This window comes from Pseudomonas spartinae (assembly GCF_965197125.1).
In the GTDB taxonomy this organism is placed as follows: Bacteria; Pseudomonadota; Gammaproteobacteria; order Pseudomonadales; family Pseudomonadaceae; genus Aquipseudomonas; species Aquipseudomonas composti_A.
The window spans coordinates 335717-441087 of sequence record NZ_CBDAMB010000004.1 but is presented as its reverse complement, the minus strand read 5'-3'; the positions used below and the strand labels follow the sequence as shown (position 1 = coordinate 441087).

Sequence of the window (105371 nt, the reverse complement as noted above, 5' to 3'; positions counted from 1 at the left end):
CAGCGAGCAGCGCACCTGCTGCCCTGGCTGCATCACTACAACTGGCACCGACTGCACGCCAGCCTCGGATACCTGCCCCCGATCAGCAGAGCGCCGCTTCCACTGAACAACGTACTGGGTTTACACAACTAGCGTTTGGCCAACAGCAAGTCGGCCGCCTGTCCGCTGCGCCCATCGGCGAATTCGAAGCGGCCCAGCTGCGCGATCTGATCATATGCACCCAGGGCGATGCTGACATCGCGGGCGCTCAGGTCGATGGCGCTGACCCCGGCTTGGCCGAGCGTCTGCAGCTGCTGGCGGCCCTGTGCGTCGAAACGCAGCAGGCGCAGTTGGTCGAACACGGCGTCGGCCGCATCGATACGCCCGTCACCGTTGTCGTCGAAGCGTGTCAGTTCGGCGAAGCCATTGGCTGCGCCATGCTGATCACCGAACAGTTCGCGGCCATCGTCGATGCGCCCGTTGCCGTTGCGGTCCAGCGCCAGCAGCGCATCGTCGCCGGTGGGTGCGCTGATCGCATCCAGGCGCCCGTCGGCATCCAGATCGAAGCGTACGGGGCGGCTCAGGCCACTGGTGGAAAAGCCGTTGCCGGCCAGGTCCAGCACCAGCGGGTCGACCTGCTGCGGGGGCTGTGCGCTGCTGACGTTAAGCTCCAGGCTGCGTTGGTCGATCACGGCCTCGCTGACCGCTACGGCATTGCTGGTGACGGTCGGTGGCGCGGTCGTCTGCCGCAGCTCGCGGGCGATCTCTCCGGGCTTTTGCTCGTCCTCTATGCCCAGCGTGCGGCGCAGAATCTGGTAATTGATGGAGTCGTGCGCCGCGCGGTCGAGCTCATCGTCCAGTGGGCGCGGGCTGGTGGCGGTGTTGCTTGGGCGTGGAGCGGAGAGGGCGTCGAACATGTTCACTCTCGATGCGGCTGTCGGCGGCCGGGTCTGGCAGAATGCCGCTTCTTCGATATCGGCCGCGTGGCCGGTGATTTGAGTGTTTTTTGAGCAGAACGAGCCAATGACCGACGAGCGGCACAACGCCAGCATCCGCATCCAAGCCTTGCATCCCCAGTACGCCGACGCAGCCGCCCGATGGGCGTCGCGTCTGGGCCTGACACAGGAGGGGGAAACCGAGTTCGCCCTGCAGCTAGGTGACGACGGGTTGCAACTGGTCGAGCTGGGCGACAAGGCGCCTGGCCCGGTCAGGGTGGATTTCGTCGAGGGCGCGGCGGCGCATCGACGCCAGTTCGGCGGTGGCAGCGGGCAGATGATCGCCAAGGCGGTCGGCGTGCAATCGGGCGTTCGCCCACGGATTCTCGATGCGACGGCGGGGCTGGGACGCGATGCCTTCGTGCTGGCCAGCCTGGGTTGCGAGATGACCCTGATCGAGCGCCAGCCGCTAGTGGCTGCGTTGCTGGAGGACGGCCTGCAGCGTGCTGCGCTGAACCTCGACGTGGCGCCCATCGTCGCGCGCATGCGCCTGCTCACCGGTAACGCCATCGAGCTGATGAGCAACTGGCAGGGCCAGGCGCCGCAGGTGATCTACCTCGATCCGATGTTTCCGCATCGCGACAAGAGCGCGCTGGTGAAGAAGGAAATGCGCCTGTTCCGGCCTTTCGTGGGCGATGACCTGGATGCGCCGGCGTTGCTCGAAGCCGCGTTGGCGCTGGCCAGCCACCGGGTCGTGGTCAAGCGTCCGCGCAAGGCACCGGCAATCGAAGGCAGCAAGCCGGGCTATGTGCTGGAAGGAAAGTCCAGCCGTTACGACATCTACCCGAAGAAGAAGCTGGAAGCCGGCGCCTAGGATTCAGGGCCGGTATGCGCGCAGAAACAGCTGCACTGCGTCCTGTACATGATGCTCGGCGGCTTCGCCCTGCAGCGGTTCACCACAACCGATCAGCAGGCGGAAATGCGCGCCACCCTTGAGCAGGCTGAAGAAGTGATCGGCGGCCAGGTGTGGATCGTTCAGGCGCAACAGGCCGCGTTGGCTGGCCTTGTGCAACAGCACTTCCATTTCGTCCTGTACCCGCTTGGGGCCGGCCTCGTAGAACATCTGCGACAGCTTCGAGCCCTGGCTGGCCAGGCTCACCATCATGCGGTGCATTTCCACTGACTCGCGGCTGTTGACCAGCGCCAGGAAGCCGCGCGCAATGCCCAGCAACTGGCTTTCCAGCGGCACGTTATCCGGCAGTTCGAACAGCAGTTCAGGGAGTTGCTCTTCGCACTTGGCCTTGATCGCCGCGGAGAACAGGGTCTCCTTGTCGGTGAAATGGCTGTACACGGTGAGCTTGGAGACGCCGGCTTCGGCAGCGATGGCATCCATGCTGCTGCCGTCGTAGCCATTACGCAGGAACAGGCTCTTGGCCGCCTCGAGAATGGCGCGGCGTTTGGCGGGATCCTTCGGACGACCGGGACCGGAAGGTTGTAACAACTTGTCAGGCATTGGCGGATTTTAATACTGGACTGGCGAGTTTGCTATTTTTACTATACCCGGCAGTACAAATATTCCAAAGGGCATCTCAAGAAGCGTCGACGAAGTGGTCAGCGCAAGGCGAAAGCAGGCGAGGGTGCGCGTAAATGAGCATTCCTGGCCCGTTTAAATGCAGCGATGACGGCGCCGTTCGCGTTTGCAGGTAGCCCTAAACCTTCTCCGAAAGGTGTTTGACATGTCCCGCCATGTTCTTCTGCTCGCTGCTTCTCTGGGTCTCGTATTTCTGTTGTCTGCCTGCGGTAATGGCGAACAGATGGAGCAACCAATCCGTCCTGCCATGGTGGTGCACCCCCAGCCGGCTACCGCGCTGGTCGACAGTTATCCTGGCGAAGTGCGCGCCCGCCTGGAGCCGGAACTGGCGTTCCGCATCGCCGGCAAGGTGAGCAAGCGCATGGTCGACGTTGGCGATCGGGTGAAGAAGGATCAGGCGCTGGCCGAGCTGGATCCGCAGGACGTACGCCTGCAACTGGAAGCCACCCGTGCCCAGGTGGCGGCAGCCGACGCCAACCTGCAGACCGTTCGTGCCGAACGTGAGCGCTACAAGACGTTGCTCGAGCGCAACCTGGTCAGCCGCTCGCAGTTCGATAACGTCGACAACCAGTATCGCGCCGGCCAGGCGCGCCTGAAGCAGGTGAAGGCCGAGTACGACGTGGCCCGCAACCAGACCGACTATGCCGTACTGCGCGCCTCCCAGGATGGCGTTATCGCGCGGCGCACGGTGGAGGTCGGGCAGGTGGTGGCGGCGGGGCAAACGGTCTTCACCCTGGCTGCCGATGGCGAGCGAGAGGTCTCGATCAGCCTGCCGGAACAGAGCTTCGGCCGTTTCGAGATCGGTCAGCCGGTAGAGGTGGAGCTCTGGTCGCAGCCTGATCTGCGTTTCCCCGGGCGCATTCGCGAGATGGCGCCGGCGGCCGATTCGCAGTCGCGCACCTTCGCTGCTCGCGTCGCCTTCACCGAAGGCAAGGTACCGGCCGAACTGGGGCAGAGCGCGCGCGTGTTCATCGCCAGCCAGGGCGACGTACCGCTGTCGGTGCCGCTGTCAGCACTCAGCGCCGAGCGCGGGCAACCATTCGTCTGGGTCGTCGATCCCAAAGCATCCACAGTGCAGCGTCGCCCGGTGCGCGTCGGCGCCTACGGCGATAACCGCGTCCCCGTGCTGGAGGGCCTTGCCGCTTCCGACTGGGTGGTGGCTGCGGGTGTCCAGGTATTGCGCGAGGGGCTGCAGATACGTCCGGTGGATCGCGACAATCGCAATGTCGAACTGGCCGCCAAGGAGTAAGCCCGAATGAGCTTCAACCTGTCTGCCTGGGCGCTGCGTCACCGTCAGATCGTTCTGTACATCATGCTGCTGTTCGCGGTGGTGGGGGCGATTTCCTACACCAAGCTGGGGCAGAGCGAAGACCCGCCGTTCACCTTCAAGGCCATGGTGATTCGCACGATCTGGCCGGGCGCCACGGCGGAGGAAGTTTCCCGTCAGGTCACCGAACGCATCGAGAAGAAGCTGATGGAGACCGGCGAGTACGAGCGCATCACCAGTTTCTCCCGTCCGGGTGAATCCCAGGTCACCTTCATGGCGCGCGACTCCATGCACAGTGCGGAGATTCCGGACCTCTGGTACCAGGTGCGCAAGAAGATCAGCGATATCCGCCATACCCTGCCGCCAGGCATCCAGGGGCCATTCTTCAACGATGAATTCGGTACCACCTTCGGCAATATCTACGCACTGACCGGCAGCGGCTTCGACTACGCCGTGCTCAAGGACTACGCCGACCGCATCCAGCTGCAACTGCAGCGGGTCAAGGACGTCGGCAAGGTCGAGCTGGTCGGCTTGCAGGACGAGAAGATCTGGATCGAGCTGTCCAACACCAAGCTGGCCACGCTCGGTTTACCGCTGTCGGCGGTGCAGCAGGCGCTGGAGGCGCAGAACGCGGTGGCCGCCGCCGGTTTCTTCGAAACCGCCAGCGAGCGTATCCAGCTGCGCGTGACCGGGCGTTTCGAGTCCGTGGATGAGATTCGCGAGTTCCCCATCCGCGTTGGCGGCCGCACATTCCGCATCGCGGATGTCGCCGAGGTCAAGCGCGGCTTCAACGATCCGCCCGCGCCGCGCATGCGCTTCATGGGCGAGGACGCCCTTGGCATTGCCGTGTCGATGAAGGAGGGCGGCGATATTCTGGTGCTGGGCAAGGCGCTGGAAGAGGCCTTCGCCCGCCTGCAGCAGACGCTGCCGCTGGGCATGGAACTGCGCAAGGTGTCGGATCAACCGGCCGCGGTGAAGACCGGCGTGGGCGAGTTCGTCAAGGTGCTGGTGGAGGCTCTGGTGATCGTGCTGGCGGTCAGCTTCTTCTCCCTCGGGCTACGCACGGGGCTGGTGGTCGCCCTGGTGATTCCGCTGGTGCTGGCGATGACCTTCGCCGCCATGTATTACCTCGGCATCGGCCTGCACAAGATATCTCTCGGCGCACTGGTACTCGGCCTTGGTTTGCTGGTGGACGACGCGATCATTGCCGTGGAGATGATGGCGATCAAGATGGAGCAGGGCTACGACCGCCTCAAGGCGGCCAGTTTTGCCTGGACCAGCACGGCCTTCCCCATGCTCACCGGCACGCTGATCACTGCAGCCGGTTTCCTGCCCATCGCCACGGCGCAGTCCGGCACCGGCGAGTACACCCGCTCGATCTTCCAGGTGGTGGCGATCTCGCTGATCGCCTCATGGATCGCGGCGGTGATGTTCGTGCCTTACCTTGGCGACAGGCTGTTGCCTGACCTGGCCAAGCTGCACGCCGCCAAGCACGGTGGCAGCGATTCAGGTCACGACCCCTATTCGACGCCGTTCTATCGCCGCGTACGGGCCACGGTGCAATGGTGCGTGCGCCACCGCGGCACGGTGATCATGCTGACCATCGGCCTGTTCGTTGCGTCCTTGCTGCTGTTCCGTTTCGTGCCGCAGCAGTTCTTTCCGGCTTCTGGCCGTCTGGAGCTGATGGTCGACATCAAGCTGGAGGAGGGCGCTTCGCTGAGTGCCACCGAGGCGGAGGTGCATCGGCTGGAGAAGCTGCTCAAGGACCAGCCCGGTATCGACAACTACGTGGCGTACGTCGGCACGGGTTCGCCGCGTTTCTACCTGCCGCTGGATCAGCAGTTGCCGGCGGCCAGCTTTGCCCAGTTCGTGGTCCTGGCTTCGAGCATCGAGGAGCGTGAACGCCTGCGTGGCTGGTTGATCCATGTGCTGAACGAGCAGTTCCCGACCTTGCGCAGTCGTGTCAGCCGCCTGGAGAACGGGCCGCCCGTGGGTTACCCGATCCAGTTTCGTGTCAGCGGCGAGCACATCGAGGAGGTGCGTGCGCTGGCGCGTCAGGTGGCGGACAAGGTGCGTGAGAACCCGCACGTGGTGAACGTGCACCTGGACTGGGAAGAGCCGAGCAAGGTGGTGATCCTCAATATCGATCAGGATCGCGCCCGTGCTCTGGGTGTCAACACTGCCGAGCTGTCGCGCTTTTTGCAGGGTTCGCTGTCCGGTACCAGCGTCAGCCAGTACCGCGAGGGCAACGAGCTGATCGAGATTCTCCAGCGTGGTACGCCGCAGGAGCGCAAGTCGCTGAGCCTGCTGCCGAGCCTGGCAGTGCCGACCGACAGTGGTCGCAGCGTAGCGCTGTCACAGGTGGCGACTCTGGAGTACGGCTTCGAGGAGGGCATCATCTGGCACCGCAATCGCCTGCCCAACGTTACCGTGCGTGCTGACATCTATGGCAAGCAGCAACCGGCGACCCTGACCAAGCAGATCCTGCCGACGCTGGAGCCGATCCGCGCCGAACTGCCGGCGGGGTATCTGCTGGAGGTCGGTGGCACGGTGGAAGATTCCCAGCGCGGACAGAAGTCGGTCAACGCCGGTGTCCCGCTGTTCATCGTGGTGGTGCTGACGCTGCTGATGCTGCAACTGAAAAGCTTCTCGCGCTCGGCGATGGTGTTTCTCACCGCGCCGTTGGGGCTGATCGGGGTGACCTTGTTCCTGCTGATCTTCCGCCAGCCATTCGGCTTCGTCGCCATGCTCGGCACCATTGCCCTGGCCGGGATGATCATGCGCAACTCGGTGATTCTGGTCGATCAGATCGAGCAGGACATCAGCCACGGCCTGGATCGCTGGAACTCGATCATCGAAGCCACCGTGCGTCGCTTCCGGCCCATCGTGCTGACCGCCCTGGCGGCGGTGCTGGCGATGATTCCGCTGTCGCGCAGCGTGTTCTTCGGGCCGATGGCGGTAGCCATCATGGGTGGGCTGGTGGTGGCCACGGCGTTGACTTTGCTGTTCCTGCCGGCGCTGTATGCGGCCTGGTTCAGGGTCAAGGAAAGCGAAGCGCATTGAGTTGTGAGGCGCTTGAGTTGCGATTTGCCATCGCGGTTCAAACCCCTTCCACGCGCTTTGTGATAGCGATAAAAAACGGGAGCCAAGGGCTCCCGCTTTTTCGAGCGATGCGAACTTATTCGTCCATTTGCGACTGCAGGTAGTTCTGCAGGCCGACGGCTTCGATCAGGCTGAGCTGGGTTTCCAGCCAGTCGATATGATCTTCCTCGGAGCAGAGAATTTCTTCCAGCAGCTCGCGGCTGGCGTAGTCACCGATGCTCTCGCAGTAGGCGATGGCAGCCTTGAGATCACCGTGTGCCTTGTGCTCGATCTTCAGGTCGCACTCGAGCATTTCCTTGGTGTTTTCACCGATCAGGATCTTGCCCAGGTCCTGCAGGTTCGGAATGCCCTCGAGGAACAGAATGCGCTTGATCAGCTTGTCGGCATGCTTCATCTCGTCGATGGACTCGTGGTACTCGTGCTCGCCGAGCTTCTTCAGGCCCCAGTCTTCGTACATGCGCGCATGCAGAAAGTACTGGTTGATGGCGACCAGTTCGTTACCAAGGATCTTGTTCAGATGTTGAATGACCTTCTTGTCGCCTTTCATGTTCGCTCCTGCTGTTTCAATGACCGTGTCGGGCATGAATTTTCGGCTTCGTTTTTCTTTATGTCAAACCTAAGTAGTTGAAACATAAGTGAAAATAAAACCGAATAAGAATGTTTTTATTCCGCATCATGGCGCCAAGTTATTGAATTGACGCAATAAAAAAGTTGCTGGAAGTTTGCTGATGACGCGATCGGGCAAATACCGGCGGTTTTTTATTTTTCTGTGCCCATAAAAAAGCCCCGCAACGCGGGGCATGGGGCACGCAGCATTCAGGCGGCATGAGCCGAATGCGGGTCGCGGCTGCGCAGATAGTCCTGCAGACGGGTTTGCTGCGCGGGCGTCATGAACAGGCCCAGCTTGCTGCGTCGCCAGAGAATGTCGGCGCTGCTGCGGGCCCATTCTTCGCGACGCAGGTAATCCACTTCGCGGGTGTAGAGCCCGGCACCCAGGTGTTCGCCAAGGTCGGTGAGGTTGTGCACGCCGTCGAGCAGGCGCCAGGTGCGGCTGCCATAGCTGGTGGCCCAGCGTCTGGCCAGGCTGCTGGGGAGCCAGCCGTGACGGTCGCAAAGGGCTTCGACCAGGGTGCTCTGGCTTTGCAGGTCCTCGCCGCCGGGTAGCGCTGCGCTGGCTGTCCAGCTCGGCCCCAGATCAGCGAAGTAGGGCGCCAGTTGCTGCATGGCAGACTCGGCGAGCTTGCGATAGGTGGTCAGCTTGCCGCCGAACACCGACAGCAGCGGTGCTTCGCCCGGCGCACCGGAGAGCGACAAGGTGTAGTCGCGGGTGATGGCCGAGGGTTCATCGGATTCGTCATCGCACAGCGGGCGTACGCCGGCGAAACTGTGCAGCACGTCGTCGCGGCTGAGCTGCTGCTTGAAGTGATCATTGACCACCTTGAGCAGGTAGTCGGTTTCCTCGGCGGTGATCGCCACTTGAGCGGGGTCGCCCTGATATTCACGGTCGGTGGTGCCGATCAGGGTGAAGCGCTCCAGGTAGGGGATGGCGAAGACGATGCGGCGGTCTTCGTTCTGCAGGATATAAGCCTGCTCACCCTCGTAGAGGCGCGGCACGACGATGTGGCTGCCTTGAATCAGGCGAATGCCGTAAGGCGATTGCTGCTTGAGGTCATCACGGATGAAGCGCGCGACCCAGGGGCCGGCGGCGTTGACCAGGGCGCGTGCGCGAATCGACAGCAGGCTGCCGTCGCTGCGCTCCAGGTGGATATGCCACAAGCCTTTGCTGCGCCGCGCACTGACGCAGCGCGTACGTGGGTGAATGTGCGCGCCATTTTCCCGGGCGGCCATGGCGTTGAGTACCACCAGGCGGGCGTCGTCCACCCAGCAGTCGGAATATTCGAAGCCGCGGCTGATTTCCGCTTTCAGCGGGCTGCCGGCGCCGAAACGCAGGCCGCGCGAGGCCGGCAGGCGCTTGCGTTTGCCCAGGTGGTCGTAAAGAAACAGTCCGGCGCGAATCATCCAGGCCGGGCGCAGGTGGGGCTGGTGCGGAAGGACGAAGCGCATCGGCTTGACGATGTGCGGCGCCTTGGCCAGCAGCACTTCGCGCTCGGCCAGGGCTTCACGTACCAGGCGAAATTCATGATGTTCCAGGTAGCGCAAACCGCCGTGAATCAGCTTGCTGCTGGCCGAGGAGGTGTGATTGGCCAGGTCGTCCTTTTCGCAAAGGAACACGGATAGGCCGCGACCGGCTGCATCGGCGGCGATGCCCGCACCGTTTATACCGCCGCCAACGACGGCGAGGTCATAGACTTCCGCAACAGGGCTGGCGAACTGGTCGTGGGGCATGTGGCACGCTCGGCTATTGGATTCGAATGTGTTTATGTTCACTTTCGAAAATATGCTAGACGAAGATGTGCAGCTTCGCTACCCCGGCGCGCGATTGCGCGCCGAGTGGTCGTGGCGAGAATTGGCTCAAAGCTGGCGCTGTGAGTAGGGTCAGACCAGGTCGAGCTGGACCTTGTGGCTGTGCAGCAGGCGGGTGATGGCTGCCGACGGGGCGCTATCGGTGAATACGCGATCGACCAGGGCGACGGAGCCCAGGCGCACCACGGCGTTGCGGCCGAACTTGCTGGAATCGACGGCAAGGAAAACCTGTCGGGAATTGTCGATGATGGCCTGGGAAACCCGCACTTCCTGGTAATCGAAGTCGAGCAGGCTGCCGTCGTCGTCTATGCCGCTGATGCCGACGATGGCGTAGTCGACCTTGAACTGCTGGATGAAATCCACCGCCGCCTGGCCGACGATGCCTCCGTCGCTGCGTACCGTGCCGCCGGCCACCAGCACCTCGAAGTCGGCCTTGGCGCTGAGTTGCGCGGCGACGTGCAGGTTGTTGGTGATGATCTTCAGGCCCTTGTGGTTCTGCAGTTCGCGGGCGATGGCTTCGGTGGTGGTGCCGATGTTGATGAACAGCGAAGCGTGGTCGGGAATCTGCGCCGCCACGGCCTCGGCGATGCGCTGTTTCTCCTCGCGCATCTGCCCGGCGCGCATGCCATAGGCCGTGTTCTGAATGCTCGAGGCTTCGCAGGCGGCGCCGCCATGGGTTCGACGCAACAGGCCATGATCGGCCAGTTGGTTGATGTCGCGGCGGATGGTCTGCGGGGTCACGGCGAAGGCTTGAGCCAGCTCGTCGATGCTGACGTAGCCGCGTTCGCGGGCGAGGTTGAGAATGTCGTGCTGGCGCGGAGCGAGGTTCATGAGCGCTTCCTGTGATGGTCACTCATTATAGGATGTGGCGGTGGTGGATTTGGGCCTGCTACTGTAAGGCATCTTTCATTGTGTTTTCACATTCGAACATGACGCCAGCAATCGATCTGTTGAAAAAGGCCAAGGCCGAACACCGGGTGCACAGTTACCAGCATGATCCCAAGGCACCGTCCTACGGGCTGGAGGCGGCGGAAAAACTCGGGCTGGCGCCCGAATGCGTGTTCAAGACCCTGCTCGCGACGACGGACAAGGGCGAGCTGCTGGTGGCCGTGGTGCCGGTGGTTGGCAGTCTTGATCTGAAGGCGCTGGCGGTAGCGGCGGGGGCGAAGAAGGCTGACATGGCCGACCCGAGCGCTGCGCAGCGCGCCACCGGTTATCTGGTCGGAGGCATCAGCCCGCTGGGGCAGAAGAAACGCCTGCGCACCTTCATCGACGAGAGTGCACGCCAGTATCCCAGCATTCACGTCAGCGGCGGCCGGCGCGGGCTGGAGCTGGAACTCTCGGCCGAAACCCTGGCGCAGCACACTCAAGGACAGTTCGCCGCTATCGGCAAGTCCTGAGCGCAGCAGTATGCTGCAGTCGAATACGCCCCTCTGCGGTCAACAGCCTGCTACCGATAACAACAAGGAATCTTGCATGAGCCAATACCTGCTAGCCATCGATCAGGGCACCACCAGCTCCCGCGCCATCATTTTCAGCGCCGAGGGATTGCCGGTTGCGCGAGCCCAGCAGGAGTTCAAGCAGTATTTCCCGCAGGATGGCTGGGTCGAGCACGACGGTGAAGAGATCTGGTCGTCCACGCTCAAGGTGTGCCGCGATGCCATTGCCAGCAGTGGCCTGCAGCCTGAGGCGATCGCCGCCATCGGCATCACCAATCAGCGTGAAACCACCCTGGTGTGGGACGCCGTCAGTGGCGCGCCCATTCATCCGGCCATCGTCTGGCAGGATCGCCGTACTGCCGATTATTGCGCCGGGCTCAAGGAGCAGGAGCACGAAGCGATGGTCTCGGCCAGGACCGGCCTGCTGATCGACCCGTATTTCTCCGCCACCAAGCTGCGCTGGATTCTGCAAAACGTGCCGGGTGCCCGTGAGCGTGCCGAGCGTGGCGAGCTGCGTTTCGGCACCGTCGACAGTTTTTTGCTGTGGCGCCTGACCGGCGGCAAGGTGCATCGCACCGATGCCAGCAACGCATCGCGCACGCTGATGTTCAACATCCATACCCAGCAGTGGGACGAAGAGCTGCTCAAGTTGTTCGAGATTCCCGCCAGCCTGCTGCCCGACGTGCTCGATTGCGCCGCCGATTTCGGTCACACCGACAGCGAGCTGCTCGGCGCCAGCATCCCGGTGCTGGGCATGGCGGGTGACCAGCAGGCAGCCCTGATCGGCCAGGCCTGCTTCGAGCCTGGTATGGTCAAGAGCACCTATGGCACTGGCTGTTTCATGATCCAGAACACCGGCGATCAGCCGGTGAGTTCGAAGAATCGCCTGTTGACCACGGTCGGTTATCGCCTCGATGGCAAGGTGACCTACGCGGTGGAGGGCAGCATCTTCGTCGCTGGCGCGGCGGTGCAGTGGCTGCGTGACGGCATCAAGCTGATCAGCCATGCGCGTGACAGCGAGGCGCTGGCCGAGGCGACCGGGGAGGCCTGCGGCGTCTATCTGGTGCCAGCCTTCACCGGGCTGGGCGCGCCGTATTGGGACCCCAAGGCGCGTGGTGCCATCTTCGGCCTGACCCGCGATACCGGGATCAAGGAAATCGTCACCGCCGGTCTGCAGTCGGTTTGCTATCAGACCTGCGACCTGCTCGAAGCCATGCGCCAGGATGGCGCGGCGGCGCCCAGCGCGCTGCGTGTCGACGGCGGCATGGTGGAGAACAACTGGGTCATGCAGTTTCTCGCCGATATTCTCGGGGTCAGTGTCGAGCGCCCCGAAGTCACCGAAACCACGGCGCTCGGAGTCGCCTACCTGGCAGGTCTGAAACTCGGGCTGTATCAGGACCTCAAGGCCATTGCCAGCCACTGGCATCGTCAGCAGCGCTTCGAGCCGCGGATGGACGAAGCGCATCGCCAGCGTCTCTACGCCGGATGGCTGGATGCAGTGAAGCGGGTGCGCAGCGAAGCGTGAGAAAACCGGCCCTGTTTAGCCAGGTCAGCGCTGCCGTGCTGCTGACGCTGCTGCTTTGCAGCGGCCTGGCGCGGGCTGAAAAGCTGGTGATCGCCGGTGACCTGTGGTGCCCGATCAACTGCGCCGTGGATGCACAGAAGCGCGGCATTTTCGTCGAACTGGCCGAGCAGATCTTTGCCGAGTCCGGTATCGAGGTTGAGTACCGCGTGATCAACTGGGCGCGCGCGGTGCACGACACCCGGCTCGGCAAGCTGGGGGCGGTGATCGGCGCCGGGGTGCAGGATGCGCCGGACTTCATCTTCACTCCCACGGCCCCCGGTATTTCGCGCATGTGCTTCTACGCCCTGCGCGGTGGAACCTGGCGTTATCAGGGGTTGCAGTCGTTGCAGGCCGTGCGCCTCGGTGCGATCTACGGCTACAGCTACGGCGCCGACCTCGACCTGTATCTGAGTAATCATGATGACCCGGCTCAGGTGCAACTGATGACCGGTGACAGCGCGCTGCTCAGCAACCTGCGCAAGCTGCACCATGGACGCATCGATGCGTTGGTGGAAAATGCCTGGGTGATGCAGGCGCTACTCAGCGAGCGCTACCTGCATGGCGAGATCGTCGAAGTTGGCTGCCGTCAGCCGGACATTCCCATCTACCTGGCGTTCGCTCCCGGCTTGGCCGACAGCCCGCGTTATGCCCAACTGTTCGAGCAAGGACTGCAGCGCTTTCGCGAGGACGGGCGGATGGTGGAACTGTTGCGGCGCTATGGCCTGCGCTGAGGCGCACTGTTCGGGAAAAATACAGGCCCTCTGTACATGGCTCGTCTTCGCTGAACTGGGCATGCTTTGCTTTCCCCACCTTGGCCAGGAACGCCCCATGCCCCTCGAATTTCACCAGATCGACGCGTTCACCGATCAGCCCTTCGCCGGTAATCCGGCCATCGTCTATCGCCTCGAGCATTGGCTCGATGAGGCGCTGATGCAGCGCATCGCCGCCGAGCACAACCTGGCGGAAACTGCATTCGTGGTCAAGGAGGGTGGCGCCTGGCATATCCGCTGGTTCACACCGGTCAGCGAGGTGCCGCTGTGCGGGCACGCTACCCTGGCAGCGGCCAAGGTGCTGTTCGACATCTATCAGGAACCCGCCGAGGTGCTGGATTTCACCTGTTTGTCCGGGGCGCTGCAGGTCACCCGCCAGGGAACGCGCCTGGAGCTGGATTTTCCGCTACGGCGCGCACAAGTGGTCGCGCGGCCACTGCATGAGCAGACCGAGCACGCGCTGGAGCGCCAGGTGGAACAGGTGCTGGCACTGGGCAATGCCGATGGCAGCGTGCAGGAGCTGATGGTGGTGCTGGGCTCCGAGGCTCAGCTGCGCGAGCTGAAGCCGAACCTGCCTGCACTGGCGACCTTGCCGGGGCTCGGCGTGCTGATCACTGCCGCAGCAGAGCAGCATGACTTCGTCTCGCGCTATTTCGCGCCGAGTATCGGCATCGATGAAGACCCGGTCACCGGCTCGACCCACTGCATCCTGGCGCCTTACTGGGCCGAGCGTCTGGGGCGTAGCACGCTCAACGCCTTCCAGTGCTCGGCGCGTGGCGGTGAGCTGCTTTGCCGGTTGGAGGGGGAGCGGGTGAAAATCGCTGGCCACGCGCGGCACATCGCCAGTGGCCAGCTGATGCTCTGATCAGTCGCTGCTGACCCGGCGTACGCCGCCTGACTCGCTCAACTGCAATTGGGCGGCGACGCTGCCCAGGGCTGGGAAGGCCACCAGGTGGTCGGCGGCGATGCGGATGCCCACTTCGTCGCCCGGCTGGTGGTCGGCGTGGCTGGGGAAGATCGATTCCAGCTGGCTGCCGGTGGGCAGCTGCAGGCGATAGAGGGTGGCGGCGCCGAGGAAGGTTTTGCCGACGATGCGCCCCTTCAGCGCGCTGCTCTCGTCCGGCACGATGTCGTCCGGGCGCAATAGCACATCCACCGCGCTGCCCTGTGCCCAGGTATAGGCACGGTTGCCGCGTATCACGCCGAGTTCGGTCTGCACCGTTTCCGGGGTGAGCAACTGGCCGCGGATGAAGTAGCCCTGGCCGATGAAGCTGGCGACGAAGGGCGTCAGCGGCTCGTGATAGAGATTGAACGGCGTGTCCCATTGCTCCAGGCGGCCATCCTTGAATACGCCGACGTGGTCGCTGACCGCGAAGGCTTCTTCCTGATCATGGGTCACCAGAATGGCGCTGGTGCCGCGCATCTTGAGGATCTCGCGCACTTCGTGGCTCAGGCGTCGACGCAGTTCGCCATCGAGATTGGAGAAGGGCTCGTCGAGCAGCAGCAGTTTCGGCGCTGGTGCCAGGGCACGGGCCAGGGCCACGCGTTGCTGTTGGCCGCCGGACAGTTCGTGCGGGTAGCGTTTGGCCAGATGGCCGAGCTTGACCAGCTCCAGCAACTCCTGGGTCACGCGCTCGGCATTGCCCAGTTTGCGAATGCCGAAGGCGACGTTCTGCGCCACGCTCAGGTGGGGGAACAGGGCGTAGTCCTGAAACACCATGCCGATCTGGCGTTTCTCCGGCGCCAGGGTGAAGCCGGCGCGGGAGATGACGTCGCCATCGAGCACGATCTCGCCTTCGAGTACCGGCTCGAAGCCGGCGATGGCGCGTAACGTCGTGGTCTTGCCGCAGCCGGAGGGACCAAGCAGGCAACCGATATCGCCAGCGTTGAGGTGCAGGTCGAGATCCTGCACCACCTTGTGCGCGTGGTAGCCGCAGTTCAGCCCGTTCAGCTGCAGCAGGGGTGGGTTCATGCGTGGTGGTACGCCGGATCGACCAGCATCTCCAGCAGCGCTTTCTGTGCGTGCAGACGGTTTTCGGCCTGACTCCAGGCGACCGAGCGAGGGTCGTCGAGCAGGTCGACACTGATTTCCTCGCCACGGTGGGCCGGCAGGCAGTGCATGAACAGCACGTCCTGGGCGGCTGCATCGAGCAGCTCGCGGGTGACCTGGTAAGGACGGAACAGCGCCATGCGCTGCTCGGCTTCGTCTTCCTGGCCCATGGAGGCCCATACGTCGGTGCTGACCAGATGGGCGCCGGTCATCGCTTCACGCGGGTCACGCAATACCTGCACGCGATCGCCGGCCAGGGCCAGGAAGCGCGCGTCAGGCTCGTAGCCTTCGGGGCAGGCGACTTTCAACTGGAAGTTGAACTGGATCGCCGCCTCGATGTAGGAGTTGCACATGTTGTTGCCGTCACCGATCCAGGCCACCGTCTTGCCGGCGATGTTGCCGCGGTGTTCGAGGAAGGTCTGCATGTCGGCGAGCAGCTGGCATGGATGCAGATCGTCGGACAGGCCGTTGATCACCGGCACCCTGGACTTGGCGGCGAACTCGGTGAGGTTGCTGTGGGCGAAGGTGCGGATCATCACCGCATCGAGCATGCTCGACATGACGATGGCGGCGTCGCCGATCGGCTCGCCTCGGCCCAGCTGGGTATCGCGCGGCGAGAGGAAGATGGCCTGGCCGCCGAGCTGGATCATGCCGGCTTCGAACGACAGACGAGTGCGGGTCGAGGCTTTCTCGAAGATCATGCCCAGTACGCGGTTCTTCAGCGGTTCGAACAGCACGCCGCGATTACGCAGATCCTTCAGCTCGATGCCTCGGCGGATCAGTCCCACCAGTTCGTCCGGTGTGTAATCCATCATCGAGAGAAAGTGTCTGACGCTCATCGTTAACTACCTTTATCACTACAGTTCGCAAGTCTGTGGCCGGTGACAAAACCGACAAAAACAGCAGAGCTTGCGGCAGGAGGCCGCAGGGTGCGACGAAACAGGGGAAGCCGCGATCCTATAAGGAAATGGCGAGACGACGCAAGTTACCGCCTGCGAGTGCGCAGAATCCTGTTTTACAAGCTTTTTTGCCAAAGCTTTGGCGCCAGCGATAGCACAGACTTCAGCGCCTGGATCGGCACCCATGATGCCTGCCGATTCACGGGACGAACGCTGCTGGCGTCGCCCTCGGGCTCGGCCCATAGTTCATGACCTGCGACCTGACCGGTCGTTTCGGATCAGAACAAGAGGCCAGGCCATGACCAAGTCCCTCCATTACCGTGCATGCCATCTGTGCGAAGCCATCTGCGGCCTTGCCATCGAAACCGAAACCCAGCCCGACGGCAGCACGCAGATTAGCTCGATCAAGGGCGATGCTCAGGATAGCTTCAGCCGAGGCCACATTTGCCCCAAGGCCGTGGCGCTGCAGGACATCCAGAACGACCCCGACCGTATCCGCCAGCCCATGCGCCGCATTGGCGAGCAATGGCAGGCCATCGCCTGGGAAGACGCGTTCGAGCTGGTAGCCGAGCGCATGAGCGCGATTCAGGCCGAGCATGGGCAGAATGCCGTGGCCGTCTATCAGGGCAATCCCAGCGTGCACAACTACGGGCTGATGACCCACAGCAACTACTTCCTCGGTCAGCTGAAAACCCGCAATAGGTTCTCCGCTACTTCGGTCGACCAGTTGCCGCACCACCTGACCAGTCACCTGATGTATGGCCACGGCCTGCTGATTCCGATTCCCGATATCGATCACACCGATTTCATGCTGATCCTTGGCGGCAATCCGCTGGCTTCCAACGGCAGCATCATGACGGTGCCGGATGTGGAAAAGCGCCTGAAGGCCATCCAGGCCCGAGGCGGCAAGCTGGTGGTGGTCGATCCGCGTCGCAGTGAGACCGCAGCCATCGCCGACCAGCATCTGTTCGTGCGCCCTGGCAGCGATGCCGCGTTGTTGCTGGCGCTGCTCAATACCCTGTTCGAGGAGGGCCTGACCCGTGACAGCCATCTGCCGGTGGAGGGCCTGGAGCAGGTGCGCGCGGCGATTGCCGGCTTCGATGCCGAAGCCATGAGCGCGCGCTGTGGCGTGCCGGCGCAAGCCATCCGCCAGTTGGCGCGCGACTTCGCGGCGGCGGACAAGGCGGTGTGCTACGGCCGCATGGGCGTTTCCACCCAGGCATTCGGCACCCTGTGCCAGTGGCTGGTGCAACTCATCAACCTGGTGACCGGCAATCTGGATCGCAGTGGCGGTGTGCTCTGCACCACGCCAGCGGTGGATCTGGTGGCGAGCACTTCGGGTGGGCATTTCAATCGCTGGCAGAGCCGGGTATCCGGGCTGCCGGAATACGGTGGTGAACTGCCGGTTTCGGCCCTGGCCGAGGAGATGCTGACCCCCGGCGAAGGGCAGGTTCGCGCCCTGGTCACGGTGGCCGGCAACCCGGTGCTGTCGACACCCAATGGCCGGCAGCTGGAGCAGGCGCTCGATGGTCTCGATTTCATGCTTTCGGTGGATTTCTACATCAACGAGACCACCCGTTACGCCGACCTGATCCTGCCGCCGACCGCGCCGCTGGAGCATGATCACTACGACACTACCTTCAATGTTTTCGCGGTGCGCAATGTCACCCGCTTCAACGAGGCAGTGCTGGCCAAGCCGGACGGCGCCTTGCACGACTGGGAAATCTTCGTCGGTCTGGCCAAGGCGTTCGCGACGCGCAATGGCCTTGAACTGAAGCCGACCCTGGCGCCGGAGCAGATGATCGACATGGGTTTGCGCTTCGGTCCCTACGGTGATCGCAGTGAACGCAAACTCAGCCTGGCCGCGCTGCGCGAGCAGCCGCACGGACTCGACCTGGGGCCGCTGCAGCCAAATCTGGGGGCGCGTCTGAAAACCCCGAGCAAGGCGTTGCAGGCCGCGCCTGAGCTGCTGCTGGCCGATCTGGCGCGTTTCGCCGAGCAGCAACAGCCCGCCGCGCATGAGCTACTGCTGATCGGTCGTCGCCATGTACGCAGCAACAACTCCTGGATGCACAACTATCACCGTCTGGTGAAGGGCAAACCGCGCCACCAATTGCTGATGAATCCGCAGGATCTGGCCAGTCGCGGTCTGGCCGATGGTCAGCGCGTACAGGTCCGTTCGCGGGTTGGCAGTATCGAGGTGGAAGTGGCCGCCAGCGACGAGGTGATGGCGGGTGTGGTCAGTCTGCCCCATGGTTGGGGCCATGCCCGACCGGGGGTGCAGATGGAGATCGCGAGTGCGCAACCAGGTGCCAGTGCCAATGACCTGACCGATGAGCGCCGGCTCGATGCCTTGTCCGGTAATGCGGTGCTCAATGGTGTGCCGGTGGAGGTGGTGGCTGCTTAGCCTGGATGCAATCGGGGGTCGCATCAAGACAATGTGACGACGGCAAGGCCGAGCATTATGCTCGGCTTTTCGCTACAATCGCGCCACCGTGGCGACCGTCGGGTCGCGAAGTCTATGCTGAGGTGCCCCCATGGATATCATCGAAACCATCAAAGAGCAGATCGCCAACAACACCGTTCTGCTGTACATGAAAGGCTCGCCCAATGCGCCGCAGTGTGGCTTCTCTGCCCGCGCTGCCCAGGTTGTGATGGGCTGCGGCGAGAAATTCGCCTACGTCGACATCCTGCAGAATCCGGAAATCCGCGCCAACCTGCCGAAGTACGCCAACTGGCCGACTTTCCCGCAGCTGTGGGTCGGTGGCGAGCTGGTCGGCGGTAGCGACATCCTTACCGAGATGTTCGAGAAGGGCGAGCTGCAGACCCTGATCAAGGACGCTGTAGGCAAAGCCGACGCCTGATCGCTGCGCTTGCAAAGCAAAGAACCCGCCTAGGCGGGTTCTTTCGTTTCTGCCAGATGCTCTCTATTTCTGCAGCCACTGGCCATTGAGCTGGATGAACTGGCCCTTGGGGGTACGCTCGATGGCCTTCTTGCCGGCGATGGCTTCCACGTCGCTCAGGCTGATGCCGTTGTCCTGGGCCACCTTCTGGTATTCGGCGCGACGCGCCTGGTTGATCAGGCGGGCGATTTCATCGGCCTGGCCGCCAGGTTTGACCACGCCGAGGTAGCCATTGGCCTGCTCGCCCAGTTGGCCGCTGGCCTTGGCGTCGCCGAGGGCGCTCATGGCCTGGTTGAGGTTCAGTGCGTAGGCCGGCAGGCTGAGGGTCAGTGCCAGTAGCAGGGTCGAAATGTATCGAATCATCGTCTCTCTCCGTGGAACCTTTTCACGCCGTAACGGCGGGCCTAAAACAGACCACTGTCTTCGTTGAATACGTTGTCCAGCGCCCTGTCCACCTTGATGTAGATCTCGTGCTCGACCTTGACGTTGAGGTTGATGTTGATCGGCTCGTTGGGCATGGCCAGCTGCACCGTCGGGGTACAGGCCTGGCAGAGCAGGCCCAGGCTCATGGCGACGAGGAGGCGGTACGTACGCATGGCGCTACTCCTTTGATTCTTGGGGGACACGCTGACGCATCCGTTGCTGAATCCGTTGCTGGATGATGTCGTTGACCTTGTCGGTCAGTTGCAGGCTGGCCAGCAGGGTCGGAATGTCTTCTTCCAGGTTGATGTTGAAGTGGATAGGCCGGCCCTGTTCGATGGCCGGGTTCTGTCCATGTAGACGCATACCGAGGCGCAGTGTGCCGGACGAATCATAGTCGAGGCTACTGCTGAGCAGGTCGTAGTGAAAATCCTCCAGCGCGTCGGTGACCAGCTTCATGCCCGGGTTGGCCAGGCCCATGGCGCGGATGCGTGGCGAGTGAAAGCGTAGGCGCCCGCCCGGTGCTCGTGCTTCGATCAGCCCCTGCTCGATGCTGATCGCCTCGCCCAGGCGCAGCGGCAGCGTGCCGTCGATCAGGCCATTACCCGCCAGCCCTTCGGCCGGATACACGCGAAACAGTTCTTGCAGATCCAGACCGCGAAGCTTCAGTGGCAGCAGCTGGCTGGGCCGCTCCAGCGCCCAGGTCGCCGGTTCCAGACTCAGGCTGCCACCAAGGATGCCCAGTTCCGCCCGCTGATGGCTGAGGCTGCCAGCCAGGGGGCGTTGCACGCTGGCCTGATAGCTGGCCTGCAGCTGCAAGGGGCCGAGGGCGATGCCCGGGTCGATCTGTTTCGCGCTCAGGCTCGGCAGCTCCAGCGTCAGGCGATCGCCCGCCAGTTGCAGGCGCAGCTCAGCGTCCACACCGCTCAGCGTGCTGCGGTCATAGATGCCTGCCAGACCCTTGCCGGTCAGGTTGGCCCGCAGGTGCAACGGCTGGCCAGTGGGCAGGCTGAGGTTGGCGTCGCCCTGGATGCGGCCGTTGTCCAGGGTCAGCAGCGCTGGCCAGCTGGCCAGGGTTCGTGCCAACGGGTTGCCTGCGCGCAGGAAGAGTTCGTCGAGCCTGGCGTTGAGCGTCAGCGCATTGGCTGTGTGGTCCAGGCCCAAGGTCATGCTCAGCCCCGAATCAGCCAGCAGGGCGCCTTCGAGTGTCTGGCTGGCGCTGTCTGCTGCTACCCGGCCTTGCCATTGCCAACCCTGCGCTTGCAGTTGCGGGTGTTGCAGGCTGTGTATGCGCAGTGCCAGCGGCCCGCTCAGTGTCGCTGAACTTGGAGCGCCAGCCAGTTCGAGAGCGCCGAGTGTCAGTCGAGTCTGCTGCAGCTGCAGATCGCCGCTGCGCAGCTGCTGGATAGTCAGGTGAGCGTCTTCGGCCAGGTTGAATTGCAGTTGTTGCGTGGTCGCGCTGCCGCTCAGGTCCAGTTTCAGCTGCAGATCATCGGCCCGGCTGCCTGCCAGATCCACGCGCTTGCTGCGGGCGTCGAGTTGCAACTGGCGTACGTTCAGCGACCAATCGGGGGCTTGTCGCAGGCCAAGCTCGGCGTTCGCCTGCAGCTCGAGTGCGCCCAGGCCGGTGAGCTTGAGTTGTACGGCCAGTTCGTTGTCGTGGCTGCTCTGCACTGGCGTCAGCCGCATCTGCAGATGGCTGGGTTGCAAGCCGCTCGGCAGCGTGGCCAGCCAGGCGGCGTCCTGCATGTCGAGTTGCAGGTTGCCGTGCAGCTTGCGTGCTTGCCAGGTGCCGCTGGCGTTGAGCAGGTCGAGCTGCAGTTCGCCGCTGAGCAGGCCCGCGCCGGGCAGCGGCCAGGGCTGCGGCAGCTGGGCGTCGACCCGCAGCCATCCAGGCGCGGCGAGCAACTCGCCGAACTCGCGGGTGGTCTGCGGCAGCTGCAGTTGCCACTGGGCAATGATCCCGGCCTGCTGCGGCGTCGTGGGCAGGTTGGTGGCGTCGAGTGGGGTCCATTCGCTCAGCCAGGTACCGACCCAGGCAATCTCCTGCAAAGGTGCGAGCAGCAGGTTGCCGGCCCATTGCAGTGCGTCGCCCTCGGCGCGTAGATCGCTGCGCAGCTCCATTTGCTGCTGATCGTCGAGGTGCAGGCTCATCTGTAGGTGGCGCGTGCGGTCTGGTGCTCTGCCCAGGCCCTGCCAGCGGGCATCTAGCTGTGCGCTGTGAGTCTCACGCTCAAGCTGCAGATGCAACTGCAAGGCATCGTCCAGATGCTGCAGGCTGAGGTTGCCGGCAAGCGTGCACAGGCCGCTGTGGCAGGGCAGCCGCGCCTGGGTGTCGCGTAGGTCGATCTGTCGCGGCAGCCATGGCAGGGTGTCGAGCACTGACTGGAAGAGGGCGTCGAGGTCGCTCTCGGTTGATGGCTGCGTCGCGGTCGATGCGGGTTGCCAGTCGATTTGCAGACCCTGGACAGCAAGGCGATAGCGTGGCGTCTCGCTGGCCAGCCAATCGAGTTGCAGCTGGCTGGCCTGCGCGTGCAACTCACCGCCCTGGCGCTGCGTCAGGCGCAAATCGTGCAGCTGCACACCGCGCCAGGACAGGCTCAGTCGCTGCCAGTCCAGTTCGATGTGTTGCTCCTTGAGCAGTTGCTGCACGCGGTAGCTGGCATAGCCGATCAGTAGCGACAGCAGCGCCAGAGTCGCCACGCAGATGCTCAGCCAGAAACGCCGGCGGCTCATGAATTCTCCTTGTCAGATGCCGTGAAGGGACGGTACCCCATGCTCGGGTAGGTGCCAAGCGGCTATCCGTGCTATTGTGTGTTTGCAGCTTTTATTATTTTATTTGTTCTAAACACGCGTAGGGGAACACGATGAGTGCAGTCACTCGCAGCCAGCCTGACGCCGATGCGGTACTGGCCAAGGCCTTGCTCAGTACCCGTGAACAGCTGGGGCTGACCCAGCAGGAGCTGGCCGATATCGTCGGTGTGCATCGCAGCGCCATCAGTCGCTGGGGTGAGCAGGGCGGTTTGCGACCGCAGAGCAAGACCGGTGAACTGGCCCTGCTGCTGATTCGCGCCTACCGCGCCCTGTTCGCCCTGTTCGGCGGCAACCAGCAGGACATGCGCCACTTTCTGCGCACCGAGAATCGCCATCTGGCCGGCGTGCCGCTGCAGCAGATGAGTCAGGTGCAGGGACTGGTGCGCGTCGTCGAGTATCTGGACGCCATTCGCGGCAAAGTCTGAGAGCCTGCTCAAAGCCTGCTGCGCGTCGGCCCTGCTGCGTTAAAAACAGACTCGGTGGGCCGTTTGCGGCCAACGCACGTTAGTGCGGCCCCGAAGGGGCGAGCGCAGCGAGTCATGCGAATGTACAAAAGTACAGTCGTCCGCGATTCCGACCGTTCCTCGCCTATTTTTGCCTTGCACGGCTCTAGCTCGCGATGCTTTGAGCAGGCTCTACGCTAATTGGAGGTATCGCCATGGACATCTGGCAACTATGCGACGGCGAGCGGCAGGTGCGACCGTTGCGCGGCAAACTGCTGCGCATGGTGGAAAGCCAGGCGCAGGTCGCGACCCTGCAACTGGTGGATAACCTCGCCGAGCAGGCGCTGCTCGAGGAGTTGCTCGAGAGCAGCAAGCCGCCACTGCCCGAAGCCAGCGAGCCTCTGCACTATCTGCTGAAGACGCCGTTTCGTTATCCACCGTTGCGCTGGGGGTCGCGCTTCGGCAACGTTTATGAGCCCAGCCTGTTCTACGCCGCACAGCGCCTGGAAACGGCGATGGCCGAGGCCGCCTATTACCGCTTCGTACTGTGGAACGGCATGGCTACGCCGCCGCCCAGTGGTCGCATCCTTTCCGAGCATTCCACCTTCGAGGCGCGTTATCGCGTCGAACGCGGTATCCAGCTTCACAAGCCGCCTTTCGATCAGCATGGCTCCCTGCTGGCTCATCCCAGCGATTACAGAGCGTCCCAGCGTCTCGGCACGGCGATGCGTGCAGCGGGTATCCAGGCCTTCGAGTACCGCTCGGCACGTTGCCCGGAGGGGGGCAGCAATGTCGCTCTCTACGTGCCCGCTGCCTTCGCGGAGAAGCGACCGCGCAATCTGACGGCCTGGTTGTGCGAAACCACGGCTGACTACGTGGCGTTCAAGCACGCGCAGACGCCCGATCAGCCACGACTGTTTCACTGGGAGCAGTTCCTGGTGCAGGGGCAGCTGCCGCGCCCCGCGTGAGCGCGGCGCTGGCCGTGCAGATGCCCCGAAACAGAGCGCTGCGCGGATATGCCGCAGAGAGTTGTGCACAAAGCTGGAGCGGGCTGTCACATCACTGTCAGAATCGCCGCTAAACGTTTGATTTTTCGTGGTTGTTTTTTAAGTCAATGAAAAATATGCATTTTTTTCATTGGTGAAAAAATCGTCAGTTTGACTGAGAGCCCCATAGCATAGGGTCTGTAAGGCATTTCTCCCAAGTTGTGCACGGAGTTATCCACAGCTTCTGTGGATTGTGAGGGAACTCTTTTCTGGTGTCGAAATCGTTCCGGCAGTCGGGGCTTTACCTTCAGAAAAAAAGGAGTAGAGTGGCGCGCCCCGGCACTCACCCCCCTGTTTTTTTATGCCTCGCGCTTTACCGTCTTCATCCTCCGCTGCCCGTCCAAGCTCTTCTCGTCTGCCCATGCGCGTTGCGCTTTGGCTGCTCGACAGTCCGCGTCTGGGACAAACGCCCAGCGTCAAGCGTATCGCTGGCAACCTGCTCAAGCAGCCGGCGCGCAAAGGCTGTGTACAAGCGCAAAGTCGGCTGGGCCAACTGCTCTGTCGCGATTGCGGCAATACCCGCGACCGCCGCATCGGCTTTGAACTGTTGCGTCAGGCGGCGCGAGCAGGTGACCGTGGTGCCCAGCTGGAACTGGAGCGTCTGTCGCGCTGACTGCGTGCTGGCCCTGTGTAAATCGCCGGCTGGGTATACTGCTCGGCGGCCAAACATGGAGCCTCTATGCCAATCGATCCCCTTTCTCTCGCCATTGGTGCTGTCGTCGCGCTGGTTCCGCTGTTGGCAGGCCTCTGGTCCTTGCAGCGCCGGCTGACTCGCGAGCAGGGCGAGCAGGCGCTGCTGCAGGAGCGCCTGGAGCATGCGCAGCTCAGCCAGACCGGGCTACTGGCGCAACTCGATGATTGCCGCGCCGAGCTGGCAGAAGTCAGCGAGATCAAGGTAGAGCAGCAGACCGAGCTGGCCGGGCTGCGCCGTGAGAACGAGTTGCTGCAGCAGGAGCGGCAGATCGCTCGTGAAGCCGCGCAGTCGTGGAATCAGCAGCGCGAGCGCAACGAGGCAGAGCTGCGCCGGCTCAGCGCCGAATGTGCAGCGCTGGCCGCCGAGCTGCAGGAGAACCGCGACAACCAGCAACAGCGCCTGGATGACCTGCAGGGCGCACGCAACGAACTGCGCGCGCAGTTCTCCGAGCTGGCGACGAAGATCTTCGATGAGCGCGAGCAGCGTTTTGCCGAGAACAGTCAGCAGCGCCTCGGCCAGCTGCTCGATCCACTCAAGGAACGCATCCAGGCATTCGAGAAACGCGTCGACGAGAGTTATCAGCAAGAAGCGCGCGAGCGTTTTTCCCTGAGCAAGGAGCTGGAGCGTCTGCAGCAGCTCAATCAGCGTCTGGGCGATGAGGCGACCAACCTGACTCGCGCGCTGAAAGGGCAGAAGACCCAGGGCAACTGGGGTGAGCTGGTGCTGGAGCGGGTGCTAGAGCATGCCGGTCTGGAGAAGGGCCGCGAGTACCAGACCCAGGTGAGCCTCAAGGGCGCCGGCGGTGAGCGTTTCCAGCCTGACGTGCTGATTCGCCTGCCGGGCGACAGGCAGGTGATCGTCGACGCCAAGGTCAGCCTCAGCGCCTATCAGCAATATGTCGCGGCGGTCGACGAGCCGATTCGCCAGCAGGCGCTCAAGCAGCACCTGCTTTCTGTACGCAGTCACCTCAAGGGGCTCTCCGGTAAGGACTACCAGCGCCTGGAAGGGCTGCACAGCCTGGATTTCGTTCTGCTCTTCGTTCCCATCGAAGCGGCTTTCGCTGCGGCATTGCAGGCCGAGCCGGATCTGTTTCAGGAAGCCTTCGAGCAACAGGTGGTGATCGTCAGCCCGACCACCTTGCTGGCCACGCTGCGAGTGATCGACAGCCTCTGGCGCCAGGAGCGCCAGGGCCAGAACGCCCGTGAGATCGCCGAACGTGCGGGGCAGCTATATGACAAGTTCGTCGCCTTCGTTGCCGATCTGGACGAGATGGGCAGTCGCTTGCAGCAGCTGGACAAGGCCTACGCCAGTGCTCGCAACAAGCTGGTCGACGGTCGCGGCAACCTGGTCGGCCGTGTGGAAAACCTCAAGCTGCTGGGGGCTCGTGCCAGCAAGAGCCTGCCGTCGGAGCTGCTGGAGCGTTCAGCCGACCTGCCGGCACTGGACGAACTGGGCGAGTGAGAGCGCCCTTGGCCCGCTATCGCAGCGGCGCTTGCTGGGGTTTCCTCATTGACGAGTCGGCCTGCTCCAGCCTGTTCACATAGTCACGCAGCCAGCCGGCCAGGGCGCTGGGCTCGGCCAGCAATTGCCAATGGCCGGCATGAACTTTGCGGCGGCTCAGCAGTGGCGCCCAGTGCTGCAGGTCCTCGAACAGCTGTGGGCGCACGAAGCGGTCGTTCAGTGGCACGATCAGTTGCACCGGTACGCGGGTGCTGCGTGAGCGAGGTCTGAGCAGGCTGCGGATGAAGTTGGCGCGATACAGCTGCACGCCGCGCATGCCGTCTGCGCGCTGCGTAGGGCTCGGCGGCAGATGACGTATGCCTTCGAGTCGACGCAGCAGCCAGGGCCAGGCGCGATCCAGCCCCAGGCGCCAGCACAATTCCGGCAGCAGTGGGATATGGAAGAAGGCGATGTACCAGGAACTGAGCACCTGCCTCAGCGCCTGCAACAGTGCATCAGGACGACGCAAACTCAGGCGCTCGCGCAGCCAGTGGCCGACATGGTCGAGGCAGGGGCCGGAGAGGCTGGTGTAGGACGCCAGCAGCGGCTGGATGCGCGCTTCTGTCACCGCTTCCCAGCTCTGGATCGAGCCCCAGTCATGGGCGACCAGGTGCACCCGGCGACCTGCGCTGGTGGCGTGGATGACCGCTTCAAGATCGCCTGCCAAGCGCTCCAGTCGATAGTCATGCAGGCGCTTCGGTACCTGCGACGCGCCGCAGCCACGCACGTCGTAGGCGACGATGCGGTAGTCGGCAGCCAGTTCATGGATCAGCGGCAGCCAGATCTCGTGGCTGTCCGGATAACCGTGTACCAGCAGCAGAGTCGGCGCGTCGGCCTTGTCCCAGATGTAGGTGCACAGACGCAGGCCTTGGCTGTTCACGTCCAACTGTCGTGGTGGCCGTTCGTGGCGTTGCAGTGGCGCGTTCATCGAAGGACGCCGGGGTGATGGGCGGGCGAGAACATGGCAGGCTCCGGAATATGACAATTACATTGTTTGATGTCATCGTCATTGTTGAGCGCCATGTTGCCTTTGCCTAGCCATGCGCACTGGCCCTAAGGCCTGCGTTACTTCGTTACCTGAACTGCCCGGGCCGCTCTGTTAAGAGGCTTGGCGGTGGGCTTGGGCGGTTGCTTGTCGGAGTGCGGTCGTGCAAGTCCAGCCCTTGGTTGGGGCCAGCGCTGCGGTTGGCGGGGGCTCCGCTCGGGACTATGATCGGCGCATGACTGACGTTTCCCTGTTCTTCCAGCGCCTGCTCGGCAGCGCTGCCCCGATGGCTGCGGCGGTTGCCGCCGAATATACGGTCGACGAACTGGCACGGGCGGCGCAGACCACCGTGCGTAACGTGCGCGCCTATCAGGACCGCGGCTTGCTGTCGCCGCCGGAGCGCCGCGGGCGTGTCGGCATATACAGCGGCGAGCATCTGGCGCGTCTGCAGCTGATCGGCCAACTGCTGGAGCGCGGCTACAGCATCGCCAGCATCCGCGAACTGTTCGACGCCTGGGCCCAGGGCCGTGATCTCGCCCACGTGCTGGGGCTCGACCAGGCCATCCGCGGCCCCGGTGAGCCCGAGCAACCCGGGCGCCTGGAGTTCGCCGAGCTGCAGGCGATCTTCGCTGACGATCTGGATGACGCGATGATCGAACGAGCCATGGCCATGGGCCTGCTGCAGTTCGCCGGTGACCATCTCTGCGTGCCCAGCCCGCGCTTGTTCGCTGCGGGTGTCGAGTTGTACCGCGCCGGCATCTCATTGCCGGCGCTACTCGATGAGCTGGAGTCGATTCGTCGGCACGTCGAGCAGGTATCCACCGGTATCGTGCAGATGATCGTCGGCCATCTGGTCAATCCGCTGCTGCAGAGTTCGCTGCCTCGCGTCGATCAGCTGGAAGGGCTCAGCGCCCAACTGCTGCAACTGCGGCCGCTGGTCGAGCAGGTGGTCGAGGCGGAGCTGGCGCGCGGCCTGCCGGTGGCGGCCAACCGCGAACTGAGCGAGCGGGTGCATCAACTGCTGCAGGGGTTCCTGCAGCGCGGTTGATGCCCGTCGGGTGCCAGTACTCCTTAGCCGCGCAGCACCAGATGGCGGCTCAGCAGAGCGCGCAGGGCGGCTGGCTTGACCGGCTTGGGCAGGTAGTCGAGGCCGGCGGCATGCACTTCGGTGATCAGCTCGGGACGGCCGTCGGCGCTGATCACCACACCGGGTACCGGCTCGCCCATGCGGGTGCGTAGCCAGGCCATGAGTTCGGTGCCGGTTTCGCCCTCGTCGAGGTGATAGTCGACCAGCGCCAGTTGCGGATGCACGTTCTCGCTGAGCAGGTGTTCGCATTCCAGGCGATTGCGCGCCGTCCATACCTGGCAGCCCCAGCGTGACAGCAGGCTGTGCATGCCGGTGAGAATGCTGTCCTCGTTGTCGATACAGATCACCTGGGTGCCCTGCAGCGGTTGGCCATCTACGGTCGGCGCGCTGGTGCTCTGCGGTTTCGTCGCCGGTCTTCTCGCCAGTGGCACGCTGACGCTGAACACGCTGCCCTTGCCCGGCCAGGAGCGCACCTCCAGGCGGTGGCTGAGCACGCGGCACAGCCCGTCGGCAATCGCCAGGCCCAAGCCCAGGCCTTTCTCGGCGCGCGTCTGGTGGCTGTCGAGGCGCTTGAATTCTTCGAAGATCACCTTGCGCTTATCCTCGGGGATGCCCATGCCGCGATCCCACACCTCCAGGCGCAACTGCTCGCCCTCGCGCCGTACACCCAGCACCACGCGGCCCTTGGCGTAGCGGAAGGCATTGGTCAGGAAGTTCTGCAAGACCCGGCGCAGCAGCTTGATGTCGCTGTCGATCCACTGCCGGCTGCCACGTACGCGCAGGTCGATGCCCTGCTCGGCAGCCAGTACGCCGAACTCGGCGGCGAGGGTGTCGAACAGGTTGGCCAGGGCGAAAGGATGGCGGTCCGGGGTGATCCGGCCGTTTTCCAGGCGCGAGATGTCCAGCAGGTCGGTGATCAGGTCCTCGGCCGAACGCAGCGAACTGTCCAGGTGACGGACCAGCTCCTGGGCCTCGCCGGGCAGGGCGTCGTCCTGGTGGGACAGCGCTGCGGAGAACAGACGAGCGGCGTTGAGCGGTTGCATCAGGTCATGGCTGACTGCGGCGAGAAAGCGCGTTTTCGACTGGTTGGCGGCTTCGGCGTGGGACTTGGCCTCGGTCAGCGCCTGGTTCAGCTTCGACAGTTCATGGGTCCGTTCGGCAACCCGCTGTTCGAGGCTTTCGTTGGCGTCCTTGAGGGCGCGCTCGGCTTCGCGGAACTCGGTGATGTCGGTGAAACTCATGACGAAACCACCGCCCGGCATCGGGTTGCCGATCAGCTCGATCACCCGGCCGTTGGGGAATACCCGCTCATAGCTGTGCGCGGTGCCCTGGCGCATCCAGTACAGGCGCTTGGCGACGTTCTCTTCCAGGTCGCCGCCGCCGAGCATGCCGCGCTCGGCATTGAAGCGGATGATCTCGGCAATCGGCCGGCCGACGTAGATCAAGCCTTCGGGGTACTCGAACAGCTCCAGATAACGGTGGTTCCAGGCCACCAGGCGCAGGTTCTGGTCGACCACGCTGATGCCCTGGGTGATGTTCTCGATCGCGCCCTGCAGCAGGGCCCGGTTGAACTGCAGCACCTCACTGGCTTCGTCGACGATGCGCACCACGTCTTCGACCTGCATCTCGCGGCCTTCGATGGCGGCCTTGACTACCGCACGGGTCGAGGAGGCGCCCAGCACACCGGCGAGCAGGCGTTCGGTGTGGGCGATCCACTCGCTGTTCGCCGGCTGGTTGGGGTCGAAGTCCTTGCCTTTGCCCTGGTGCAGGGCAAAACGGGTGAAGCTCTGACGGGCGCGTTCTTCGCCGACGAAGCGGCTGGAGAGCATCAGCAGGTCCGCCACCTGGACGGCCAACAGGCTGCGGTTGCTCGGTTTGGTACCCAGGTCATGGCCGATGAAGCGCCCGGCCTGCCAATGTTCGGAGACGCGTGTGCGCGAGAACCAGGAAACCCAGGCGAACAACAGCATGTTGCCGGCCAGCGAAAGCACCACGCCGCGTGTCAGCGGGTCGACCTGCAGGCCGATGGGGGCGTGGAGCAGGGCCGTGAGCCCGGGGAAGCTTTCCAGCGACCATCCCATGCCACGTGCCGCCAGCGGTAGCACCAGGGTGTAGAACCAGAGCAAGGCGCCGAAGATCAGGCCGGCGAACACGCCACGGCGGTTGGCCTGCTTCCACACCAGTGCACCGAACATGGCCGGTGCCAGCTGGCCGATGGCGGCGAACGAGACCTGGCCGATGGTCGCCAGGCTGGTTCCCTCGCCGAGCAGGCGATAGCAGACGTAGGCCAGCAGCAGGATCAGCACGATGCTGACCCGCCGGGCGGTGAGCATCCATTGGCGGAAGGCCTCGAACGGCCGTTCGGTACTTTGCCGGCGTAACAGCCAGGGCAGCAGCATGTCGTTGGAGATCATGGTCGACAGCGCCACCGAGGCGACGATCACCATGCCGGTGGCGGCCGATGCACCGCCGATGAAGGCCAGCACCGCCAGACCCGGGTGGGCTTCGGCCAGGGGCAGGCTGATGACGAAGGAGTCCGGTGTCACGCCGGCCGGCAGCAGCATCTGCCCGGCGAGGGCGATGGGGACGACGAACAGCACGGCCAGCACCAGATAAGCCGGGAATACCCAGCGCGCCAGGCGCAGGTCCTTGGGTTCGATGTTCTCCACCACGGTGACATGGAACTGCCGCGGCAGGCAGACGATAGCGATCATCGCCATGCCGGTCTGCACCAGCATCGCTGGCCAGTTCACCGCCTCGTTCCAGAAGTCGTCCAGCTCGGCGGTGTTGTGCGCCTGCTCCAGCAGGTCGTTGAAACCGTTGTACAGGCCGAAGGTGACGAAGGCGCCCACGGCCAGGAACGCCAACAGCTTGACCAGCGATTCGAAGGCAATCGCCAGCACCATGCCGCGGTGGTGCTCGGTGACGTCGAGGTTGCGGGTGCCGAACAAGATGGTGAACAGCGCCAGTGCCAGCGACACGATCAGTGCCGTGTCCTGGGCGCTGGTGCCGGTGTCCAGCGCGTGCTCGCCGATCAACAGATTGACCCCGAGCACGATGCCCTTGAGCTGCAGGGCGATGTAGGGCAGCACGCCGACCAGGCAGATCAGCGCCACGACGATGGCCAGCGACTGCGACTTGCCATAGCGCGCGGCGATGAAGTCGGCGATGGAGGTGATGTTCTCCTGTTTGCTGATCATCACCATCTTCTGCAGCACCCAGGGCATGGTCAGCAGCAGAATGATCGGGCCCAGGTAGATCGGCAGGAACGACCAGAGTTGTTCGGCGGCCTGGCCGACGGCGCCGAAGAAGGTCCAGCTGGTGCAGTAAACAGCCAGCGACAGCGAGTACACCCAGGCGCGGATCTTCGGCGGCATGGGCGCGCTACGGCGGTCGCCATAGAAGGCGATGGAGAAAAGAACGGCCATGTAGATGAGGGCGACCGCGGCGATCAACCCAGGGGACAGCGACATGCAGACTCCGAAACGCACAGTGGGACGAACTGAGCCTGGCCGCCGAGGCGAGGCCGATGCTGATCAGTGTTGCACAAAGCCAGGCGCTGTCGGCTGCGACCAAGGTCGCAGGGCGGTTCGCGTGCTTTGCGACGACGCTCGATTGTGCCGCAGCGCTGGGGCTGATAGCGTGCTCTGTTTGCGACTCTGTCCGAGGAAGGACCCTATGTTCAAGCCGCAACTGGTGACGTTGCAACGGGGCGCCCTGCGCCTGGAACCGCTGTCCGATGCCGACATACCGGCGCTGGTGGCGCTGGCCGAAAGCAATCGTGAGGAGCTGCTGTACATGAGCGGCACCCAGCGACTGGACTGGTACCGCAGCGCCCTGGCCGATCTGCGTGAGCTGCGCGCGTTGCCGTTCGTCATTCGCCTGGGTGACGAACTGGTCGGCACCACGCGCTTCGCTGAGTTCATGAACAACCTGCCGGCCTGCGAGATCGGCTGGACCTGGCTCGATCGCAGCCAGCATGGCACCGGCCTGAATACCACCATCAAGTACCTGATGCTCAAGCATGCTTTCGACAACTGGGGCATGGTGCGCGTGCAGTTGAAGACCGCCGGCAGCAACCTGCGCTCGCAACGCGCCATCGAGAAGCTTGGCGCGGTCCGTGAAGGGCTGCTGCGCAACCATCGCCGGCTGGCCGATGGCCGCCTCGACGATACCGTGCTGTACAGCATCACTGACCAGGAATGGCCGGCCTTGCGCGAGGCGATGGAGGCAGGCTTCGGCGCTTGAGCAGCATGCAGACTCGTGAGCAGACCCGCTTCTGGCAAGCCTCCGCATTGAGTGGGGTCGAGCTGTTGCAGGCGCACTACCTCGAGCAGCGTTTCGCGCCGCACGTGCATGAAGGCTTCGTGTTTACCGTGATCGAGCATGGTGCCCAGCGTTTTCATCATCGCGGCAGCGATCACCTGGCGCCGCAGGGCAGCATGGTGCTGATCAACCCGGACGAAGTGCACACCGGCTCCAAGGCGCACGAAGACGGGTGGCGTTATCGCGGTTTCTATCCCGACAACGCCCAGGTACTGGGCGCGCTGCAGGAGCTGGACCTGGCCAGGGCCGGGATGCCGTCGTTTTCCTTCAGCGTGTTGCACGACCCGCGCTTGCACGCGGCCTTTCTGCAACTGCATCAGTTGCTCGAGCATGGCGCCGAGGCATTGCAGCAGCAATTGGCCTGGCGTGAAGCGATTCTATTGCTGTTCCAGCACCATGCGCGGCTTGCCGAGCCTCGAGCAGCCGGGCGTGAGCCCTGGGCGGTGTCCTGTGCCAAGCAGATGCTGGCCGAGCGGCTGGTCGAACCGCCCTCGCTGGAGGAGTTGGCCGCCGCGGTCAATCTTTCGCCCTTCCACTTCGCCCGCGTCTTTCGCCGTGCAACGGGCCTGCCGCCACATGCCTGGCTCAAGCAGCGCCGTCTGGAGCAGGCGCGGGCGCTACTCAAGAGTGGCTGCGCGGCGGTTGCCGTGGCGATGCAATTGGGCTTTGCCGATCAGAGCCATCTGTCGCGCCAGTTCAAGCAAGCCTATGGTGTGAGCCCCGGCGAGTACCGCAGCGCGGTGGCCCGGAGCTGACCGCAGGAATAAAAAGATTCTTCGCATTTTCGCGGGGAGGATACGTTGACACCGGACTGGCAATTACGTGTTAGCTGTCGATGACTTGGCACTCTCCATTAGCGCGCGGCCTGGTCTGATGGGTTTCGCCCCTTACGGGCGACTTACTTTCTTTGCTTGTGCAAAGAAAGTAAGCAAAGAAACACACCCCTGCATACGAGCTAGGCGCCCCCGCCCTGCTGCGCCGGGGTTCCCTCCTTCCATCACCGCTCCAGGGGTACGCTGCGAAGGGCCATCCCTGGCCCATCGCAGCTCTCGCGACATCCATGTCGCTCAACCCCTTCCACGGTGATTCCACTCGGCCTCCTGAAGGGGACTTGGGCGTCGTCTGTGAAATCGCGCGTCAAGAGCAAAAGCCAAACGCTACCGACTTTGATCTTCCGGAGATGTCGCAAGCTTGCGACCGGCCCCCGGAGCAGCACCGGAACGAGGAAACGCAGCGAAGCGGAGTAACAGCCGAAAGGCTGGCCCGCAGGGTGAGCGAAGCGAATCAAGTTTCGCGTAGCGAAACCCGGATGTCGGGGTGCCCTTCTTTGGCACACCTTTCTTGGGCAAGCAAAGAAACGCAGCGAAGCGCAGTAACAGCCGCAGGCTGGCCCGAAGGGTGAGCGTAGCGAATCAAGGTGTGGCGCCCGTAAGGGGCGCAACCCAAACGTTCAGCGCACGCGGTAACGGATATTGCTAAGCCCGTGAGCAATACGCACACAAACTTGCCAGTCCGGTATCAACTCGCACATTCCCCAAACTATGCGAAGAGCCAAAAAAAAGCCGGCACTCCTTGCGGGGTGCCGGCTTTTCAACCTGCGGCGTCGATCAGAACTCGTGATCGGCAGTGTCAGGGTTCAGGTCGCTGATGCCCAGCTTGCCGGCAGCCTGCTCGATGGCACCGGTCTGCTTGACCAAGGCGGCGATGGCATCGCGCACCAGTTGCTGGCCTTCGGCGTTGTCGGCCGCGATCAGTTGGTCGAAGTGCACGTTGTTCTTCTCGGCGCTGTCGACCAGGGCCTGCAGCTTGGCTTCGGTGTCCTGCAGGTCGGCCTTGAGCGTCGTGTCGGCCTGAGCATCGGCCTTGGCCACCAGCTCGGACAGGCTCGGACCGGTCAGGGTGGTGCCGTCGACCTTCTTGTACTCGCCCAGGTAGACGTTGCGAATGCCCTTGCCGTTGTAGAAGTGCGAGTTATGGGTGTTGTCGCTGAAGCAGTCGTGCTCGTCTTCGGTGGAGTTGGCTTCCAGCGCGACCTTCATGCGTTCGCCAGCCAGTTCGCCGAGCGACAGGCTGCCCATGCCGAACAGCATCTTGCGCAGGCCGTTCTCGCCCGAGTCGGCGACCAGCTCGCTGCGGTAGTTGCCTTCAACGCCGTCTTTCCACTGCTCGACCATGTCGTTCAGGTCGCTGACCAGCAGGTCGGTGGCTGCCTTGAGGAAGGCACGGCGGCGCTCGTTGTGGCCGCCGGTGGCGCTTTCACCTACCACGTAATCGGTGTAGGGACGCTCGCCGGCGCCTGGGTTGGTGCCGTTGAGGTCCTGGCCCCAGAGCAGGAATTCGATGGCGTGGTAGCCGGTAGCCACGTTGGCTTCGGAGCCGCCCAGCTCATTCAGGCTGGCCAGCAGCTCGCCATTGATCTCGGTGACGTCGATCTTGTCTTCGCCGACCTGGATCTCGGTGTTGGCGATGATGTTGGCCTGCGCGCCCGGGTTGCCCAGCGCATGCTGGTAGTCGTCGGCGACGTAGTCGATCAGGCCTTCGTCCAGCGGCCAGGCATTGAGCTGACCTTCCCACTCGTCGACCACCGGGTTGCCGAAACGGAACACTTCGCTCTGCATGTACGGCACGCGGGCGGCCAGCCAGGCTTCGCGCGCGGCCTTCAGGGTCGCCTCGCTGGGATCGGCAAGCAGGGCATCGACAGCGCTTTGCAGGGCTTTGCCGGTGCTGGCGGCGTCGCTGAACACGGCCAGGGCCAGGTCGGCGTAATGGTTGACCACGGCCTTGGCCGCCGCCTCGTCGACCTTGCCTGCAGCTGGGGCCGCGTTCTCGGTGGTGGCAGCAGGGGTGGCTGCCTGGGTGGCAGGGGCTTTGTCTTCGCCACAGCCAGCGAGGGAAATGGCGATGGCCAGCAGGCTGGCGGAGGCCAGGGGCATACGAATCATGGCGGGGTCCTTTGCGTGTCGAAATGTGGACGGTACTCAGAGGTACCTGAAAAACTGCAACATAATGCAAATGTTTCGCATTATGTGTAAAGGCCATTATTCGTTGCTGTGCGGGATATCGCTGCCGAGGCGCCGCGCTGCCGTTAGAATGCCAGTACCTGAATCGCAGTTCTGCATGGAGAAAACTGCATGAGCCTGACCGCCGTGATCGTCATCGTTGTCCTCGTTCTGCTCGGCGCCTATGCGGTGTCGCTGTACAACGGTCTGGTGCGCCTCAAGCATGGCGTGAGCAAGGCCTGGTCGAACATCGATGTGCTGCTCAAGCAGCGGCATGACGAGCTGCCCAAGCTGGTAGAGACCTGCAAGCAGTACATGCAGTACGAAGGCTCGACCCTGGAGCGGGTGATTGCCGCGCGCAGCGCCGTTGCCAGCGCGCGTGAGCAGCAGGATGTCAGTGCCCTGGGCAAGGCCGAGAGCGGCCTGCGCGCGGGCCTCGGTCAACTGTTCGCACTGGCCGAGAACTACCCCGAGCTGAAGGCCAACGACAGCTTCCAGCACCTGCAGCAACGCATCAGCGGCCTGGAAAACGGTATTGCCGACCGCCGCGAGCTTTACAACGAAGCGGTCAATCTGAATAACGTGCGTATCGAGCAGTTCCCCGACGTACTCATCGCGCGCATGTTCAACTTCCAGGCGGCCGATCTGCTGGTGTTCAGTGAGGCGGAAAAAGCCGACGTCGATCTGAAGTCGCTGTTCAACTGAGCGCCTGCCGATGTTGCAGGTCGACCCTTTCGGCTTCTTCTTCACGCTCACCCTGACCCTTGGCGCCTGCCTGGCTGGCGCCTGGTGGTGCCTGCGGCGCTGGTCGCAGGCGCGTCATCTGCTCGACACGCCGACCTCGAAGATTCGCTCGGCGGCGCAGGGTTACGTCGAGCTCTATGGTGTGCTCGAAGAGCTGCCGGACATGCAACTGCGTGGACCTCTGACCGGTAAACCCTGCCTGTGGTGGCGCTTTCGCATCGAGGAGTACCGTTCCAGTGGCAAGAAGCGCAGCTGGCGGGTCGTCGAGAGTGGCGCCAGCGACGCCTGGCTGCGCTTGGTCGATGGTACCGGCGAATGCTTGATAGACCCTCGTGGTGCCGAGATTCGTGCTGCGGTGCGCGAAGTCTGGGAGGGCAATCTGCGGCATCCGTTGGGCCCGGCCAAGACCGGGTTGTTTGGCTTTCTCAGCAGCGGCCAGCGTTATCGCTACAGCGAGGAGCGCTTCCATAGCGGCCAGCCGTTGTATGCCATCGGTGATTTTTGCACACGAGGTGCGGCGCAGCAGGGGTTCGACAGGCATGCCGCGCAAGGCGAGGTGATCCGCGAATGGAAGGGCGATTACGCCGGTCTTTTGCGACGTTTCGACAGTGACGGCAACGGCGAACTCGACGAGCAGGAGTGGAATCGCGTGCGACTTGCGGCGCAGCTGGAGGCCGAGGACAGGCATCGGCAAAAGGCATCCGAGCCGGCGCGGCATCATATGGCCAAACCCGGCGAACGCCAGCCGTTCATTCTTTCCAACAGCGGAGAGGACGAGCTGGCCCGCAGCTTCTATTGGCAAGCCGCCGGGGGCGCTGTGCTGTGCCTGGCCGGGGCACTGGCCACTGCCTGGTTATTGGGCGTGCAGAACTGGTGAGCCGGTTATTGCGCTCAAACGAAAACGCCGCGACAGATCGCGGCGTTTTCCTCGGAGAGGATCACAGCGTTGCGGCGGAACTCAGGCGCCTTGCCTGCTTGAGGAACAGGGTCAGTTCGCGAGCTGGCAGCGGTTTGCTGTAGAAGTAGCCCTGACCCTCGTGGCAACCCTGGGCAATGATGTAGGCCTCCTGCTCGGCGGTTTCCACACCTTCGGCGATGACCTGCATGCCCAGGCTCTTGCCCAGCTGGATGATGGCGCGAACGATGGTGGCGTCGTCTTCGTCCTCGAGCAGATCCTGGACGAAGCTCTTGTCGATCTTGATCTTGTCCAGCGGCAGGCTCTTCAGATAGCTCAGCGACGAATAGCCGGTGCCGAAGTCGTCGATGGCGATCAGCGCGCCGGAGCGGCGCAGGCTGAGCAGGTGCTGGGCCGCGGTGCTGATGTCTTCCATCAGGCCGGTCTCGGTCACTTCCAGCTCGAGGCTCTTCGGTGGCAGGCGATAGACCTGCATCAGGTTGTTGACCACGCGCGGCAGTTCAGCATGGTGCAGCTGCACCGTGGACAGGTTGATGGCCATGCGCAGGTCGCTGAACCCCTGGTCATGCCATTCGCGCAGCTGGCGGCAGGTCTGGTCGAGAATCCACTCGCCGATGGGAATGATGGTGCCGTTCTGCTCCGCCAGCGGGATGAACAGGTCCGGCGCGACGAAGCCATGTTGCGGATGCTGCCAGCGCAGCAACGCTTCGACGCCAACCACGCGATGGTCGCGGTAGTCCACCTGGGGCTGATAGACCAGATGCAGCTGGTTCTGCGCCAGGGCATCGCGCAGGTCCTTTTCCAGCTCGCGGCGACGGCGCATCTCGCTGTCGACGCTGGCGATGTAGAACTGGTAGCGGTTGCGCGAGCGGCTCTTGGCCAGGGTCATGGTCTGCTCGGCTTTCTGCAGCAGCTTCTCGGTGCTGTCGCCGTCTTCGGGGAACAGGGTGATGCCGATGGTGGCGCGCAAACGTACTTCGTGCTGATCGAGCTGGAAGGGCAGTTCCAGATCGTCGAGCACGCTCTGCGCCAGTTCCGCGGCCTCGTAAGGTTGCTCGATATCGGCCTGCACCAGGGCGAACTGATCGCCACCGAGACGGGCCAGGGCGCCAAGGCGGCCACTGTGGCTGCGCAGGCGGTCGGACAGCGCCAGCAGCAGCTGATCACCGCTCTGATAGCTGAACTGCTCGTTGATGCCCTTGAAGTCATCCAGGCCGACGCACAGAACAGCGACACGACGCTGCAGGCGACCGGCGTCTTCGAGAATCTGGTCGAGCTGCTGTTGCAGCTGCTGGCGATTGGGCAGGCCGGTGAGGAAGTCGTATTGCGCCATGCGCAGCAGGCTGTTCTCGGCCTCACGGCGCAGGTGAGTGTTGCGTTCGATAGAGGAGAGCAACTGGTTGGCGGTATTGATCCACAAGCCCAGCTCGTTCTTCTCGTTGCCCTTGAGCATGGGCAGCTTGTGCTCGCTGGGGCGGTCGGGGTTGATGTTGGTGAGGTGCTCGATGATCTGAGAAAGAGGCTTGGTCAGTAGCCAGTGATAGACCAGATAGAGCACCAGGCCCATGGCCATGGCGCGTAGCACGCCGGAGATGAAGATGATCACCGAGTTGGTGACGAAACTCTCGCCGTAGGGCGCAGTGTCGAGGGTGATGTTGAGGTCGCCGTAGTACTCGCTGTAGGGGCCGCGACCTACCAGTTTGGTGGAGAAATGCTGCTCCTGGCCAAGGATCGGATCGGTCAGCCAGCGCGTGGGAATCTGCGCCAGATCCCGCGTGCGTTCGGCAAGCATCGGTTCGTTGGGGTGGCCGATGGCGGCGTAGCGTACGGACTCGTGCTGGAACAGCCCCTCGATCACCTGCATGCCCATTTCCCGGTCCAGGCTGTACACCGCCTGGGTCGAGGGATCACGGAACATGCCGAGGATGCGCTGAGCATCGTTGGAGACGGCCTGACGCGTCTTGTAGGCATCGAACACGATTTGCGCGCAGCTCAACACCACCCCGACCACCAGTGCTGAAAGCAGCACCACACGGAGCAACTTGAGTGACAAGCTGTTTTTCAAATCCAGCTTCAAAGGCAATTCCTTATGTCGATGCTTACAGCGTCAGTCAGACGAGAGTATTGGCAATCTAATCTTGGCCGTCAAAGGGCCATCACCTCTGGTGGCACTTTTTATTCCTCAAGGGTCGCTCCTGGTGCGAGTCGACGTCTTCAGCGCAATTCCTTGCTCTGTGTCGGTGCGATGGTGACCGACTTGAGCGCCCTTGGTGGTATTGGCCGCGTTTCGTCGTGGCGTCCGCTGTAGCGCAGTTTGTCGCCTGATTCGAGGCTGGCACAAGAGTTGCGAACGTCGGGCATCGCACAGGAGGGAACCGTGATGAAAACGCTCATGCTGTTGCTCGTCGTTATCAGCTTTGCCCCGCAGGCTCAGGCTGCCAGTGAAGAGGCTGCCAATACGGCCTGGCTGGTCTTGGCCAGTGTGCTGGTGTTCTTCATGCAAGCGGGGTTCGCCTTGCTGGAGAGTGGCATGGCGCGGGCCAAGAACGCCGTCAACGTGATGATGAAGAATTACATGGACTGTTGTGTTGGCGGCATCGTGTTCTGGCTGTTCGGCTTTGGTCTGATGTTCGGCGCCAATGTCACTGGCTGGTTCGGTATGAGTCATTTCGCCCCCAACGCGGGTGAACCCTGGGATTACACCTTCCTGTTGTTTCAGATGATGTTCGCCGCCACCGCTGCGACCATTGCCAGCGGGGCGATGGCTGAGCGTACGCGCTACGGTGCCTACCTGATCGGTGCGCTGCTGATCAGCGGTGTGATCTACCCGATATTCGGCAGTTGGGTGTGGGGCGGCCTGTATGGTGGTCAGGGCTGGTTGGCCAAGCTCGGCTTCATCGACTTCGCGGGGTCGACCGTGGTGCACAGCATCGGTGCCTGGTGTGCGCTGGCGGGGATTCTGGTGCTTGGCCCGCGTCTTGGTCGCTTCGCCCCCGATGGCAAGGCGCGTCTGATTCCGGGGCACAATCTCGGTCTGGTGGCATTGGGCGGTTTCATCCTCTGGGTCGGTTGGTTCGGTTTCAACGCTGGCAGCAACCTGAAAGTCAGCAGCAGCCTTGGGCTGATTGCCCTGAATACCCATCTGGCCGCAATCGCTGGCGCGCTCGGCGCTCTACTGGCGCAACGCAGCGCGGCCAGCCCAGTGCTGTTGACCACCACGGTGAACGGTTCGATTGGCGGGCTGGTGGGTATCACCGCCGGCTGTGCCAGCATGGCGCCTGGCTTCGCGTTGCTCAGCGGGCTGGTTGCCGGCTTCGTGGTGGTGTACGGCATGCGCTTGCTCGATCGTATGCGGCTCGACGATGTCGTCGGTGCGATTCCGGTCCATGGGTTCGCCGGCATTTGGGGCACGTTGGCGGCGGGACTGTTCTATCAGGGCGATCTGTTCAACTGGGAGCGTGTCGCCGTGCAGGCATTGGGCGCGGCAGCCGCCTTTGCCTGGGCTTTTCCGGTCGCTCTGGTGTTCTACGTCCTGCTGGCCAAGACCATCGGGCTGAGGGTTTCGACCCAGCATGAGCAGCGTGGTCTGGATTTCGCCGAACATGCCGAAGTCGGTTATCCGGAGTTCAATCTGACGCAGACCTTCGACAGTGAACAATGGTCGAGGAGGGGGTGAGGATGAGATTGAGCCTGCGACGACGCGCGATCTATACCGGCCTGGTTGGCCACTTTTCCGATGAAGAGGTCTGGCCGTTGCTGGCGCTGTGGGAGAGCAAGTACGCGGAGCAGCCGCCGTTCGCCCTCAATGAATTTCTCGCCGAGGTGGTGCTGCGTACCGAGCGCAAAGTCGAGCGCGCGCGGCTGTACCGCGAGTTGGTCGGTGCCCTGACCGGTCCTCCTGCGCAGCTGCTGCCGGATCCGTCGGAGCAACTGACCGCCTGGCGCCAGGGGCGTAATGAGGCGGTGCGGCAAGTCGCGACTCCCGATAGCGCTGCGCAATCGACTTTCCTGGCCTTGAGTCGGACCTTGCTGGAGCAGCTCGATAGCCCGCAGCAGATGGCATTGAGGCTCTTTGCCGCCGGTAACCTGTCCGGCATGGGGGTAAGTGCCGAGCTGTCGACACGCTTGCGTATCTGGCTGGAGCAGGGCGGGGACGATGCAGTCGCCAGTCTGGGGCTTGAGCAACTGCGCAAGCTGCTGAATCTGCTCTACATCGGGCTTTGCGAGTTTCTCGGGCCGGTGCGTGCCGACCGCGTGCTGAGCCAGGCGGTCAGCCGTGTGGAGGCGCAGGGGGTGGAGTTCTCACCGCGCCGGCTTCTCTAGCAGACTGCTGAAAAAACTGCCCCGGCTTTGGCCTTGGGCGCCTGTCTGCCTTCTGCATCCATGCCGCCGGCGCCTGCGTGTTTCGACGCTCTGCCGACGCCAGGGCCAGAAACGAAAAACCCGGCCATCAAGGCCGGGTTTTCGCATTACGGGGCTTGGATTCAGGCCGCGTAGTTCTGGGCGACGAAGTCCCAGTTCACCAGGTTCCAGAACGCCTCGACGTACTTCGGACGCAGGTTGCGGTAGTCGATGTAGTAGGCGTGTTCCCAGACGTCGCAGGTCAGCAGCGGAGTATCGCCGGAAGTCAGCGGGCAGCCAGCGCCGATGGTGCTGGCCAGGGCCAGGGAGCCGTCAGCTTTCTTCACCAGCCAGCCCCAACCGGAACCGAAGGTGCCGATGGAAGTCTTGCTGAACTCTTCCTTGAACTTGTCGAAGGAACCGAAGGCCGCGTTGATGGCGTCAGCCAGGGCGCCAGTCGGCTGACCACCGCCGTTCGGCGACAGGCAGTTCCAGTAGAAGGTGTGGTTCCACACCTGAGCGGCGTTGTTGAAGATGCCGCCCGAGGAAGTCTTGACGATTTCTTCCAGGCTCTTGCCTTCGAACTCGGTGCCCGGCACCAGGTTGTTCAGGTTCACGACGTAGGTGTTGTGGTGCTTGTCGTGGTGGAATTCCAGGGTCTCGGCGGAAATGTGCGGCTCGAGGGCGTTCTTTTCATAAGGCAGCGGCGGCAATTCAAAAGCCATGTTCTATCTCCTACTCAGGTCGTGTGCGGTATGCGCAAGGCCGATCACGGGCGGCCTATAGGCGGCGTCGAGTCTGTACTCTTTGCGCCGCAGACTCGGGATCATAGCACCCGGCCACGGCCATAACCACGCAACATCTGTGTGGAAAAGCCGGTGCGAGGGCGGTTGCAGCAATGTCTTCGACAACCTGCTGCGCCAGCAGTTGCTTCTAAAAAGAGAACCTCTAAAAACAGGCGAGGCACGCAGCGCAGCGCCAAGGCCAGCGAAAACGTGGAGCTTACCTGCTGGAAGGGCGCGGTTTGCGCGTGTTTTTAGCGCAGCGATGACCGAGACGGTGCTTGCTAGTGGTCCCTACAGTGCGCCGGCCTTCTTCCAGGCCAGGTAACTGCTCACCAGCTCTGGGCCGAGCTCGCCCGGGCGCGCGTCGAGCACTGGCACTTCATGGGCAGCCAGGCGCTCGTGCAGGTCGGCGCGGGCGTTGAGGTAATCCAGCGTGCCGCAGTAGGCCAGGGCCTGATCGAATTGCTCCACGGGAGTCTGGCGCAGGCGGTCGAGTGCTTCTTCGCGCAGGCTGGCGACCAGTACGCGATGCTGGCGCGACAGGCGACGCACGGCAGCGAGCAGATCCTGATCGTCCTCATCGCGCAGGTTGGTCACCAGCACCACCAGCGAGCGACGCCGCTGACGCGTCAGCAGCAGGTCGGCGGCGGCACTGAAATCGGCAGGTTGCTGGCTGGTATCGAGGTCGTAAACGGCATTGAGCAACACGTTCAGCTGGGCAGGCCCCTTGACTGGCGCCAGGTAGCGCGACTGGTTGCCGGCGAAGGTCGCCAGGCCAACCGCATCGCCCTGGCGCAACGCTACGTAACTGAGCAGCAGGCAGGCGTTGAGGGCATGGTCGAAGTGCGACAGCTCGTCGTCCTGGCTGCGCATGCGCCGGCCGCAGTCGAGCAGGAAGACGATCTGCTGGTCGCGTTCGTCCTGATACTCGCGAGCGATGGGAATGCGTTTGCGTGCGGTGGCCTTCCAGTCGATCTGGCGCAGGGTGTCGCCGTCACGAAATTCGCGCAGCTGGTGAAATTCCAGGCCCAGGCCGCGCCGTGGACGCTGGCGTACACCCAACTGGCTCAGCCAGTCATCCACGGCCTTGAGTTGCGCGCCGTAGAGGCGCGCGAAATCCGGGTAGACGCGGCTTTCGTCGGCCAGCGGCAGCAGGCGCTTGGCTCGCCACAGGCGCAGCGGGCTGGGCAGCTGCAGCTCGCACAGGGCGAAGTGGAAGTGCCCGCGGATCAATGGTTTCAGGCGATAGCTGGCGCACGTCTGCTGGCCGGGATGCAGGGTGACGCGTTGCGGCAGGAAGTCGAAGGCCATGCCCTCTGGCACATGGTCGAAGACCTCGATTTCCTGTGTCTGGGCGAAGTCATGGTGAACGATCAGCTGCACCTCGCTCCAGCGTCCGAGTGGCAGGTTGCTCGGTAGGACGCGCTGCAGACGCGGCGAACGCTGGCGACGCAGCCACAGCGCGTCGACCGCCGCGACCAGCAGCAACGCCAGTGACAGCCCCCAGGCCATTGGCATCAGGCTGTCCGCCAGGCGTATGCCGAGCAGGGGCAGGGCGCCGAGCAATACGGCAGTGGCGAACAGGCCGCCGAGCAGCCCGAGGAGCAGGCGCGAAGGCTTCATAGGCGCGGTGCCGGCACCTGATCGAGCACCTGTTGCAGGACCTGATCCACCGACAGGCCTTCGATATCCAGCTCGGGCGCCAGGCGTACACGATGGCGCAGTACCGCCAGCGCGCAGCTCTTGATGTCATCCGGCAGGACGAAGTCACCGCCACGCAGCAGCGCGCGAGCACGGGCACCGCGTACCAGGGCGATCGAGGCGCGTGGTCCGGCGCCCATGGCCAGGCCAGGCCAGCTGCGGGTGGCGCGGGCCAGGCGTACGGCATAATCGAGCACCTGATCGTCCAGCGGCAGATCGCTGGCGATCTTCTGCAGCGCCAGCACGTCCTTGGCTTGCAGCAGGGTACGCAGCGGGCTGACTTCGAGCATGTCGGCCTTGGCCGAGCGCGTCACCTGGCGCACCATGTTCAGCTCTTCGTCCTGCTGCGGATAATCCATGCGCAGTTTGAGCATGAAACGGTCCAGTTCGGCTTCCGGCAGCGGGTAGGTGCCTTCCTGCTCGATCGGGTTCATGGTCGCCAGCACCATGAACGGCAGCTGTACCGGCAGGGCGCGACCTTCAAGGGTCACCTGGCGCTCCTGCATCACCTCCAGCAACGCGGCCTGGGTCTTGGCCGGCGCGCGGTTGATTTCATCGGCCAGCAGCAGGTTGGTGAACACCGGGCCCTTGCGCAGTTTGAACTGCTCGCTCTGCATGTCGTACACGGCATGACCGGTGACATCGCTGGGCATCAGGTCCGGGGTGAACTGGATGCGCGCGAACTCGCCGCCGAAGCAACGTGCCAGGGCACGCACCAGCAGGGTCTTGCCGAGGCCGGGCACGCCCTCGACCAGCACATGGCCGCCGGCGATCAGTGCAGTCAGCACATCGTCGATCACTGCGCTCTGGCCGATCACGGCCTTGCGCAACTCGGCACGCAGGGCCTGGGCCAGCTGGCTGGCACGCTGGCGCTGCTGCATCTGCGGATTGCTCGGTGCGGCAGCCGGGGCGTCCTGCGCCGGCAGGTTGTCGTTCTCGGGGGTCTCGCTCATAGGGCATTCCTGAGGGTTTGCAGGTGGGCGACCTGGCGGGTGAAGTCACTGGCGGACAGGCGCTGCGGCGGCAATGGGCGCATGGCCTGGCTGATGTCTCTGGCGGGCAGGCGGGTCAGGCGACCGAGCACCTGCCATTGTTCGGCGACGGCGAGTTTCTCGAAGCCGGGGTAGCGGCGCCGGGCGCGGCGATTGATGTCCTGTTGCAGGCCTTTGAGCAGGCTGTGCTGGCCGCTGCGGCGCAGGAGGAAATCTGCACTGCCGCGCAGGTGTTCTTCAAGCTGGCGACGGGCACGGCTGGCTGGCGCCTGCAGCGGGCCGTGGCGTACGCCGAAGTGCCACAGCGCGGCGCCGATCAACAGCGCCAGCAGCAGCAAGGCCAGCGGGAAATGGCGCAGGAGCAGGCGCGCCAGGCCGTCACTGTCGGCGTGGTAGAGCAGGGTCACGGCGCTGTCCTGGCTCAGATACCAGAGCAGCCAGGCGTGGTCGTATTCGTCGATGCTGCGGTTCTGCCAGATCCACGGGTCGCTGAGTACGGTGATCAGGCCATCGCCGTGGTAGAGCTGCAGCAGATGCGTGGCAGCGTCGCTGTTGGCCCAGGCGTGAGCCCGGTTCTGCGCATCGTAGAGGTGAAAGTCGGTGTCAAAGGCGATGTAGGCCGGGGCCTGCTCGTTCTCCAGGTAGAGTTTGGTGAGTTGCGGGTAGTCCTCGCTCGCTTCGCTCTCTGGCTCGGGCTCACTGGCTTCGTCGTCGTCCAGTTCGTCACTCATGTATTGCTGAATGCCGAGCAGATCGAGCAGCAGGTCGCCGCTCTTGCCTTCCTCTTCGTCCCACAGGCGTTCGGCGATGAACAGCAGATGGCCGCCGTTAGCCGTCCATTGCAGCACGCGCTCGACCTGGCGCGGCGTCATGTTGCCGCGATCAGCCAGGAGCATCAGGGTCTGGCCCTCGCTGGGCAGCCCGTCCAGCACCTCCAGGCCCTCGGCGCGGCGGGCGGCGATGCCCTGTTTGCGCAGGAAGTACTCGGCAGCCAGGTAAGGGCTGCTGGCAACCTCGGGAGAAGGGCCGTGTTCGACCACTTCCTCATAAGGTTCGAGCTTGCCCAGCAGATAAATGGCGAGCAGCCCAAGGCCCAGCAGCAGGACCATGCTGAGCGCGAAACCGGCGCGCCGACTCATGCTGCACGATCCTGGCCGAACAAGTTGCGCCAGCCCTGGCACAGGCCCTGACGCAGCGACTCGGCAGGCGGGCGATGACCATAGGCCAGGGCCTGCCAATGCAGGGTCAGTTGACGGCTGTAATCCTCCAGGCCCTGTTGCCCGAGGTCGCTGACCATGTGCAGCACCTCACCTTCGGTGTGCGACTGTTTCAGGGGCAGACGGTGTTCGTGCAAGAGCCGGCTGAGTAGGGCGCGGTAGAGCAAACCCAGTGCTGCGCGCGGCTGTTCGGCCCAGAGCCGCTCGGCTTCGCTGGCGACATCGTCGGGCAGCGTCTCCGGTGCCAGTTCCAGGCCGAACAGCTGCTGCGGTGCGGCGTGTCGGCGGCGCGCCGGCAGGCCGATGCGTTCGCCAAAGGTCTGCAGCCATTCGCGGTAGCGCCACAGGACGAAAGCCAGCAGTGCGGCCAGCGCTGCCCACAGCAGCACTTCGAAGATCTGTGCGACGATGTCCAGGCTCTTCCACCATTCGCCCAGCTTGAGCAGGTTCTTGAGCATGTCGATGAAGGCTTCGACGTCTTCCGGCTTGACTTCCTCAGCAGGCTTCTCCTCGCCCAGGCGCCAGCGTGTGACGGTTTCGCGGTGCTGGAAGGGCGGCTCGTCGAGCAGCGCTTCGATGCTTGCACGCGCGGCCTGGCTGGTCAGCGGCTGTTTCAGCAGGCGCGGGGCATCGGGGCCTTGCGAGTCGCTCTGCTCAACCTCTTCGCTGGCGATTGGCGAGGTGTCGGCCCAGGCATGGCTGGGCAGCTGCGTCAGCAGCACGGCGCAACCGAGCAGCAAGGCGTAGGCACTGCCGGTCAGACGCTGGCGCAGACGGCGGAAGGTCAGCTCGATATCCCAGGCTTCCAGGGCGGTGCGGCGGTTGAGGTAGAGGGTGAAGCCGCAGGCGACGTAGACCGGCTCCCAGATGATCAGCAGCAGTACGTAGAGCAGGTTGGACAAGTGCTCCAGCCACATCCACTGGCCGCTGCTGGCGGCAATCAGGCTTTCCCAGCTCCAGTTCAGTTCCACCTGTTGCGGCAGCATCAGGTAGAACAGGGCGATCAGGCCCAGCCACAGGGCCATTTCCAGATGCATACCCACCAGGGTCAGCCAGGTGGCGGCCGCGCTGTCGCGTTGACCGAGCACCACCAGCCGCTGGCTGCGCGCCTGACCGGCCAGGCCTTCGAGCTGCAGCACGGGCAGATCGAAGCTGCGGGTCGGGCTGAGGCGGCGCCAGGTCAGGCTGGCCAGCAGTTGCGGCCACAGCAGTTTCGGCAGTGCGCGCAGCGATTGTTTCAACGAGGGCGTATTGCCGAACAGGGCCTGCGAAAGGATGTACAGCGGCAACCGCTCATAGGCCGGCTTGAGCCACCAGAACAGGAAGATGGCCCAGCCCGGATACTGCCACAGCAGGGCGCAGAGCAGGCCGAACACCGGCAGCGTGACCAGCGCCCAGCTGGCCATCAGCAGACCGGCGTGACGACGGGCGAGCAGTACGCCGAGGTCGATGGCCTCCCAGGCGCTGCGGGGACGGATGGCGACGCTGGCTTCAGTCAGGCGCATGCTGCCTCCGTCCGGCCAGCAGCAGATAGCCCAGCACCAGCGTCCAGAGCCCGGCACCGACGATGTACTTGATGTTCGGGCTGGCGAAGGTGGTGGAGGACCAGAACGCCTCGATGAAGGCGGCCAGCAGCAGGAACAGAATCACCCCGCAAACCAGTTGAATCGCCCTGCCCGCGGCCAGACGCAGGGCTTCGCCACGGGGCAGGCGTCCGGGGGCCAGCAGCGCCCAGCCGAGCTTGAGCCCCGCAGCACCAGCCAGGGCGATGGCGGTCAGCTCGAAGGCACCATGACCGATGACAAAGGACCAGAACGGCTCGCCGTAGCCGATGCGCGTCAGGTGGCCGGCCACTGCACCGATCATCAGGCCGTTGAACAGCAGGAAGAACAGGCTGCCAAGGCCCAGCAGCAGGCCGCTGGCGAAGGTCTGAAAGGCGATACCGATGTTGTTCATGATGTAGAAGCCGAACATCACCCAGTCATCACCGGAGCCGCGTTCGCTGAAGCGGCCAAGACGGCGGGCGTCTGGGTCGTACATGCTTTCCATTTCACTGACCTGGTCAGGGCTGACCAGGCTGAAGATCAGCTCGGGGTAGAGGTAGGTCAGCAGCCCCATCACCGCCAGGCTGCCGAAGAACAGCAGGCTGGCCGCGCACACGCTGCGCCATTCGCTGCGTACCAAACGTGGGAAGCCGCCGAACAGAAAGCGGACCAGCTGTGCGACAAGGTGGCTGCGATGGCGATAGAACTGCTGGTGGCCACGCATCGCCAGTTGCTGCAACTGGTCGATCAGGTGACTGCTGTAGCCGCGCGCCTGGGCCAAGGCCAGGTGTTGGCAAAGCTGCCGGTAGCGGGCGGCAAAGCCTTGCGAAACCTGGGCGTCGGCCTTGCCGCGCTCCAGCGCTTCGAGCTGGTTGTGGAAGGCATCCCAGTCGGCCTGATGGCGATTTTCGAACAGGCTCTGCTTCACGGGGCGTTCCCTAGCAGGCCATGGGCAATGCCATTGAGGCGAGGTTCAGCCTGCTCGGCCGGCACTTGCAAGGGTTCGGCCAGCAGCGCAGCCAATTCGGCTCTGCGAGCCGCGGACAACTGACTGCCCCGTTCGGCAAAACCGAGAATGGCGCGTTGTTCGCCGAGGCTGAGCGGGAAGGGCGCTGGCAGGGGGGCAGCGTCGGTCAGTTGCGGTTTGCTCAGTGGCGCATCGCGATAAACCACCAGCGTGCCGGCGGCGATATCGCCGAGGCGTTTGAATGCCGGGTGGTTCAGGCAACTGATGATGCCCAGGGTGTAGCCGAACGGCAGAATGTCGACGAAGCGCAGCAGGTTGCGGGTCAACGAGGCGGCCCAGCCAATCGGCGTACCGTCATCATGGACCACGCGCAGGCCCAGCATCTGCTTGCCGGGGGAGCGGCCCTGGTTGAGCACCTCGAACAGCACCATGTACCACCAGGTCACGAGAAACAGCAGGATGGTACCCAGACCCATGCCGAACTGGCCGAGCAGGCCAAGGACAATGAAAACGACCGTGAGGATCAGGCCGCGAATGGCCAGGTCGATGGCGAATGCAAGGGCGCGCGGGACCAGCCCGGCTGGTCGCAGATGCAGATCGATACCTTCCGGCGTTTCGACCTGATAGCGAGTATCCAGGGGCGGCAGGGTGGGCGAAAGGCTGGCGCTTGAGCGTGAGGGCATCGGCGGACTGCATCAAGGAAAGCCCGATGCTAGCGAGCAGCGGGCCACGAACGCAACCGGGCCAGCGAACTGGCCCGAGTCTCGTCGACTTATTGGGCGGCAGGCAGCACGCCGAAAATGGTGCGATACAGCACGCCCATGGCCACGACCATCAGCGGAATGCTCCACACCATGCCGATACCCAGGGGGATGGCGCTGACTACGATGATCAGGCCGAGCACGATGAACAGACCGAAGACCTTGAACCAGTGCTGGGTGATGGCTTTGCGCGAGGCTTCCAGCGCCTGCCAGGGCGACAGGCCGCGCTCGACCACCAGCGGAATGGCCAGCAGGTAGGCGACGCCCAGGTAGATACCGGGGATCAGCAGCAGGATCATGCCGAGGTAGATCAGCAGCATCATCACCACCGCAGTGATGATCAGCGGCACGGTGCGACCGAAGTGGCTGAAGATTTCGTTGAAGTTCAGCGGCTGGTCGGCGGCGCGGCGGATGCCGACCATGTTGATGCCAGCCATGAAGGGGTAGGCCAGCGCCGACGCCAGCAGCGAAATCATGATTTCGCCGACGACCATCAGCAGCATGTTCTGGCTCAGAGCGGTAAAAATGCCGACCACACCACCGAGGATGAAGGTCGCTGCCAGCAGTACCACGTAGAACACCAGAAAACCGCCGATGATGATGCCCTTGGTGCCTTTGACTTTGCTCCAGGACTCGCTCAGCAGTTCGCCGATGCTGAAGTCATAACCGCGTGCCAGGGCTTCTTCGATGCTTGGCGTCTGGTTGTGCGAGGTCGGTTGCAGGTCGCTGGTGGGTGCGGCGTAGGGATTTGGGGTGATCGCGTCACTCATGGTTGCATCCTTGTACATTGAGTGGGAGGGGCGTCAATGCTAGTGGTTACGGCGCTCGCCCGACAAGCGCAGGGCGCCTGGCAGTATGGCGACTGTGCGCTGGTTCATGCTTTTGCGCGCGGCGGTGAGTCTGGAGGCGGATGATAGACTGCCGAAAAACTTGCATCAGGTACGGAGCCACCGATGACTTCCAGCATCTTCTGGTACGACTACGAGACCACCGGTATCAATCCGCGTTGTGACCGTCCGCTGCAGGTGGCAGGTATCCGTACCGATGAGGCGCTGAACGAGGTCGGCGAACCGCTGAACATCTACTGCCGACCCAGCGACGATATTCTGCCGCACCCTGCGGCCTGTCTGGTGACCGGTATCGACCCGCAACGCCTGCAACAGCAGGGGCTCGATGAGGGCGAGTTCATGACGCGGGTGCACGCCGCGCTCTCGGCACCGGGAACCTGTGGCGCCGGTTACAACAGCTTGCGCTTCGATGACGAGGTGACGCGTTACAGCCTCTATCGCAACTTCTTCGACCCTTATGCGCGCGAGTGGCAGGGCGGCAACAGCCGCTGGGACCTGATCGATCTGGTGCGCACGGCCTATGCGTTGCGCCCCGAAGGGATCGAGTGGCCCGAGGAGCAGGGGCGGGTGTCGCTCAAGCTGGAGCGGCTGACCCAGGCCAACGGTATCGATCATGGCCAGGCGCATGACGCGCTCTCCGATGTGCGCGCCACCATTGGCCTGGCGCGTCTGCTGCGTGACCGGCAGCCACGGCTTTACGACTTTCTCTATCAACTGCGTAGCAAGCAGCGCGTCATGGACCAGATTCGCCTGCTTCAACCGGTCTTGCATATCTCCGGACGTTTCTCGGCTGCGCGCCATTACCTGGCGCCCGTGTTACCGCTGGCCTGGCATCCGCGCAATCGCAACGCGCTGATCGTCTGCGACCTGCAGGCCGACCCATCGCCGCTGCTGAACCTGGACGCTGATACCCTGCGCAGCCGTCTTTACACCCGCCGTGAGGAACTGGCCGAGGGTGAGGCGCCGGTGCCGCTGAAACTGCTGCATATCAATCGCTGTCCGGTGGTGGCGCCGCTTTCGGTACTGCGCGAGGCCGATCGGCAGCGCCTGCAGTTGGACTGGTCGAGCTGCGAGCGCCATGTCGAGACGCTGACGAACGAGCAACCGCTATGGCAGGACAAACTGGCGGCCATATACGCTGAAGAGGCTTTCGCTGGAAGTAATGATCCCGAACAGCAGCTTTACGATGGTTTTATCGGTGACCGGGATCGTCGGTTATGTGAGCAGGTACGTCGCGCCCAGCCTCGGGCATTGGCCGGCGATCAATGGCCGTTCGACGATGCGCGATTGCCAGAGTTGCTGTTTCGCTATCGGGCACGCAATTTCCCTGAGAGTCTTTCAGCGGCCGAACGCCAACGCTGGACGGACTTCTGTCGGCAGCGACTGACCGATCCGGAGTTCGGGGCACCCAATACGCTGGCGCAATTTCATGCTGCGCTGGAGCAGTTGCGCGTTGACTGCAACCCAGACCAATTGCAACTTCTTCAGCAGTGGCAGGCGTATGCGGAGCAAGTGCAGTCGCGTCTGGCTGCGAGTTCAGCGGCTGTGTAAATAGACGAGAAGACACTGCGGTGAAGGCTCTATCGCAACGCCGTGGTCGAAGTTTGTAAGAAAAGTGCAGCGGGCGGGAACTTTTCGGTTTGCTGCCAGTAAGGCGGTAGTCAGGCTAATTGAGTGTGGCCAGGCGCGAGGTAAGGGATTGCCCAAAACTGTTCTCGGGCGATGCTGAAACACGGGCAATAAAAAACGCCAGCATGGCTGGCGTTTTGGGTGTCGCTCAGATGTTAGCCCAGCAGCGTGGCCCAACCTTCGACGACATCGGCGCCCCACTTGGCTTTCCACTCTTTCAGAGTCTTGTGGTTGCCGCCTTTGGTTTCGATCACTTCGCCGCTGTGCGGGTTCTTGTACTGCTTGACCTTGCGCGCACGCTTGGTAGTGGTCGGCTTGCTGGCGCGTACGCCTTTGGCGCTTTTGGCTTCAGGGTCGAGCAGGGCGATGATGTCGCGCAGCGACTTCTGATATTCGCCCATCAGAGTGCGCAGTTTGCCTTCGAACTCCAGCTCTTTCTTCAGCTTGTCGTCTTGCGACAGGTTTTTCAGACGCTCTTGCAGTTCCTTGATGGCTTCTTCTGTAGCGCGGTATTCGTTGATCAGCGACATGGGCATTACCTTGGCGTGAATAAATCAATGCAGTGGACAGTGAGCCAATAATAGTCACGCACTTATAGCAAGTAAACAGCGAATATTGAAATAACTGCGCGGCCGTGCAACGCCTTGTGTCGCACGCGCCCAAATTAAATTGACTGTTGCAACTCGTTGGTAAATTCAATGCGCTTTAGTAGTGCACTTTCTCCCTGAACGGCCGAGTGCTTCAACGCTGCGCCGTTGCTGCAGTTTTTCCGGCATATCGTTAGAATGCCCGACTTTTGCGCCGCCATTGGCATTGGGGTTTTAGTCATGCGTACGTTCAGATTGGTCATTTCCTGCCCTGACCGCGTCGGCATCGTTGCCAAAGTCAGTAATTTCCTCGCCACCTATAACGGCTGGATTACCGAAGCCAGTCACCACTCCGATACGCAGAGTGGTTGGTTCTTCATGCGCCATGAAATTCGTGCGGACTCGCTGCCGTTCGACCTCGACGGTTTCAAGCAGGCCTTCTCGCCCATTGCCCGTGAGTTTTCCATGGACTGGCGTGTCACCGATTCGGCGCAGAAGAAGCGTGTGGTGTTGATGGCGAGCCGCGAGTCGCATTGCCTGGCCGATCTGCTGCATCGTTGGCACAGCAATGAACTCGATTGCGAGCTTCCCTGCGTGATCGCCAACCACGACGATCTGCGCAGCATGGTCGAGTGGCATGGCATTCCTTACTTCCATGTGCCGGTTGACCCCAAGGACAAGGCCCCGGCCTTCGCCGAGGTGGAGCGCCTGGTCAAGGAGCACGCAGCCGATGTCATCGTCCTGGCGCGCTACATGCAGATCCTGCCACCTGCACTGTGCGCCGAGTTTGCCCAGCGCGTGATCAACATTCACCACAGCTTCCTGCCGTCGTTCGTCGGCGCCAAGCCCTATCACCAGGCTTCGTTGCGCGGCGTGAAGCTGATCGGTGCCACCTCGCACTACGTGACCGAGGAACTGGACGCCGGCCCGATCATCGAGCAGGACGTGGTGCGGGTGACTCACCGCGACGACATCGAAGAAATGGTGCGTCTGGGCAAGGACGTGGAGAAGATGGTTCTGTCCCGTGGGCTACGCTATCACTTGGAAGACCGAGTGCTGGTACACGACAACAAGACGGTGGTATTCGACTGATCTTGCGGCGTGGGCTGGCCCGATGCATGTCCGAGGAGAACGCCCATGCTCAAGTCCATCAAGGTGCGTGACTACATGACTCGCCATCTGGTGACCTTCAGATCGGATACCGACCTGTTCACCGCCATCAATCGATTGCTGGAGCACCGTATTTCCGGAGCTCCGGTGGTCGATTCGCAGGGCCACCTGATTGGTCTGTTGTCCGAGGGGGACTGCCTGCGCGGCATTCTCTCTGGTGCCTATTACGAGGCTATCGGTGGCAACGTCAGCACCTACATGACGACAGCGGTCGAGACGGTCAGCCCGGAAGCGGACATCATCGAGCTGTCCGAGCGTTTCCTGCGTGGCCGGCGTCGGCGCATGCCGGTGATCGAGAATGGTCGTCTGGTCGGGCAGATCAGCCGGCATGACGTACTGCGTGCGGTGAAGGAATTCGCTCAGCACGAGCAGGGTGAGCTGAGCATCGGTTGAGGGTGGGGCAATGAGCGATCCGCTGGACAAGGCCACTTCCAAGGCGCCGCCGACTCTGGGCGAAGGTTGTGTGCGGCGCTATGACCCTGAGGCGCTGACGGACGAGGACGGCACCGATTTTCCTGAGGCTGCCGAGCTGTGGCGACAGCTGCAGCAGCCGCAAGAGCCGAAGTCCGGCAATGAGTGAAGAACACAGGGCGCCATGCAGGCGCCCTGTTTCATGTTGCTCGGCTCAGATGCGGAAGCTGTCGACCAGGTGCTTGAGGCGCACCGCCTGTTGCTCCAGGTCGCCGCAGGCGCGCAGGGTGGACTGCAGGTTCTCCACGCCCTCCTGATTGAGGGTGTTGATCTCGATGATGTCCATGTTCAACGACTCGATCACCGAGGTCTGCTCTTCGGTAGCTGTGGCCACCGACTGGTTCATACCGTCGATGTCGCCGATACGGGCTGTCACGGTGCCCAGGCGCTCACCGGCCTGATTGGCGATTTTCACGCTGTCTTCGCTGTAGCGCTGGCTCTCGGTCATGGTGGTAACCGACTCGCGCGAGCCGACTTGCAGCTCCTCGATCATTTTCTCGATTTCCTGCGCCGATTCCTGGGTACGGTGCGCCAGATTGCGCACTTCGTCGGCGACCACGGCGAAACCACGACCGGCTTCACCGGCGCGCGCGGCTTCGATGGCAGCGTTGAGTGCGAGCAGGTTGGTCTGCTGGGAAATGCTCTTGATCACTTCGAGAATCTGGCCGATGTCTGAGGTCTTGCTGTTGAGCATTTCGATCTTGGCGCAGGCGTCGCTGATCTTGTTCGAGAGTTCGCTCATCGAATGGATCGCCTGTTGCACCACCTTGCCGCCGTCCTCTGCTTGATGGCGTGCATCCGAGGCCTGATTCGAGGCGTCGGCGGCGTTGCGGGCTATTTCCTGGGCGGCGGCGCCGAGCTGGTTGATCGCCGCCGCCACGCTGTTGGTGCGGCTGGCCTGCTCGTCGGAGTTGGCCATCGACGAGTTGGAGGCGTTGACCACCAGCTTGGCCACTTCGTTGACCTGAACGGTGGCGGATGACACTTCTCGGATGGAGCTGTGGATTCGCTCGACGAAGCGGTTGAAGGAACTGGCGAGGGCGCCGAATTCGTCGTTGGACTGAATCGCCAGGCGCTTGGTCAGGTCACCTTCGCCCTGGGCGATGTCCTCCATGGCGGTGCCCATGGTGGTCAGTGGCTGCATCAGCACGCGGATCAGCAGGCCGAGCAGGGCGATGATCAGCACCACGGCGATGACCATGGCGACGATGGCCGAGGTGCGGAACTCGCTCAGCATGCTGTAGGCCTGGGTCTTGTCGACCGACAAGCCGACGTACCACTGTACCGAGGGCAGGCCCTTGATCGGGGTGAAGGTCAGGATGCGGGTCTGGCCGTCCTGCTCCACTTCGCTGAACGTGCTGCTGATCGGTGGCGTGTCCTGCGGGTAGAGATCACTAAGGCTCTTCATCACCAGGTTCTTGTCCGGGTGAACCAGAATCTTGCCGTCGTTGCTGACCAGAAAGGCATAGCCCATGCCGTCGAAATCCAGCGAATTGATGATGGTCACCAGGGTCTGCAGGTTGAGGTCGCCACCGACCACACCGACCGCAGGCACGGGGGTGGCGATGGTCATGATCGGTACGTTGGTGGCTGCATCGATATAGGGCTCGGTCAGGGTCGTGCCGCCGGCCGCTTGGGCGTCCTTGTACCAGGGCCGGGCTCTTGGATCGTAGCCATCGGGCATCTTCTCGTCCGGGCGCATGGTGAAGGCGCCCTGAGCGGTACCCAGATAGATGAAGGCGAAGGTGTTGGCCAGCGCCTTCTGTTCGAGCAGCTTGATCACATGATCAGCGCTGCTGTCGCCGGCGAAGGACTGGGCGACGGTTTCGACCAGCAGAATGCGCCCATCCAGCCAGTTCTGGATGTTGTTGGCGGTGACATCGCCCATTTCGCGCAGGTAATTCTGCAGATCGTCATGTATCGCATTGCGCTGCAGGTAGTCGTTATAGAGCGTGAACAGCGAGAAGGCCGCAATCACCACCAGCGAGGCGGCGAGCAGGATCTTGTGGCTAAAACGCAGGGAGTTGGCCATGGTCGTGCCTCCGGTTGACGGCTGATTGTTTCCGCCAACCGGCATCTGCCGGATTGCGGAAGCCTGCCAGACCAAGCGAAGATCGTTCGCCGGTCTGACTTCCGTGTCGGCATATCTGCAGTAAAGCGCTAACTCAGAGGATGGCAAGATGCCTGCAACTTCACAGTTCATCATGGGGGCCGACAGCCAGGGGCTGCCGGTTGGCCAGCCGCTGCGTCTGGCCAATCGTCATGGTCTGATCGCAGGTGCTACCGGCACCGGTAAAACGGTCACTCTGCAGCGTCTGATCGAGACGTTCAGCGACGCTGGCGTGGCGGTGTTCGCTGCCGATGTTAAAGGTGACCTGTGCGGTCTTGGCGCTGCCGGCGCACCGCAAGGCAAGGTCGCCGAGCGCATTGCCAGCATGCCCTGGCTGAACCATCAGCCGCAGGCCTATCCAGTAACCCTGTGGGACGTGCATGGGCAGAGCGGTCACCCCTTGCGCACCACCCTCAGCGAGATGGGGCCGCTGCTGCTTGGCGCACTGCTCGAGCTGACCGACAGCCAGCAGGCGGCGCTCTATGCGGCGTTCAAGGTGGCTGACCGCGAGGGGCTGCTGCTGCTCGATCTGAAGGACCTGAAAGCGCTGCTTGGCTACCTCAAGGACAATCCACAGGTGCTGGGCGCGGACAGTGCGCTGTTCACCAGTGCCTCCGCGCAGGCGCTGCTGCGTCGTCTGGCCGGGCTGGAGCAGCAGGGCGCCGAGGCGCTGTTCGGCGAGCCGGCGTTGCAACTCGAAGACCTGCTGCACCCGGACCGCGACGGCCGCGGCCGTGTGCACTTGCTCGACGCCTCTCGCCTGGTTCATGAAGCGCCCAAGGTCTATGCAACCTTCCTGCTGTGGCTGTTGGCCGAACTGTTCGAACAACTACCGGAGCGCGGTGACGCGGACAAACCGGTGCTGGCGCTGTTCTTCGACGAGGCGCATCTGCTTTTCCAGGGAACGCCGAAGGCCTTGCAGGAGCGCCTGGAGCAGGTGGTGCGGCTGATTCGCTCCAAGGGGGTGGGGGTGTATTTCGTCACCCAGTCGCCCGGCGATCTTCCGGACGATGTGCTGGCTCAACTGGGGCTGCGCATCCAGCACGGTTTGCGCGCCTTCACCGCCAAGGAGCAGAAGGCCCTGCGTGCGGTAGCCGACGGTTTTCGTCCGAACCCGGCGTTCAGCACGCTCAGTGTGCTCACCGAATTGGGGATTGGCGAGGCGTTGGTCGGTACGCTGGAGGAGAAGGGCACGCCGGCCATGGTTCAGCGCGTGGCCATCGCGCCGCCGCAATCACGCATCGGCCCGCTAAGCGAAGCCGAGCGAGCGGCACTGGTGCGTCAATCGCCGCTCGCGGGCCGTTACGACAAGCCCATCGATCGTGAGTCGGCTTACGAGCTGCTCACCGCGCGAGCCGCGCAGGCATCCGCCGAGGCGCCGGCGCCAGCCAGTACCAAGACCAAGGCGGCAGCGCAGGATCAAGGGCTGGGACAGATGGCGGGCGAGTTGCTTGGCGGTGCGATGAAAAGCGCCTTGCGACAGGCGGCCAATCAACTCGGCCGGCAACTGGTGCGGGGGCTGATGGGGTCGCTCTTGGGCGGGAAAAAACGCTGAAGCCAGCTTGCAGCCGCGCTTCACGCGGCTGCAAGCTGCTCTCGGGCGGAGTCAGTCGTATTCGCTGGCCGCTTCTTTCTTGTCCTGGCGTTCTTTTTCGATCTTCTCGATTTCTTTGTCGAAAGCCTGATCGAGCAGGCTGGGTCTTTTGCGCCAGGGTTTGCGATCCGGGTCCGGTTGAGCGGCGTAGGTGATGACTTCTCCGCCGTATACATCCTTGTAACGCTGCGCCTGGCGCTCGAGTTCGGCGCGCAGTTCGTCTTTCGTCACGTGTTTACCTGTCGGTTGTGATCGGCCCACAGAGCATTCGAAACGCCAAGTTTCGATACGATGTCGGGAGTCGATCTAGGGCTTTTTGGCCTGGGTTGGCCGGGAGAAAACTTTGCAAAGTGTCATGCTTTGCATCTTTCCCCTTTCTCTTCAGTTACTTGTGTATCAGTAACTTTTTTCCGAGAAAAGTTGCATGGGGCAACGAGTGCTCATTATCGCCATCGCCCTTCGAATGTCCAGTGATCAGGTGGCCAATGCCTGATATTGCAGGCTGAAGTTCATCTGGCAACTTTGCTCGCTTGCCAGCAGGTGAAGCCCGGGCCGCCCCGCCAGATGGTGGGCGTTGACCGGGTGAGTGACGGGCTCGAAGCAGAAGAAGTTCTGCGCCTCGGGGCAGAACAAAAGAAATACATCGCTGCCTTCCGCCTCGCAGACAAGTTGATAACCCGCGTCCGGTTGAATGATGCGAACCTTGCCGGGCCATTGGGTAAAGGCATTGTCGACAAGTTGTTGCGGCAACAAGGCGGGCTCTTCGAAATTCCAGGTTTGCGGAAGGTCGATCCACTGGCTGGAAAGTTTGCTCTCGTCGCACAACCAGACGCCTGCGGCCTGTGCCTGGATATGCGTTTGTGCAGTGCGCGGCAGGTAGGGGTGGAATCCGAGTCCATACCAGTTGGGCTGCTTACCCAGGTGAGTGGCTTGCAATTCGAGGCGCAGGCGACCGTCGATCAGGTGCACCTCGAGTCTGGCGCGATAGGCAAAAGGCGTTTGGCTCTCCAGTTGCAGGGTGGCGCTGTCGGATGTCGCATTGACTGTCTGCCAGGGTTGTTGCCACGCGCTGCCATGTATCGGCAGCGCTTCATGCCCGGTGTTGGCGTTCAGTGCCTGCCAGCCATCCGGTATGGCGAAGCCGCCGCCGCCGATGCGATTGGACCAGGGCAGCAATGGATAGCAGGCCAGACGCCGAGGATTGGCGGCGGCCAGCGCCTGCTCGTCGCTATGGCGAAGTAGCGGCATACCATCGCTCAGGCGCACCCAGTTGACCAGACTCGCGCCCAGTTCCGGGGCGAGGGTCAGTTGTGTCAGGCTGTCGCGCAGGGTCAGCAGAGGCGTTGTCATTTGGCGTTCCTGAGGCAGTCAGTGTCGGGAATTCATAGTGTCATCGTACAACTGCTGGGCTATCATTACGGCAAAGCCTTACGTCTTCAGTCGAGAGCTCGTCCAATATGGAAATGCAAAACGCTCAACCTCGTGCTCGTCGCAAGCACCGCAGCCTGGCTCAGGAGCTGGTGGCAGACCTGTCGCAGCGCATTCGCGATGGGCTGATCAAGCGTGGTGAGAAGCTGCCGACCGAGTCGGCGATCATGGAAGAGCAAGGCGTCAGCCGTACAGTGGTGCGCGAGGCCCTGTCGCGTTTGCAGGCGGCTGGCCTGGTGGAAACCCGTCACGGCATCGGCACTTTCGTGCTGGATACGCCCAGTGCCAGCGGTTTTCGCATCGACCCGGCGACCATCGTCACCCTGCGCGATGTGCTGGCCATTCTCGAGCTGCGTATCAGCCTCGAAGTGGAGTCCGCCGGCATGGCTGCTCAGCGTCGCAGTGACGCGCAACTGCAGGCCATTCGCGAGGCGCTGGACGCCATCAACGAACACGCTGCACATGCCAGCGATGCGGTGTCCTCGGACTTCCAATTCCATCTGCGTATCGCCGAGGCTACGGGTAATCGCTATTTCACCGACATCCTCAGCCATCTGGGCACCAGCATCATTCCCCGTACCCGGGTCAATTCCGCCAGCCTGGCGCGTGACGATCAGACCCATTACATGGCACGTCTGGAGCGTGAGCACGAGCAGATCTTCGAAGCCATCGCGCGTCAGGACGCCGAGGCCGCGCGCGCGGCCATGCGCTTGCACCTGACCAACAGCCGCGAGCGCCTGCGCCAGGCACACGAAGCGGCCGAGGCCGAAGCGCTGCACGGCTGAACCCCCATGCACACACTCGGCGGCCCTGAGCCGCCGAGTGCGTTTCAGCGCTGAGAACAAGTCAGCACGCATGGCGCTGTCTAGCGGCGGTAGGCCAGGGCGACAATGCCGCCGACCACGATCAGGCCGCCGATCACCTGCAGGCCGCCCAGTACCTGCCCCAGAATCAGCCAACCCAGAATCATGCCGGCGACCGGCTCCATGTTCATCACCGGCGCATTGCGTGCGATGTTCAGGCGCGGCATGCAGATGAACAGGGTGGAGAAGGCCGCGCCATAGAGCAGTACCAGGCAGGCCAGTGCGATCCAGCCAGGGCTGGCGCTGGGCAGGCTCAGGCCTCCCGGAATCAGGCCGCTGGCGCCTAGCAGGGTCGAGGTGCTGAACACCACCGCCAGGGTCAGCATGCTGCGTACCGAGCCGGCGACGTTCGACAGGCGATTTTCGGTGATCCACAGTGCCATGGCGAAAACGGTGGCGGCCGTCAGGCTGAACAGGATGCCGGCGCTCCACTCGCTGTCCGGCGCCGCGACGCTGCTCAGGCGGCCAGGGACATCGAGCACCAGCACCAGACCGAAGAGAATCACGCCCATGATGGCCAGTGCCTGGCGGGTTGGCTTCGCACCGCCAAGCGCCCAGGTGAGCAGGGCCAGCAGGATGGGCGAGAGGTTGACCACCAGCAGCGCCAGCGCCACCGGAATACGTGCCACGGCCGAATAGATGCAGAAGCTTTGAATGGCGATCAGCAGACCCAGCAGAACTTGCCAGCCCCAGGTGGCGCGACCCAGTTTCAGCGACTCACGTCGCCACAGCACCAAGGCCGCCAGCGCGATCAGGGTCACGCCGGCACGCGCGAGCATGGCCAGTAGCAGGCCGGTGTCGTGGTCGAAGGCGATCCGCGCAGCGATATGGTTGGCTGCGAACGAGCACGCCAGTGTCGCGAGGATCAGGGCAGCGATGTGACGCGGAAACGGGGCGGAACCTTGCATGACGAAATCCTGTTGTCATGGTCTGTAAGTCAGGCCCTCAAGCAAAACGCCGCCCGATTGGGCGGCGTCATCGTTCAAGGCCCGGTTGCTGTCAGAGCACGACGCTCGGCAGCCACAGGGAGATGGCAGGGATGTAGGTAACCGCCATCAGTACGGCGAACAGCGCGATGTAGAACGGTAGCAGGGCCTTGACCGTACTCTCGATGCTGACCTTGCCGATGGCGGCGCCGACGAAGAGTACCGCACCTACCGGTGGCGTGATCAGGCCAATCCCCAGGTTGACCAGCATGATCATGCCGAAGTGCACCGGGTCGACGCCGAACGAGGTCACCACCGGCAGCAGGATCGGGGTCAGGATCAGGATCAGCGGCGCCATGTCCATCAGCGTGCCGAGTACCAGCAACATGAAGTTCACGCACATCAGGATCACGTAGCGGTTGTCCGAGAAGGTCAGGAACGCGGTGGTGATCTTCGATGGAATCTGCATCAGGGTCATGATGTAGCCGAAGCTGGCGGCGAAGGCGATCAGGATCATCACGATCGACAGCGTGCGCACGGTGCGGTGCAGCATTTTCGGCAGTTCACGCCATTTGTAGTCGCGGTAGATGAACATGGTCACGAAGAAGGCCCAGACCACCGCGACTGCTGCCGACTCGGTGGCGGTGAACACGCCGCTGAGGATGCCGCCGAGGATGATCACCATGGTCATCAGGCCCCATAGCGCTTCGACACAGATCTTCAGCGCCTGGCGCAGCGGAATCACTTCCCCCTTGGGATAGTTGCGCTTCTTGGCGAACCACAGGCACAGCGTGGCCATGGTGAAGCTGAGCAGCAGGCCCGGACCGATACCGGCGACGAACAGGGCGGCGATGGACACGGTGCCGCCAGCTGCCAGTGAGTAGATCACCGAGTTGTGGCTGGGCGGGGTCAGCAGCGCCTGCACCGAGCCGGAGACGGTGACAGCGGTGGAAAACTCGCGCGGATAGCCTTTCCTTTCCATTTCCGGGATCAGCACCGAGCCGACCGAGGCGGTATCGGCCAAGGAGGAGCCGGAGATGGCGCCGAAGAAGGTCGAGGCGGTGATGTTGACCAGCGACAGGCCACCACGGACGAAGCCCACCAGCACCCCGGCGAACGCCACCAGGCGCCGTGCCATGCCGCCTTCGGCCATGATCGCGCCGGCCAGGACGAAGAACGGAATGGCCAGCAGGGAGAATTTGTTCACGCCACCGGAGATCTGAATCATCACGGCGTGCAGGGGAATCTCGATCCACCAGGCGCCGATCAGGGTCGCCAGACCGAGGGCGTAGGCGACCGGAACGCGCAGCAGGATCAGGGCAATGAAGCTGCCCAGCAGAATGGCGGCATCCATTACACGGACTCCTTGGAATCTTCGCAGTTCTCGTAATCGACGACGCGGCGCTTGTGCTGATCGCCATACAGCAGTTGTTCGATGACGAACAGCAGGGTGATCAGGCCGCCCAGCGGAATCGGTGCGTAGCTGATGCCGACGCGCATCCAGGTCAGCGTGCTGAGGTACTGGTTCCAGGTGGCGACGCACAGCTTGTAGCCCCAGATCAGCATGAACAGGCTGATGGCGCCCATTGCCAGGCGTACGAACAGGGTGAGAAAGGGCTGAGCCACTTCGGGCAGGCGGTCACTCAGCACCTGCACGGCCATGTGCGCCCCCGCGCGATAGCTGGCGGCGGCACCGATGAAGGTGAATAGCACCATCAGCAGGATGGCGATGGGTTCGGGCCAGCCCAGGCCCTGGCCGAGTGCATAGCGGCTGAATACGCCCCAGGGGATGATCAGGGCCATGATCACGATCGCCAGGCCGGCGGTCGCGATACAGGCGCGGTAGATGACGTCATTGACGCCCAGAACCAGGTTTTTCATGAGACTTCACCGGTTGCGCGGCGCAGGCGATGGGCCCGCGCCGCGCGCTTGCGCGTGGATTACTGAACGGCTTCGATGCGCTTGATCAGGTCGGCGAACTGCGCGCCGTACTTCTCACGTACCGGGGCGGTCGCGTCGTAGAAGGGCTTGGTGTCGACTTCGATGAACTCGACGCCTTCGGCCTTGAGCTTCTCGTCGCTGGCCTTTTCCTTGGCAACCCACAGGTCGCGCTCTTCCAGTTGGGCTTCTTTGGCCAGCTTCTTGACCAGGGTCTGCTGCTCGGGGGTGAGCTTCTCCCAGGTGGTCTTGGACATCAGCAGCGGCTCGGGGAGGATCAGGTGATGGGTCTGGGTGTAGTACTTGGCCGCGCGGAAGTGGTTGTGTTCGAGCAGGGTCGGCGAGTTGTTCTCGGCGCCGTCGATCACGCCGCTCTGCAGGGCGCTGAAGATTTCACCGGTGTCCATGGCGATGCCGTTGGCACCCATGGCGTTGAGCGTATCGATGAACAACGGGTTGCCGATCACGCGGATCTTCATGCCCTTGAGGTCTTCGATCTTGCGCACCGGCTTCTTGGTATACAGGCTGCGGCTGCCGGCTTCCATCCAGGCCAGGCCGACCATGTTGAAATCCGAGTCGGTGATGGCGTCGAGGATTTCCTGGCCGATCTCGCCGTCGACCACCTTGCGCATATGGTCGACATCGCGGAACACGAACGGCATGTTGAACACGTTGGTGGCAGGTACCACCGGGCCGACCGAGCCGAGGCTGACGCGGGTCAGCTGCACGGCGCCGATCTGGGTCTGTTCGATCACTTCCTTCTCGGAACCCAGCACACCGCCGGCGAACATGCGGTATTTGATTTCACCGTTGGTGGCCGCTTCCAGCTTCTTGCCGAGGCTCTCCATGGCGACCACGGTCGGGTAGCCGGCAGGGTGGATTTCGGCAATCTTCAGGGTCGTCTCGGCCTGCACGAAGGACGACAGGCCGAGCGCTAGCGGAAGTGTGGCGAGAAGCAACTTGCGTTTGAGGTTCATGCGGAAAACTCCGTCTTGTTGTTGTTGGTGAACAGCAGGGCAGCCCGATGCCGCGAACGGCCCGGGGTGAATCGGATCAGGGGTTGAAAGCCGGCTCTTCGATACCTCGCACGCCTGCCTGCAGGGCGAATACGCCGCCAGCCAGTGGCTGGTCGCGAAGGTCGCCGCCAGGGCGGATTGAGGTGACGAACAGGGTGTCCAGATTCGCGCCGCCAAAGGCACACATGGCTGGTTTTTTCACCGGAACGGCCAGCGAGCGGTCGAGGCGCCCGTCGGGGGTGAAGCGGTGCACCAGGCCTTCGTCGTTGCCGCAGATCCAGTAGCAGCCATCGATGTCGATTGCCGCGCCGTCCGGGCGCCCGGCATGCTGCTGCATGTCGATGAACAGGCGCCGGTTGTGCGGCGTGCCGCTGTCGGTGTCGTAATCGAAGGCCCACACGCTCTGCACGCTCGGGTGCGAGTCGGACAGGTACATCGTCCGGCCATCGGGGCTGAAGGCCAGGCCATTGGGGACGATGAAGCCATCGAGCACCTGCTGCAGCTGGCCGTCGTAGCGATACAGGGCGCCGACGCGGGCGCCCTGGGCCATGTCGAGCAGCATGCTGCCGGCCCAGAAGCGCCCCTGGCGATCACAGCGACCATCGTTGAAACGCATCTGCGGACGGGCGTGCTCGACCTGCGCCAGGCGTTCGGTGTGCAGCGTACCGTCGTCCTGAGGGCGCAGGTGGAAGAGGCCGCTCTGCATGCCGGCGATCCAGCCGCCAGCCGGGTGGCGGGCGATGCAGGCGAGCATTTCCTCGGTTTGCCAGCTCTGCGTCTGGCCCGTGGCAGCGGACCAGCGATGCAGACGACTGGCAGGGATGTCGACCCAGTACAGGGCCTGTTCGGCTGTATTCCAGACCGGGCTTTCACCCGTGGCGTTGCGCGCATCGACAATCAGTTCGGCTGTCATGGCAGGGGCGCTCTAGTTGTTGTTATGGCGTGGGGCGGTGGCGGGGCGTCGCTTCAGTCGTCACCGAACGGGCCTGCGGCCACGAAGGCGCCGCCCTGGTAAATACGCGCCGGGTCGTCAGCGGCCGGCATGGGCTGCGCTTCGATCTTGTCGCGGAACACTTCCGAGCTGTCCTTGGGCGCGAAGCCCAGGTGCGCGGCCTTGCTGTTGTCCCACCAGACATCGCGGTTATCCGACATGCCATAGACCACGGTGTGGCCAACGTTCTGGCTGTACAGGCAGCGTTCGAGCAGGTGGGTGAGGTCGTCGTAGCTCAGCCAGGTGCTCATCATGCGGCGGTTGGCGGGCTCGGGGAACGAAGAGCCGATGCGGATGCTGACGGTCTCGATGCCGTAGCGATCAAAGTAGAAGCTGGCCATGTCTTCACCGTAGGACTTGGACAGGCCGTAGTAGCCATCCGGGCGGCGCAGGCAGTTGGCGTCGAGGTGCTGGTCCTGCTGGTAGAAGCCGATGACATGGTTGGAACTGGCGAACACCACGCGTTTCACGCCATGGCGACGGGCCGCTTCGTAGATATGGAATACGCCACAGATGTTGGCGCCGAGGATTTCTTCGAACGGGCGCTCGACCGAGACGCCACCGAAGTGCAGGATGGCGTCGACACCTTCGACCAGTTGATGCACCGCGTTCTTGTCGGCCAGGTCGCAGCGTACGATCTCTTCGTGCGGGCCGGCCGCGGGGGCCATTTCACCGATGTCGGACAGGCGCAGGATGTTGGCGTAGGGGCGCAGGCGTTCGCGCAGTACCTTGCCCAGTCCACCGGCGGCGCCGGTCAGCAGCAGGCGGTTGAAGGGACGCAGTTCGCTGGATGTCGTGGTCATGGCGGGGCCTGGACTCTTGTTGCTTGTTGTTATTGGGTTGTCATACGTTGTCGTATGACTTGGCCTGATTATCAGTAGCAAATCAGGCAATGTCAACGCAGCCGAAACGAGAAATCAGGCTGTTCAGCTGCTGCGCTTGAATGACCTGATGGGGTGCAAGCGGATGTGCGCGGATGTTGACTGAGCGGCTCTAATCCGCCAGTTTCTCGTGCTATCAAGGTGTGCTTGAAGAAGGGGATGCGAGCGCGCGCCGCCCTATCAGGCTGTTCACGCGGCCGAGTCTTTGACTAAAGTTGTATGACGACGTATCTCGCGGAGAGTCAGTGCCTGCAATGCAAGGCACTCGAATGATTGGAGACGTGACATGGGCAGGAAACCTGCGGGCATTCGCACGAGCACGGCACCGACGCTGATCGATGTTGCCAGGGTGGCGGGGGTATCGCCGATTACCGTATCGCGCGCCCTGGGCCGGCCTGAAGTGGTGAGCGATACCACTCGCAAGCGCGTGCTGGAGGCGGTACGGGCGACGGGGTACGTGCCCAATCTCGCTGCCGGCTCTCTGGCCTCCAGCCGCAGTCGGCTGGTGGCGATCTTCCTGCCGACCATTGCCAACTCGATCTTCTCCGACACCGTGCAGGCGTTGACCGAGCGCATGGCCGCCGCCGGCTATCAGACCTTGCTCGGCCTGACCGGTTACAGCCCAGAGCAGGAGGAGGCCTTGCTCGAGGCCGTGCTGGGCCGCCGTCCGGATGGCATCGTGCTGACCGGCACCGAGCACACCCAGGCGAGCCGCGAACGCCTGGCGCGAGTCGGCATTCCGCTGGTCGAGGCCTGGGATCTGTGCGAGCACCCGATGGATATGCTGGTCGGCTTTTCTCACGAGGCGGTTGGCCAGGCGGTGGCGCACTATCTGATCGGCAAAGGCTACCGCCGCGTCTCGTTCGTGGGCATCGATGATCCCCGCGGCCTGCGCCGTTACCGCAGTTTGCTGCAGGCCCTGCAAGAGCAGGTGCAAGCGCCGGTGGCTGCGCAGATTCTGCCTGCGCCGGCGACCCTGGCGATCGGTCGCCAAGGCCTGGCGCGTCTGCTACAGGACGGTACGGCCGGTGAGGTCGTGGTCTGCAGCTCCGACACCGTGGCCCAGGGGGTGATGGCCGAAGCGCTCAGCCGTGGCCTGCGCATTCCCGAAGACCTGGCGGTGATGGGTTTTGGCGACCTTTCCAGCGCAGCGCACACCCATCCGCCGCTTTCCACCGTGCGGGTAGACGGGCCGCGCATCGGTTGCGCCATCGCCGAGGCGCTGCTGGCGCGTTTCGCCGAGCCTGCGGGCGCGCGTCAGCCGCTACGTCTGGACGTCGGCTTCGAACTGATCGAGCGCGGCAGTGCCTGAGCCTGGCACGGCAGATTCAGGCTCAGGCCAGGCGCAGGTGGTTGTCCCACAAGCCGGCCGGCAACTGCAGGGCGCTGGTGACGATGCGCGTGCTGCGGCAATCGTACAGGCGGCAGCGGCCCTGGCCTGAGGTCACCACGAAACCATTGGCCACCGCACCAACTCCGGCGCAGTCCGGCAGCGGCACGTCCAGGCGCACCTGCGCACTGTCCAGGTCCCAGATGAAGAAGCGGTTGCCGCGCGGCGCGGTCATCGCCAGCAGGCGCAACTCATCGTGGATGGCCACGCTGGCGGTGTACTGGTTCATCGCCACGCGCTGCGTCTCGCCGAGGGCAAAGGGCTGGAAGGCCTGGCCGGGACGCTTGATCGCCAGCAGCGGTACCTTGTCGTGCACATCGCCCATGTACTGCTGGCCGCTGACCACGGTGCCGTCGCGCGCAACGGCAAGGTGACGAATGCTGTTTTGCTGGTCGGCCAGGCGCTCCTGGCTGATCAGGCTGCCGTCGCGCTTCATCAGCACCAGGCTGGCCTGCATGGCGTCGAGGTTCATCTCCACGCGGCTTTCCGCCTCGGTGCGGATGCCGCCGTTGGCCACCACCAGGGTTTCGCCGTCGGGCATCCACAGCAGCTGGTGCGGTCCGACACCGTGGGTGCTGTGTTCGCCATCGCGCAGCAGCTGCGTACCCTGCAGGCGATAGCTGCCAAGTACGCCACGACCCGGTTCGCTGGTGTCGTTCTCGGTGGCGTAGAGCGAGTCACCGCCTTTGTGGAACACGGCATGGCCATTGAAATGGCGCCCGCTCGGCGAGCTCAGCGTCTGCAGCAGGCGGCCGTCGCGCGTGTCGATCAGGTAGCTCTCGGTGCTCGGGCGGCGCCCGACGAACAGGGCCATGGGTAGGCTGGGATGGGGCACCACATCGTGGCAGCGTTCGCTGACCGGGGTGGCGAAGGCGCGTTCGCCGTCGAGACGATAGCCGACGGCATAGTGCTTGCCGTCACCATCGTCACGCGCCGACAGCAACAACGGCTGTCCGGACGGGCCGAACAGCGTCCAGCCGCCGAAGGCGCCCGCCGCCGCCAGGCTGGCGGCTGCTGCGCCAAGACCGAGGAAGGCTCTGCGTTGCATTGATCAGTCCCCGTCGTGAGCGTTGAAGCCGATCTGCACGCCAAGGGCCTTGGCCAGGTCGCTTTCCTGCAGGCGATGCAGGCGATTGAGGCTGTCGTACAGCTCGTTGAGCAGGTTGCGCCCGGCTTCGCTGGTGAGCAGTTCGGTAAGTGGCAGGTCGAGTGCAGCCAGGCGCTGGCGGGTGTCGAGGTAGGCCGCATCGATGCGTTGCGCCAGTTCGGCCTGATCGCTGCCCAGCAGCGATTGCAGGCCGTCCTTGTTGCTGCCGTGCCAGAGCAGTTCGGCACTGGCCAGCGCCGAGCCGAGGTTGGCCAGGCTGGCGTTGCTGCGCCAGGACTCGGCCTGGTATGGCTGCGCAATGCCCTTGGTCTGCCGGCCGAGCGGCGCACCGAGCTTTTTCTTCATGCCGTCGATACCGCTGACCTGAACACGCAGCAGCTCTGCCAGGGCTTCCTTGGAGTCGGCGTAGCGCTCGTTGGGGAAGTGCTTGAGCTGTGCGGCCATGCCACTGTCGTTGGCGCGCCATTGCGCCAGGATATCGGCGGCCAGGGCCTGCTGATGCTGACCGATGGCCTGCAGCAATGGGCAGTAGCGGGCTTTCTGCTCCTGCTGGGTCAGGTCGATGCCGGTGTCGAACAGTATGTATTCGGAGGCGGTCAGCCCCTGTACCACGACACTGGCGCTGGCCAGGTCGGCCTGGGTGAGCTGTGGTTTGCTCTTGAGCAGGGCCTCGACCTGACGCTGTACCAGGTTCTTCTTGTCTGGCCAGAACTGCACCTGCCAGGCTCGATTGCCCTCGGCCAGTGGGCCGAGCATCAGTGGCTGCAGCGCCGACCAGGCGCTCATGGCACCGAGAAAGGCCTGGCGCGCGGCAGGCAGATCGGCGCTGCCGGCGCAGAAGGCCGCGGCACGTTCGGCCAGTTGATGGTCGGCTTCCTGCCAGCTGGTGTAGGCCGGCAGCAACACGCCATCGGTGAGGGCGCCAGTGACCTTGGCGGTCTGATCCTGCTGGCCGCAGCCGACCAGGGCCAGGCCGAGCAGGGAGGCGATCAGGCTCTTGTGCAACATCTCGGGCTCCTTAAAGGGAATTGAGGAAGGCGAGCAGCGCAGCTCGCTCGTCGACATCGAATTTCAGCACCTGCTGCTTGGCCGCTTGGGCCTCGCCGCCGTGCCAGAGTATGGCTTCCAGCAGGTCGCGTGCGCGACCATCATGCAGGAACTGGGTGTGGCCGTTGACGGCCTGGGTCAGGCCGATGCCCCAAAGCGGTGGCGTGCGCCATTCGCGGCCGCTGGCGAGAAACTCCTCGCGGTCATCGGCCAGGCCTTCGCCCATGTCGTGCAGGAGCAGGTCGGTGTAGGGGCGGATCAACTGGTTGGCCAGCTCCGGCTCGGAAGCATCGGCCGAGGTGGTGAAGCTGGGGGTATGGCACTTCTGGCAGCCGGCCTGATGGAACAGGCTCTTGCCCTTGAGCACCTCTGGAGCGTCGACGTTACGCCGCGCCGGTACGCCGAGGTTGCGGCTGTAGAACAGCACGCTGGCGAGGATGTTGTCGCTCACCTCCGGCACGCCACCGTTGATCGCTGCCAAACAGTCAGGCTGGGCCTGGGTGCAGTTGTCATGGGCGATCAGCGTGGTGGTCAGGCCCATGTCGTTGGCGAAAGCGTCGGCATTCTGCTGGTTGAGGTTGGGCTGTCCGGCCTTCCAGCCGAAACGGCCGAGCGCAGTGCGCTGCTGGGCGCGATCCCAGACCTGATTGGCGCGCCCGGAAATGCCGTCGCCATCGGCGTCATCCGGGTCGGCTGCAGCCAGGATGTCTTGCTCGGCGATGGCTTCGAGCAGGCCGAGGCCGATCATCGGCGGGGCGATGCGGGCAGAGAGTCGGGTCTCCGGGTGCAGCTCGCCATAACCGAGCTGGGTGATTTGCAGCTGCGGCTTGCGCAGCTCCACCAGGGTGCCGTCGGCGAAGCGCAGCGGTACGCTGCTGTAGGTAACGCGGACCTTGCCTTCCGGCACTACACCGGGGTTGGCCATGTCTTGCAACTGGGCGCCGTAGGTCGGTTCTGCGACCACTCCCTGATGGATCAGCAGGTCGGCATGCTCCAGGCCGGCGGGTATCGACAGGCGCACCAGCATCGAGGCCGCGCTGACCGCATCCGGCCCTGGCGGGTGGCCGCGTCCGTCCTTGAGGTGGCAGTTCTGGCAGGCGTTGGTGTTGAACAGCGGCCCCAGGCCGTCGCGCGCAGTGGTCGTGGCCGGTGCCGTGACCCAGGGGTTACGGAAGAAGCTGTTGCCGACCGAGAAGTCCAGGCGCCGGCTCGGCGCCAGGTTGGCCGAGGGCTGGGAAAAGGCGTTGTGATCGAACTTGCGTACCGTGGCGGCTCCGGCCGAGAAAGCCTCGCCGGGTTCGGCCTGGGTGAATTCGGGCTGCTGCTCGCAAGCGATCAGGGACAGAGCCAGAAGAGGCAGCAGACAACGCTGGAGCGGCGACATCGAGGAACTATCCGAGCAGGCGAGGAAATGGGGCACCAAGATTAGCAGGCTAACGGAATTTAAATAAGATGGATTAGCGTTATCTAGACGCGGCCAGAAGTCGCGGGGCGGCCGCGTCGCCTCAGCGCGACGCGGCTGGAGCTGTCAGGCACTGGTTCTGTTCACGGCGATGAACCACTTCGGCTGCATGGCTGCGAAGTCGGTGCGCAGGTTGCAAGGCAGGTAACTGGCGGAATCCAGAACATGCATCTGGCCGTCCGAGCGTTCGAAGACCACCCAATGCCAGAAGTCGCGGCCGTTTTCCTGGTGGTGCTTGATGGCCAGCAGGGCCAGGTCCGGCAGCTTCTCCCAGGATTCGAAGGGGGTCTCGCCTGCCGCTGCCGTCACGCCGCCCGCCGCCAGCAGGCGCCTGACGTACTGGCTGTCGGACCACAGAGATGGGTCTTCGGCATATATGCCCATGGCGTTGGCGGTTGCTTTCATCTCGGCGTAGGTTTGCCCGAGAATGTTGGCACAGGCGGCGATACCGCAGCCGCTGACTTCTTCCTGTAGGACGCAGTGCCGCGCCTGTTCGGCGAGGTTGGCCTGTGGCACCCAGCCCGATGCCGCGTCGTCTTCGCGTGTGCACCAGAGCCAGCCATTGAGGCTGCGCGAAGCGATCAGGCGCTCGCCTGCGTGCACATCGAGTTCTCGAGCCGTGTAGGCCTCGCGAGCGCGGGCGCGCTGTCCGTCGAGTCGTTCGATGATCTGCTTGGGGACCCAGCCCGCTTCCTGCCCAGGCGTGCTGCAGAACAACCAGTTTTCCCAGCCCTCGTCGCCCTGATACTCCTCGCCAACCGTGAGCGGTGCGCCCTCGTTGAAGGTAATCGGGTTGGGAAATTCACTGCGATGGGCGGTGGTGACGATAAAGGTTCGCGGGGTCATGTGCATCCTGCCGGTAGCTGTCCAGAGAGCATGGCGCGACAGATTAGCGGCAGGACGATGCAGCGGGAAGGGCGGCGCGTGGCGAGGCGCGCCGCCTTGGATTCAGGCGCTGATGCGGAAGCGGTTGACCTGCTCCTGCAGCTCGCTGCCCAGGCGCGCCAGGTCGATGCTGGCCGCCGAGGTTTCTTCGGTCGCGGCTGCCGATTGCTCGGCGATATCGCGGATGCTCGAAATGCTGCGGTTGATCTCCTCGGCGACCGAGCTTTGCTGTTCCGATGCCGTGGCGATCTGCTGGTTCATCTGCTGGATGCGCGAAACCGCCTCGTCGATGCGCGTCAGGGCGGTGCCGGCGTGGCGAGCCGCCTCCACGGTTTCACCGGCCATGCCGCGACTCTGCGCCATGACGCCGACGGCGCCTTCGGCACCGTTCTGCAGGGCTGCAACCAGCTGTTCGATCTGCTGCGTGGACTCCTGCGTGCGCCTGGCCAGGGCACGCACCTCGTCGGCGACCACCGCGAAGCCACGCCCGGCTTCGCCAGCGCGCGCAGCTTCGATGGCAGCGTTGAGCGCCAGCAGGTTGGTTTGTTCGGCAATGCTCTTGATCACGTCGAGCACGGTGCCGATGTTGGCACTGTCACCCTTGAGCCGGCCGATGGCCTCGGCCGAGGCCTCGACGGTTTTCGCCAGTTGCTCGATACGAGAGATGGCCTGCTGCACGATCCTGCCGCCTTCGCGGGTCTGGTCTTCGGCCTCGGTGGCCGAGCTGGCGGCGTTTTCCGCATTGCGCGCGACGTCCAGCACGGTGGCGGCCATCTGGTTCATGGCGGTGGCGACCTGTTCGGTCTCCATGCGTTGTCCGGTGACGCCGGCACTGGTTTCTTCGGTCACTGCCGAAAGCTCTTCGGCGGCGGTGGCCAGCTGGGTGATGCCGGAGCCGAGTTTGCCGATCAGGTCGCGCAGGCTCAGGGTCATGGCCTGCATGGCTTGCATCAACTGACCCAGTTCGTCACGTCGGTCGCTGTCGATGTCCGTGGTCAGGTCGCCGTCGGCGACCTTGCGGGCGATGCCAACCACTCGTTGCAACGGGCCGACGATGGCCTGGGTGATGATCAGCGAGCAGAGCACCCCCAGCGCGAAAGCGATCACGGCAGCGATCAGCAGGGTTCGCTTGGCGTTGCTGGAGTCGCTGACCAGCAGCTCACGTTGCAGTTTGAGGGATTGGCTGGAGGCGTCGGCAACCTCGCGAGCGCGATCGGTCATGTCCTTTTCGCTCTGGTCCAGCTGGCCGATGCTGGACTTGAGCTGGCCGAAGTTGTTGCGGTAGTCGTTCAGTTGCTGCAACGCATCCTCTATCGCCGAGCGCGCGCCGCTGTCTTGCAGGGTGCCGAGCAGTTCTCGGCCCTTGCTGTCGAGTGAGCTGAAATGCTCGTCGAGCAACTGCGCATATTGGTCGTCGCGGCGCAGCAGGAAATCTTTCTCCCGGCGCCGGGCTTCGAGCAGCTCCATGGCCAGGTCGCTGGCCTGGTTGGCTCGACTCAGGGTGTCGATGCTGTCTTGTGCACCGCTTGCGCGAATCTGTTCGACCGCCCGCTGGCGCAGGCTGAGCTCCAGCTCAGAGAAGCGTTTGAGGGCTGCTCGGGCGGAAACTTCCATGGCTTTCTGCGCATTGCTGCTGGCCGTACTAGCGGCCTGCAATTGCTCCAGTTCGCTGTGATAGCCACTGGCGTCTTCCTGAATCTGACGCATCAATGCCTTGTTTTCCGGGCGCGCCAGTTCAGCTTCCTTGGCGGCGGCCTGCTCCTGGATCTGCTGCGAAATAGTCAGGGCTTGCTGCATGGCCGCTTCGTCGTCGCGCAGCAGGTAGTTCTTCTCCTGCTGGCGTGCGCGCATCAGGTTGGCGTCGATTTCGCTGACGCCGAGCAGGTTGTCGATGCGATGCAGAGTGCTGTCCAGGCTGGCGTTGCCGATCCAGGCCGTCACCAGGGTGATGATCAGAATCAGGCCGAAACTGCCGAGTAGTTTTTTGCGAACACTAAGGTCAAGAAGCATGCGAGAAACAGTATTCATGACGATTCCCTGTGATGTCGTGGATCTAGCAACCTCTGTTGAGCGTAGCCGATGGGGTGAGGGGCTCCGGGAGCGCGGCAGTGAATGGCGTTGAGCGAGAAGTGAGTGCCGTTTCCCGATGTGTCTTGCCGCAGAGGGGGTAATGGACACTCAAAGAAAGTATCCCCACCCGGAAAGCTGCGCGGTACATGGGCGGAGGATAGCAGGCAACGCGATGATGGCAATATGATGTTACTTATTTTTTTGGACGGTCTGCCTGCAGCGTCTTTGTCGATGGCGCCGCGCAGCCTGCCATGCAGGCCCTGGTGTGCATCAACGCTGGGCAGCGCTGCCCAATTCGACGGAAATTGCATCCGCGCACTGCTGCAGGCTTTCCCGGTAGCGTTCACGTGCCACGGGGCTGTCCATCACCGCTTCCGGGCCGGACAGGTTGATCGCCGCTACCACGTCGCCACGGTGGTCACGCACGGCGCAGGCGATGGCAGTGGAGTAATCGGAACGGTGCATCACCCAGCCGCGCTCGCGGTCGCGTTCGAGCAGTTGCTGCAGCTCGGGCAAGGTCTTGGGGGCGGGCGGCGGGTAGTCGTCCAGACGCACGTGCTGGTAGAGCGTGTCCAGCTCCATGGGCGTCAGGCCGCTGAGCAGCATGCGGCCCATGGCCGTGCAGTGGCAGGGAATGCGTGTGCCGATGGGGATGTTCACCGACAGCCGCTGGGCGGCGAAGGCACGGCCGATGTAGAGGCTGTCGGTGTGCTCGCGGATCGACAGGTGGCACGACAGCGAGGTGCGGTCGCGCAGGGCATTGAGATGCGGCATGGCGATGTCCACCAGGTCGCGGCTGGCCAGATAGGCGAAACCGTCGCAGAGCACTTGCGGGCCGAGTTCGTAGCTGTTCTTGCCGAGCTTGCGCAGGTAGCCCATGTCGGTGAGCGTGATTAGGATCCGGTAAATGGCCGAGACGCTGACGCCCAGGCGCTCGGCGATGACGTTGCTGCTCAGGTTGCGTTCGTTGGCGTTGAACATCTGCAGGATGCTCAGGCCGCGCTGCAGCGCGGGAACGCGGTAGTCCAGCTCGTCTTCGTGGATGCTCATGATGCTGCCCTCGTGGCTGTGTTGCCCTCTCCCCCAGCCCCTCTCCCATGAATGGGAGAGGGGCTGGGGGAGAGCTCATGGCAGGGCGTCGATCCCTACCGGCTGTCCACCGAACTCCTGCATGGCATCGAGCAGCGCGCCCCAGAAGTACTGCACCGAGGCGCGGTCGCAGAGGAGGTGCAGGCATGGCACCTCGCCCAGCGGCAGGTTGGCGACGATGACGTTGACCCGCGCGGCCGAGGTCTGCGCCACCTGGCCGACGGCGAAGGCCTGCGCGCTGAGGTCGACGCCGCAGAGCTTGGCCATCACCTCGGCCTGGCAGGTGCCTGTGAGCACCAGCCAGGCGTGGCTGTCCTGGCGCGGCAGCAGGTACTGGCCGGCGCTGGCCTGCCACTGGCTTTCCTCGCGCTGCGCTTTGCTGCCGGCATCGTGCAGGCTGCCGAGCAGCAGGTACTCGGTTTGCGACAGGCGCAGAACGTGGCTGCCATCGGCCTGGCTCAGCGCCTGGTTGGGCGCCTGCGGCAACTGGTAGCCCAGCGCGGTGAGGTAGTCGGCGGCATTCGGGCCGCGCAGGCCGTAGCGCGCCAGGTTGGTCAGGTCGAGCAGGGCGCAGTGGCTCAGCAGGGCGCTTTCGTCGTCCCGGCCGTAGGTGGTGACGATGCAGCTCTCGCCGAGAGGGGTGAGGGTGGCGCCGACCTGCAGCCGATAGAGTGGGCTGCGCGCGGAGAATTGATTGGCTTGCAGGGTCATCTCACAGCTCCTGGCGTTGGCTTTCAGGGTCATAGAAGGGCAGTTGCACCACCGTGGCCTGCACCACCTCGGCGCCTTCGACGCGGATCGGGATTTGCTGGCCGGGCGTGGCCTGTTCGGGCGCGCAGTAGGCCAGGCCGATAATCTGGTCGATGGTCTGCGAGTACTCGCAGGAGGTGACGTTGCCGCTGATGTCCGGCCCCTTGAGCACCAGATGGCCTTCCAGCGGCTGGCTGCTGCCCTTGGCCAGGGTGAAGCCGACCAGCTTGCGAATCGGCGCCTGCGCCTCGAGGATTTCCACCGAGCGTTTGCCGACGAAGAAAGGCTTGCTGCGGGCGATGGCCCAGCCCATGTCGATCTCGGCCGGGCTGGTCATGCCGTCGGTGTCCTGGCTGATGATGACGTGACCCTTTTCCAGGCGCAGCAGACGCTGGGTCTCGACGCCGAAGGGGCGAATGTCGAACTCCCGGCCGGCTTCCATCAGCGCATCCCACAGGGCTTCGCCATAACGCGCCGGGACGTGGATCTCGTAGCCCAGTTCGCCGACGAAGCCGACCCGCAGCAGGCGGGCGGGAATGCCGGCAACCGTGCCCAGGCGCACGGCCAGGTAGGGGAAGCCCTCGGCGGACAGGTCGACATCGCTGCACAGCTTACTCAGCACCTTGCGCGCATCCGGCCCGGCCAGGTTGACCGCAGCCAGCGCGGCGGTGACGTTGGTGATGTCGACGTTCAGGCGCCACTGCGCGTTCCACTTGAGCATCTGCTGGTAGACGCGATCCACACCGCTGGTGGTGGCGCTGACGTAGAAGTGCTCGTCGGCAAAGCGCGCGCAGACACCGTCGTCGATCACCACGCCGTGCTCGTTGGTCATCAGCGCATAGCGCGAGCGGCCCACCGGCTGCTTGGCGAAGGCGAAGGTGTATAGGCGGTTGAGCAGCTCGGCGGCGTCCGGGCCGCGCACGTCGAGGCCGCCCAGAGTGGAGACGTCGATCAGGCCGACTTTCTCACGCACCTGGCGCGCCTCGGCCTGCATGCAGGCTTCGCGTTCCCCCGGCTTGCCGTAGTAGGCCGGGCGCTGCCAGATGCCGGCGGGCATCATCTTCGCCCCCAGCTCCAGGTGGCGTGCGTGCATGGCGGTTTGCCGATACGGATCGAAGCCACGGCCGGCGACCTGCGCCAGGGTTTCCGGGCTGAATGGCGGGCGCGCGGTGGTCACCCCGGTTTCGCTGACGCTGCGCCCCGTGGCCTGGGCCACCAGGCGTGCGGTGGGCAGCGCCGAGTGGCGGCCCTGCGAGGGGCCCATGCCGACGGTGGAGAAGCGCTTGACCAGTTGCACGTCGCGGTAGCCGATGCGGGTGGCGTTGACGATATCGCGTACCTGCAGGTCTTCGTCGAAGTCGACGAAATCCTTGCCTTTGGGGTGCGGAAAGATCGGCCAGGGGAAGTTGACCCGAGGCTCGGCTGGCAGTTCGCGCAGGCTCGAACCTGCTTCCAGACCAAGGGCAGCGAGTGCGCGCAGGGCGCCGTTGGCGGCATCGATGAGCAGCGCGTCGAGGGCGTTGCGGCCGTTGACCGAGCCAACCACCTGCAACCCGCTCGGCAGGCCGGACAGGCTGAAGCAGGCGCTGGCGTCGTCGTAGGCCAGCTTGCCGCCGGCCTGGCACAGCAACTGGTACACCGGCATGTAACCGGCGGACATGCACAGCAGGTCGCAGTCGATACGCAGGCCGCTCGCGGCCACCTCGCCCTGGGCAGCGATGCGGCGCACGTCCACGGCGTTCAGGTGTTTGTCGCCCAGCGCCTCGTACACCGTGCTGCCGACATGGCAGGCGACGCCACGGGCTTGCAGGGCCGTGGCCAGACTGGCGTCTTCGGCGCGTTCGCGCATGTCCACCAGGGCGGCGACCTCGACACCGGCATCGAGCAGGTCGAGGGCGGCCAGGTAGCCGTCGTCGTTGCCGGTCAGCACCACGGCGCGCTGGCCCGGCTTGACCGCATAGAGCTTGATCAGGCGCTGTGCGGCGCTGGTCAGCAGCACACCGGGCAGGTCGTTGTTGCGAAACACCACCGGCTGGTCGAAGGCGCCAGCGGCATTGATGCACTGACGGGCGCGCACCTTGTACATGCGATTGCCCTGGATCACCGGCAGATAGTGATCGGTGAACCAGGCGTTGCAGGTGGCTTCCTTGAGGATGCGGATATTGGCGTGGCCTTCCACGGCGGCCAACAGCTCGGCGCGCAGCTCGGCGGCACGTTTGCCTTCGACATCGAAGCGCGCCCAGGCCAGCGCGCCGCCCAGATAATTCTGCTGTTCGATCAGCAGCACCTTGGCCCCGGCGTTGGCTGCGGTCAGCGCCGCGCACAGGCCGGCTGGGCCGGCGCCGATCACCGCCAGGTCGGTGAACAGGAAGGCCTTGTCGTGGTACTGCGGCTGCAGTTCAAGGTTGAGCACGCCGAGGCCGGCTTTCTTGCGGATCAAGGGTTCCCAGACTTTCCACATGCCCTTGGGCTTGTAGAAGGAGCGGTAGTAGAAGCCCACCGGCATGAACCTGGAGAAGTGCCCGAGCAGGGCGTCGCGATCCTTGTCCAGGCTGCCGTTGTAGTTCTGCGCGCTGACTTGCAGGCCGCCATCCAGCGGCTGCATATCGGCCAGCACGTTCGGCTCGTCCGGCAGTTGCACCAGGGTGTTGGCGTCCTGCCCGGCCATCGACAGCGGGCCGCGCGGGCGGTGGTATTTGAACGAGCGCGACAGTAGCCAGCGCTGGTTGGCCAGCAGGGCACTGGCGATGCTGTCGCCGGCCAGGCCCTGGTAGGTGCTGCCCTCGAAGTCGAAGCTGACCGGGCGGTTGCGGTCGATCAGCAGGCCCAGCGGGGCCGGCAGGCGGACATCGGCGCTCATGCGTTCATCTCCTGGGCGGGCGCGGCGAAGTCGACGCGGCGGTCGAACAGTTCCTTGGGGTCGAAGGTGCGCAGGATCTCGTCGCTGACGGTGTGGCGTTCGGCCAGAAACCAGTAGCTGGAGGCGTTGTGCATCCACCATTCGGTGACGACGCCGGCGATGTTCTCGCTGTTGAACACGTAGTCGGCCCATTCGGCGTCCGAGCAGGTGTTCGGGTCGGGCATGCGCTTGAGTTCGCCGCCGTAGGTGAATTCATTGATGTTGCGAGGCCCGTTGAGCGGGCAGGGCATGATCTTCATGGTGCGAACCTCAGTGACTGGCAGCCGTGGCGCCCATCTCGTTGACCTGGCGGAAGGTGGAGAAGCGCTCGAGGGCGAAGGGTTGGATCAGCGCCGGGGGCCTGCCGGTGGCCACCAGCTCGGCCATGGTCTTGCCGCAGATCGGCGTGGCCTTGAAGCCCCAGGTGCCCCAGCCGGCGTCGAGGTAGTAGTTGTCCAGTGGCGAGAGGCCCATGATCGGGCTGTAGTCCGGGGTCATGTCGGTGCTGCCGGCCCACTGGCGCATCAGCCTGGCGCCGGCCATGAAGGGGAACATCTCGATGGCTGCTGCCAGCAGGCTTTCCTTCAGATCCAGTGTCGAGCGCGTGTTGTACAGCGGGTAGGGGTCGGAGCCGCCGCCGAAGACGATCTCGCCACGGCTGGTCTGCTGCACGTAGCAGTGCAGCGCACTGGAGCTCACCAGCGGATCGAGGAAGGGCTTGAACGGCTGGGTGACCATGGCCTGCAGCGGGTAGGTGTGGATCGGTGCCTTGATCCCCAGTTTGTTCATCAGCAGCGAGCTGGCGCCGGCCACCGCCTGCACCACACAGCCGCAGCGCACGGTGCCACGGTTGGTCTTCACTGCCGTGACCTTACCGTGCTCGACGACGAAGTCCTGCACCTCGGTGAGCTGGTGGATCTCCACGCCGCGCTTGGCCGCCTGCTTGGCGTAGCCCCAGGCCACGGCGTCGTGGCGGGCGGTGGCGCCGTCGATATGCCAGAGACCGGCGAGCACCGGCAGATGGCCGGGGTCGAGGTTGAGGCAGGGCACCAGCTCGCGGATCTGCTGGCGGTCGAGCATCTCGGTGCGGCCACCGAAATGCTTGTTGACCTCGGCGCGCTGGCGGAAGGCACGCACGGTGGCGTCGGTGTGCGCCAGGGTGAGCTGGCCACGCTCGGAATACATGATGTTGAAGTCGAACTCGTTGGACAGCTCCTTGAACATCCGCACCGACTCGGCATAGAAACGCACGCCTTCGCTGGTGAGGTAGTTGGAGCGGATCACCGCCGTGTTGCGCGCGGTGTTGCCACCGCCGAGGTAGGACTTCTCCAGCACCGCGACATTGGTCACGCCGTGGTATTTGGCCAGGTAATAGGCGGTGGCCAGGCCATGGCCGCCACCACCGATGATGACCACGTCATACGCCGGCTTGAGTTCCTTAGGCGCAGGCAGGTCGACCTCCACGGGGTATTCCGAGGACAGGCCGTACTTGAGCAGGGCAAGGGGCATTGCGATTACTCCTGGGCCGTCAGGCCGTGTTGCTGGCGGGCGGCGAGCAAGGTGTTGTGCATCAGCATGGCGATGGTCATGGGGCCGACGCCGCCGGGCACCGGGGTGATGGCCGAGGCCACCTGCCGCACGGCGTCGAAGTCGACGTCGCCGACCAGGCGCGAGCGGCCGTCGTCCTCGATGCGGTTGATGCCGACGTCGATCACCACCGCGCCGGGCTTGATCCAGTCGGCGCCGATCATCCGTGGGCGACCAACGGCGGCGACCACGATGTCGGCCTGGCCACACAGCTTCTCCGGCTTGACGCTGCGCGAGTGCAGCACGCTGACGCTGCAGTTGGCGGCAAGCAGCAGCGCCGCCATCGGCTTGCCGACGATGTTCGACCGGCCGACCACCACGGCATGCTTGCCGGACAGGTCGCCAAGGGTGTCGCGCAGCAGGCGCATGCAGCCGGCCGGGGTGCAGGGCGTGAGCACCGGGCGGCCCTGGCTGAGGCCGCCGACGTTCTCACTGTGAAAACCGTCGACGTCCTTGGCCGGGTCGATGGCCTGCAGCACGCGGGTCTCGTCGATATGCGCCGGCAGCGGCAACTGCACCAGAATGCCGTTGACCGAGACGTCGGCATTGAGCGCTGCCACCACTTCCAGCACCGCCTCGGCGCTAGCGTCGGCACTCAGGCGGTATTCCAGCGAGCGGATGCCCACTTCGCTCGCCCGCAGCACCTTGTTGCGCACGTAGACCTGGCTGGCCGGGTCATCGCCGACCAGCACCACGGCCAGCGCCGGTTCGATGCCCTGGGCCTTGAGTGCGGTGACGTCAGCGGCGACCTCGGCGAGCACGCGTGCGGCGGTGGCCTTGCCGTCGATCAGTTGCGCGCTCATCGGAAGATCACCGTCTTGTCGTGGTTGAGGAACACGCGGTGTTCGAGGTGGTACTTGACCGCCTTGGACAGGGCCACCGTCTCGGTGTCGCGCCCCACCGCCACCAGGGCGTCGGGGGTGTAGTTGTGGTCCACGCGCTGCACTTCCTGCTCGATGATCGGGCCTTCGTCGAGGTCGGAGGTGACGTAGTGGGCGGTGGCGCCGATCAGCTTGACGCCACGGTCGAAGGCCTGGTGATAGGGCTTGGCGCCCTTGAAACCGGGCAGGAAAGAGTGGTGGATGTTGATGGCGCGCCCCGACAGCTGCTTGCACAGATCGTCGGAGAGGATCTGCATGTAGCGCGCCAGCACCACCAGCTCGGTGCGCGTTTCGTCGACGATCTTCAGCAGCTCGGCTTCCTGCTGGGTCTTGGTCTCCCTGGTCACCGGCAGGTAGATGAAGCGGATACCCTCGCGCTCGGCCATTGGCCGCAGGTCGAGATGGTTGGAGACGATGGCGGTGATCGTCATCTGCAGCTCGCCCTTCTGGTGGCGATAGAGCAGGTCGGCCAGGCAATGATCGTACTTGCTGACCATCAGCAGCACGCGCGTCGGCTCGGTGGTGTCGTGCAGCTCCCAGCTCATCTCGAAGCGCTCGGCGACCTCGACGAAGCCGTCCTCGATCTGCTGGATATCACCGGCTAAACCTTCGTTGAAGCGAAATACCGCGCGCATGAAGAAGGCGCCGCTGATTTCGTCGTCGAACTGCGCCATTTCGCTGATGTAGCAACCATGGTCGGCGAGGAAGGACGTTACGGCGGCGACGATGCCGGATGTGGCCGGGCAACTGATCTTGATCACGTATGGGTGCTTGGCGTGCATGGCGAATCCTCTGCTGGGGGCGGCGGCAGGAAAATCTTTATGAATGAAATGGATGTTCGTCCATGAATAAAATTAACTGTGAGTAATCTATTTTTCGTGCTGGTGATTTTTATAAGTGAATGAACAAAGCGTGTCCATGCCTGTGGGGAATTTTTTTATCCTTTCAAGAAATAAAAGACGAGTGGTGGCCACGCGCACGCATCGGCGCTCCGTGGCCACCACTCAGGCCTAGAGCCTGTTGTAAGCGAAGGGGCGTGGATCGACCAGCGGCGTGCTGCCATCGATCAGGTCGGCGAGCAGATGACCGGCACCTGGCGCGATGCCGAAGCCATGGCCGGAGTAACCGGTGGAGAGAAACAGCCCTGGCAGTCGCTCGACCGGGCCGATCACCGGGATGGCGTCCGGGGTGACGTCCATCACCCCGGCCCAGCTTTGCTCCACGCGAATCTGCCGGAAGAAGGGAAAGGCGCCTGCCAGCGCTTCGCGTGCTTCGGCCAGGATGGCCGGGCAAGGGCGTGGGTCGAGTACCCGGCAGCGTTCGAATGGGCTTGCGCTGTCCATGGCCCAATGCCTGGGCTGGCGCAGTTCCTCGAGAAAACGGCCATCCAGGCGCAGGCGTACTTCGCGAAACTGCTGGCTCAGCGCCGGAAGGAAATCGCCGAGGTAACGAAAGCTGTCCGGGGTGATCGGCGCCAGGTTGCCGTTGCGCTGAGCAATGTTGTAGCCACCGTCGGCGCGTTTGCGAAAGGCGTAGCGGCTGGCGCCGACCGCCAGTTCCGGGCCACCCGCCATCGGTGCGGTACGCAGTACCGAGGCCACCACCTTCAGTTGTGGCAGACGCAGGCCGAGGTTGGCGCAGAACAGCGTCGACCAGGCGCCGCCAGCTAGCACCACGCTGCTGCAGTTCAGGCGCCCCTGTTCGTTGTACAGCCCGGCGACCTTGCCGGCCGTGATGTCCAACCCCCGCACCGCACAGCCCGTGACGATGCGCGCGCCCAGGCGTTGCGCCGCACGGGCGATCACTGCACTGGCGCGGTGCGGTTCGGCGCGGCCATCGCTGGGCGTATGCAGTGCGCCACTCCAGCCGGCAGCGGCGCCTTCAGGCATCACCCGGAGCAGATCGGCACCCTCCAGCAGGCGCGCCTGCACGCCATGGGTGCTGGCCGCCTGTAGCCAGTGCGCCTGTTGCTGCAGTTGGCGCGGCGTTTCACAGGCGTAGAGCACGCCACTGCGGTGAAACCCCAGGTCTTCGCCGAGCTGCGTCTGCCAGCGATCCCACAGCTGCAGGCTGGCCATGGCCAGGGGGATTTCGCTGAGGTCGCGGCCCATGCTGCGGCACCAGCCCCAGTTGCGCGACGACTGCTCGGCGCCGATCAGGCCCTTCTCCAGTACGGTCACGGCGATACCGCGGCGGGCCAGCCAGTAGGCCGTGCTGACGCCGATGATGCCGCCGCCGATGATGGCCACCTCGGTGCTCTCCGGCAGCTTGTCGCTGGTCACCTGTTCGATCTGTGGGTACATGCACCTTTCCTCGGGCTGCGCTGCGATGTCGGCGAGCATGCGCCGGCCCCCAAGGCGTGCAATTTGCATCGCATCCGTCCGCTTTCTTTTATCAATATGTGAGAAATGCCATGGGCGGCACCCAGACCCTGGAACGAGCGTTTCTGTTGTTGCGCGTCATCGCCGCTGCCGGCCGGCAGGGCGCCAGCCTGGCCGAGTTGCGTGAGGCCGCCGACTGTTCGCAGGCCACCGCTTACCGCCTGCTGCAGTACCTGCGCCGGCAGGGCTTCGTGCGTGGGGCGCAGCAGCGCGGGCGCTACGTGCTCGGCTACGAACTGTTCGCCCTCGGCGCCCAGGCCGGCAATGCCAGCGCGCTGCGCGAGCGGGCCCGGCCGGTGCTGCTGCGCCTGGCACAACGCTTTGGCGATACCTTCTTTTTATTGGTGGCAGACGGTCATCAGTTGCTGTGCCTGGACATGCTGGCCGGACAACTGCCGGTGCAGAGCTACAGCGGCGCGGTGGGCGGGCGCATCCCCATGGGCGTCGGCCAGGCCTCGCAGGTGCTGCTGGCCTGGCTTGGCCGCGCCGAGCGCAACGACATCCTCGCCCACAACGCCGCCACACTGCGCCTGGACTATGGCCTGGACGTCGAGCGCATCGCCGCCAGCCTGCCCAGCGTCAAGCGCCTGGGTTACGCCAGTGGTCTGGTGGACAAGCGCCTGCCGGGCTACACCGGCCTGGCGGTGCCGATTCTCGATGGCGATGGTCAGCCGCTCGGTGCCCTCAGTTGCGCGCTGGCCCGACCGCGCATGACCGACGCCCGGCGCCAGGCATTGGCGCAAGTGATGAAAGAGGAGGCGCAGTGGTTGCGCGACCCTTGAGCGCAAGCCTGTAGGCTGCTGCGGCACTTCGTCTACGAGCAGCCACGACGCGATGATCTAGGCTTAATCGATGGGTATGACGCCGAAAGGACGGGCGCTGATCAGTCTCGCGGCAAGGCGTTGGCAGTCGCAGAGACAGCAGCGCTGCATTTGGTTTGTTCCACTGCAAACCCTGGTTTATGTCACCGCACTGTTTGTATAGCCGTGGAGTTCGATCATTTTGAAGACACTGCTCGATGCGCAATGGGCTGCATTGGAACGGGTCATGGCCATCGCCGAATTTGCCCTCGATGGCCAGCTCGTGCGCGCCAACGACAACTATCTGGCCCTGTTCGGCTATCGCGCGGAGCAGGTCGAAGGGCGGCATCATTCATTCTTCTGCCATGCCGATTGCGCCGAGCTGGCGGCGCACAAGCGTTTCTGGCAACCCTTGGGTGCGGGCGAGGCCTACAGCGGGCAGGTCGAACGCCTGCGTCAGGATGGCCGCAGTTGCTGGCTGCAGACCACTTACATGCCGGTCATGGATGAAACTGGCCAGGTGCGGCAGATCCTCCAGGTCGCCATCGATATCACCGTGCGGCTGCTGCACGAGCAGGAGCAGCAACAGCATCTGAGGCGGTTGTCGCTGGTGGCCGACGCCAGCGATTCGGCTGTGGTGATCAGCGATGCGAACCCTTACATCGTCTACGTCAATGCCGGTTTCTGTCGGATGTTTGGCTGGACGGCAGAGGAAGTGCTGGGGCGTCGCCCCATTCGCCTGCTGGCTCCTGAAAAGGACGCCGCGTATGCGCAGCAGTATCGCGACACGCTGGCAGCAGGCCTGCCCGTGGAGCGTGAGGAGATCGTCGAGGGCAGGGACGGGCAGCGTTACTGGGTCAAGAGCATCAGCAACCCGATTATGGACGAGGTCGGACAATGGCAGCTGACGGTGACCATCCTGACCAACATCACCCAGGCCAAGATGCATGAGGTGTTGCAGCACAGCGTCATGGAGGCCATGGCCCGCGAGCGTCCGCTGACCGAGGTGCTGGAGTTGATCTGCGAAGAGGTCGAGCGGATTGCTCCCGAGGTGGTCGCCTCGATTCTCGAGGTGGACGAGAATGGCCTGCTACACCCCCTGGCGGCGCCAAGCCTGGCGCTGGACTACCAGCAGAAACTCGATGGCGTGGCGATCGGGCCATCAGTCGGCTCATGCGGGACGGCGGCCTGGCGCAAGGCATCTGTCTGGGTCGATGACATCGCCAGTGACCCGCTCTGGGCCGACTACCGAGATCTGATCCTGCCACTGGGGTTCCGGGGGTGCTGGTCGGCGCCTGTGCTCAATGCCCAGGATAGGGTCGTCGGCACCTTCGCCTTTTACTTCCGGCGCTCGCCGCAGGATTGCTCGATGCAGTTCTACAGGCGCCTGGTCGAGGCTTGCCAGCATCTGTGCGGGTTGGCGCTGGAGCGCGAGCAGACACGCCGGCGCATACGCCAACTGGCGTTCTACGATGCCCTCACCGGCCTGCCGAACCGCAGCCTGCTGCAGGCCCGTGCGGATCAGGCCATCGCCACTGTTACACGCGAGGGTGAGTGCCTGGCGGTGTTGTTCATCGACCTCGATCGTTTCAAGCACGTCAATGACTCACTCGGGCACTCGGCCGGGGACGACCTGCTGCGTCAGGTCGCGGCGCGCCTCCAGAGCGTGCTGCGCGAGTCGGACATCGCCGGGCGGCAGTCAGGTGATGAATTCGTCGTGGTATTGCCAGGTTGCGATGCCAACGACGTGACTGCGGTGGCCGAGCGGCTGCTGCAGTTGCTGGCGGAGCCATTCACCCTGATCGGTACCAGCTTGCAGGTTTCCGGCAGTATCGGCATCGCCATGTATCCCAATGATGGGCGTGACATGGAGACGCTGATGGGCCGCGCAGACATGGCCATGTACCAGGCCAAGAGCAGCGGGCGAGGGCGCTTCCATTTCTACAGCAGCGAAATCAACAGGTTGGCCCAGGAACGCCTGCAGATGGAAAGCGCCTTGCGCCAGGCGATCAAGCACGATGGATTGCGCCTGCATTACCAGCCGCAGATCGATATGGTCGGTGGCGGTCTCTATGGCGTCGAAGCACTGGCGCGCTGGACGCATCCGGAGTTGGGGGACATCCCGCCCGTGCGTTTCATTGCCCTGGCCGAGGAGTGCGGCCTGATCGTCGAACTGGGGCATTGGGCCGTGCAGGAGGCCTGCCGGCAATTGGCCGCGTGGCGCGCCGCAGGGCTGCATGTGCCGACCATATCGGTCAACCTGTCACCGACCAGTTTCCACAACCTCGATTTGCCGAACTTCCTGGCTACGACCCTGCAGGCCAATGCCTTGCAACCAGAGGATCTGACCCTGGAGCTGACCGAGAACATGCTGCTCGATAGCAACCCCAGCACCATGAAGGTCCTCGATGAGGTGCATCGGCAGGGCATCCGCTTGTCGATGGACGATTTTGGTACCGGCTACTCCAGCCTCAGTTACCTGCGGCGACTGCCAATCTCGGAATTGAAGCTCGACCGCAGCTTCGTTTTCGACCTGGAGCATGACGAAGCGACTCGTGCCCTGAGCAGTGCAATTCTGGGGATTGGCAAGAGCCTGCATCTGACGGTGGTGGCCGAAGGGGTGGAAAACGAAGCCCAGCATCGGCTGCTGCGCGAACAGGGTTATCCCGTCGGGCAAGGTTATCTGTTCTCCAGACCACTTTCGGCGGAGGATCTGCAGCGCTGGTTGAGTCAGACCTGCGCCCGGCAAACTGGCGCCTGAATGGCGTTACCGGCTAGGCCGCCGAGGGCGGCAGGCAAGGCGCTACTTTTGCACATTGGTCTCTGCCGATCAGCCGTTCGGCGCTTGCTGTAAGCAACGGCTCAGGCTTGCTCAGCGTTACCTGGCATGCGCTGGAAGCGTTTGCGAAAGGCTGCCGGCGAGATACCGACGCGCTGGCAGAACAGGCGACGAAACGAGTTGCTGTCCTCGTAGCCCACCCGGCTGGTGATCCGCTCGAAATTCAGGCGGGTGGTTTCCAGCAGTTCCTTGGCCTTTTCCAGACGCAGGGCCTGCAGGTAAGCCAGCGGCGTGTGGCCGGTGGCGTCCTTGAAGCGGCGCTTGAAGTTGCGCACGCCGAAACCGAAGCGCGTGGCCAGGTCGTCGATGCAGCAGGGCTCGGCGAAGTGCGCCTCCATCCAGTCCTGCACGCGCAGGACCGCTTCGTCGCCATGGCTGCGGGGCATCGACCAGCTGATGTAGACGGACTGCTCGCTGCGCACGTTGTCGATCAACAGGTAGCGGCTGCATTGCTGGGCCAGTTCGCGCGAGGCGAAGCGGCGTATCAGGTGCAGCAACAGGTCCATCGCGGCGCTCGCTCCGGCGCTGCTGATCATCCGCCCGTCCTCGCAAAGAATGCGCCGCTCGTCCACCTGAACCTTGGGGTAGCGGCGCCGCAGCAGGTCGGCGAAGGCCCAGTGGGTGGTGGCTTCGATACCATCGAGCAGTCCGGCTTCGGCGAGCATGAAGGTGGCCGTGCACATCGAGGCGATGACCGCGCCCTGCTCATGCTGCTGGCGCAGCCAGCCGCGATAGTGCGCGAAGGTGGGCAGGGCCTCGCGCAGGCTGAAGAGAAAGCCGGGGATCAGCACCAGGTCGGTTTTCTCCACTGCGTTCAGCGCCATCTCTACCGGCATGGCACGCCCCAGCGCATTGGCCACCGCTTGCCCGTTCAGCGAGGCCACGCTGAGGGTGAAGGGTGCAGGGGCTGGCAGGGCGAAGCGATTGGCGGCATCGAGCACTTCGAGGGCCAGCGCGGCGCTGGCCAGTGAACTGTGTTCAGCCAGGAGCAGGGTGATATGCATGAAGCGTCTCTTGCGTAAGTCGCATGGTATTAGTCATTTCTGCACCTACTTTACTGCAGACGCCCTACTTAGAGTGCGGCACTCTCATTCAAACAGGTGTTCGTCGTATGAACCTATGGTTTCGTCTTCTGCTGATGCTGCTGCGCAGACCCTGGCGCAAGCCGGTGCCAGGGCTCGCCACCACCGTGGTGCGCATGCGGGTCTGGCCGCTGGATCTGGACTTCAATCGGCACGTCACCAATGGTCGCTACTTCACCCTGGCCGATGTCGGACGCATGGATTACGTGCTGCGCAGCGGCGCTTTTCGCGTGGCCCTGCGCCATCGCGCATTGCCCATCGTCGGCGATGTTTGCGGCAAGTTTCGCCGCGAGCTGAGGCTGTTCGAGCGCTTCGAGGTGCACACGCGCATGCTCGGCTGGGACGACAGGTGGAGCTTCGTCGAGCACCGCTTCGTCAAGGATCAGCGGGTGATCGCCGTGGTGATCATGCGCGGGCTGTTCCGTGGGCCCAAAGGCAATGTCACGCCCGCCGAGTTCGCCCGTGAGCTTGGCCTCGATGAGCAGTCGCCACCCTTGCCGCAATGGCTGCAGCAGTGGTCGAGCAGTTGCGACGGGCTGAGCCAGCAACTGCGGGAAACCGAGCGGGCCTAGACCTGGGGTATCTCAGGCTGGCGCCGATCAGCGCGCCGGTTCTGCCTGGGCGAAGACTTCCTTGGCCGCAGCCAGACCATTGAGGGCCGCGGGGAAGCCGGCATAGACCGCCATCTGCATGATGGTCTCGACCACTTCGCTGCGGCTGACGCCGACATTGAGTGCGCCCTGGATATGCACCTTGAGTTGCGGGGCGGCATTGCCAAGCGCCGTCAGCGCCGCGACCACCGCAATTTCCCGGCTTTTCAGATCCAGCCCGGGGCGGGAGTAGATGTCGCCGAAGGGAAATTCGATCAGATAGCGGGCGAAGTCCGGGGCGATGGCGGCCAGGCTTTCCACCACCTGCTCTCCGGCGTGGCCGTCTATTTCCCGCAGTTTGGCGAGTCCACGGGTGTAGCGATCATCGTTGGCGTTCATCGGCATGTCCTTCCTCATAGATTGAGTCCGGCGCCGAGGGCTGCTCGAGCGAGCGGTAGTGCTCGATCTTGCTCTGCAGTGCGCTCGCGGCCTGGCGCATCGCCTCGATTTCTGCAAGGACGTCCGTTAAGTGCCCCTCCAGCATCTGGCGACGATCCTTGACCGTCGAGTCCCCAGCGCCACGTAGCTTTGCGAACGTCTGCATCTTGCCGATAGGCATGCGCGTGGTTCGCAAGCGCAGCAGGAATTCGATCCAGGCCAGGTCCGAAGCCGCATAACGGCGTTGCCCTCCGGCAGCGCGGGCCACAGGCGCGATCAGCCCGATGCGCTCGTAGTAGCGCAGGGTGTGGGCGCTCAAGCCAGTGCGTTTGGCGACTTCGTCGATGCTCAGATGTGATTCCATGGAGGCAGCCTAGAGGTTCGAGCGCGCTCTAAGTCAAGCGCTTCGAGGGGATGGCCCATTGCGTGCGCGCTGGCCGGTCGGCAGGCGGCGCACTCAGGGCCAGGGGGGCTTGCGCGACGCCGCTCAATCGGCCCCGTAGTTCATGATCGACAGCAGGCGGATCGGCACCTGCACCAGCTTTTCCGGGCCGTGCGGTACTTCGCCGTCGAAGGTCAGGCTGTCGCCGGCCTGCATCGGGTACAGCTGGTTGCCGTGGCGGTACACCAGCTCGCCTTCGAGCAGATGGAGGAACTCGGTGCCGGGGTGGGCGAAGGTGGGGAACTCCTCGCTGGCGTCGTCCATGCTGACCATGTAGGCCTCGAAGCTCTTCTTCGGCCCACGGGTGTGGTTGAGCAGGCGATAGGTATGGCCCTTGTCGGTGCCGCGACGCACCACTTCGAGGCCTTCACCGGCTTTCACCAGCAAGGCGCTGCCACCTTGCTGGTCGTACTGGCTGAACAGTTTGGACATGGGCATGCCGAGCACGTCGCAGAGCCGGCTGAGGGTGTCGAGGCTGGTGGAGACCTGGGCGTTCTCGATCTTGCTCAGCATGCCCTGACTGATGCCGGCGATACGCGCTACATCGGCGATCTTCAGTTCCTGTGCCTGGCGCTGGCGGCGAATCTGCATGCCCAGGTATTGCTCGAGCTTGAGGCGAGGAGGGATTTCCGTGGAGGTCGTCATGCGTGCTTTTATCTTCTTGTGAATAAAAAATTCGCACTGAGAATGTGCAGGCTGCCTTTCTTCGGTGCATTTTCACGGTTGGAATTTCCTCCTATGAAAGCATCTTTCCTTCACGGATAGAAGAATGGCGGGGCTTTGCGGGATTTCCAACGGCAAGGACCAGGTTGGCAAGCTGCTTGCATTTCTTTTGGGGAAATTAAAATTCCCCAGCGGAATAATGGCGACGCCAGCGGAGGCCCCAACCATGTTGCCCAGCGAAACCCAGAAAATCATCGACCAGCACGGCATCAAGTACGTGTTGGCCCAGTTCGTCGATATTCACGGTGCGGCCAAGACCAAGTCGGTGCCGGTTGCGGGGCTCAAGGCCGTGGCCGAGGAGGGTGCCGGTTTCGCCGGGTTCGCCATCTGGGGCATGGGCATGGAGCCGCACGGCCCGGACTTCATGGCCCGTGGCGATCTGTCGACGCTGATGCCGGTGCCCTGGCAGCCGGGCTATGGCCGCGTGGTGTGCATCGGCCACGTCAATGGCCAACCCTGGCCGTTCGACACCCGTTACGTGCTGCAGCAGCAGGTGGCGCGCCTGAGCGAGCGTGGCTGGACGCTGAACACCGGTCTGGAGCCGGAGTTCAGCCTGTTTCGCCGCGATGCCGAGGGCAAGCTGCGCCCGGTCGATGCCAGCGACAAGCTGGAGAAGCCCTGCTACGACTACAAGGGCCTGTCGCGTTCGCGCGCCTTCCTGGAAAAGCTCACCGAGTCGCTGCAGCCGGTCGGCTTCGACATCTACCAGATCGACCACGAAGATGCCTGCGGCCAGTTCGAGATCAACTACACCTACAGCGATGCCATGGAGTCGGCGGATCGCTTCACCTTCTTCCGCATGGCCGCCGGCGAGATCGCCAACGACCTGGGCATGATCTGCTCATTCATGCCCAAGCCGGATCCACGCCGCGCCGGCAATGGCATGCACTTCCACCTGTCGATCGGCAATGGCACCAGCAAGAACCTCTTCCATGACGCCAGCGACCCCAGCGGCATGGGCCTGTCCAGGCTGGCCTATCACTTCCTCGCCGGCCTGCTGGCCCATGGCCCGGCGCTGTGCGCCTTCGCCGCGCCGACGGTGAATTCCTACAAGCGCCTGGTGGTCGGGCGCTCGCTGTCCGGTGCGACCTGGGCGCCGGCCTTCATCGCCTACGGCGACAACAACCGCTCGGCGATGCTGCGCATCCCCTACGGGCGCATCGAGTTTCGCCTGCCGGACGCCGGCTGCAACCCCTACCTGGTGACCGCCGCGATCATCGCCGCCGGCCTCGATGGCATCGACCGCCAGCTCGACCCGGGCAAGGCCTGCAACGAGAACCTCTACAACCTGAGCCTGGAGGAGATCGCCGCGCGCGGCATCGACACCCTGCCGCAATCGCTCAAGGAAGCCTGCGACGCGCTGGAGGCCGACCCGCTGTTTCGCGAGGTGCTGGGCGCGGACATGGTCGACGAGTTCCTCAAGCTCAAGCGCATGGAATGGGTCGAGTACAGCCGCCACGTCTCCGACTGGGAGATCGAGCGTTACACCGAATTCTTCTGAAGTGCCAAGCCACCCGTTTCAATCCGCCAGGAAAGCGCTGCAAGTGCTGGCGCGACACCCGTATCAACTCGGTCAGCTGGCCGCCTGAGGCGCGCAGCTGGCGAACGAAGTGAGGACTGCTCTTATGTGTGGAATCGTAGGTCTGTATCTGAAGAACCCGGCGCTGGAAAGCCAGCTCGGCGCGCTCTTCGAACCCATGTTGCTGGCCATGACCGACCGTGGCCCGGACAGCGCCGGCTTCGCCATCTACGGCGACGAGGTGAAGGACGGCTGGATCAAGCTGACCCTGCAAAGCACCACCGCCGGTTATGACTTCAAGGCCCTGATGGGTGAGCTGGAAGGCCGCCTGGGTTGCTCGCTGGACTGGTTCCAGAACGCCAGCGCCGCCGTGCTCAAGACTAATGCCGATGAGGCGGCGGTACGTGCCGTGCTCGCCGAACTGGCGCCGGCCGTGCGCGTGATGAGCGTCGGCCAGAGCATCGAGATCCTCAAGGGCATGGGCTTGCCCAAGGACATCGCCGAGCGCTTCTCGCTGGCGAAAATGCAGGGCAGCCACATCATCGGCCACACCCGCATGGCCACCGAAAGCGCGGTGACCATGGAGGGCAGCCACCCGTTCTCCACTGGCCAGGACCTGTGCCTGGTGCACAACGGCTCGCTGTCCAACCACTTCCGCCTGCGCCAGGAACTGCGCCGCCACGGCATCGAGTTCGAGACCGAGAACGACACCGAGGTGGCCGCCGGCTACCTGACCTGGCGCCTGCGCCAGGGCGATTCGCTCAAGCAAGCGCTCGACCATTCGCTGGAGGATCTCGATGGCTTCTTCACCTTCGCCATCGGCACCCGTGACGGCTTCGCGGTGATCCGCGACCCCATCGCCTGCAAGCCGGCAATCCTCGCCGAGACCGACGACTACGTGGCCATGGCCTCGGAATACCAGGCGCTGTCGACCCTGCCGGGCATCGACAAGGCCAAGGTGTGGGAGCCGGAGCCGGCCACCATGTACATCTGGGAACGCAGCGCTTGAGTCGCTCCAGGCCTACTGCGCACACCGATTGCTGCGTCAGATCCTCACGATCCGCTCGCCGTACTACTCGTACTGTCTCGCGGCTCGCTGCGGTTCTTCCTTGCCCTCGGCGCGCTCGCGACGGCCTGAATTCGACTCTCCACTTTTTGGAGACATAACTATGAAAACCATCGACCTTTCCAGCGCTACCGTGCGCGATCTGAACCAGGCCCTGCACGAGCAGGCCAGGACCCTCACCGAGCGCGAGTGGGTGGTGAGCAACCCGGGCGGCAAGCACAACCTGGCTGTGGGCCTGAATGAAGCGCTGAGCGTGGAGATCGACGGCCACGCCGGTTACTACTGCGCCGGCATGAACCAGAAGGCCAGTGTCACCATCCACGGCAACGTCGGTGTTGGTGTGGCCGAGAACATGATGAGCGGCATGGTGCGCATCAAGGGCAGCGCTTCGCAGTCGGCCGGTGCCACCGCCCATGGTGGCCTGCTGGTGATCGAAGGCGATGCCGGCGCGCGCTGCGGCATCTCGATGAAGGGCGTCGACATCGTGGTCGGCGGCAACATTGGCCACATGAGCTGCTTCATGGGCCAGGCCGGCAGGCTGGTCGTCTGTGGCGATGCCGGCGATGCGCTGGGCGATTCGCTCTACGAGACGCGCATCTACGTCAAGGGCACGGTGAAGTCGCTGGGCTCGGACTGCATCGAGAAAGACATGCGCCCCGAGCATCTGGAAGAACTTGCCGAGCTGCTCAATCGCGCCGGTTTCGACGAAGACCCGGCCAGCTTCAAACGCTACGGCTCGGCCCGTCAGCTGTACAACTTCAAGGTCGACAACGCCTCGGCGTACTGATCGCGCACCCTGCCCGAAGAGGAACTGCACATGAGCGAAAAAAACACCCCGGTGCTGCGCGAATCCGCCACCTTCGACCGCCTGTCCATCCAGGAAATCCAGCGTGCCGCCGAGACCGGCATCTATGACATTCGCGGCGGCGGCACCAAGCGCAAGCTGCCGCACTTCGACGACCTGCTGCTGCTTGGCGCCTCCATGTCGCGCTACCCGCTGGAAGGCTACCGCGAGAAATGCGGCACCGACGTGGTGCTGGGTAACCGCTTCGCCAAGAAACCGATCCACCTGAATATCCCGGTGACCATCGCCGGCATGAGCTTCGGTGCGCTGTCGGCGCAGGCCAAGGAAGCCCTCGGCCGTGGCGCCAGCATCGCTGGCACCAGCACCACCACCGGCGACGGCGGCATGACCCCGGAAGAGCGTGGCCAGTCGCAGCACCTGGTCTACCAGTACCTGCCGTCACGCTATGGCATGAACCCGGATGATCTGCGCAAGGCCGATGCCATCGAGATCGTTCTCGGCCAGGGCGCCAAGCCAGGTGGCGGTGGCATGCTGCTGGGCATCAAGGTCACCGAGCGCGTGGCCGGCATGCGTACCTTGCCGATCGGCGTCGACCAGCGCAGCGCCTGCCGTCACCCGGACTGGACCGGCCCGGACGACCTGGCGATCAAGATTGCCGAGCTGCGTGAAATCACCGACTGGGAAAAACCCATCTACGTGAAGATCGGTGCCAGCCGCCCGTACTACGACGTCAAGCTGGCGGTGAAGTCGGGAGCCGACGTCATCGTCCTCGACGGCATGCAGGGCGGTACTGCAGCGACTCAGGAAGTGTTCATCGAGCACGTTGGCATCCCGATTCTCTCGGCCATCCCGCAGGCCGTGCAGGCCCTGCAGGAGATGGACATGCACCGCAAGGTGCAGTTGATCGTCTCCGGCGGCATCCGCACCGGCGCCGATGTGGCCAAGGCCATGGCCCTTGGCGCCGATGCCGTGGCCATCGGCACCGCCGCGCTGATCGCCCTCGGTGACAACCACCCGCGCCTCGACGAGGAGCTGAAAGCCATCGGCTCGGCTGCCGGTTACTACGACGACTGGCAGAACGGCCGCGACCCGGCGGGCATCACCACCCAGGACCCGGAACTGGCCAAGCGCCTCGACCCGGTCGCCGCCGGCCGCCGCCTGGCCAATTACCTGCGTGTGCTGGTGCTGGAGGCGCAGACCATGGCCCGCGCCTGCGGCAAGTCGCACCTGCACAACCTCGACCCCGAGGATCTGGTGGCGCTGACCGTAGAGGCCGCGGCCATGGCCCGGGTACCGCTGGCCGGCACCGACTGGGTTCCGGGGCAGCTGCAGTACTGAGCCGCTCAGCAAGATGAAAAAGGGCCGCAACGCTTGGTGTTGCGGCCTTTTTTGGGTTCTTTGCATATTTTGGGGAAAGTGCGGGTTGACACCGGACTGGCAAGTTTGTGTGCGTATCGCTTACTGACTTAGCACTATCCATTACCGCCTCTGCTGAGCGTTTGGATTGCGCCCCTTACGGGCGCCACACCTTTCTTGCTTGCCCAAGAAAGGTGTGCCAAAGAAGGGCACCCCGACATCCGGGTTTCGCTGCGCGAAACTTCCCTCGCTCCGGTGCCGCTCCGGGGGCCGGCTTACATGGGCCATCCCTGGCCCATTAAGCCTTTCGCCGCATCCATGCGGCTCATACCCCTACGCAACACCTCCACTCGGCCTGCTGAAGGGGACCAGGTCGCGAGCCTGCGACATCTCCGCAAGATCAAAGTCGGCAGCGTTTGACTTTTGCTCTTGAAGTGCGATCTCACAGGCGACGCCTAAGTCCCCTTCAGGAGGCCGAGTGGAATCGCCGTGGAAGGGGGTGAGCGACATGGATGTCGCGAGAGCCGTGATGGGCCAGGGATGGCCCTTCTCGGCGTGCCCCTGGAGCGGTGATGGAACGAGGGAACCCCGGCGCAGCCGGGGCCGTATGCAGGGGTGTGTTTCTTTGCTTACTTTCTTTGCACAAGCAAAGAAAGTGAGTCGCCCGTAAGGGGCGAAACCCATCAGACCAGGCCGCGCGCTAATGGAGAGTGCCAAGTCATCGACAGCTAACACGTAATTGCCAGTCCGATGTCAAGCGTATCTTCCCCGCGATAACGCGAAGAATCTTTATTCGTCAGTGCGAGATTCAGCCACGACGCTTCTCTGCACAGCTCACGTTCGTCGACGGCACCCGCCAATCCCGGCCAGGCGAGTGGCCTCAATAAGGCGCTTCGGCCTGGAGCCGGCGGGCCATGACCAGGGTGCGCTCGGCGCCGTCGATGACTTCTCGTTGCAGCTCGAAGCCCAGGCGTTGATAGAAGCCTCGAGCGGTGAGCGAGGAGGGCACGAGCAACTCGGCGATACCCTGTTCGCGAGCGAGACGGGTGATGGCCAGCATGAGCAGGCGCCCGATGCCCTGGCCCTGCATCGGCGGATCGATGAACACCGTTCTGACAACCTCGCCGTCGAGGCTGGCGGTGCCGAGCAGTTGCCGGTTGCGTTCGGCGACCAGCACCTGGCGCGTATCGATCAGCTGCGCGACGCGCTCGACGCTGAAGCTTTGCTCCACCCGCTCAATCACCTCGGGTGCATAGTCCCGCGCATTGCTGACGTGCAGGGCGCTGATGATCACCCGGCTTATCGCGGGCGCGTCGCTCGCTCGTGCAGGGCGGATTTCGATTGGCATGGCAGGGGCTCGGGCTTGGGGTGGTCGTTCAGGTGGACCGGCTGCCGGCTCGTTCGAGGCCGGCAGCGTGATCCTGTCAGGCTACCTTGAAGCGACTGACCAGTTGCTGCTGGTGATCGGCCAGGCCTGCCAGCTCACGGCTATTCAGCGCAGTCTCTTCAGCGGCTGCGCTGACCTGGATGACCAGGTCGTTGATGTCGTTGACGTTGCGGTTGATCTCTTCCGACACCAGGCTCTGTTCCTCGGCGGCCGAAGCTACCTGAATGTTGCGGTCGCTGATGCTGGCGATGCCATCGGCGATCTGTTCGAGCAACTCGCCGGCCTTGACCACGTTGCTGGCGCCGGCCTGAGCCTTGTTCAGGGTTTCCTGCATGGAGCTGGCGGCGCGGTCGGAGCCGCTTTGCAGGTTGCTGATCATCTGCTGGATGCTGACGGTGGAGTCCTGGGTCTTCTGCGCCAGTTGGCGCACCTCATCGGCGACCACGGCGAAACCACGGCCCTGCTCGCCAGCGCGAGCCGCCTCGATGGCGGCATTGAGCGCCAGCAGGTTGGTCTGCTCGGCGACACCACGGATGACGTCGAGTACCGAGGAGATGGCGTCGCTCTCGTTCTTCAGCTCGAGGATGATCTGCGCGGTCTGCTCGGCCTGGGTCGACAGGGCCTGCACCAGGCGCACGGTGTTCTCGATCTCGGTCTTGCCCAGCAGGGTGTCGTCATTGACCCGACGCGACATCTCGGCCGCTTCGGTAGTGCTGCGTGCCACGTCACGCACGGTGGCGCTCATCTCGTTGATTGCGGTGGCGACCTGGTCGGTGCCCTGGCGCTGCTGCGCCACGTGCTGGCTGGTCTGCAGCGCTACGGTCGACGATTGCTCGGCGGCGTTGGCGACCTGCGCAGTGGCTCCGCCGATGGCCTGGATCACCTCCCTGATTTGCTGCGTCATGTTGTCGAGGTTGTGCGCGATCACGCCGAACTCATCGCGGCCCGTGTAGTGGGTGTGGGCGGTGAGGTCTCGTTTCGACAAGGCGACCAGGGTGTCGTTGACGTCGCTGACGGCCGATTTGATGTTGCGGATGATCAGGAAGGACAGCACCACGACTGCAGTCAGGACGCCGAGTATGATCGCGATGGTCAGCCACAGGCCGTGCTTCGCTTCCTCGTGGGCTCTGCTGGCGAGCAGGCCGACGTTCTGCCCCAGTTCGTTTTCCACCTGCAACATGAGGTCGATGCGGGCGGTCGAGTGCTTGAACCAGTCTTCGGCTTTGGTGTTCAGCGCCTCGCCCAGCGGCGTTTCCAGGGCCTTGCGCTGCAGGTCGCTGGCGGCCTGCGCGGCGGGCTGCTGCAGCGCCTCGTCCAGCTTGCGCTTGATGTCTGCTTCTGCCCGGCGCTGGAACGCGTCCTGATAGGCCGAGAACTCGCCAAGATTGCGGCTCAGGCGTGACAGCAGATCGGCGCTGATCTGGTTCTGGGTGAAGGCCACGCCCAGCAGCGCGCGTTCGCGTCCTGCGCGCTCCTTCATCTCCACGAACTGGTTGAGAGCGCCCAGAGCGCGCAGAATCTGCGGAGCACTGACGCTGGCCTCCAGCGAGTGGGTGTAACCGATCAGGGCTTTGATCAGGTCGGTATAGCGAGCACCGGATTCGCCGCTGTTGATCGCCTGCTTGTCGACCTGCTCACGCAAGGCGTTGATCGTCTCAAGGTCTTGCAGCACCTGCTCCAGGCCTGCCGTGGCATCTGCCGATAGCGTCTGCATCTGCCTGGCCGCCGTATCGCTATCGAGGCGGAACTGCTTCAGGGCGTCAGCCATGGCCGTTCCCTTGCTGCCCAGGAATACGCCACTGGCGCCGCGCTCGCGCTGCAGGGCGGTGACCAGGGTGCTGATCTTCTGCGCGGTCGCGCTAGCGGTCAGCGTGCGGTTCATCTCGCTCAGCGTCTGGTACTTGCCGGCAAGGTACATGCCAGAGAAAGCCAGAAAGCCGAGTAGGGGAAAGATCAGTATGAGCAGGAGCTTCACGCTCAGCGGGGCATTTTTAAGCATGGTCAGCAAGCCTTGTCGTCATCGTTGAAGTGTCGGCAGTTGAGCTGTACGACGATTGCAAACGGCCGCTATCGAGTGGCCTTGATGCGCTTCTTCTAGGAAGACTGGGTGCACTCCATTGCATGGTTCGCTTTACCTGTTGCCGCTATCGGTGGAGTGGTTCAGGCCAGCTTCTGTGTTGAACAGACGCTTCACTGAACCGACTTATGAGCTTTGTCGCGTGTTCAGTGGTTTTCTTTAATCAATGACCAAATGAACCGCTAACAAAAAGCTTGCTCCGATTTTTCTCCTGAGAGTCTAGGTCAGAAGCTACGAGTTGCAGGCTCGGCCGTCGGAGCGCAGGGCATAGGTTATGCGTTCGGGTGGGATGCTCTGTTGATCGAGAGTAGTGGCGCTTGTTTTTTTGTCGTCAATCTTGTGGCGATATGGCGCGCGGGGATGCCAACGGGGCCTCGAGCTCGCGGGCAAGCGCCGTGAGCCTGTTCAGACAGCCTGGGCTTGCAGCGTTTGACTGCACACGCGGTTGCGCCCCAGCTGCTTGGCCTGATAGAGCAGACGATCGCAGTGGGCGAAGAGGTCCTGAGCCTGGTGTACGCCGGCGGCCTGGGTGGTGCTGGCGCCAATGCTGATGGTCAGCCGATTCAGCGCATCGGGGCGGTGCCGATGTTCGATGGCGAGGCTGGCCACCTGTTCACGCAGTCGTTCGGCCAGCGTGTTCAACTCGTCGGCATCGGTGATCTGTAGAAGGATGACGAACTCTTCGCCGCCGTAGCGATACATCTCGCCCTGGCCATGGCGCAGGCTGTTGCTGATGCAGTCGGCGACGTGGCGCAGGCACTGGTCGCCCACCTGATGACCGTAGTGATCGTTGAAGGGCTTGAAGAAGTCGATGTCCAGTAGCAGCAGGGAGAAGGGGCGGCCATTGCGCTGCATCTGCTGCCAATGCTCCTGCAATGCCAGGTCGAAGGCGCGGCGGTTACCTACGCCGGTCAGTGCGTCGGTACTGGCTTGCTCGCTCAGGCGCTGATTGAGCGCGGCCAGTTCATCACGCTGGCGCTGCTTTTCCTGATCGTCGAGAAAGGCCAGACGCACGCCACTGATGTTGGTCCAGCTGATGAACAGGCTGAACAGCAGCACCGGCAGGTAGGCAATGCTGAATACCAGCAGCGGCTTGCTCTGGCCGTCATGCAGCAGCCACAGGTTGTACAGAATGATGGCCGAGATCGCGCTGGAGCAGGCGAGGATGCCTCGGAAGCTGTAACGCGCGCCCAGGTTGGCCAGGATGATGAACACCACCGAGGCATAGACGAAGGTGGGCACGTCGGGCGAAGTGCTGCGCTTGAGCAGTTCGAACCAGGCGATGGTGGAGATGATGTCGTGCACCGGCATCAGCATGTCCATCAGCAACACGTTGCGAGAGCGCCAGAACACCAGATAGATGTTGACCAGGCCAATCAGGCTCAACCCTATGCGCAGCGCCAGCGACTCCCAGGCCATGTCGGGGATCAGCAAGGCATCGGCGAAAACGTAGAGGTCGTAGGCAATCATCGCGATGAAGTTGATCGCCAGCAGGAAACGCCCATGCTGTTGGACGACGTAGCGCTGATAGGCCGCGTGCAAGTGAGCCGGGATCACTCGACCGGTTTGCCTGAACGAGGCTTTGCCTGACTCGGAGGCGCCCATCGTGCCTGGTTCCTTTGCTGGTAGATGACAGATGCCACTGAGATAGAACTTGCCGCGCGCCTGTCGAAGTGTTGGCGTTACGCGCTGGGCTTGCAAGGTAACGCCATTATTACGCCAGTAGCTACCGCTGGATGAGCAGTTGGCAGCATTTTTTAACCGAACCCCATCAGTTGGCTGAACGCAGCTTCTGCCCCGCAGAGGTCTTGTCCTGACCAATACCCAGGTTTTTTTACTCGGGTGTGATGGGTGTTTTCTTCACCGCTCAAGTGCTCTGTTCAGCTCAGGCCTGTGTGCGCTGCGACGGCGCGTTCTGCCCCGTGCTTGTGCAGCCGTTCAAGGGCCTGCAGCGCCTGAAACGTGTGGCGCCAGCGCTGGCGTGGGGTGACGGAAATGGCACAGTCCATGCTTTCTTCATGAGAACAAAAAGTTCTCCAAGGGAATTTGCTTGGGGCAAACCGACCATCGTCCTGCGTTTATCCGGGAGGTTTTCCGATGACAGCATCCAGTGCCGAACCCCTGTTCAGTACCCCGCGTTATGCCACCGAGGCGTCTCCGCATCCGGCCAGCCGCCGTGTCGTGGTTGCCCAGCAGGCGCATCTGGCTGCTGCGCTGCTCGACGATCCAGCTCCGACCTTGCTGCTATGCCTGGGCGAGATGCTGCCGGGCAGTACCGAGCAGGAGAGTCTGCCCAGCAGCGAGGCCTTGTACCTGCACCTGCAGATGTTGCTGGAGCAGGCCGAGGCCGGCACCCGACTGTACGTCTGCGGCGATGAGAGCTTTCTCTGGCATGTGCATCGCCTGGCGCGACAGGCCGGCCTGCTCGGTGACGAGATCGAGCTGTTCAAGCAGGGCGCACGCCGCCGCCTGTACTGCGTGCACTGCGGGCATTTCCAGGACATCGGCAGCGAGGGCGAGTGCAGCTGCGGCCAATGCCGGGTGAAGCTGTTCGTCCGCGAGCATTTCTCCCAGCGTCTCGGCGCCTACATGGGCGTCTGCATCGACCCGGACAGCCCCTATGCAGCGGAGGTGCCGGCATGAGCGCGATGATCGAGGTACAGGTCACCGAGGTGCGCCAGCTGACGCCGGTGGTGCGCGAGTTCAGCTTCGCCGCGCTCGACGGCGCGCTGCCGGGTTTTTCCTGCGGCAGCCATGTGCAGGTGGTATTGCCCATCGAGGGCCGCACCCTGCGCAATGCCTATTCGCTGCTGGGCGATCCGCGTGACAGCGGCCTGTACCGTATCGCCGTGCGCCTGCAGGACGCCTCGCGCGGTGGCTCGCGCTATCTGCACGAGCAGGTGCGGGTCGGCGACCGCTTGCAGATTGGTGTGCCGAGCAACCTGTTCGCCCTGCATTCGCAGGCCCGTCACCACATTCTGGTGGCCGGTGGCATCGGCATCACCCCGTTCATGGCCTACCTGGCCGAGCTCGAGGTGCAAGGCGCTTCGTTCGAATTGCACTACGCCTACCGCAGTGGCCTCACCGACGCCTACGCCGCCGAGTTGCGCGAGCGGCTGGGCGAGCGTTTCCATGGCTACGACGCCGCTGCCGGCCAGCGCCTGGATTGCGCCGATCTGTTCAGCGCCAAGCCGCTTGGCAGCCATCTGTACGTTTGCGGCCCGCAACGCCTGCTCGATGAGCTCAAGTTGCTTGCCTCCGCCCATGGCTGGTCGGCCGGACGCCTGCACTGGGAAGCCTTCGCCGCGCCGGAGCCGGGTCAGCCGTTCAGCGTCGAGCTGGCGCGCAGTGGTCGGCGCCTGCAGGTGCCGGGTGACCACAGCCTGCTCGAAGCGCTGGAGGCAGCCGGTGTCGAGGTGCCCAACCTGTGCCGCGGTGGGGTGTGCGGGCAGTGCACCACGCGCTACCTGAGCGGCGAGGTGGAACACCGCGACCACTACCTGGATGAGCAGCAGCGTGGTGCCACGCTGATGCCCTGTGTTTCCCGTGGCGGCTGCTCCGGCACGCTGCTGCTCGACCTCTGAGGAGTCCGCCATGTCCGTCGTGATGAAACCGCTGGAAACCTACCGGGACGATTTCACCTTCAGCAACAGCCCGCAGGCCATCGCTCGTTTTCCCTTTCCGTTTCCCGAAGACAGCTACATGTACTCGGTCAACATCGAGCCGGCCACGCCGCGTGAGCCGGGCTCGGTGTTCGAGCACTGGTTCGATATCGACGAGCATTACCTTTCGGAGATGGCCGAGCGCGCCTGCGTGCTGGAGAAAGACCCGGATCGTTGCCTGGTGATGCCGCACATGGCCCTGGCCGCCTGGGACACCCTGGAAATGCTGATGGAGCACCTTGCCACCGATTATCCCGAGCATTTCGCCCTTGAGCGTGACGGTGACCAGTGGCTGTGGATCAACCGCCCGCTGGGCATCGAGCAGCGCTTCACCTTCGGTGATGCCAGCAGCTTGCCGTTCGAGCCGCTGGAATACATCACCCGTCAGGTGCAGGGCGACTTCGCCGTGCTCGATCAGCGCGACGGCGACCTGTTCATGGATGCCGGTATGGTCACCTGCCCGGCGGACTGGTCGATCAAGTTCGACGCTGGCATGAGCTTCAAGCAGTGGCATGCGCCGGTGCCCGGCGTGGCGCATCAGCTCGGGGTATTCGAGCGCGCGCTGAAGTACCTGCTGAACATCCAGGTTGGCCACCCGGTGCGCCGGCTGAACTGGACCATGACCATCAACCCGCGCCTGGACACCTCCTCGGAGACCTTCCACGAATGGGGCCATGAGCGCGGCCTGGTGACGGCGGAAAACGTCGCGCGCCTGGTGCACCTGCGCGTCGAGCTGCAGTTCATGCCGCGCCTGCCACGCAGCAATGCGCTGCTGTTCGGCATCCGCACCTACCTGATCAGCCTGGAAGAACTGGCCACAAATCCGGCCTGGGCTTGCCGTCTGCACCGCGTGCTGCGCGACCTGCCTGACGAAATCGCCGACTACAAGGGCCTGACCCGCTACCGCCAGACCGTGGTGGATTGGCTGCGCCAGTTCGACCCGCAGGCCCAGGCCGCCTGATTCCACTCAGCTCTCTCCCACAAATGGGGGAGGGGAAACAGAACCACTCGCCTGCGTGCAGGCCAACCGCACTCGATAGGAGAACCACCATGGCCAATTCCTGGCGTATTTCCGCCCTTGCCGAGCGTCACCGCGCATTGGGTTCCACGCTCGAGGACTGGAGCGGCATGGGCACGGCCTGGACCTACGCCAGCGACCTGGCCGACGAGCACGAGGCTATCCGCACCCGTGCTGGGCTGATGGATGTGTCCGGGCTGAAGAAGGTGCACTACGTCGGCCCGCATGCCGAGAGCCTGCTGGAGTACGCCACCAGCCGCGACATCGCCAAGGTCTACCCAGGCAAGAGCGTCTACGCCACCATGCTCAACGAGACTGGCAAGTTCGTCGACGACTGCGTGATCTACCGCACCGGCCCCAACGCCTTCATGGTGGTGCACGGCTCCGGCAACGGTCACGAGATGCTGCTGCGTTCGGCCCAGGGCCGCCAGGTGGCGGTGCTGTTCGACGACGATCTGCACGACCTGTCGCTGCAAGGCCCGCTGGCGGTGGATTTTCTCGCCGAGCACGTGCCGGGCATTCGTGAGCTGGCGTATTTCCATCACCTGCAGACCAAGTTGTTCGACCGCCCGGTGATGATTTCGCGCACCGGCTACACCGGCGAGCGTGGCTACGAGATCTTCTGCAAGGCCGCCGACGCGCCAGCGATCTGGGACCGCATCCTGGAGCAGGGCAAGGGCCTGGGCATCATCCCCTGCGCTTTCACCGCACTGGACTGGCTGCGGGTGGAGAGCTACCTGCTGTTCTTCCCCTACGACAACTCCGAAATGTACCCCTTCGCCGATCAGCCGGCCGGCGACACCCTGTGGGAGCTGGGGCTGGACTTCACCGTGTCGCCGACCAAGGGCGATTTCCGTGGCGCCAACGAGCATCGCCGCCTGCAAGGCAAGGAGCGCTTCAAGATCTTCGGCGTGCTGCTCGACGGCGACAAGGCGGCCGAGGCGGGCGACACCCTGTGGGCCGACGGCAAGCAAGTGGGGGTGATCACCTGCGCCATGTACTCGCGGCTGTCTGGAAAGTCCATGGCCATCGCGCGTATGGACGTGCCCTATGCCGAGCAGGGCGCGCCGCTGGAGGTGAAGGGCAGTCTGGCGGTGAGCGCCATCGCCCACAGCCTGCCGTTCGATGATCCGGAGAAGAAGAAGCGCACGGCCAAGGGCTGAGTGTCAGGGGCTGTTGCCGGGAGTCGGCGCGGACGAGTTTTCGCGGGCAAGGCGGGTCATAGAGACATGGCCCGCTGTGCCTTCAGTGCAAGGAGATGGCGATGGCCTGGTTGAACGGTTGGGGTTTTCTGCTGCTGGCCGGTATCTGCGAGGTGTTCTACGCCTCGATCATCCCGCGTACCGACGGTTTCACTCGTCTGTGGCCGAGCCTCTACTGCGGCTTCTTCCTGGCGCTGAGCATCTACCTGCTGAGCCTGTCGGTGCGCGAGTTGCCGCTGGGCCTGGCCTACGCGGTGTGGGTCGGCATCGGCACCCTGGGCACGGTGGCCTACGGCGCGCTGTTTCTCGGCGAGAGCCTGAACCTATTGCGCAGCCTGTGCCTGGTGATGATCGTCGCCGGCATTGTCGGCCTGAAACTCTTCGCTCCCGAGCCACTGACCTGAGGAATCCGTCATGCGCGTGCAGGTATTGCAACACGTACCCTTCGAGGATGTCGGCAGCATGGCCGAGTGGTTGCAGGCGCGCGGCGCTACTGTGCGCTACACCCGTTTCTTCGAGGCGGATGCTCAGTTGCCAGACCCCTGTAGCTGCGATCTGATCGTCGCCATGGGCGGGCCGATGAGCGTCAATGATGAAGCCGAGTTGCCCTGGCTGATCGAGGAGAAGGCCTTCCTGCGCCAGGCCATCGACGCTGGAGTAGCGGTGCTCGGTATCTGCCTGGGCGCCCAGTTGATCGCCAGTGCGCTTGGCGCTCGCGTGCAGCCTAACGCAGTGACGGAGATTGGCTGGTTTCCGGTGTGGCGGGCCGAGTCGGCGGGCGAGGACAGCTTCGTCTTTCCCGACCGTATCGAGCTGCTGCACTGGCACGGCGAAACCTTCGAGCTGCCCGAAGGCGCCAGATTGCTGGCCTCCAGCGAGGCCTGTCGGCATCAGGCGTTTCAGCTCGGGCGGCGGGTGATCGGCCTGCAGTGCCACCCGGAGATGACGCCTGCGATCGTGGCGGATCTGTTGCACCAATGCGCTGATGAACTCGAGCCAGGCCCCTGGGTGCAGACACCCACCCAACTGGCAGCCGAGGCGCAGCGCTATGAGCCAGGCAATGCGTTGATGGCGCAGGTACTGGACTACCTGCTCGGCTAGCCAACGGGCGTCGCTGACACGGCCTGGGCAGGCCGCGCCAGCGAGCGGCGTCAGAGGC

Annotated in this window: 94 protein-coding genes and 3 pseudogenes (1 of these 97 cut by a window edge); 41 read left to right on the top strand and 56 right to left on the bottom strand. The window is 63.7% G+C overall.

Going from position 1 to position 105371, the window contains the following annotated elements; all coding sequences use genetic code 11:
• Nucleotides 1-132: pseudogene (locus tag ACN8M7_RS12790) on the top strand (IS481 family transposase); the annotation flags it as partial.
• Here the strand turns inward: ACN8M7_RS12790 and ACN8M7_RS12785 are convergent.
• On the bottom strand, nt 129-896 hold the full coding sequence (locus ACN8M7_RS12785; protein ID WP_490261011.1) for an SPM autocatalytic domain-containing protein: 768 nt from the start codon (nt 894-896) through the stop codon (nt 129-131). The pseudogene ACN8M7_RS12790 and the gene ACN8M7_RS12785 overlap by 4 nt on opposite strands.
• Nucleotides 897-1002: 106 nt before the next feature.
• On the opposite strand from ACN8M7_RS12785, the gene ACN8M7_RS12780 reads away from it, so the two are divergent.
• A complete protein-coding gene (locus ACN8M7_RS12780) occupies nt 1003-1788 on the top strand; it encodes a class I SAM-dependent methyltransferase (RefSeq protein WP_490261010.1) in 786 nt (261 codons plus the stop codon).
• 3 nt (nt 1789-1791) lie between these two features.
• Here ACN8M7_RS12780 and ACN8M7_RS12775 read toward each other — a convergent pair whose 3' ends face one another.
• Nucleotides 1792-2427 carry a TetR/AcrR family transcriptional regulator gene (locus ACN8M7_RS12775; protein ID WP_061241235.1) on the bottom strand — a complete coding sequence of 212 codons (636 nt, stop codon included), beginning with the start codon at nt 2425-2427 and terminating at the stop codon, nt 1792-1794.
• Nucleotides 2428-2650: 223 nt separating this feature from the next.
• Here ACN8M7_RS12775 and ACN8M7_RS12770 point away from each other — a divergent pair, with 223 nt between their 5' ends.
• Nucleotides 2651-3754: an efflux RND transporter periplasmic adaptor subunit gene (locus ACN8M7_RS12770; protein ID WP_490261009.1), complete on the top strand. Its 1104-nt coding sequence runs from the start codon at nt 2651-2653 to the stop codon at nt 3752-3754.
• 6 nt (nt 3755-3760) lie between these two features.
• Nucleotides 3761-6835, top strand: a complete 3075-nt coding sequence (locus ACN8M7_RS12765) for an efflux RND transporter permease subunit (protein ID WP_061241238.1) — start codon at nt 3761-3763, stop codon at nt 6833-6835.
• A gap of 115 nt (nt 6836-6950) precedes the next feature.
• Here ACN8M7_RS12765 and bfr read toward each other — a convergent pair whose 3' ends face one another.
• The 3 genes from bfr to ACN8M7_RS12750 form a co-directional block, all read right to left on the bottom strand.
• Nucleotides 6951-7421: a bacterioferritin gene (gene bfr / locus ACN8M7_RS12760; RefSeq protein WP_003462607.1), complete on the bottom strand. Its 471-nt coding sequence runs from the start codon at nt 7419-7421 to the stop codon at nt 6951-6953.
• Nucleotides 7422-7690: 269 nt separating this feature from the next.
• Nucleotides 7691-9220 (bottom strand): glycerol-3-phosphate dehydrogenase, encoded by a 1530-nt coding sequence (gene glpD, locus ACN8M7_RS12755; RefSeq protein WP_490261008.1) that lies wholly within the window; start codon nt 9218-9220, stop codon nt 7691-7693.
• 150 nt (nt 9221-9370) lie between these two features.
• Nucleotides 9371-10129 carry a DeoR family transcriptional regulator gene (locus tag ACN8M7_RS12750; protein ID WP_061241242.1) on the bottom strand — a complete coding sequence of 253 codons (759 nt, stop codon included), beginning with the start codon at nt 10127-10129 and terminating at the stop codon, nt 9371-9373.
• A 98-nt stretch (nt 10130-10227) separates the two neighbouring features.
• On the opposite strand from ACN8M7_RS12750, the gene ybaK reads away from it, so the two are divergent.
• From ybaK to ACN8M7_RS12730, 4 genes are all read left to right on the top strand, one after another.
• Nucleotides 10228-10698: a Cys-tRNA(Pro) deacylase gene (gene ybaK, locus ACN8M7_RS12745; RefSeq protein ID WP_490261007.1), complete on the top strand. Its 471-nt coding sequence runs from the start codon at nt 10228-10230 to the stop codon at nt 10696-10698.
• Between the two features lie 76 nt (nt 10699-10774).
• On the top strand, nt 10775-12262 hold the full coding sequence (glpK, locus tag ACN8M7_RS12740; protein WP_061241247.1) for a glycerol kinase GlpK: 1488 nt from the start codon (nt 10775-10777) through the stop codon (nt 12260-12262).
• Complete coding sequence (locus ACN8M7_RS12735; protein WP_231740179.1) at nt 12259-13032, top strand: substrate-binding periplasmic protein; 774 nt, start codon at nt 12259-12261, stop codon at nt 13030-13032. The genes glpK and ACN8M7_RS12735 overlap by 4 nt, the downstream gene beginning before the upstream one ends.
• 97 nt (nt 13033-13129) lie before the next feature.
• Nucleotides 13130-13936, top strand: coding sequence for a PhzF family phenazine biosynthesis protein (locus tag ACN8M7_RS12730; protein ID WP_490261006.1), 807 nt, complete (start codon nt 13130-13132; stop codon nt 13934-13936).
• Here the strand turns inward: ACN8M7_RS12730 and ACN8M7_RS12725 are convergent, their stop codons facing one another.
• On the bottom strand, nt 13937-15043 hold the full coding sequence (locus tag ACN8M7_RS12725; RefSeq protein ID WP_490261005.1) for an ABC transporter ATP-binding protein: 1107 nt from the start codon (nt 15041-15043) through the stop codon (nt 13937-13939). It abuts the gene before it with no gap.
• Complete coding sequence (gene argF / locus ACN8M7_RS12720) at nt 15040-15960, bottom strand: ornithine carbamoyltransferase (RefSeq protein WP_061241253.1); 921 nt, start codon at nt 15958-15960, stop codon at nt 15040-15042. Before argF ends, ACN8M7_RS12725 begins: the two co-directional genes overlap by 4 nt.
• Before the next feature lie 358 nt (nt 15961-16318).
• Between argF and ACN8M7_RS12715 the strand changes: the two genes are divergently transcribed.
• Nucleotides 16319-18427, top strand: a complete 2109-nt coding sequence (locus tag ACN8M7_RS12715; RefSeq protein ID WP_490261004.1) for a molybdopterin oxidoreductase family protein — start codon at nt 16319-16321, stop codon at nt 18425-18427.
• Nucleotides 18428-18557: 130 nt separating this feature from the next.
• On the top strand, nt 18558-18884 hold the full coding sequence (gene grxD, locus ACN8M7_RS12710; RefSeq protein WP_037049304.1) for a Grx4 family monothiol glutaredoxin: 327 nt from the start codon (nt 18558-18560) through the stop codon (nt 18882-18884).
• 63 nt (nt 18885-18947) lie between these two features.
• On the opposite strand, the gene ACN8M7_RS12705 is transcribed toward grxD, so the two are convergent.
• Genes ACN8M7_RS12705 through ACN8M7_RS12695 form a run of 3 tightly spaced genes read right to left on the bottom strand, consistent with a single transcriptional unit; the run spans nt 18948 to nt 22079 of the window.
• Nucleotides 18948-19286: a YdbL family probable chaperone protein gene (locus ACN8M7_RS12705; RefSeq protein ID WP_061241257.1), complete on the bottom strand. Its 339-nt coding sequence runs from the start codon at nt 19284-19286 to the stop codon at nt 18948-18950.
• A gap of 41 nt (nt 19287-19327) precedes the next feature.
• On the bottom strand, nt 19328-19519 hold the full coding sequence (locus tag ACN8M7_RS12700) for a YnbE family lipoprotein (protein ID WP_490261003.1): 192 nt from the start codon (nt 19517-19519) through the stop codon (nt 19328-19330).
• A 4-nt stretch (nt 19520-19523) separates the two neighbouring features.
• A complete protein-coding gene (locus tag ACN8M7_RS12695) occupies nt 19524-22079 on the bottom strand; it encodes an intermembrane phospholipid transport YdbH family protein (protein WP_490261002.1) in 2556 nt (851 codons plus the stop codon).
• Nucleotides 22080-22210: 131 nt separating this feature from the next.
• Here ACN8M7_RS12695 and ACN8M7_RS12690 point away from each other — a divergent pair, with 131 nt between their 5' ends.
• From ACN8M7_RS12690 to ACN8M7_RS12675, 4 genes are all read left to right on the top strand, one after another.
• Complete coding sequence (locus ACN8M7_RS12690) at nt 22211-22582, top strand: XRE family transcriptional regulator (RefSeq protein WP_061241263.1); 372 nt, start codon at nt 22211-22213, stop codon at nt 22580-22582.
• A gap of 233 nt (nt 22583-22815) precedes the next feature.
• On the top strand, nt 22816-23568 hold the full coding sequence (locus ACN8M7_RS12685) for an RES family NAD+ phosphorylase (protein ID WP_490261001.1): 753 nt from the start codon (nt 22816-22818) through the stop codon (nt 23566-23568).
• A 439-nt stretch (nt 23569-24007) separates the two neighbouring features.
• Complete coding sequence (locus tag ACN8M7_RS12680; protein WP_061241267.1) at nt 24008-24259, top strand: SEL1-like repeat protein; 252 nt, start codon at nt 24008-24010, stop codon at nt 24257-24259.
• A 180-nt stretch (nt 24260-24439) separates the two neighbouring features.
• The gene (locus ACN8M7_RS12675) at nt 24440-25801 is read left to right on the top strand and encodes a DNA recombination protein RmuC (RefSeq protein ID WP_197432212.1); all 1362 of its coding nucleotides are present in this window, start codon (nt 24440-24442) and stop codon (nt 25799-25801) included.
• A gap of 16 nt (nt 25802-25817) precedes the next feature.
• Here ACN8M7_RS12675 and ACN8M7_RS12670 read toward each other — a convergent pair whose 3' ends face one another.
• Complete coding sequence (locus ACN8M7_RS12670) at nt 25818-26768, bottom strand: alpha/beta fold hydrolase (RefSeq protein WP_490261000.1); 951 nt, start codon at nt 26766-26768, stop codon at nt 25818-25820.
• A gap of 292 nt (nt 26769-27060) precedes the next feature.
• Here ACN8M7_RS12670 and ACN8M7_RS12665 point away from each other — a divergent pair, with 292 nt between their 5' ends.
• A complete protein-coding gene (locus tag ACN8M7_RS12665) occupies nt 27061-27873 on the top strand; it encodes a MerR family transcriptional regulator (RefSeq protein WP_490260999.1) in 813 nt (270 codons plus the stop codon).
• Nucleotides 27874-27896: 23 nt separating this feature from the next.
• Here the strand turns inward: ACN8M7_RS12665 and ACN8M7_RS12660 are convergent, their stop codons facing one another.
• The gene (locus ACN8M7_RS12660; RefSeq protein WP_061241275.1) at nt 27897-31385 is read right to left on the bottom strand and encodes a hybrid sensor histidine kinase/response regulator; all 3489 of its coding nucleotides are present in this window, start codon (nt 31383-31385) and stop codon (nt 27897-27899) included.
• Nucleotides 31386-31590: 205 nt separating this feature from the next.
• Here ACN8M7_RS12660 and ACN8M7_RS12655 point away from each other — a divergent pair, with 205 nt between their 5' ends.
• Complete coding sequence (locus ACN8M7_RS12655; RefSeq protein WP_490260998.1) at nt 31591-32160, top strand: GNAT family N-acetyltransferase; 570 nt, start codon at nt 31591-31593, stop codon at nt 32158-32160.
• A 5-nt stretch (nt 32161-32165) separates the two neighbouring features.
• Nucleotides 32166-32993, top strand: a complete 828-nt coding sequence (locus ACN8M7_RS12650; RefSeq protein WP_490261023.1) for a helix-turn-helix transcriptional regulator — start codon at nt 32166-32168, stop codon at nt 32991-32993.
• 852 nt (nt 32994-33845) lie between these two features.
• On the opposite strand, the gene ACN8M7_RS12645 is transcribed toward ACN8M7_RS12650, so the two are convergent.
• A complete protein-coding gene (locus ACN8M7_RS12645) occupies nt 33846-35180 on the bottom strand; it encodes an imelysin family protein (protein ID WP_490260997.1) in 1335 nt (444 codons plus the stop codon).
• 189 nt (nt 35181-35369) lie between these two features.
• On the opposite strand from ACN8M7_RS12645, the gene ACN8M7_RS12640 reads away from it, so the two are divergent.
• The gene (locus ACN8M7_RS12640) at nt 35370-35942 is read left to right on the top strand and encodes a LemA family protein (RefSeq protein WP_490260996.1); all 573 of its coding nucleotides are present in this window, start codon (nt 35370-35372) and stop codon (nt 35940-35942) included.
• Between the two features lie 10 nt (nt 35943-35952).
• Nucleotides 35953-36858, top strand: coding sequence for a GIDE domain-containing protein (locus ACN8M7_RS12635; RefSeq protein WP_490260995.1), 906 nt, complete (start codon nt 35953-35955; stop codon nt 36856-36858).
• Nucleotides 36859-36919: 61 nt separating this feature from the next.
• Here ACN8M7_RS12635 and ACN8M7_RS12630 read toward each other — a convergent pair whose 3' ends face one another.
• A complete protein-coding gene (locus tag ACN8M7_RS12630; RefSeq protein WP_061237630.1) occupies nt 36920-38974 on the bottom strand; it encodes a putative bifunctional diguanylate cyclase/phosphodiesterase in 2055 nt (684 codons plus the stop codon).
• Between the two features lie 137 nt (nt 38975-39111).
• Nucleotides 39112-39291, bottom strand: coding sequence for a hypothetical protein (locus ACN8M7_RS12625; RefSeq protein WP_490260994.1), 180 nt, complete (start codon nt 39289-39291; stop codon nt 39112-39114).
• Between ACN8M7_RS12625 and ACN8M7_RS12620 the strand changes: the two genes are divergently transcribed.
• Together ACN8M7_RS12620 and ACN8M7_RS12615 are read left to right on the top strand one after the other, a co-directional pair.
• Complete coding sequence (locus ACN8M7_RS12620; RefSeq protein ID WP_490260993.1) at nt 39278-40573, top strand: ammonium transporter; 1296 nt, start codon at nt 39278-39280, stop codon at nt 40571-40573. The two genes, ACN8M7_RS12625 and ACN8M7_RS12620, sit on opposite strands and share 14 nt — an antisense overlap.
• A gap of 2 nt (nt 40574-40575) precedes the next feature.
• Nucleotides 40576-41220, top strand: coding sequence for a hypothetical protein (locus tag ACN8M7_RS12615; RefSeq protein ID WP_490260992.1), 645 nt, complete (start codon nt 40576-40578; stop codon nt 41218-41220).
• Nucleotides 41221-41381: 161 nt separating this feature from the next.
• On the opposite strand, the gene ACN8M7_RS12610 is transcribed toward ACN8M7_RS12615, so the two are convergent.
• The 8 genes from ACN8M7_RS12610 to ACN8M7_RS12575 all read right to left on the bottom strand — a co-directional run bounded on the left by ACN8M7_RS12610 (nt 41382) and on the right by ACN8M7_RS12575 (nt 49975).
• Nucleotides 41382-41963, bottom strand: a complete 582-nt coding sequence (locus ACN8M7_RS12610; RefSeq protein ID WP_061237632.1) for a superoxide dismutase — start codon at nt 41961-41963, stop codon at nt 41382-41384.
• A gap of 351 nt (nt 41964-42314) precedes the next feature.
• On the bottom strand, nt 42315-43646 hold the full coding sequence (locus ACN8M7_RS12605; RefSeq protein WP_490260991.1) for a DUF58 domain-containing protein: 1332 nt from the start codon (nt 43644-43646) through the stop codon (nt 42315-42317).
• The gene (locus ACN8M7_RS12600) at nt 43643-44677 is read right to left on the bottom strand and encodes an AAA family ATPase (protein ID WP_061237634.1); all 1035 of its coding nucleotides are present in this window, start codon (nt 44675-44677) and stop codon (nt 43643-43645) included. The genes ACN8M7_RS12605 and ACN8M7_RS12600 overlap by 4 nt, the downstream gene beginning before the upstream one ends.
• A complete protein-coding gene (locus ACN8M7_RS12595; protein WP_490260990.1) occupies nt 44674-45855 on the bottom strand; it encodes a DUF4350 domain-containing protein in 1182 nt (393 codons plus the stop codon). Before ACN8M7_RS12595 ends, ACN8M7_RS12600 begins: the two co-directional genes overlap by 4 nt.
• On the bottom strand, nt 45852-47438 hold the full coding sequence (locus tag ACN8M7_RS12590) for a DUF4129 domain-containing protein (RefSeq protein ID WP_490260989.1): 1587 nt from the start codon (nt 47436-47438) through the stop codon (nt 45852-45854). Before ACN8M7_RS12590 ends, ACN8M7_RS12595 begins: the two co-directional genes overlap by 4 nt.
• Nucleotides 47425-48405: a stage II sporulation protein M gene (locus ACN8M7_RS12585; RefSeq protein ID WP_490260988.1), complete on the bottom strand. Its 981-nt coding sequence runs from the start codon at nt 48403-48405 to the stop codon at nt 47425-47427. The genes ACN8M7_RS12590 and ACN8M7_RS12585 overlap by 14 nt, the downstream gene beginning before the upstream one ends.
• Nucleotides 48402-49127 carry an RDD family protein gene (locus ACN8M7_RS12580; RefSeq protein ID WP_490260987.1) on the bottom strand — a complete coding sequence of 242 codons (726 nt, stop codon included), beginning with the start codon at nt 49125-49127 and terminating at the stop codon, nt 48402-48404. The genes ACN8M7_RS12585 and ACN8M7_RS12580 overlap by 4 nt, the downstream gene beginning before the upstream one ends.
• 89 nt (nt 49128-49216) lie before the next feature.
• Nucleotides 49217-49975 (bottom strand): DUF975 family protein, encoded by a 759-nt coding sequence (locus ACN8M7_RS12575; protein WP_490260986.1) that lies wholly within the window; start codon nt 49973-49975, stop codon nt 49217-49219.
• Nucleotides 49976-50158: 183 nt separating this feature from the next.
• On the opposite strand from ACN8M7_RS12575, the gene sbcB reads away from it, so the two are divergent.
• Entirely contained in the window at nt 50159-51604 is a 1446-nt protein-coding gene (sbcB, locus tag ACN8M7_RS12570) for an exodeoxyribonuclease I (RefSeq protein ID WP_490260985.1), read from the top strand.
• Between the two features lie 233 nt (nt 51605-51837).
• Here the strand turns inward: sbcB and mvaT are convergent, their stop codons facing one another.
• The gene (mvaT, locus tag ACN8M7_RS12565) at nt 51838-52212 is read right to left on the bottom strand and encodes a histone-like nucleoid-structuring protein MvaT (protein WP_490260984.1); all 375 of its coding nucleotides are present in this window, start codon (nt 52210-52212) and stop codon (nt 51838-51840) included.
• Nucleotides 52213-52509: 297 nt separating this feature from the next.
• Here mvaT and purU (ACN8M7_RS12560) point away from each other — a divergent pair, with 297 nt between their 5' ends.
• The 3 genes from purU (ACN8M7_RS12560) to ACN8M7_RS12550 are packed head-to-tail and all read left to right on the top strand — an operon-like array spanning nt 52510 to nt 54019.
• Entirely contained in the window at nt 52510-53361 is an 852-nt protein-coding gene (gene purU, locus ACN8M7_RS12560) for a formyltetrahydrofolate deformylase (RefSeq protein WP_490260983.1), read from the top strand.
• A 45-nt stretch (nt 53362-53406) separates the two neighbouring features.
• Complete coding sequence (locus ACN8M7_RS12555; RefSeq protein ID WP_061237643.1) at nt 53407-53832, top strand: CBS domain-containing protein; 426 nt, start codon at nt 53407-53409, stop codon at nt 53830-53832.
• A 10-nt stretch (nt 53833-53842) separates the two neighbouring features.
• On the top strand, nt 53843-54019 hold the full coding sequence (locus tag ACN8M7_RS12550) for a hypothetical protein (protein ID WP_490260982.1): 177 nt from the start codon (nt 53843-53845) through the stop codon (nt 54017-54019).
• 45 nt (nt 54020-54064) lie between these two features.
• On the opposite strand, the gene ACN8M7_RS12545 is transcribed toward ACN8M7_RS12550, so the two are convergent.
• Nucleotides 54065-55942: a methyl-accepting chemotaxis protein gene (locus tag ACN8M7_RS12545; protein WP_490260981.1), complete on the bottom strand. Its 1878-nt coding sequence runs from the start codon at nt 55940-55942 to the stop codon at nt 54065-54067.
• 148 nt (nt 55943-56090) lie between these two features.
• On the opposite strand from ACN8M7_RS12545, the gene ACN8M7_RS12540 reads away from it, so the two are divergent.
• Nucleotides 56091-57575, top strand: coding sequence for a helicase HerA-like domain-containing protein (locus ACN8M7_RS12540; RefSeq protein WP_490260980.1), 1485 nt, complete (start codon nt 56091-56093; stop codon nt 57573-57575).
• A gap of 51 nt (nt 57576-57626) precedes the next feature.
• Here the strand turns inward: ACN8M7_RS12540 and ACN8M7_RS12535 are convergent, their stop codons facing one another.
• Together ACN8M7_RS12535 and ACN8M7_RS12530 are read right to left on the bottom strand one after the other, a co-directional pair.
• Complete coding sequence (locus ACN8M7_RS12535; RefSeq protein ID WP_061237646.1) at nt 57627-57845, bottom strand: hypothetical protein; 219 nt, start codon at nt 57843-57845, stop codon at nt 57627-57629.
• Between the two features lie 243 nt (nt 57846-58088).
• A complete protein-coding gene (locus tag ACN8M7_RS12530) occupies nt 58089-58964 on the bottom strand; it encodes an aldose 1-epimerase (RefSeq protein ID WP_490260979.1) in 876 nt (291 codons plus the stop codon).
• A 107-nt stretch (nt 58965-59071) separates the two neighbouring features.
• Between ACN8M7_RS12530 and ACN8M7_RS12525 the strand changes: the two genes are divergently transcribed.
• Nucleotides 59072-59827 (top strand): FadR/GntR family transcriptional regulator, encoded by a 756-nt coding sequence (locus tag ACN8M7_RS12525; protein ID WP_061237648.1) that lies wholly within the window; start codon nt 59072-59074, stop codon nt 59825-59827.
• Nucleotides 59828-59907: 80 nt separating this feature from the next.
• On the opposite strand, the gene ACN8M7_RS12520 is transcribed toward ACN8M7_RS12525, so the two are convergent.
• From ACN8M7_RS12520 to ACN8M7_RS12495, 6 genes are all read right to left on the bottom strand, one after another.
• Nucleotides 59908-60813, bottom strand: a complete 906-nt coding sequence (locus ACN8M7_RS12520; RefSeq protein WP_490260978.1) for an EamA family transporter — start codon at nt 60811-60813, stop codon at nt 59908-59910.
• Nucleotides 60814-60904: 91 nt separating this feature from the next.
• Nucleotides 60905-62185, bottom strand: coding sequence for a TRAP transporter large permease (locus tag ACN8M7_RS12515; RefSeq protein ID WP_061237650.1), 1281 nt, complete (start codon nt 62183-62185; stop codon nt 60905-60907).
• The gene (locus ACN8M7_RS12510; RefSeq protein WP_061237651.1) at nt 62185-62712 is read right to left on the bottom strand and encodes a TRAP transporter small permease; all 528 of its coding nucleotides are present in this window, start codon (nt 62710-62712) and stop codon (nt 62185-62187) included. The genes ACN8M7_RS12515 and ACN8M7_RS12510 overlap by 1 nt, the downstream gene beginning before the upstream one ends.
• 59 nt (nt 62713-62771) lie before the next feature.
• The gene (locus ACN8M7_RS12505) at nt 62772-63746 is read right to left on the bottom strand and encodes a TRAP transporter substrate-binding protein (RefSeq protein WP_490260977.1); all 975 of its coding nucleotides are present in this window, start codon (nt 63744-63746) and stop codon (nt 62772-62774) included.
• Nucleotides 63747-63822: 76 nt separating this feature from the next.
• Nucleotides 63823-64698: a glucurono-1,5-lactonase gene (locus ACN8M7_RS12500; protein ID WP_490260976.1), complete on the bottom strand. Its 876-nt coding sequence runs from the start codon at nt 64696-64698 to the stop codon at nt 63823-63825.
• A gap of 53 nt (nt 64699-64751) precedes the next feature.
• Nucleotides 64752-65579, bottom strand: a complete 828-nt coding sequence (locus ACN8M7_RS12495) for an NAD-dependent epimerase/dehydratase family protein (protein WP_490260975.1) — start codon at nt 65577-65579, stop codon at nt 64752-64754.
• Between the two features lie 364 nt (nt 65580-65943).
• Between ACN8M7_RS12495 and ACN8M7_RS12490 the strand changes: the two genes are divergently transcribed.
• A complete protein-coding gene (locus tag ACN8M7_RS12490) occupies nt 65944-66969 on the top strand; it encodes a LacI family DNA-binding transcriptional regulator (protein ID WP_490260974.1) in 1026 nt (341 codons plus the stop codon).
• A 22-nt stretch (nt 66970-66991) separates the two neighbouring features.
• Here the strand turns inward: ACN8M7_RS12490 and ACN8M7_RS12485 are convergent, their stop codons facing one another.
• The 14 genes and pseudogenes from ACN8M7_RS12485 to ACN8M7_RS12420 form a co-directional block, all read right to left on the bottom strand.
• On the bottom strand, nt 66992-68095 hold the full coding sequence (locus tag ACN8M7_RS12485) for a DUF1513 domain-containing protein (protein ID WP_490260973.1): 1104 nt from the start codon (nt 68093-68095) through the stop codon (nt 66992-66994).
• Nucleotides 68096-68098: 3 nt separating this feature from the next.
• The gene (locus tag ACN8M7_RS12480) at nt 68099-69163 is read right to left on the bottom strand and encodes an imelysin family protein (RefSeq protein WP_490260972.1); all 1065 of its coding nucleotides are present in this window, start codon (nt 69161-69163) and stop codon (nt 68099-68101) included.
• A 10-nt stretch (nt 69164-69173) separates the two neighbouring features.
• Nucleotides 69174-70586: a di-heme oxidoreductase family protein gene (locus tag ACN8M7_RS12475; RefSeq protein ID WP_490260971.1), complete on the bottom strand. Its 1413-nt coding sequence runs from the start codon at nt 70584-70586 to the stop codon at nt 69174-69176.
• Nucleotides 70587-70730: 144 nt separating this feature from the next.
• Nucleotides 70731-71510, bottom strand: coding sequence for a hypothetical protein (locus tag ACN8M7_RS12470; protein ID WP_490260970.1), 780 nt, complete (start codon nt 71508-71510; stop codon nt 70731-70733).
• Between the two features lie 102 nt (nt 71511-71612).
• The gene (locus ACN8M7_RS12465) at nt 71613-72332 is read right to left on the bottom strand and encodes a methyl-accepting chemotaxis protein (protein WP_490261022.1); all 720 of its coding nucleotides are present in this window, start codon (nt 72330-72332) and stop codon (nt 71613-71615) included.
• Nucleotides 72333-72473: 141 nt separating this feature from the next.
• Nucleotides 72474-73559 (bottom strand): annotated as a pseudogene (locus tag ACN8M7_RS12460) (HAMP domain-containing protein); the annotation flags it as partial.
• A 330-nt stretch (nt 73560-73889) separates the two neighbouring features.
• Nucleotides 73890-74669, bottom strand: coding sequence for an IclR family transcriptional regulator (locus tag ACN8M7_RS12455; protein WP_490260969.1), 780 nt, complete (start codon nt 74667-74669; stop codon nt 73890-73892).
• A gap of 75 nt (nt 74670-74744) precedes the next feature.
• Complete coding sequence (locus ACN8M7_RS12450; protein ID WP_490260968.1) at nt 74745-75419, bottom strand: sarcosine oxidase subunit gamma; 675 nt, start codon at nt 75417-75419, stop codon at nt 74745-74747.
• A gap of 1 nt (nt 75420) precedes the next feature.
• Nucleotides 75421-78318 carry a 2Fe-2S iron-sulfur cluster-binding protein gene (locus tag ACN8M7_RS12445; protein ID WP_490260967.1) on the bottom strand — a complete coding sequence of 966 codons (2898 nt, stop codon included), beginning with the start codon at nt 78316-78318 and terminating at the stop codon, nt 75421-75423.
• Nucleotides 78315-78617: a sarcosine oxidase subunit delta gene (locus ACN8M7_RS12440; RefSeq protein ID WP_196458403.1), complete on the bottom strand. Its 303-nt coding sequence runs from the start codon at nt 78615-78617 to the stop codon at nt 78315-78317. Before ACN8M7_RS12440 ends, ACN8M7_RS12445 begins: the two co-directional genes overlap by 4 nt.
• Before the next feature lie 10 nt (nt 78618-78627).
• Nucleotides 78628-79866 (bottom strand): FAD-dependent oxidoreductase, encoded by a 1239-nt coding sequence (locus ACN8M7_RS12435; RefSeq protein WP_490260966.1) that lies wholly within the window; start codon nt 79864-79866, stop codon nt 78628-78630.
• A gap of 5 nt (nt 79867-79871) precedes the next feature.
• Nucleotides 79872-80747 (bottom strand): bifunctional methylenetetrahydrofolate dehydrogenase/methenyltetrahydrofolate cyclohydrolase FolD, encoded by an 876-nt coding sequence (folD, locus tag ACN8M7_RS12430; protein WP_490260965.1) that lies wholly within the window; start codon nt 80745-80747, stop codon nt 79872-79874.
• Nucleotides 80744-81607 carry a formyltetrahydrofolate deformylase gene (gene purU, locus ACN8M7_RS12425; protein WP_061237665.1) on the bottom strand — a complete coding sequence of 288 codons (864 nt, stop codon included), beginning with the start codon at nt 81605-81607 and terminating at the stop codon, nt 80744-80746. Before purU (ACN8M7_RS12425) ends, folD begins: the two co-directional genes overlap by 4 nt.
• A 228-nt stretch (nt 81608-81835) precedes the next feature.
• Nucleotides 81836-83128, bottom strand: a complete 1293-nt coding sequence (locus ACN8M7_RS12420; protein WP_490260964.1) for an NAD(P)/FAD-dependent oxidoreductase — start codon at nt 83126-83128, stop codon at nt 81836-81838.
• Nucleotides 83129-83238: 110 nt separating this feature from the next.
• On the opposite strand from ACN8M7_RS12420, the gene ACN8M7_RS12415 reads away from it, so the two are divergent.
• The gene (locus tag ACN8M7_RS12415) at nt 83239-83988 is read left to right on the top strand and encodes an IclR family transcriptional regulator (RefSeq protein ID WP_061237667.1); all 750 of its coding nucleotides are present in this window, start codon (nt 83239-83241) and stop codon (nt 83986-83988) included.
• A 265-nt stretch (nt 83989-84253) separates the two neighbouring features.
• Nucleotides 84254-86767 (top strand): sensor domain-containing protein, encoded by a 2514-nt coding sequence (locus tag ACN8M7_RS12410; RefSeq protein ID WP_490260963.1) that lies wholly within the window; start codon nt 84254-84256, stop codon nt 86765-86767.
• Nucleotides 86768-86868: 101 nt separating this feature from the next.
• On the opposite strand, the gene ACN8M7_RS12405 is transcribed toward ACN8M7_RS12410, so the two are convergent.
• Complete coding sequence (locus ACN8M7_RS12405; RefSeq protein ID WP_490260962.1) at nt 86869-87849, bottom strand: GlxA family transcriptional regulator; 981 nt, start codon at nt 87847-87849, stop codon at nt 86869-86871.
• A gap of 107 nt (nt 87850-87956) precedes the next feature.
• Between ACN8M7_RS12405 and ACN8M7_RS12400 the strand changes: the two genes are divergently transcribed.
• Nucleotides 87957-88499: a thioesterase family protein gene (locus ACN8M7_RS12400; RefSeq protein WP_490260961.1), complete on the top strand. Its 543-nt coding sequence runs from the start codon at nt 87957-87959 to the stop codon at nt 88497-88499.
• Nucleotides 88500-88526: 27 nt separating this feature from the next.
• Here ACN8M7_RS12400 and ACN8M7_RS12395 read toward each other — a convergent pair whose 3' ends face one another.
• From ACN8M7_RS12395 to ACN8M7_RS12385, 3 genes are all read right to left on the bottom strand, one after another.
• Nucleotides 88527-88916: a carboxymuconolactone decarboxylase family protein gene (locus ACN8M7_RS12395; RefSeq protein WP_197432129.1), complete on the bottom strand. Its 390-nt coding sequence runs from the start codon at nt 88914-88916 to the stop codon at nt 88527-88529.
• Complete coding sequence (locus ACN8M7_RS12390; RefSeq protein ID WP_490260960.1) at nt 88900-89319, bottom strand: MerR family transcriptional regulator; 420 nt, start codon at nt 89317-89319, stop codon at nt 88900-88902. The genes ACN8M7_RS12395 and ACN8M7_RS12390 overlap by 17 nt, the downstream gene beginning before the upstream one ends.
• Nucleotides 89320-89442: 123 nt before the next feature.
• Nucleotides 89443-90042: a helix-turn-helix domain-containing protein gene (locus ACN8M7_RS12385; RefSeq protein ID WP_061237673.1), complete on the bottom strand. Its 600-nt coding sequence runs from the start codon at nt 90040-90042 to the stop codon at nt 89443-89445.
• 244 nt (nt 90043-90286) lie between these two features.
• On the opposite strand from ACN8M7_RS12385, the gene glnT reads away from it, so the two are divergent.
• The 4 genes from glnT to ACN8M7_RS12365 all read left to right on the top strand — a co-directional run bounded on the left by glnT (nt 90287) and on the right by ACN8M7_RS12365 (nt 94848).
• Nucleotides 90287-91621 carry a type III glutamate--ammonia ligase gene (gene glnT, locus ACN8M7_RS12380; RefSeq protein ID WP_490260959.1) on the top strand — a complete coding sequence of 445 codons (1335 nt, stop codon included), beginning with the start codon at nt 90287-90289 and terminating at the stop codon, nt 91619-91621.
• A gap of 124 nt (nt 91622-91745) precedes the next feature.
• A complete protein-coding gene (locus ACN8M7_RS12375; protein ID WP_061237675.1) occupies nt 91746-92648 on the top strand; it encodes a class II glutamine amidotransferase in 903 nt (300 codons plus the stop codon).
• A 160-nt stretch (nt 92649-92808) separates the two neighbouring features.
• Nucleotides 92809-93492 (top strand): GltB/FmdC/FwdC-like GXGXG domain-containing protein, encoded by a 684-nt coding sequence (locus tag ACN8M7_RS12370; RefSeq protein WP_061237676.1) that lies wholly within the window; start codon nt 92809-92811, stop codon nt 93490-93492.
• 30 nt (nt 93493-93522) lie between these two features.
• Nucleotides 93523-94848, top strand: a complete 1326-nt coding sequence (locus ACN8M7_RS12365; RefSeq protein ID WP_490260958.1) for an FMN-binding glutamate synthase family protein — start codon at nt 93523-93525, stop codon at nt 94846-94848.
• Between the two features lie 898 nt (nt 94849-95746).
• On the opposite strand, the gene ACN8M7_RS12360 is transcribed toward ACN8M7_RS12365, so the two are convergent.
• The 4 genes and pseudogenes from ACN8M7_RS12360 to ACN8M7_RS12345 all read right to left on the bottom strand — a co-directional run bounded on the left by ACN8M7_RS12360 (nt 95747) and on the right by ACN8M7_RS12345 (nt 99935).
• Complete coding sequence (locus tag ACN8M7_RS12360) at nt 95747-96214, bottom strand: GNAT family N-acetyltransferase (RefSeq protein ID WP_490260957.1); 468 nt, start codon at nt 96212-96214, stop codon at nt 95747-95749.
• A gap of 76 nt (nt 96215-96290) precedes the next feature.
• Nucleotides 96291-97157 (bottom strand): methyl-accepting chemotaxis protein, encoded by an 867-nt coding sequence (locus ACN8M7_RS12355; protein WP_490261021.1) that lies wholly within the window; start codon nt 97155-97157, stop codon nt 96291-96293.
• Nucleotides 97149-98135 (bottom strand): annotated as a pseudogene (locus tag ACN8M7_RS12350) (nitrate- and nitrite sensing domain-containing protein); the annotation flags it as partial. The pseudogene ACN8M7_RS12350 and the gene ACN8M7_RS12355, both read right to left, overlap by 9 nt.
• A gap of 600 nt (nt 98136-98735) precedes the next feature.
• Nucleotides 98736-99935 carry a GGDEF domain-containing protein gene (locus ACN8M7_RS12345; protein WP_490260956.1) on the bottom strand — a complete coding sequence of 400 codons (1200 nt, stop codon included), beginning with the start codon at nt 99933-99935 and terminating at the stop codon, nt 98736-98738.
• Between the two features lie 492 nt (nt 99936-100427).
• On the opposite strand from ACN8M7_RS12345, the gene ACN8M7_RS12340 reads away from it, so the two are divergent.
• From ACN8M7_RS12340 to ACN8M7_RS12315, 6 genes are all read left to right on the top strand, one after another.
• On the top strand, nt 100428-100973 hold the full coding sequence (locus tag ACN8M7_RS12340) for a dimethylamine monooxygenase subunit DmmA family protein (protein ID WP_490260955.1): 546 nt from the start codon (nt 100428-100430) through the stop codon (nt 100971-100973).
• Entirely contained in the window at nt 100970-101914 is a 945-nt protein-coding gene (locus tag ACN8M7_RS12335; protein WP_490260954.1) for a PDR/VanB family oxidoreductase, read from the top strand. Before ACN8M7_RS12340 ends, ACN8M7_RS12335 begins: the two co-directional genes overlap by 4 nt.
• 10 nt (nt 101915-101924) lie before the next feature.
• On the top strand, nt 101925-102953 hold the full coding sequence (locus tag ACN8M7_RS12330) for a heme-dependent oxidative N-demethylase family protein (protein ID WP_490260953.1): 1029 nt from the start codon (nt 101925-101927) through the stop codon (nt 102951-102953).
• Nucleotides 102954-103042: 89 nt separating this feature from the next.
• Nucleotides 103043-104173 carry an aminomethyl transferase family protein gene (locus ACN8M7_RS12325; RefSeq protein WP_490260952.1) on the top strand — a complete coding sequence of 377 codons (1131 nt, stop codon included), beginning with the start codon at nt 103043-103045 and terminating at the stop codon, nt 104171-104173.
• Nucleotides 104174-104274: 101 nt separating this feature from the next.
• Complete coding sequence (locus tag ACN8M7_RS12320) at nt 104275-104616, top strand: DMT family transporter (RefSeq protein ID WP_061237685.1); 342 nt, start codon at nt 104275-104277, stop codon at nt 104614-104616.
• 10 nt (nt 104617-104626) lie between these two features.
• Nucleotides 104627-105313, top strand: coding sequence for a type 1 glutamine amidotransferase (locus ACN8M7_RS12315; RefSeq protein ID WP_490260951.1), 687 nt, complete (start codon nt 104627-104629; stop codon nt 105311-105313).
• Nucleotides 105314-105363: 50 nt separating this feature from the next.
• Here the strand turns inward: ACN8M7_RS12315 and ACN8M7_RS12310 are convergent, their stop codons facing one another.
• On the bottom strand, nt 105364-105371 hold the end of the coding sequence (locus ACN8M7_RS12310) for a methyl-accepting chemotaxis protein (protein WP_061237687.1). The gene runs 1648 nt beyond the window's last position; the window shows 8 of its 1656 coding nt (coding positions 1649-1656); the start codon falls outside the window, past its right edge; the stop codon is at nt 105364-105366.

What these genes read in the sequence shown, in the direction of transcription:
- ACN8M7_RS12530 (WP_490260979.1), bottom strand. Translation starts at nt 58,964, where the DNA reads ATGACAACGCCTCTGCTGACCCTGCGCGACAGCCTGACACAACTGACC.
- ACN8M7_RS12410 (WP_490260963.1), top strand. Translation starts at nt 84,254, where the DNA reads ATGGCCATCGCCGAATTTGCCCTCGATGGCCAGCTCGTGCGCGCCAAC.
- ACN8M7_RS12785 (WP_490261011.1), bottom strand. Translation starts at nt 896, where the DNA reads ATGTTCGACGCCCTCTCCGCTCCACGCCCAAGCAACACCGCCACCAGC.
- bfr (WP_003462607.1), bottom strand. Translation starts at nt 7,421, where the DNA reads ATGAAAGGCGACAAGAAGGTCATTCAACATCTGAACAAGATCCTTGGT.
- ACN8M7_RS12470 (WP_490260970.1), bottom strand. Translation starts at nt 71,510, where the DNA reads ATGACCCCGCGAACCTTTATCGTCACCACCGCCCATCGCAGTGAATTT.
- ACN8M7_RS12685 (WP_490261001.1), top strand. Translation starts at nt 22,816, where the DNA reads ATGGACATCTGGCAACTATGCGACGGCGAGCGGCAGGTGCGACCGTTG.
- glpK (WP_061241247.1), top strand. Translation starts at nt 10,775, where the DNA reads ATGAGCCAATACCTGCTAGCCATCGATCAGGGCACCACCAGCTCCCGC.
- ACN8M7_RS12500 (WP_490260976.1), bottom strand. Translation starts at nt 64,698, where the DNA reads ATGACAGCCGAACTGATTGTCGATGCGCGCAACGCCACGGGTGAAAGC.
- ACN8M7_RS12645 (WP_490260997.1), bottom strand. Translation starts at nt 35,180, where the DNA reads ATGATTCGTATGCCCCTGGCCTCCGCCAGCCTGCTGGCCATCGCCATT.
- ACN8M7_RS12345 (WP_490260956.1), bottom strand. Translation starts at nt 99,935, where the DNA reads ATGGGCGCCTCCGAGTCAGGCAAAGCCTCGTTCAGGCAAACCGGTCGA.
- folD (WP_490260965.1), bottom strand. Translation starts at nt 80,747, where the DNA reads ATGAGCGCGCAACTGATCGACGGCAAGGCCACCGCCGCACGCGTGCTC.
- ACN8M7_RS12395 (WP_197432129.1), bottom strand. Translation starts at nt 88,916, where the DNA reads ATGAACGCCAACGATGATCGCTACACCCGTGGACTCGCCAAACTGCGG.
- ACN8M7_RS12385 (WP_061237673.1), bottom strand. Translation starts at nt 90,042, where the DNA reads ATGACGACCTCCACGGAAATCCCTCCTCGCCTCAAGCTCGAGCAATAC.
- ACN8M7_RS12665 (WP_490260999.1), top strand. Translation starts at nt 27,061, where the DNA reads ATGACTGACGTTTCCCTGTTCTTCCAGCGCCTGCTCGGCAGCGCTGCC.
- ACN8M7_RS12450 (WP_490260968.1), bottom strand. Translation starts at nt 75,419, where the DNA reads ATGACCCTGCAAGCCAATCAATTCTCCGCGCGCAGCCCACTCTATCGG.
- argF (WP_061241253.1), bottom strand. Translation starts at nt 15,960, where the DNA reads ATGAGCGTCAGACACTTTCTCTCGATGATGGATTACACACCGGACGAA.
- ACN8M7_RS12620 (WP_490260993.1), top strand. Translation starts at nt 39,278, where the DNA reads ATGAAAACGCTCATGCTGTTGCTCGTCGTTATCAGCTTTGCCCCGCAG.
- ACN8M7_RS12725 (WP_490261005.1), bottom strand. Translation starts at nt 15,043, where the DNA reads ATGAACCCACCCCTGCTGCAGCTGAACGGGCTGAACTGCGGCTACCAC.
- ACN8M7_RS12545 (WP_490260981.1), bottom strand. Translation starts at nt 55,942, where the DNA reads ATGGCCAACTCCCTGCGTTTTAGCCACAAGATCCTGCTCGCCGCCTCG.
- ACN8M7_RS12575 (WP_490260986.1), bottom strand. Translation starts at nt 49,975, where the DNA reads ATGAGTGACGCGATCACCCCAAATCCCTACGCCGCACCCACCAGCGAC.
- ACN8M7_RS12420 (WP_490260964.1), bottom strand. Translation starts at nt 83,128, where the DNA reads ATGTACCCACAGATCGAACAGGTGACCAGCGACAAGCTGCCGGAGAGC.
- ACN8M7_RS12660 (WP_061241275.1), bottom strand. Translation starts at nt 31,385, where the DNA reads ATGTCGCTGTCCCCTGGGTTGATCGCCGCGGTCGCCCTCATCTACATG.
- ACN8M7_RS12475 (WP_490260971.1), bottom strand. Translation starts at nt 70,586, where the DNA reads ATGTCGCCGCTCCAGCGTTGTCTGCTGCCTCTTCTGGCTCTGTCCCTG.
- ACN8M7_RS12580 (WP_490260987.1), bottom strand. Translation starts at nt 49,127, where the DNA reads ATGCCCTCACGCTCAAGCGCCAGCCTTTCGCCCACCCTGCCGCCCCTG.
- ACN8M7_RS12335 (WP_490260954.1), top strand. Translation starts at nt 100,970, where the DNA reads ATGAGCGCGATGATCGAGGTACAGGTCACCGAGGTGCGCCAGCTGACG.
- ACN8M7_RS12325 (WP_490260952.1), top strand. Translation starts at nt 103,043, where the DNA reads ATGGCCAATTCCTGGCGTATTTCCGCCCTTGCCGAGCGTCACCGCGCA.
- ACN8M7_RS12680 (WP_061241267.1), top strand. Translation starts at nt 24,008, where the DNA reads ATGCGCGTTGCGCTTTGGCTGCTCGACAGTCCGCGTCTGGGACAAACG.
- glpD (WP_490261008.1), bottom strand. Translation starts at nt 9,220, where the DNA reads ATGCCCCACGACCAGTTCGCCAGCCCTGTTGCGGAAGTCTATGACCTC.
- ACN8M7_RS12770 (WP_490261009.1), top strand. Translation starts at nt 2,651, where the DNA reads ATGTCCCGCCATGTTCTTCTGCTCGCTGCTTCTCTGGGTCTCGTATTT.
- ACN8M7_RS12730 (WP_490261006.1), top strand. Translation starts at nt 13,130, where the DNA reads ATGCCCCTCGAATTTCACCAGATCGACGCGTTCACCGATCAGCCCTTC.
- ACN8M7_RS12440 (WP_196458403.1), bottom strand. Translation starts at nt 78,617, where the DNA reads ATGAAGATCATGCCCTGCCCGCTCAACGGGCCTCGCAACATCAATGAA.
- ACN8M7_RS12320 (WP_061237685.1), top strand. Translation starts at nt 104,275, where the DNA reads ATGGCCTGGTTGAACGGTTGGGGTTTTCTGCTGCTGGCCGGTATCTGC.
- ACN8M7_RS12655 (WP_490260998.1), top strand. Translation starts at nt 31,591, where the DNA reads ATGTTCAAGCCGCAACTGGTGACGTTGCAACGGGGCGCCCTGCGCCTG.
- ACN8M7_RS12780 (WP_490261010.1), top strand. Translation starts at nt 1,003, where the DNA reads ATGACCGACGAGCGGCACAACGCCAGCATCCGCATCCAAGCCTTGCAT.
- ACN8M7_RS12715 (WP_490261004.1), top strand. Translation starts at nt 16,319, where the DNA reads ATGACCAAGTCCCTCCATTACCGTGCATGCCATCTGTGCGAAGCCATC.
- sbcB (WP_490260985.1), top strand. Translation starts at nt 50,159, where the DNA reads ATGACTTCCAGCATCTTCTGGTACGACTACGAGACCACCGGTATCAAT.
- ACN8M7_RS12775 (WP_061241235.1), bottom strand. Translation starts at nt 2,427, where the DNA reads ATGCCTGACAAGTTGTTACAACCTTCCGGTCCCGGTCGTCCGAAGGAT.
- ACN8M7_RS12340 (WP_490260955.1), top strand. Translation starts at nt 100,428, where the DNA reads ATGACAGCATCCAGTGCCGAACCCCTGTTCAGTACCCCGCGTTATGCC.
- ACN8M7_RS12365 (WP_490260958.1), top strand. Translation starts at nt 93,523, where the DNA reads ATGAGCGAAAAAAACACCCCGGTGCTGCGCGAATCCGCCACCTTCGAC.
- ACN8M7_RS12510 (WP_061237651.1), bottom strand. Translation starts at nt 62,712, where the DNA reads ATGAAAAACCTGGTTCTGGGCGTCAATGACGTCATCTACCGCGCCTGT.
- ACN8M7_RS12390 (WP_490260960.1), bottom strand. Translation starts at nt 89,319, where the DNA reads ATGGAATCACATCTGAGCATCGACGAAGTCGCCAAACGCACTGGCTTG.
- grxD (WP_037049304.1), top strand. Translation starts at nt 18,558, where the DNA reads ATGGATATCATCGAAACCATCAAAGAGCAGATCGCCAACAACACCGTT.
- ACN8M7_RS12330 (WP_490260953.1), top strand. Translation starts at nt 101,925, where the DNA reads ATGTCCGTCGTGATGAAACCGCTGGAAACCTACCGGGACGATTTCACC.
- ACN8M7_RS12490 (WP_490260974.1), top strand. Translation starts at nt 65,944, where the DNA reads ATGGGCAGGAAACCTGCGGGCATTCGCACGAGCACGGCACCGACGCTG.
- ACN8M7_RS12445 (WP_490260967.1), bottom strand. Translation starts at nt 78,318, where the DNA reads ATGAGCGCCGATGTCCGCCTGCCGGCCCCGCTGGGCCTGCTGATCGAC.
- ACN8M7_RS12415 (WP_061237667.1), top strand. Translation starts at nt 83,239, where the DNA reads ATGGGCGGCACCCAGACCCTGGAACGAGCGTTTCTGTTGTTGCGCGTC.
- ACN8M7_RS12370 (WP_061237676.1), top strand. Translation starts at nt 92,809, where the DNA reads ATGAAAACCATCGACCTTTCCAGCGCTACCGTGCGCGATCTGAACCAG.
- ACN8M7_RS12505 (WP_490260977.1), bottom strand. Translation starts at nt 63,746, where the DNA reads ATGAACCTCAAACGCAAGTTGCTTCTCGCCACACTTCCGCTAGCGCTC.
- ACN8M7_RS12555 (WP_061237643.1), top strand. Translation starts at nt 53,407, where the DNA reads ATGCTCAAGTCCATCAAGGTGCGTGACTACATGACTCGCCATCTGGTG.
- ACN8M7_RS12540 (WP_490260980.1), top strand. Translation starts at nt 56,091, where the DNA reads ATGCCTGCAACTTCACAGTTCATCATGGGGGCCGACAGCCAGGGGCTG.
- mvaT (WP_490260984.1), bottom strand. Translation starts at nt 52,212, where the DNA reads ATGTCGCTGATCAACGAATACCGCGCTACAGAAGAAGCCATCAAGGAA.
- ACN8M7_RS12360 (WP_490260957.1), bottom strand. Translation starts at nt 96,214, where the DNA reads ATGCCAATCGAAATCCGCCCTGCACGAGCGAGCGACGCGCCCGCGATA.
- ACN8M7_RS12650 (WP_490261023.1), top strand. Translation starts at nt 32,166, where the DNA reads ATGCAGACTCGTGAGCAGACCCGCTTCTGGCAAGCCTCCGCATTGAGT.
- ACN8M7_RS12515 (WP_061237650.1), bottom strand. Translation starts at nt 62,185, where the DNA reads ATGGATGCCGCCATTCTGCTGGGCAGCTTCATTGCCCTGATCCTGCTG.
- ACN8M7_RS12705 (WP_061241257.1), bottom strand. Translation starts at nt 19,286, where the DNA reads ATGATTCGATACATTTCGACCCTGCTACTGGCACTGACCCTCAGCCTG.
- ACN8M7_RS12695 (WP_490261002.1), bottom strand. Translation starts at nt 22,079, where the DNA reads ATGAGCCGCCGGCGTTTCTGGCTGAGCATCTGCGTGGCGACTCTGGCG.
- ACN8M7_RS12635 (WP_490260995.1), top strand. Translation starts at nt 35,953, where the DNA reads ATGTTGCAGGTCGACCCTTTCGGCTTCTTCTTCACGCTCACCCTGACC.
- ACN8M7_RS12405 (WP_490260962.1), bottom strand. Translation starts at nt 87,849, where the DNA reads ATGCATATCACCCTGCTCCTGGCTGAACACAGTTCACTGGCCAGCGCC.
- ACN8M7_RS12765 (WP_061241238.1), top strand. Translation starts at nt 3,761, where the DNA reads ATGAGCTTCAACCTGTCTGCCTGGGCGCTGCGTCACCGTCAGATCGTT.
- ACN8M7_RS12465 (WP_490261022.1), bottom strand. Translation starts at nt 72,332, where the DNA reads ATGAACCAGATGGCCGCCACCGTGCTGGACGTCGCGCGCAATGCGGAA.
- ACN8M7_RS12480 (WP_490260972.1), bottom strand. Translation starts at nt 69,163, where the DNA reads ATGTTGCACAAGAGCCTGATCGCCTCCCTGCTCGGCCTGGCCCTGGTC.
- purU (WP_061237665.1), bottom strand. Translation starts at nt 81,607, where the DNA reads ATGCACGCCAAGCACCCATACGTGATCAAGATCAGTTGCCCGGCCACA.
- ACN8M7_RS12600 (WP_061237634.1), bottom strand. Translation starts at nt 44,677, where the DNA reads ATGAGCGAGACCCCCGAGAACGACAACCTGCCGGCGCAGGACGCCCCG.
- ACN8M7_RS12610 (WP_061237632.1), bottom strand. Translation starts at nt 41,963, where the DNA reads ATGGCTTTTGAATTGCCGCCGCTGCCTTATGAAAAGAACGCCCTCGAG.
- ACN8M7_RS12605 (WP_490260991.1), bottom strand. Translation starts at nt 43,646, where the DNA reads ATGAAGCCTTCGCGCCTGCTCCTCGGGCTGCTCGGCGGCCTGTTCGCC.
- ACN8M7_RS12455 (WP_490260969.1), bottom strand. Translation starts at nt 74,669, where the DNA reads ATGAGCATCCACGAAGACGAGCTGGACTACCGCGTTCCCGCGCTGCAG.
- ACN8M7_RS12315 (WP_490260951.1), top strand. Translation starts at nt 104,627, where the DNA reads ATGCGCGTGCAGGTATTGCAACACGTACCCTTCGAGGATGTCGGCAGC.
- ACN8M7_RS12525 (WP_061237648.1), top strand. Translation starts at nt 59,072, where the DNA reads ATGGAAATGCAAAACGCTCAACCTCGTGCTCGTCGCAAGCACCGCAGC.
- purU (WP_490260983.1), top strand. Translation starts at nt 52,510, where the DNA reads ATGCGTACGTTCAGATTGGTCATTTCCTGCCCTGACCGCGTCGGCATC.
- ACN8M7_RS12400 (WP_490260961.1), top strand. Translation starts at nt 87,957, where the DNA reads ATGAACCTATGGTTTCGTCTTCTGCTGATGCTGCTGCGCAGACCCTGG.
- ACN8M7_RS12495 (WP_490260975.1), bottom strand. Translation starts at nt 65,579, where the DNA reads ATGACCACGACATCCAGCGAACTGCGTCCCTTCAACCGCCTGCTGCTG.
- ACN8M7_RS12435 (WP_490260966.1), bottom strand. Translation starts at nt 79,866, where the DNA reads ATGCCCCTTGCCCTGCTCAAGTACGGCCTGTCCTCGGAATACCCCGTG.
- ACN8M7_RS12550 (WP_490260982.1), top strand. Translation starts at nt 53,843, where the DNA reads ATGAGCGATCCGCTGGACAAGGCCACTTCCAAGGCGCCGCCGACTCTG.
- ACN8M7_RS12520 (WP_490260978.1), bottom strand. Translation starts at nt 60,813, where the DNA reads ATGCAAGGTTCCGCCCCGTTTCCGCGTCACATCGCTGCCCTGATCCTC.
- glnT (WP_490260959.1), top strand. Translation starts at nt 90,287, where the DNA reads ATGTTGCCCAGCGAAACCCAGAAAATCATCGACCAGCACGGCATCAAG.
- ACN8M7_RS12595 (WP_490260990.1), bottom strand. Translation starts at nt 45,855, where the DNA reads ATGAGTCGGCGCGCCGGTTTCGCGCTCAGCATGGTCCTGCTGCTGGGC.
- ACN8M7_RS12355 (WP_490261021.1), bottom strand. Translation starts at nt 97,157, where the DNA reads ATGACGCAGCAAATCAGGGAGGTGATCCAGGCCATCGGCGGAGCCACT.
- ACN8M7_RS12670 (WP_490261000.1), bottom strand. Translation starts at nt 26,768, where the DNA reads ATGAACGCGCCACTGCAACGCCACGAACGGCCACCACGACAGTTGGAC.
- ACN8M7_RS12690 (WP_061241263.1), top strand. Translation starts at nt 22,211, where the DNA reads ATGAGTGCAGTCACTCGCAGCCAGCCTGACGCCGATGCGGTACTGGCC.
- ACN8M7_RS12625 (WP_490260994.1), bottom strand. Translation starts at nt 39,291, where the DNA reads ATGAGCGTTTTCATCACGGTTCCCTCCTGTGCGATGCCCGACGTTCGC.
- ACN8M7_RS12615 (WP_490260992.1), top strand. Translation starts at nt 40,576, where the DNA reads ATGAGATTGAGCCTGCGACGACGCGCGATCTATACCGGCCTGGTTGGC.
- ACN8M7_RS12485 (WP_490260973.1), bottom strand. Translation starts at nt 68,095, where the DNA reads ATGCAACGCAGAGCCTTCCTCGGTCTTGGCGCAGCAGCCGCCAGCCTG.
- ybaK (WP_490261007.1), top strand. Translation starts at nt 10,228, where the DNA reads ATGACGCCAGCAATCGATCTGTTGAAAAAGGCCAAGGCCGAACACCGG.
- ACN8M7_RS12700 (WP_490261003.1), bottom strand. Translation starts at nt 19,519, where the DNA reads ATGCGTACGTACCGCCTCCTCGTCGCCATGAGCCTGGGCCTGCTCTGC.
- ACN8M7_RS12640 (WP_490260996.1), top strand. Translation starts at nt 35,370, where the DNA reads ATGAGCCTGACCGCCGTGATCGTCATCGTTGTCCTCGTTCTGCTCGGC.
- ACN8M7_RS12750 (WP_061241242.1), bottom strand. Translation starts at nt 10,129, where the DNA reads ATGAACCTCGCTCCGCGCCAGCACGACATTCTCAACCTCGCCCGCGAA.
- ACN8M7_RS12375 (WP_061237675.1), top strand. Translation starts at nt 91,746, where the DNA reads ATGTGTGGAATCGTAGGTCTGTATCTGAAGAACCCGGCGCTGGAAAGC.
- ACN8M7_RS12590 (WP_490260989.1), bottom strand. Translation starts at nt 47,438, where the DNA reads ATGCGCCTGACTGAAGCCAGCGTCGCCATCCGTCCCCGCAGCGCCTGG.